The organism is Nitrospirillum amazonense (assembly GCF_007828035.1).
Lineage (GTDB): Bacteria > Pseudomonadota > Alphaproteobacteria > Azospirillales > Azospirillaceae > Nitrospirillum > Nitrospirillum amazonense.
Map to the genome: position 1 here is coordinate 853,192 of NZ_VITV01000001.1, position 99,310 is coordinate 952,501.

The following is a 99,310-nucleotide window of genomic DNA, read 5'->3' on the forward strand; positions in this document are numbered from 1 at the left end:
CGTGTCCCAGGGCACGTTCGAGGATTTCATCCCCGTGCGCGGCGCGGTGGAACCGCTGAACAGCGTCTACCTCGACAGCATCGAAGGCGGCCGGGTGGAGAAGAAGCTGGTGGAGGTGGGCCAGAAGGTGAAGGCCGGCCAGCCGCTGGTGGAGCTGTCGAACACCCAGCTGCAGCTGGACATCATCTCGCGTGAGGCGCAGGTGATGGAACAGATCAACCGCCTGCACGACACCGAACTGCAGCTGGAAACCAACCGCATCAGCAACCAGCGTGAGTTGGCGGAGTGCGACTACAATGTGTCCTGGCTGTCCAAGGACCTGGAGCGCAAGACGGCGCTGATCAAGACGGGTGCGTCTTCGCAACGCGACATCGACATCATCCGCGATCAGATCAAATGGTATGAGCGCCGGCGCGACCTGACGCTGGAGACCATGCGCACCACCGACAAGATGCGCGCCAGCCAGTACACCGAGATGCAGGACAGCACCCGCCGGCTGGAGGAGAACCTGGCCATGGCGCGCAAGAACCTGGACAGCCTGGTGGTGCGGGCGCCGGTGGACGGCCAGATCACCGTGCTGGACGTGGAGATCGGCCAGACCAAGCAGAAGGGTGAGCGCCTGGGCCGCATCGACCGCGACGACGGCTTCAAGGTCCAGGCCCAGATGGACGAGTTCTACCTGTCGCGCCTGGAATTGGGCCAGACGGCGGAGGCCGCCATCGGTGCCGGGGAGTACAAGCTGAAGGTCGCCAAGATTTATCCGCAGGTTCGCGACGGCCAGTTCCAGGTGGATCTGGAATTCTTGGGAGCGGCACCGCAGGATATCCGCAGCGGCCAGACCCTGCAGATGCGCCTGAAGCTGGGCGCGGCCACCACCGCGCTGCTGATCCCTAACGGCGGCTTCTACCAGGACACGGGCGGCGACTGGATCTTCGTGGTACAGCCGGGTGGCGCCTATGCCGAAAAGCGGCGCGTGCATCTGGGCCGGCGCAACGCCCAGATGATCGAGGTGCGCGACGGGCTGGCGGCGGGCGACCGGGTCATCGTCTCCTCCTATGGCGACCTGGCCCGCATGGACCGCATCGAACTGAATTGATCCGTTCGCGAAACGATCTTTGAATTTGTTGTCATAAGACGGGGATGGCAAGGATGCTGAAGCTAGTCGATCTGACCAAGGTCTACCGCACGGAAGAGGTGGAGACCACGGCCCTGAACCAGGTGAACATCCACATCAAGCAGGGCGAGTTCGTGGCCATCATGGGTCCGTCGGGCTGCGGCAAGTCCTCGTTGCTGAACATCGTGGGCATGCTGGACAACCCCAGCAGCGGCCAATACTGGTTCGGGGATGAGGATGTGGCCGGCTATGGCGAGCGTAAGCTGGCCGACATCCGCAAGAAGAACATCGGCTTCATCTTCCAGAGCTTCAACCTGATCGATGAGCTGACGGTGTTCGAGAACGTGGAGCTGGCGCTGCTCTACCACGACATCCCGGCGCGCGAGCGGAAGGAGCGGGTGAAGGAGGCGCTGGCCAAGGTCAACATCGCCCACCGTGAAAGCCACTTGCCGCAGCAGCTGTCGGGCGGCCAGCAGCAGCGCGTGGCCATCGCCCGCGCCGTCGTCTCGCGCCCCCGCATGCTGCTGGCGGACGAGCCCACGGGCAACCTGGACAGCGCCAATGGCGAAGAGGTCATGAACATGCTGACCGAACTGAACGGCGAGGGCACGACCATCGTCATGGTCACCCACTCCATGCCCCACGCCCAGTACGCCCGGCGCATCATCAACCTGTTCGACGGCCAGGTGGTGGCGGAAAACCTGCGCGCCGCCTGACGCTCCGCTTCCGTCCCGCCCGTTCCTGCCGCCGCCCTTCGCCGCAAAGGGGGAATGCTGCCCCATGTTCGCCAACTACCTGACCGTGGCGCTGCGCACGCTGATCAAGCACAGGCTCTATTCCGCCATCACAGTGGCGGGGTTGGCGCTGGGCCTGGCGGCGGCCATCCTGATCGGCCTGTTCGTCCATAACGAACTGACCTATGACCGCGACGTCACCGATGCCGACCGCATCCAGCAGGTGCTGGTCACCGCCACCCTGCCCGGCCGCGCGCCGGAGGATGGGGCGGCGCTGCCCATGCCTGTGGGGCCTGCGCTGAAGCAGGCTTTCCCCCGGCAGGTGGCCGAAATGGCCCGCATCCTGCCCCAGACATCCAGCCTCAAGCGGGATGAAACGCTGTTCAGCGAACAGGTGGCCGTGGCCGACACCAGCTTCTTCCGACTGTTCGACTGGCCCTTCCTGGCCGGCGACCGCGCCACGGCGCTGGACGACCCCAATTCCGTGGTGCTGACGCGCAAGACTGCCGCCAAGTATTTCGGCGACGCCGACGCGCTGGGCCGGACTCTGCTGGTGGACGGGCATCCGTTGCGGGTGACGGGCGTCATGCGCGACCTGCCGGCCAACACCCAGTTCGCCTTCGCCCTGCTGCTGCCCATGGACAGCCAGGCCAACCAGACCCCGGACTACCTGCGGGACCACTGGGGAGGGCTGATGACCCTGACCTTTGTGAAGCTGAAGCCGGAGGTCGACCCGCAGGCCGGCGCCGACGCCATCCGGGCCGGCCTTCCCGCCTTCGGCGCCGCCATCCCGCCCATCCGCACCAGCACGGGTGAGGTTCACCTGGGCGAGGTGTTCAAATTCTTCCTGGTGCCGCTGACGCAGGCCCATCTGCATCCGGTGCGCAACGCCATGGTGGAGGGGACCAGCCCGCTGGAGGTCGGCATCTTCACCGCCGTCGCCGTGCTGGTGTTGGCCATCGCCTGCATCAACTTCATGAACCTGGCGACGGCGCGGGCCTCCTTGCGGGCGCGCGAGGTGGCGTTGCGCAAGGTGGTGGGTGCCAGCCGCGGCCAGATCATGGCGCAGTTCCTGGGCGAATCCATCCTGCTGACCGGCCTGGCGCTGATCCTGGCGGTGGCGCTGGTGGAGGTGCTGCTGCCATCCTTCGCTGCCTTCCTGGGCAAGCCGTCGCTCGCCTTCAACTATCTGCGCGACGCGCGGGTACTGGGCTGCCTGGCGGCCCTGCTGCTGGCGGTGGGCGGCGTCGGCGGCCTTTATCCCGCCGTCTTCCTGTCCGCCTTTCAGCCGGGACCGGTGCTGAAGGGCAACAGCGGCGGCAGCGGGGCGGGTGGCCGCCTGCGCGTGGTCCTGGTGGTGGCGCAGTTCGCCATTTCCATCGGCCTGATGGTGGCGACGGGCGTGGTCTATGGCCAGCTGGCCTATGCCCAGGGCCGGGCGCTGGGCTTCAACAAGGAGAACGTCGTCGTCCTGACCGATCTGTACGGCCCGGACCTGCAGCGGAAGGCGGAGACGCTGCGCGACGCCCTGCGGCAGGACCCGCGCATCGCCTCCGCAGCACTGGCCGAGTCCTATCCCGGCAGCGGCACGGAGAACAACACGGGCGTGAACCATCCTGGGGCACCGGCCGATGACGGGGCGTTGGTGCTGCGCCGCGACGCCGTGGACCCGTACTATTTCGTCACCCTCGACGTTCGGCTGGTGGCCGGCCGCGTCTTCGATCGTGACCATCCAGCCGACACCATTCCTCCGGCCGACCCGGCCAATCCGCAGAAGCTGCGCCATGGCGGTGTGGTCCTGAACCAGTCGGCCGTGCGGCGCCTGGGCTACGCCTCGCCCGAAGCGGCTCTGGGCCAGCCGCTGATGCTGCCCGGCAAGGAGGGTGAGGCGGGGGTCGAGATCACGGTGGTGGGCGTGGTGGAAGACTTCCACCAGGGCAGCGTCCACACCGCCGTCGCGCCGCAGATGTTCCTGGTGACGCCCAAGAACTACAGCCAGCTGTTGATCCGGGTGAAGGCGGGGGAGATGGCGGGCGCGTTGGACCTGATCGACCGCAGCTGGCGCCAGCTGGTGCCGGACCGGCCCGTTCCGCGCGTCTTCCTGGATGCCCAGCTGCAAAGCGTCTATGAGCGCGAGACCAAGACCGGCCAGCTGTTCGCCGCCTTCTCGGGGCTGGCCATCGTCATCGCCGCCCTGGGCCTGTTCGGCCTCGCCTCCTTCACCGCCGAGCGGCGGACCAAGGAGATCGGGCTGCGCAAGGTGCTGGGCGCCGGCGTCACCGACATCGTGCGCCTGCTGGTCTGGCAGTTCTCCAAGCCCGTGCTGGTGGCCAACGTCATCGCCTGGCCGATCGCATGGGTCGCCATGCGCCACTGGCTGGACGGCTTCGCCGATCGCGTTTCCCTCAACCCTCTACTGTTCGTGGCGTCCGGCCTGTCGGCCCTGGTGGTCGCCTGGGCCACGGTGGGGCTGCACGCCGCCCGGGTGGCGGCCACCAAACCCGTCGTCGCCTTGCGCTATGAATAAGGAGTCCTCGCCATGAAGATGCTGGGTAATTTCCTGCGGGTGGCGGTGCGCATCCTGGTGCGTGATCGGCTGTACACCCTGCTGAACGTGGCGGGCCTCGCCATCGGCATCGCCGCCGCCAGCATGCTGGGCCTCTATGTCTGGCATGAGACGCACTACGACGGCTTCTTCAGCAAGGCTGGCCAGATCTACCGCGTCGACAAGACGGAATTCGTGCCCGGCCGCATGCCCATCACCTACGATTCCACGGCCAAGCCCCTGGGTCCGATGCTGAAGCAGGATTTCCCCGAAGTCGAGGCCATGGTGCGTGTCCACAGCGAGTCGGTGGTGGTTTCGCGCGACGGCAACGCCTTTCGCGAGCGGATGCAGGTGGTGGACGGCGACTTCTTCCGGCTGTTCGACCTGCCCTTCATCGCCGGCGACCCCGGCACGGCGCTGGCCGCCCCCGGCACCGTCGTGCTGCCGGAAAGCCTGGCGCGGAAGTATTTCAATGGTGTGGACATCCTGGGCCGCACGCTGACGCTGACCAACGGCATCAGCCTGACGGTCAGCGGCGTCATCCGCGACCTGCCGACCAATACCCACCTGCGGCGTGATGCCATGCTGACCAACATCGGGACCCGGCTGGGCGAGAATTTCGACGGCTGGTTCACCCGCATGGACACGACCTGGAACACCAACTTCATCCGGACCTACATCCTGGTGAAGCCCGGCACCGACCCGGCGGCGCTGACGGCGCGCTTCCCCGCCTTCCTGGCGGCGCGCGACCCCAACTATCTGTCGACCGGCACCAACAAGCCGGCCAAGGCCCTGGTGCTGACCGGCCTCACTCACATCCACACCGATCCCACCGGGGTCAGCGCCAACCTGCTGGGCGTGCTGCACGGCCTGCTGGCCGTGGCCGCCGTGGTGTTGGGCATCGCCATCGTCAACTTCGTCAACCTGTCGACCGCGCGGTCCTCCCTCAGGGTGCGTGAGGTGGCGGTGCGCAAGGCGCTGGGCGCGCCGCGCGGCATGCTGATCGGGCAATTCATCGTGGAATCGGTGCTGCTGACCCTGGTGGCGGCGGTGCTGGGGTACGTCCTGCTGGAAATGCTCATGCCCACCTTCGTGTCCGCGCTGGGCATCCGGTTCGACCGGGGCTACCTCTACAGCCCCTGGCTGCTGGTGGCGGAACTGGTGGGTGTGCTGGCGGTGGGCGGCCTGGCCGGCCTCTACCCGGCGCTGGTCCTGTCACGGCCCACCGCCTCGGTCCTGTTGAAAGGCGGAACGGTGTCGTCGGGCGGATCAGCGGTGCGCACCCTGCTGGTGGTGGCGCAGTTCAGCGCCGCCATCCTGCTGGCCATCTCCACCATCGTCATCTTCCAGCAGACGCGCTACGTCAGCAGCCAGCAGCTGGGCTTCAACGCCGAAGGCGTGCTGCTGGTGCGCGAGTTGCACCAGCCTGAGGCGCGCGCCCACATTGAAAGCTTCCGCCAGGCGCTGCTGCGCATCCCGGGCGTGGCCCAGGCGGGCGCCAGCTTCCATGCCCCCGCCGACGGGTCAGACAGCACCGACAACTACCATGTGCCCGGCACGGTGGACGACGGCACCATCGTCTTCCGCAGTGAATTCATCGGGCACGATTATCTGCAGGCCATGGGCGTGCGGCTGCTGGCCGGCCGCCTGTTCGACCGTGCCGCCACGGCGGACGCGCTGCGCGATCCGGCGGCGGCCCCGGGTGAGGGCATCAACAATGTGCGCCCCACCGACCCCCTGGGCCGCACGGTGGTGCTGTCGTGGCGCGCCGCCCAGCGCCTGGGCTTTCACACGGCGGAGGAGGCGGTGGGCCGCCAGGTGATCTATGACGTCGACTACCCGCTGACCATCATCGGCGTGGTGGACGACTTGCAGTTCAACAGCGCCCGGACGGAACTGCAGCCCACCGCCTTCCTGCTGGACGAACGCGGCCTGGACGTCATGGCCGTCCGCCTGACACCCGCCGCCGGGGCCGCCACGCTGGCCGCCATCGACCAGCTGTGGAAGGACACCTTCCCCACCATCCCCGCGAACCGGGAGTTCCTGGACGACCATATCCGCGACGCCTACACGGGCGAAATGCGCCAGGGGACCCTGTTGGCGGGCTTCACCGGCCTCGCCATCCTGATTGCCTGCCTGGGCCTGTTCGGCCTCGCCGCCTTCACCGCACAGCGCCGGACGAAGGAGATCGGGTTGCGCAAGGTGCTGGGCGCCGGCGTCACCGACATCGTTCGCCTGCTGGTCTGGCAGTTCAGCAAGCCGGTCATGGTGGCCAACCTGATCGCCTGGCCGCTGGCCTGGCTGGGGCTCAGCCGCTGGCTGCAGGGCTACGCCTACCGCATCGCGCTGAACCCGCTGGTCTTCGCCGTGCCCGGGCTGGCGGCGCTGGTCATCGCCTGGGTGACGGTGGCAGGCCATGCCGCCCGCGTGGCGGCGGCCAAGCCGGTGGATGCGCTGCGGTACGAATAAAGGGGCGGCCGCTGACGGAGGGAAGAAAAGGAAAGGAGGGGGCAATGTTCGGCAATTTCCTGAAGGTCGCCGTGCGGGTCCTGGTGCGCCAGCGCCTCTACACCGCCCTGAACATCGCCGGCCTGGCGCTGGGCATGGCCACGGCGGCCATGATCAGCCTCTTCGTCTGGCATGAGATGCACTATGACGGCTTCTTTTCCCACGCGGACCGCATCCATCGCCTGATCCGCACCTTCCACACGCCCAGCGGCGCCGCCGTGACCGTGGCGGCACAGGCCAAGCCCATGGGCCCGGCCCTGGCGCGCGATTTCCCGGAGGCGGAGGCCGTGGTGCGGGTGGTGAACCATGCCGTGGCCGTGCGTCGCGACAGCGCCGTGTTCGAGGTGCACCTTACCCTGGCCGACGCGGACTATTTCCGCCTGTTCGATTGGCCCTTCCTGGCGGGCGATCCCGCCACGGCCATCAGCCAACCCGGTACCGTGGTCCTGACGGAAACGACGGCGCGCAAGCTGTTTTCCAGCGTCGACATCCTGGGCCGCGCCGTCACCCTGACCTCGGGCGTGACGCTGACAGTGGCGGGCATCATCCGTGACCTGCCGTCCAACACCGTCTTCCATATGGAAATGCTGGCCAACATCGCCACCCGTCTCAACGACGGCTGGGATGAGCCCTTCGCCGCGGCCGACACCCAGTGGCACCACAGCTTCCTGCGCACCTACCTGCTGCTGAAGCCGGGGGTGGAGCCGGCGTCCCTGGTGGCACGCTTCCCCGGCTTCCTGGCGGCCCGCATGACGGAGTACCTGGACACGGCCACGGGCAAGCCCAGCGCGACCCTGGACCTGCAGCCGCTGACCCGGGTGCATGTCGAGGGCATCAGTGACGACGGCGTGCCTCTCAGCCTGCTGGTCACCTTCCTGGGCGTGGGGGCGCTGGTGCTGGGGATCGCGGTCATCAACTTCATCAACCTGTCCACCGCCCGCTCCTCCTTGCGCGCGCGCGAGGTGGCCATCCGCAAGACGCTGGGCGGGCGGCGCGGCATGCTGGTGATGCAGTTCCTGACGGAATCGGTGCTGCTGGCCCTCATCTCCGGCGCCCTGGCCCTGGTGCTGGTGGAACTGGCCATGCCCCGCTTCCTGGCGCTGCTGGACCTGCGCATGGATGCGCACTTCATATCCGGCCTGTGGATCGCGGCGGTGTCGCTGCCCCTGGTGGCTGTGGTGGGCTTGGCCGGCGGCCTTTACCCGGCGCTGGTCCTGTCGCGGCCCCGGCCGGGCGATCTGCTGAAGGGCGGGCCCATGGCGGCCGGCGGCGGGCGGTTGCGCGCCATCCTGGTGGTGGCCCAGTTCGCCGCCGCCATCGTGCTGGGCATCTCCACCGTCGTCATGCTGCAGCAGACGCGCTACGCCAGCACTCAGCGCCTGGGCTTCATGCCGGAAAACGTGGTGCTGCTGCGCGGATTGGACACGCCGGCCGGCCATGCCCACCAGCAGGCCTTGCGTGAGGCGCTGCTGCGCATCCCGGGCGTGATAGCGGCGGGCGGCAGCCTCTGGATGCCGGGCGACGGTGCCGATCGCTTCTCCTCCTACCGCCTGCCCGATACGCCCAAGGAGAAGGAACTGCAGCTGCGCACCGAGGGGGTGGACTTCGGCTACATGGAAGCCGTGGGCATGAAGGTTCTGGCCGGCCGGCTGTTCGACCAGGCCCACCCCATGGACGGCCAAGTCACCCGACCCGACGCGCCGGAGGATGAGGAGGCACCCCAGGGTGACAGCGTTGTGCTGTCCACCCTGGCCGTGACACGCCTGGGTCTGGGCACTCCGGAACAGGCCCTGGGCCGCACGGTGATCTATGGCGACCACACGGCCTTGACCGTCATCGGCGTGGTGGACGACGTGCAGTTCGACAGCGCCAAGTCGGTGCTGGAGCCGACCCTCTACCTGATCGAACCTCGGTTCATGGACGTCATGGCGGTGCGGGTGGCCGCCGGCGGCGGGGTTGGCACCTGGGCCGCCATCGACGACACCTGGCGCCGCCTCTACCCCGACCTGCCGCTGAAGCGGGAATTCCTGGACGACCACATCCGCGACACCTACGCCGCCACAGCGCACCAGGGCCAGCTGCTGGGCCTGTTCTCCGGCCTCGCCATTCTCATCGCCTGCTTAGGCTTGTTCGGGCTGGCGGCCTTCACCGCAGAGCGGCGGACGAAGGAGATCGGACTGCGCAAGGTGCTGGGCGCCACCGTGCCCGACATCGTGCGCCTGCTCGTCTGGCAGTTCAGCAAGCCGGTGGTCGTGGCGACGCTGGTTGCCTGGCCGGTGGCCTGGGTGCTGGCCGGCCGCTGGCTGGGCGAATTCGTCTACCGTGTCGATCGCGATCCCCTGGTCTTCGTCATCGCCGGCCTGGTGGCGCTGTTGATCGCCTGGGTGACGGTGGCCGGCCACGCCGCCCGGGTGGCCGCCGCCAAACCGGTGCGCGCCCTGCGTTACGAATAGGATGCCCGCCCCATGCTGCTGAACTATCTGCGTGTCGCGTTTCGTGTGCTCGTGCGCCAGCGGCTTTACGCCGCCCTGAACGTGGCGGGCCTGGCGCTGGGCATCGCCACGGCGGCCATGATGGCGCTGTTCGTCTGGCATGAGACGCACTTCGACGGCTTTTATCGCGATGCCGGCCGCATTTTCCGCGTGCTTCCGGCGCAATACCTGCCCGGCCATGAGCCCAGCCGCATGACGGTGACGGCGAAGCCCCTGGGGCCCGTCCTGGCGGCGGACCTGCCCGAGGTGGAGGCCATGGTGCGGGTGGTGCGCCATGCCGTGGTGCTGCGCGACAAGGGCGCGCCTGTGGAGGACCGCATCGCGCTGGTGGATGCGCCTTTCTTCCGCCTTTTCGACTTTCCCTTCCTGGCGGGCGACCCGGCCACGGCGCTGGCCGGACCTGGCACTGTGGTCCTGACGGAGGGGCAGGCACGCCGCTATTTCGGGACGACGGAGGTCTTGGGCCGCACCCTGACCCTGACGTCGGGCGCTGGACTGATGGTGACGGGCGTGGTGCGGGATCTGCCATCCAACACCCTGTTCAGCCGCGACATGCCCACCCAGATTTGGACCAACATCGCCACCAAGTTCCAGGACGGCTGGGACCCCTTGTTCGCCGAAAAGGACACCCGGTGGCGGGACGAGTTCCTTCAAACTTTCGTGATGCTGCGGCCGGGTGTGGCTCCGGCGGCCCTGGCGCCGCGCTTCCCGGCCCTGCTGGCAGCCCACCGCGAAGGAATGCAGGCCGTGGCGCCGGGCCTGGTGGAAACCCTGGAGCTGCAGCCGCTGACCGCCATGCACACCGAGCCGATCGAGGGCAGGGGCACATCTCCCGTCACGCTTGCGGGGTTCGTGGGCGTCGCCGGCCTGGTGCTGGCCATCGCCATCGTCAATTTCGTGAACCTGTCGACCGCCCGGTCCTCGCTGCGGGCGCGTGAGGTCGCCATCCGCAAGACCCTGGGCGGGCGGCGCGGTCAGCTGGTGGCGCAGTTTCTGTTGGAATCGATGCTGCTGGCCCTGGTGGCCGGCCTGTTGGGGCTGGCGTTGGTAGAACTGGCCATGCCCCGGTTCCTCAACCTTCTGAACGTGCGGTTGGACGCGGGCTTCCTGTCCGGCGCCTGGCTGCTGACGGCCATCTCGCCGCTGGTGCTGATCGTGGGTCTCGTGGGTGGCCTCTATCCCGCCTACGCCCTATCGCGGCCCCGGCCCACCGACCTGTTGCGGGAAAGCCGGGCCACCGGCGGCGGCCGGTTGCGCGCCGCCCTGGTGATGCTGCAGTTCACGGTGGCCATCGTGCTGGGCATCGCCACGATCGTCATCGGCCAGCAGACCCGCTATGCCAGCACGCAGAACCTTGGCTTTCGGGCGGAGGGGGCGGTGGTGTTGCGTGGATTTGACCGGCCGGCGGGATTGGCCGGCATCGACGTCCTGCGCCAGGCGCTGCTGCGCATCCCGGGCATCGCCGCTGTCGGTGCGGCCGCCAATGTGCCCAGTGACCGCAGCGAATGGACCAACAATTACCGCCTGCCGGATGCGCCGGAGGGATTGCCCGACCTGCTGATCCGCACCGAGCCGGTGGACGCAGACTATCTGCAGGCCCTGGGCGTGCCCTTGCGGGCGGGACGCCTGTTCGATCCGGCGCGTCCTGGCGACATCACCAGCCATGCCGCCCTGCGGGCGGGTGGTGGCGGCGTCACCATTCCCGCCATACTGTCGACCACGGCGGTGCGGCGCCTGGGCCTGGCCACGGCGGAACAGGCCGTGGGACACACGGTGATGTATGGCGGCGGCACCGCGCTGACCATCATCGGCGTGGTGGACGACGTGCAGTTCGACAGCGCCCGCTCCGGCTTCGAGCCCACGATTTACCTGGCCATGCATGACGACCGGTCCATTATGCTGGCACGTCTTGCGCCCAACGCTGACGCCGCCACCCTGGCCGCCATCGACGACACGTGGCGCCGGCTGTTCCCCGACCTGCCGCTGACACGTGAATTCCTGGATGATCATATCCGCCAAGTCTATGCGGACGAGGCGCGGCAGGGGGATCTTCTGGCCCTGTTCTGCGGCCTCGCCATCCTGATCGCCTGTCTGGGCCTGTTCGGCCTGACGGCCTTCACGGCGGAGCGGCGGACCAAGGAGATCGGCATCCGCAAGGTGCTGGGCGCCACCGTGACCGATGTCGTGCGACTGCTGGTCTGGCAATTCAGCAAGCCGGTGCTGGTGGCCAACCTGATCGCCTGGCCCGTGGCGTGGATGCTGATGGGCTGGTGGCTGGGCGGCTATGTCTATCGCATCGACCTCAATCCGCTGGTTTTCGCTTTGGCCAGCCTGGCCGCCCTGCTGGTCGCCTGGGCCACGGTGGCGGGCCATGCCGCCCGGGTGGCGGCGGCGAAGCCGGTCACGGCGCTGCGGTACGAATAAGATGACCGAATAGGCGCCATGCCCGTCGGCGGCTTGCCTTCCACAGGGCGGCGGTCCAGCCTGACGCCTCGGTTTCAACGAGGGGAAACGCATCATGGCGGCGATGGCGGTGACGGGCGCGGATGTCGAGGCGGCGGCGCAGCTTCTGGCGGGCAAGGCGGTGGCCACACCGCTGGTCACCAACGCGGCGCTGGACGCGGCGGTGGGGGCCCGCGTGCTGCTGAAGCCCGAGGTGCTGCAGCGCACCGGTTCCTTCAAGTTCCGCGGCGCCTACAACCGCCTGGGCCGCCTGACGGCTGAGGAACGGGCGCGGGGCGTGGTCGCCTGGTCGTCCGGCAACCATGCCCAGGGCGTGGCGGAGGCCGCCCGCCTGGTGGGCACCAAGGCCACCATCGTCATGCCGGCCGACGCCCCGGCCATCAAGGTGGCCGGCACGCGCGCCCTGGGCGCGGAAATCGTCTTCTATGACCGTTACACCGAGGATCGTGAGGTCATCGGGCGCGACCTGTGCGCCCGCACCGGCGCGGTGCTGGTGCCTTCCTACGACGACGCCCACATCATCGCCGGCCAGGGCACCGTCGGGCTGGAGATCGGGCGCCAGGCGGCGGCCCTGGGCCTGACGGTCGACGCCTGCCTGGTGAACTGCAGCGGCGGGGGCCTGGCCACCGGCACCGCCCTGGGCCTGAAGCAGACTTGTCCCCAGGCCAGCGTGCACACGGCGGAGCCCGAGGGCTTCGACGACATGGCGCGGTCGCTGGCCGCCGGGCAGCGGCTGGCCAACACGCCGGGCGGTAAATCCTCCTGTGACGCCCTGCTGGCGCCCATCCCGGGCACCTGTCGGTGCGGCCGCCAATGTGCCCAGTGACCGCAGCGAATGGACCAACAATTACCGCCTGCCGGATGCGCCGGAGGGATTGCCCGACCTGCTGATCCGCACCGAGCCGGTGGACGCAGACTATCTGCAGGCCCTGGGCGTGCCCTTGCGGGCGGGACGCCTGTTCGATCCGGCGCGTCCTGGCGACATCACCAGCCATGCCGCCCTGCGGGCGGGTGGTGGCGGCGTCACCATTCCCGCCATACTGTCGACCACGGCGGTGCGGCGCCTGGGCCTGGCCACGGCGGAACAGGCCGTGGGACACACGGTGATGTATGGCGGCGGCACCGCGCTGACCATCATCGGCGTGGTGGACGACGTGCAGTTCGACAGCGCCCGCTCCGGCTTCGAGCCCACGATTTACCTGGCCATGCATGACGACCGGTCCATTATGCTGGCACGTCTTGCGCCCAACGCTGACGCCGCCACCCTGGCCGCCATCGACGACACGTGGCGCCGGCTGTTCCCCGACCTGCCGCTGACACGTGAATTCCTGGATGATCATATCCGCCAAGTCTATGCGGACGAGGCGCGGCAGGGGGATCTTCTGGCCCTGTTCTGCGGCCTCGCCATCCTGATCGCCTGTCTGGGCCTGTTCGGCCTGACGGCCTTCACGGCGGAGCGGCGGACCAAGGAGATCGGCATCCGCAAGGTGCTGGGCGCCACCGTGACCGATGTCGTGCGACTGCTGGTCTGGCAATTCAGCAAGCCGGTGCTGGTGGCCAACCTGATCGCCTGGCCCGTGGCGTGGATGCTGATGGGCTGGTGGCTGGGCGGCTATGTCTATCGCATCGACCTCAATCCGCTGGTTTTCGCTTTGGCCAGCCTGGCCGCCCTGCTGGTCGCCTGGGCCACGGTGGCGGGCCATGCCGCCCGGGTGGCGGCGGCGAAGCCGGTCACGGCGCTGCGGTACGAATAAGATGACCGAATAGGCGCCATGCCCGTCGGCGGCTTGCCTTCCACAGGGCGGCGGTCCAGCCTGACGCCTCGGTTTCAACGAGGGGAAACGCATCATGGCGGCGATGGCGGTGACGGGCGCGGATGTCGAGGCGGCGGCGCAGCTTCTGGCGGGCAAGGCGGTGGCCACACCGCTGGTCACCAACGCGGCGCTGGACGCGGCGGTGGGGGCCCGCGTGCTGCTGAAGCCCGAGGTGCTGCAGCGCACCGGTTCCTTCAAGTTCCGCGGCGCCTACAACCGCCTGGGCCGCCTGACGGCTGAGGAACGGGCGCGGGGCGTGGTCGCCTGGTCGTCCGGCAACCATGCCCAGGGCGTGGCGGAGGCCGCCCGCCTGGTGGGCACCAAGGCCACCATCGTCATGCCGGCCGACGCCCCGGCCATCAAGGTGGCCGGCACGCGCGCCCTGGGCGCGGAAATCGTCTTCTATGACCGTTACACCGAGGATCGTGAGGTCATCGGGCGCGACCTGTGCGCCCGCACCGGCGCGGTGCTGGTGCCTTCCTACGACGACGCCCACATCATCGCCGGCCAGGGCACCGTCGGGCTGGAGATCGGGCGCCAGGCGGCGGCCCTGGGCCTGACGGTCGACGCCTGCCTGGTGAACTGCAGCGGCGGGGGCCTGGCCACCGGCACCGCCCTGGGCCTGAAGCAGACTTGTCCCCAGGCCAGCGTGCACACGGCGGAGCCCGAGGGCTTCGACGACATGGCGCGGTCGCTGGCCGCCGGGCAGCGGCTGGCCAACACGCCGGGCGGTAAATCCTCCTGTGACGCCCTGCTGGCGCCCATCCCGGGCACCATCACCTTCCCCTTGGCCCAGGCGCTGCTGGGGCCCGGCCTGGTGGTAACGGAGGCGGAGGTGCGCGCCGCCATGCGCTTCGCGGCCGCGAACCTAAAACTGGTGGTGGAGCCCGGCGGGGCCGCCGCTCTGGCGGCGCTGCTGGCCGGCAAGGTGGAAACGGCCGGCCGCACCATCGCCGTGGTACTGTCCGGCGGCAATGTCGACCCGGCCTTTTATGCCGAGATCTTGGCTGAGGCCGCCTGAGGCAAGCTTGCGGTAAGGGAAATGACCCCGGCGCGTCTGCGCACCTGGTCATGGGAAAGGGGTTACGGGAAAGGGATGAGCGGCATGGAACTCGAAGACCGGTTGGCGGTGAAGCTGCTGGCCCAGGCTCAAGCCCTGCTGGGCAAGGCGATGAACGAGACGCTATGCACCCATCCCGACCGCCGCCTGGTCCGCGCCCTGGTGGACGAGGCCCAGGCGATGATCGCCGAGTTCGGGGACACGTACTTCGAGGACAGGGCCGCTAAGGATCAGGCCGCTTCCGGCTGACCCGCCCCGTTGCCGTCCAACTGGGGGCCTTCCCAGCTGCGCCAGATCTGGCCGCGGCTGTCGCGGGTGCGGCGCTGGTCGGCGATGGCCGCCTCCAGGCTGCTCACGGCCCGCTCCAGCGCCCGCACGCTGCGGAAACGCTGCCCGTCCAGGGCCTGAAACAGGCTGTGCGAGGCGAAGAACTGGACGTCCCTGCCGTCCTGGACGGCCAGCCCCGCCGTATGGCGGGCGGTTTCGATGATGACCGCGGCGGGCGCGGGCGCCCGGGCGATGTCTTGATTTTGAATTCGCTGGCTCATGATGAGCTCCCTCTACACCCCGGCCATGACGGGGGTGTGAAAACAACACGATGGTTTTGTGGCTCGGACCCTGTGGGGGAGGAGCGCTGCGGCTGGACAAGGGCGGGGCGTGCATGCGCGCGCCCGGCGGATCGTCAACAGCGGCAGCCCATGCGCATGTGGGGACAGCGTCCGGCCAGGGCGGAAGCCTGGCGGTGGAATGGGCGTCGGGTCGGGAAAGTGCGGGTCATGGCTGGTCCTTCACGTTCCGGAGGAACCACGAAGGGGCTTCGTGGCGCTTTAGCGGTTGGTGACGCGGCGCAAGCTGCTCCGTCAAATGGCCGCGGGCCGGTTGGCCGGGCCCAACACCGGAAAAGGGAACGAACGGGCGGTTGTTCCTGAACGGCGAAGGGCCCGGCACTGGCCGGGAAGGAGGGCTGGGAGCGCCCCTTCCTTGGCGCCAAGGCTGTCATCCGCAGTTCATGCTGTCAATAAAGATAATAATGACGAATCTTTAATGTTGAATTGAGGATGGCGTCACTATCGGCAGATTTCCTGGGATCTCTCCCCCCGCGATGGCGTGGCGGAGAATGCCGATGGGGCCGGCCGCTGTCGGTGACGGTCGTCACGCAGCCCTTACCCCATTCGGGCATGCGGCAATTCAACATATTGCTGTGTTGAATTTACGGTAGATCACGCACGCGGGCACGGGCATTGACAGTTGCCCCGGCTCGTTGATCCTATGCCGGCCGGCTTAATCCCCGTCATTCGCCTGCCCATCCTTGAAGGGAATTGCCCCATGCGTCGTGCGTACTCGTCCCTGCTGACGGCCCTGCCGCTGATCGGCGCGCTGCTGGCGGCCCCCGCCTCCCAGGCCGCCGACCCGGTGGTCCACATCGGCTACATTCCGGTGCTGGGTGCGGCACCGGCCTACATCATCAGCCAGGAAGGCTGGGACAAGCAGGCGGGCTTCGAGCTGAAGCTGACGCAGTTCGACAGCGGCCCCAATATGATCCTGGGCTTGGCCTCGGGCACGCTGGAGGCCTACATGGGCGGCATCGGCCCCCTGATGGTGGCGGGATCGCAGGGCATCACGGTCAAGGTCGTGGCCTCCACCGCGGTGGAGGAGCTAGTGGTGGCCGGCGGGCCGGAACTGTCGGCCGAGGCGGCCAAGGGCGGCAGCAAGGCCGAAGCCATCGCCCGCCTCGCCGCCAAGCTGGGCCGCCCGGTCAAGATCGCGACCCAGCCCGTGGGCTCCATCCCCGACACGGTGCTGAAGTACTGGCTGCAGGAGGATGAGCACGTCGATGCGGCCAAGGTGCAGATTGTGCCCATGGGCATCGACGCCACCCAGCAGGCGCTGCTGGCGGGGGCGGTGGATGCCGCCACGGTGCGTGAGCCGGCCCTGACCATCATCCAGGACCGCCTGCCCACGGTGAAGGTGCTGGCCTATGGCAAGGACATGATCAAGGACCAGCCGGGCACCGTGCTGGGCGTTACCGGCGCCCTGGCCAAGGACCATCCGGAACTGGTGCAGAAGCTGGTGGAACTGGTGGACAAGGCCGTCACCCTGATCGCCCAGGATCCGGCGCGCGCGGCGGCGGACGTGGAAAAGGTGCTGGGTCGCGGCATCGTGGACGTGAAGACCATGCAGCGCGCCCTGACCTCTCCCGCCTCGCAATTCGTGGTCGATCCCCGCCGTATCGTGGAAAAGACCAAGACCCTGCAGGACTTCCAGGTGAAGACCGGCGTCTTGAAGAAGGCGGAGCCGCTGGATACGCTGTTCGACGCCAGCTATTACGAAAAACTCCATAAGTGAGCGTCGTCGTTTGACCTTCCCGACACCGCCGGATCAGTCCGGGGCCGCCCTGCCGGCCCCGGGCAAGCGCATACCGCCGTCCGCTTTCCTGGCCAAGCCGTCCCGGCGGTATCGCGGCCTGTGGGCGCTGCTGGGTGTCATCGCCTTCCTGGCGGTATGGGAAGCTGTGCCGCGGCTGGGGCTGGTGCGACCCGTCCTGCTGCCGCCGCCCAGCGCCATCCCCCAGGCCTTCGTGGCGGAGGTGCGCAGCGGGGCCTGGACGGCCGCCATCCTGCAAAGCCTGGGGCATTATCTCTGGGGCCTGGTCATCGGCTCGGTCGGCGGCATCGCCGCCGGCGTGCTGACCGGCATGTCCCGGCGGCTTGAGGATTTCACCAGCTGGGTGGTGCGCCTGCTGCGCCCCATTCCGGGCCTGGCCTGGGTGCCCTTCGCCATCATCTGGTTCGGTGTCACGCCCACGGCCGCCATCTTCATCATCGTGTTGGGCGTTTTCTGGATCAATTACTTCGCCGCCCTGGGCGCGGTGCAGGCCGTGGACCGTGACCTTCTGGAACTGGCCGACGCCTTCGGCCACCGTTCCACCCCGGCCAAACTGGTCAAGATCGTGCTGCCGGCCGCGTCCGGCGCCATCCTGGCGGGCCTGCGCACCGGCCTGGGCCAGGCCTGGATGTCGGTGGTGGCGGCCGAGCTGTTCGGCGTGCCGGGCCTGGGCCAGCGCATGATGCAGGCCAGCTCCTTGCTGGCGACCGACATCGTCATCGTCTACATGGCCACCATGGCCTTGTTCTACGGCCTGGTCGACATGGGCTTCGTCGCGGTGCGCGACCGCATGATGCGGTGGAAGGTTTAAGATGACGCAGACTGCCCCCATGATCGAGATCCGCGATCTCAGCCTGGCCTTTCCGAACCCCGCGTCGTCTGACGGACGCACCGTGGTGCTGCGCGACTTCAACCTGTCGGTGGCGCCGGGCGAGTTCATCGCCATCGTCGGCGCGTCGGGGGTGGGCAAGTCCACCCTGCTGCGCGTGGTGGCCGGCCTGGTCCCGCCCAACAGCGGCACCGTGATCCATGCGCGCAATGGCGCGTCGAACGGCCGCCGGCCCTACGGCCTGGTGTTCCAGGACGCCCGCCTGCTGCCCTGGCGCAGCGTGCGCGCCAACGTCGCCTTCGGGCTGGAGGGGCTGGGCTTGCCCCGCGCCGAACGCCGCCGCCGGGCGGAGGAGGCGCTGGCCCTGGTGGGCTTGGCGGACAAGGCCGGCCGCTGGCCGCACCAGCTGTCGGGCGGGCAGCGCCAGCGCGTGGCCATCGCCCGAGCGCTGGCGGTCGATCCCGACCTGCTGATGATGGACGAACCCTTCGGCGCCCTGGACGCCATCACCCGCCAGTCCCTGCAGGACGAACTGCTGGACCTGTGGCGGCGCACGTCCAAGACCATCCTGTTCGTCACCCACGACATTGATGAGGCCGTCTACCTGGCCGACCGCGTCATCCTGCTGGCCGGATCGCCCGCCACCGTGCGGTCGGAGGACAGGATAGTCACCGCCCGGCCCCGCGCCCGCGACGACAACGCCGCCCGCGCCCTGGCCACCCGCATCCGCGACCGCCTGTCCGACCTGATGGACGGCGGGGGGATTTGACAGGGGCGGGGCGTTGCCATTCATGGATGAATAGTTTGTCTACGAACTTGGGGAATTTCCCCGCATGGCTGAATAGGTGAGGGTTGGGCATCCGCTCGTCCCTTGTCACGGATCTGACGCCATGCCCATTCCCGCCTTCCCCCGCCGGCATCCCTCGCTGCGCATCATCGCCGCCGTGGCGGCGCAGCTGATCCTGGGGCAGCCCGCCGTCGCCGCCCCGCCGGCGCCCCCGCTGACCGTCGCCGTGCAAAACCCTGATGCCGTGTGGAACGCGGTGGCGGTGGAGGGCGCCCGTGTCTTCCTGGCCGGACCGCGCTGGACCGGGACCAAGTTGCCGCCCTTGGTGATGGTGGAGGGCGGCGGCGCGCCCAGGCCCTTCCCCGACGCCGCTTGGAACGCCTGGGTGCCCGGGGCCGATCCGGCCCACGCCTTCGTGAACATCAACGCCATCCACCGTGATGACGCCGGCGGCCTGTGGGTGGTGGATACCGGCGCCCCCGACTTCGGCGGCGATCCGCTGCCGGGTGGCGCCAAGCTGGTGCGCATCGACCTCAACAGGGGGCGCGTCGATCGTGTCATCCCCTTGGGGGCCGACGTCGCCCGCCCCGGCAGCTATGTCGACGACATCCGTTTTCACGGATCGCACGCCTATCTGACCGATGCCGGGCAGCCCGGCCTGATCGTCCTGGACCTGGCCACCGGTGTCGCCCGCCGGGTGCTGGACCGTCACCCGTCCACCGTGGCGCCCGCCGACCGGCCGATAGTCGTGGATGGGGAAACGGTGCTGGCGCCGGACGGCCGGCCCCTGGCCGTGCATTCCGATCCGCTGGAGGTCAGCCCCGACGGCGAATGGCTGTACTACGCGCCCCTGGAAGGGCCCTGGTCGCGGGTGCCCACACGCCTGCTGGATGATCCCGCCGTCCCCGCCGCCACCCTGGCCGACGCTGTGCGACCCTGGATCGACCTGCCGCCGGTGGGCGGCACCGCCATGGGGCCGGACGGCAGCCTGTACTACACCGACCTGGCGGCCAACGCCGTACGCCGCCGCGCCCCCGACGGCAGCGTGACCAGCGTGGCCCATGACGCGCGCCTGCACTGGGTGGACGCGCCCTATCTGGCGGCGGATGGTACCCTCTGGCTGCCGGCGGCGCAGATGGACCGCGTGGCCCTGTTCCACCACGGCAAGAGCCAGGTGCGGGCCCCCATGACCATCTTCACGGTCCGGACCCGTTGAGCGTGAACAGGCCGGGGCGATGACCCCGGCCTTCCCATAACAACAGTTCGGTTCAGCTCAGAACTGGTCTTCCGACAGGGCCATCAGGGTGCGGTGGCCGGTGCGAATCAGCTCGGCCAGGCCCAGCGACGGGCCCACCACCTGTTCCACGAAGAAGCGGGCGGTGACCAGCTTGCCCTCGTGGAAGGCCACGTCCTGGCCCTGGGCCAGCGCCTGGTTGGCGGCGACGGCACCGCGGGCCAGCAGGAAGGCGCCGGTGACGTTGCCGAACAGGGTCAGGTAGGGCACGGCCCCGGCCGCCGCCGCGCGGGCGTCGGCTTTTACATTGTCCACCAGGAAGGACGTCGCGCCCTCCAGCGCCGCGATGCCCCGCTTCAGGCCCTGGGCGATGGCGGCCAGGTCGTCGCCCGGCTGGGCGGCGGCCGCGTCGGCCGTTTCCGCCATCAGGGCGAACAGGGCGCGGGCGGTGGCTCCGCCGTCGCGGCCCAGCTTGCGGAACACCAGATCGTTGGCCTGGATGCCGTTGGTGCCCTCGTAAATCGGGGCGATACGGGCGTCGCGGTAATACTGGGCGGCCCCCGTCTCCTCGATGAAGCCCATGCCGCCGTGCACCTGCACGCCCAGGCTGGCCACCTCGACGCCGATGTCGGTGCTCCAGGCCTTGGCCACCGGGGTCATCAGGTCGTTCAGCAGGCCGGCCTGTTTGGCGGCCTCCGCGTCCGGATGATGATGGCGGCCGTCCAGGGAGGCGGCGGTGAAATAGACGATGGCGCGCGCGGCCTCCACCTTGGACCGCATGGTCAGCAGCATGCGCCGCACGTCGGGGTGGTGGATGATGGTCACCGGCTGCGGCCCGCCCGCCACGTCGCGGCTCTGCACCCGGGTCTTGGCGTAGGCCAGCGCCTGCTGGTAGGCGCGGTCACCGATGGAGACGCCCTGCAGCCCCACGCCCAGGCGAGCGTTGTTCATCATGGTGAACATGTACTCGATGCCGCGATTCTCCTCGCCCACCAGGTAGCCCACGCAGGCACCCTTGTCGCCATAGCTCATGACGGCGGTGGGGCTGGCGTGGATGCCCAGCTTGTGCTCCAGGCTGACGCAATAGGCGTCGTTGCGCTCACCCGGGGTGCCGTCGGCGTTCAGCAGGAACTTCGGCACGATGAACAGCGAGATGCCCTTGGTGCCAGAGGGCGCGTCCGGCGTGCGGGCCAGCACCAGGTGGACGATGTTGTCCGTCCAGTCATGGTCGCCATAGGTGATGAAGATCTTCTGCCCGCTGATGCGATAGGTGCCGTCGTCCTGGCGCACGGCGCGGGTGCGCACAGCGCCCACATCGGAACCCGCCTGCGGCTCCGTCAGGTTCATGGTGCCGGCCCATTCGCCGGAAATCAGCTTTTCCAGGTACAGCGTCTTCTGCTCATCCGACCCGTGGGCGGTCAGCAGTTCCACCGCCCCCTGGGTCAGCAGCGGCCCGAGCGCGAAGGACATGTTGGCGCTGGTCCAGGTTTCCAGCAGCGCGATGAACAGGGTCCAGGGCAGGCCCTGGCCGCCATGGTCGGGGTCGAAGGGCACGCTGTTCCAGCCACCCTCGACAAACTGGCGGTAGGCGTCCTTGAAGCCGTCGGGGGTGCGTACGCCCGTGTCCGTCAGCCTCGCGCCCTGGCGGTCGCCCACCACGTTCAGGGGCGCCAGCACGTTGTCGGCCAGCTTGGCGCCTTCCTCCAGCACGGCGTCCACCAGGTCGGGGGTGGCGGCCTCGAAGGCGGGGTAGGCGGCAACTTTATCCAGGCCGACGACGGAATTCAGGACGAAGCGGATTTCCTTCAGGGGCGCTTGATAGGTCATGGTCTCTCGGGTCCTCCCGGGGGACCCGCCGGTGGGGCCCGGTGCCCGTCGCTTCAGGACTGGGGCGGGACCCGCACGGCCGGCGGGGGTGCTCAATGTTATTGGGCGGGCGGGCCCGATCATTGAGCGGAAGGGCCACGTCCCGTCGACGCGGGGCCCATCCTGCCGGGACGGCGGCGGACGGGCAAGCGTCGCCGAAAGTCCGGCCCGGATCCCGCCGCCGCGACGGACTGGCACGCTCTTTGCTTTCCCTGTAGGCCAGCATCGGATCGGCCCCCATCGGCCGGTCGTTTTCCAGGTAAGTGAGGTCCGGTCGTGAACAGCGCACTGTCCACCACGCAGTTGACTGCAGCACAGGGTTTGACGTCTTCCGCCCCCGCCAAGATCGTGGCGGCGGTGCAGCAGGCCAGCACCAGGGCCGGGGTAGATTTTTCCTATCTGCTGAAGCAGGCGTCGGTGGAAAGCGGCTACAACACCAATGCCAAGGCCAGCACCAGCAGCGCTACCGGCCTCTACCAGTTCACCGACTCCACGTGGCTGAACATGGTGCAGCAGCACGGCGCGGAGGTCGGCCTGGGGCAGTACGCCAGCGCCATCAAGACCCGCGGCGACGGCAGCGCCTACGTCGCCGATCCCGCCACCCGGCAAAAGATTCTCGACCTGCGCAAGGATGCCGACACCTCCGCCATGATGGCGGCCCAACTGGCCCAGGACAACAAGACCACCCTGCAGCAGCAGGTGGGTGGCACCATCGGCGGGACCGAGCTGTACCTGGCCCATTTCCTGGGCGCCGGCGGCGCCTCCAAGTTCCTGAACGCGCTGAAGAAAAACCCCAACCAGGCGGCCGACGCCGTGGTGCCGGACGCGGCCGACGCCAACGACGCCGTCTTCTACGACGCCAACGGCAAGGCCCTGTCCCTGGGCCAGGTCTACGACCGCTTCGCCAAGAAGTTCGACGGCACGGGCGGTGCCAGCGCGGACAAATATGCCGGGTCCACCACGCTGGGCACCGTGCAGACGGCCGACAGCACGTCCCAGCCGTGGGACATGGTGCGGGGCGCCAGCTCGTCCAAGATGCCGCTGTCCACCTACACCATCATGATGCTGAACGCCCTGGCCGCGCCCACCGAGGATGAGGACCAGGACAACAAAGACGGCTACAGCCAGCAGGAACAGCGCATGACCGCCAACCGCGCGCCCAACATGGCCGCCGCCTACATGGCCAGCGCCTAAAGGGCGGCGGCCTCCGGCGTCGCCGGCACGGCCAGCCAGGCCTTCACGCCGCCGTCGCTGACCTGCCCCAGCTGGCCGCCACACTGTCGCGCCAGCTGTTCCAGCAGCAGGTGGCCCAGGCCGGTGGGGGCCGGGCGGAGATGATGGATGCCTTCAGTGCCGGAATCTTCTGCCGGCCCGGCCGTTGTTGCCGGGCTTTCGCCGTTGGGGGCGGGCGGCGGCAGGCCGACGCCGTCATCCTCCACCCGCAGCACCCATCGCTGTCCCTCCGTGCCCAGGCGCACGGCCACGGTGCCGGGCCGCCCGGCGGGGAAGGCGTATTTCAGCGCGTTGGTCAGCAGCTCATTGGCCGCCAAACCCAGGGTCACGGCGGCCCGCTGCGGCAGCTTCAGGTCCTCCACCTCGACGGTGAAGGTGATGGGACGGCCGGCGACATGGGCGGCGGCCAGGTTTTCCACCAGTTGGCCCAGGAAGGCGCGGGCCGGCACGAAGGGCTCGCGCTGCAGCCGCTGCAGGCTGGAATAGACCAGGCCCAGCACCCGCACCCGTTCCCCCGCCTTGGCCAGTTCCCCCGCCTCCTTGGCACCCGCCCGGCTTTCCGCCACCATCAACAGGCTGGACACGGACTGCAGGTCATTGCGGATGCGGTGATAGATTTCACGCAACAGCATGGCCTGCTGCTGTTCCCCCGCCGCCAGGGTGTCCAGGGCGTCGTGCAATGCTGCGATGATGGAAACCACCACCAGGCTGGTCACGACGAACAGGGCGGGGCCCGCCCAGCCCTTGGGCGGCAGGGCCGCCAGCCGGTCGGGCAGGGTGGCCAGCTGGTGCGGCCAAGGCATGCCGTCGTCGGCCGGTGCGAAGAAGGGCAGGGCCAGCGTCGTGCTCAGGACCACGGCCACCAGGCCGGGGCCGACCCCGAACCACAGCGTGCCCAGTACCAGGGCCGGGAAGAAATGCACGACGGGATAGCCGTCCAGCACGTCGTCCAGCGCGAGACGCACGCCGAACGCCAGGCACACCAGCAGGGCGGCCCCGGCATAGCGCACAGGCGCTGATCGCCGTCGCAGGGACAGGAAGGTGGTGATGAACGGCTTCATGGCGGCCGATCATACAGCCGCCTCGGCCGAACGCACTACTGCGGGTGGCTAGGATCGTTGGGGGTACAGCCGTTAGAAATGGACCAGGGCCGGATCTTCCGACCGGCCGGCCATCATCTGGCCGCCGCACGCGCCACCCGCCATCTGCGGCGGGACGGACACGGCGGCATCGCTGTCATCGGCCAACGGGGTCTGGCCCACCAGGGCGCCACCCCGCAGCAGCCTAAGGTAAAGGGGCATCGGGGAGGGGTGAGGGCCAATGGGGGTCGAGGTCTTGCCAGGCATAGGCTCTCTCCCTCTCTTGGGGTGGGCCGGCGACTGACGCGCGGCAACACCACGGGCTCCTTTATCTCTACAACCAAGGGTCTCATGGCCCCCGAGTCGCCGTCAATTGACGCCAAAGGTCAGTACTGGCCTATGCCTGGGCCCCGTTTCCCCGAAAAATCCTGCCTATTGGGGTAAGATTTTCCCTGGGTTCATGAGGTCGCGCGGATCCAGCAGGCGTTTCAAGCTTGCCATAAGATCGATTTCCAGGGGTGACCGCGCGCGTGCCAGTTCGTTGCGTTTCTTGTTGCCGATGCCGTGCTCGGCGCTGATCGACCCGTCCAGCTCCAGCACCACGTCGTGCACCGCCCGCATGATCCGCTCGCCCAGGGCCAGGAAGGCGTCGCGGTCGGCCGGATCGTCGCTGTCCGGCCGGGCAATATTGTAGTGGATGTTGCCGTCCCCCAGGTGGCCGAAGGGGTAGGGCCGGGCGCCGGGGCACAAGGCCGCCACCGCCCGGTCGGCCCGCTCGATGAACTGGGGAACGCGGCTGACCGGCACGGCGACGTCATGGTGCAGGGCGCCACCCACCTTGCGCCCGATCTCCGGCAGGCCCTCGCGCAGGCGCCACAGCTTCTGCCGCTGGTCGCCGCTGGCGGCCAGGGTGGCGTCGGTGGCCTCACCCGCGTCGATGGCCTCGGCCAGGGCCGCCTCCACCGTGTCGCGCAGGGCGTCGCCGGGAGTGCCGGCCGTCAGTTCCGTCAGGATGTACCAGGGGGACGGCTCCGACAGCGGGTCGTTCTGTTCACCCAGGTAGCGGGCGGCGCCGTCGATGGCAAAGCGCGGCATGATCTCGAAGGCCGAGACGGCATCGCCGCTGGCTTGGCGCAGGCGTTTCAGCAGGCGCAGGGCGGCGGTCACGTCGGGTACCGCCACTAGCGCCGTTTCCATCTGGCGCGGCCGGGGCACCAGCGACAGGGTGGCGGCGGTGATGATGCCCAGCGTGCCCTCCGCACCCAGGAACAGGTGCTTCAGGTCATAGCCGGTGTTGTCCTTGCGCAGGCGGCGCAGGCCGTTCCACACCCGCCCGTCGGGCAGCACCACCTCCAGCCCCAGCACCTGGGCGCGGGCGTTGCCGTAGCGCAGGGTCAGGATGCCGCCGGCATTGGTCGACAGGTTGCCGCCAATGGTGCAACTGCCCTCGGCGCCCAGGCTCAGGGGGAACATCAGGTCCACGTCGTTGGCGGCCTGCTGCACCGTGGCCAGGATCACGCCCGCCTCCACCGTCATGGTGTGGTCCAGGGGATCGACCTCGCGAACGCGGTTCAGGCGCCCCAGGTTCAGCAGCAGGCTGCCCTCGGCCGCCAGGGCACCCCCCACCAGGCCGGTGTTGCCGCCCTGGGGCACCAGGGCGATGCCCGCCTCCGCCGTCAGGCGCACCACGGCCGCCACTTCTTGCGTGCTGGAGGGGCGCAGCAGGGCCAGCGGCGTGCTGACGGCGTTGCCGCGTGCCTCCGTCAGGTAGGGGGCCTGCGCGTCCGTATCGGTGATGTAGCCGCCGGGCCCCAGCAAGTCGGACAGGGATTTCAGGCAGGCCAGGGCGGATTCGGAAAGGCGGACGCTCATGGGGCTTCATCCGGAATCAGGGCCACCAGGTCGGTGATGCCCACGTCCTGGCCGGCCTGGGTCAGCAGGGTGGTGACCTGGCCGCGGTGATGGGTCTGGTGGTTGAAGAAATGTACGATCAGGTCGCCGAAGCGGCGGGCGCAGGCTGTGCCGGTGCTGCTGGTGTAGGCCAGCACGTGGTTCAGGTCGCAGGGGCGGATGCAGGCCGCCCACTGGCCGATGGCCGTGTCCATCACCTGGCGATCTGCCGCCAGGCTGGCCAGGTCGGCATACAGCGCCTCATCCAGGCGGGTGGGTGGCGGCAGGGCCATCACCGGGTCCAGGGTGGTATAACCGGCGGGGTGGGTGCGGAAACGGCGCAGCCACAGCAGGTCGGCCACCATCAGATGGTTCAGCGTGCCCAGGATGGAGCGGAAGAAGGCCCCCCGGTCGGCGGTCAGGGCCTCGGCCGGCAGGCGCGCCGCCGCCTCCAGCACCTTGGCGTTCATCCAGGCGTTGTACTGGGCCAGCAGGACGATGTGCCGGGGATCGGCCATGGGCGGGACCTCGGGGAAGCCAGGGGCGTTTGGCGCCAGAGTGTCCGCTCCCGCCCGCTGTGATCAAGTGCTAACGGTGTGGTTCGTTAACCGGTTCCGTTTCAGGGCCGGGGCGCCGCCGCCCGGCGCAGGCGGTCATTGATGGCCAGGCCCAGGCCCACCTCGGGGATGGCCATGACGGCGATGCCGCTGAGACCGGGCTTGTCCAGCTTGCGCAGCATGGCGAACAGGTTGGCGGCGGCCTCGTTCAAATCGCCGGAGGGCGACAGGTTCAGCCGCTCCGCCCCGCCCAGGACGAAGCGGTCGGGGCCGAAGCCCAGCAGCGCTTCATCCTTGGCGGCGTTCAGCGCGTTCAGCCGCACCGGCAGGCCCGGGGCGTAGTGGCTTTCCAGCATGCCGGGCGCTTTTATGCCCGTGCCCGGGGTCGCTGCGCGCTTAATGGGGCCCAGCACGGCCTCGATTTCCTCCGGCGTGATGGAACCGGGGCGCAGCAGCACCGGGTGCGCGCCCGACAGGTCCAGCACGGTGGACTCCAACCCCACCGGGCAGCGGCCGTCGGCCAGGATCAGGGCCAGGCGGCCGCCGCCGCCATCGGGGAATTCCTCGCGCACATGAACGGGCGCGGTGGGGCTGACGTGGCCGGACCGGTTGGCGCTGGGGGCGGCGATGGGTCGGCCGCTGGCTTGCAGCAGGGCGCGGGCGGTGGGATGGCGCGGCACCCGCACCGCCACCGTGTCCAGCCCCGCGCTGACCAGCAGCGACAGGGCGGCATCCGCCCGCCGGGGCAGGACCAGGGTCAGCGGGCCGGGCCAATACAGGTCGGCCATCTGGTGCGCCCGCTCATCCATCACGGCGTAGCGCTCCACCGCCTCCACGTCCGGCAGGTGGACGATCAGGGGGTTGAAGCTGGGGCGGCCCTTGGCGGCGAAGATGTCGGCCACCGCCTGGTCGTTGCCGGCGTCGCCGCCCAGGCCATAGACCGTCTCCGTCGGGAAGGCCACCAGCTTGCCCGCGGCCAGCGCCTGCGACGCGCGCTCCAGCGCCTCTTTGGTGGGCGGGGACATGTCGGGGGCTGTATGGGACTCGGTCACGGGGCGGCACCTGGCAAAAGGGGTCACCTTATCTAGCCCACCCGTCCGCCCGGTCCAAGGGCACTGGCCGCAGGGCCGGCCTCCCCTTTTGGGGCATCACCCATTGTGCACTGCACACTTGCCCGCCACCGTCGCCGGGTCCACACTGCCGGCCACGGTCATTCCTGAAGGGGGAGCCATCATGGCGGGGCACGTCGTCACCATCGCGCAGCAGAAGGGCGGGGCGGGCAAGACCACGCTGGCCATCCAGCTGGCCGTGGCCTGGTCGCTGGCCGGGCTGCGTGTGGCGGTGGTGGATATCGACCCCCAGGGTAGCCTGACCGCCTGGTTCGGCCTGCGCGCCCAGGCCCTGGACGACCCCGGTCTGACCCATATGCAGATCAACGGCTGGCGCACCCAGAAAGAGGTGGAACGCCTGGCGCGGGAACATGACGTGGTGGTGATCGACAGCCCCCCGCATGCCGAGACGGAGGCGCGCATCGCCGTGCGCGTGGCCGACCTGGTGGTGGTGCCGGTGCAGCCCAGCCCCATGGACCTGTGGGCCACCCGCCCCACGCTGGAGATGGCCAAGGCGGAAAAGCGGGCGGTGCTGGTGGCGCTGAATCGCGTGCCGCCCCGCGCCAAGCTGGCGGACCGGCTGACGGAGGCGGTGGCGGGCCTGGGCGTGCCCATGGCCGAGGCCGCCATCGGCAACCGCGTCGGCTTCGCCGGCGCCATGATGGACGGCCTGTCGCTGCAGGAAACCGACCGCCGCGCCAAGGGGTCGGAGGAAATCGCCGCCCTGGCCGGCGAAATCCTGGCCCGGCTGGGCGGCACCCTCACGGCCGGAAATCGCAGCGCCAGCGCCTGAGGCCGGGCCCTATCCGCGCGGGTGCCTTCATTGCACGGGACGCGCGCGGCGGTGTATACCCGACCAGCCGCCTGGGGGGCTTGGGCGGCGTTGGGTTGGGGTTGCCATGCAAATCTTGTCGCGCCTGCTTTCGCGCCGTTCGCCCGCAACCGTGGAGGTGGTGGCGCCTGTTCTGCCGGACGTGGTCATCGCCGAACCGTTCCATGCCTTCATCCATCGGCTGAACGCCATCACCGTGCCCGGTGACCTGCGCGCCATCCGCACCGGGCGGGCGCTGCAGGCCATCGTCATGGACGAGGCGGGGGCCCAGGTCCGGGTGGGGCAGATCACCCAGTCCGCTCCTGGCGTCGATCGCATCGCCTTCCCGGAATTCCCGGACGGGACGGGCCCCGCCTTCTGGCTGTTCGTGGTCGAAACGTTGGGCGAGGCCGATCCTGCCCCCCTGGTGCCGGCGCTGCGCGCCTTGGCGGCCGGCTTGGGCCAGCGGCCGCTGCTGGCGGTGGGCTGCGAAGGCCCCCGCCTGGACCGCGCCCAGCTCAGCTTCGCCATGATCAGCGACGAGCCGCCGGCCGCCACCCTGCCGCCCCTGGACCAGCCGGTGGTGGACGGAAGCACGCTGTCGCCGGAACAGCGGCAATGGCGGGAAGAGGGGGTGGCCATCCTCAAGGGCTTCCTGTCCGACGATCTGCTGGATCCCTATATCGCCCGGCGCGAGCAGGTGGGCCGGCCGGGGGGCTGGCGCTCCCCCACGCCCTACATGCATGTGGAGGAGTTGCGGCGCATTTGCCTGCACCCGCCCCTGATGCGGGTGCTGAACAGCCTGGTGGGGGAGGAGATGCTGCTGCACCTCAATCTCACCGGCTGGGTGTCCACCGAGCGTGACTGGCATCAGGACGAGTATCTCAGTCCGCCCTTCGTGAACAGCTGGTACGCGGCCGTGTGGATCGCGTTGGACCGCATCCACCCCGACGCCGGACCTTTCGAATACATTCCCGGTTCCCACCGCTGGCCCCTGCTGCGCGGCGCGCGCGTGCGCCAGTTCATGACGGATGAGGAACGGCGCCTGGCCGCCGTGACCGACAGCGGCTATGACGCCTGGCCCAGCGTCACCCAGGCCTATGTCGCGCCCATCGTGGAGGCGGAAATCGCCCGGCGCGGTGTCGAAAAGCGCGCCTTCCTGGCGGAAAAAGGCGATGTGCTCGTCTGGCACGGCCGCCTGATGCACCGCGGTTCCCCCGCGCGGCAGCCGGGATTGGAGCGGCGGTCGCTGATCGCCCACTACACCGGCGTGAACCACCGTCCCGACATGCCGGACCGCCGGGTCGAGGGTAGCGGGCAGTACGCCGTGTTCCACACCCCCCTGATATGACCTCTCCCCACTCCATCAGCCGGCCTTCCCCATGAACCTCCTGTCCCGCCTCCTCGGCCGCCGGCCGGAACCCGCCGCCGTCGCCACGCCGGCGGCCGCACTTCCGCCGCTGCTGATCGTGGAGCGGGTGGTGACGCGGGTGGCCAACCTGGAAATCGTCGAGGTGGCAGGCGACGTCCGGGCCGGCCGGGCGGAGCGTAAGCTGCACGCCCTGCTGGTCGATGAGGCCACCGGCTTGGCGCGCCAGGGACCGCTGGTGTCGCGCACGCCGGATGGCCTGTTCGACGGCGATCTGCGCTGTGACCGAGTCACCGTGCCACCCTTCCCCGCAGGCTGCGGTCCCGTCTATTGGCTGTTCGTGGCCGAGGCGGAAGAGGCGCCGGACGCCCAGGCACTGGCGCCCGCGCTGCTGGCCCTGGCGCGCACGCTGGGGGACCGGCCGCCCCTGGGCGCCCTCTGCTACGGCACGCCGCCGGACAGCAGCGGCGGCATCCGCTTTTCCATGTTGAGCGACCATCCCGATCCCCAAGGACTGCCGCCCCTGGACCAGCCGGTGGTGGACGAGGCCACCCTGACCCCCGAACAGCGGCAGTGGCGGCGCGAGGGCGTGGTCCTGCTCAAGGGCTTCCTCGGCGACGACCTGCTGGATCCCTATATCAAGCGGCGCGAACAGGTGGATCGGGCGCTGGGCTGGATCACCCCCACCCCCTATATGCAGGTGGAGGAGTTGCGGCGCATCTGCCTGCACCCGCCGCTGATGGCCATCATGAACAGTCTGATCGGGGAGGAGATGATGCTGCATCTTAACCTCACCGGCTGGGCCTCCACCGAGCGCAACTGGCACCAGGACGAATATCTCAGCCCGCCCTTCGTCAATGGCTGGTACGCCGCGGTATGGATCGCCCTGGACCATATCGACCCGGACTCCGGGCCGTTCGAATACGTGCCTGGTTCCCATCGCTGGCCCTTGCTGCAGGGGGAGAAGGTGCGGCAGTTCATGTCCGCGGCGGAGCGCGACCGCGTCACCGGCACCACCGGCAGCGCCTCCTGGCCCCATTTGACGGAACGCTTCGTCACCCCCGCCATCGAGGCGGAGATCGCGGCCCAGGGGGTGGAAACGCGGCGTTTCCTGGGGGAAAAGGGCGACGTGCTGATTTGGCACGGCCGGCTGATGCACCGCGGCTCGGCGCCGAACCGCCCGGGTGTGGAGCGGCGGTCGCTGATCGGCCACTACACCGGCGTCAACCATCGCCCGGACATGCCCAACCGGCGGTTCGACCATGGCGGGCACTATGCCGTGTTCGACTATCCGCTGAAGTAGGTGCTGGCGGACCGGGACGCCCACGCGCCGGGCGCCGGGCCTCCCCAGCCGGGATGATCTGTGCCAAGCTGGCCGGCAGCCGCGCTGCCGGGGCCCGTCCATGACCGTTCCGTCCTCCCGTCTGCTGTCCATCCGCCGCCATGACGGCCTGCGGGACGCCTGGCATGTGGCCAGCCTGGCGCCCCCACCGGCGCTGTCGGGCCTGGTGGACGGCTATGCCGACTATCGCGAGCGGACCAGTTTCACCACCCGCCGGGAACTGCCCCACGCCCAGGCCGTGCTGATCGTCAACCTGGCGGAACCGATCGGCATCGTGGGCGGCGACGGGCGACCGATCACCCTGCGGGCCGGCGAGGGCTTCGTGGCTGGTGCCCACTTGGCGCCGGCGCTGTCCCGGTCGGGTGGCACCCAGGCGGGGATGCATGTCTTCCTGTCGCTCTCCAGCCTGCGGCGCCTGCTGGGCTGCCCGCTGACGGATCTGGTCGACCGCGTGGTGCCCCTGGACGCTGTCCTGGGGCCGGCGGGGACGCGGCTGGGCCAGGCGCTGGCGGAGGCGTCGGACGGGACCGGCCGCATGGCCGCGCTGGACGACGCGCTGACCCGCCGCTTCGCCGCCATGCCCGCCCTGCCGGGGGCCCAGGCGCACGCGCTGGCCCTGCTGCGCGACCGGCCCGACCTGGACATCGCGGACATCGCGCGGGACATCGGGTGGAGCGCCAAGCACTTTGCCAATCGTGTGAAGGACGCGCTTGGCGTGGGGCCGCGTACCTACCGCCGCCTGATGCGGTTCGAGGCACTGACCAAGCGGCTGGGGACCGGGCCGCCGGACGAGGGCAGCGGCGGCTGGGCCGGCATCGCCATCGATGCCGGCTATTGCGACCAGTCGCATATGATCCGGGAATTTCGGGAGTTCGCCGGGCTGACGCCGGGGCAATACCTGGCCCGGTCCCTTCCGGACGGCGGCGGGCTGGTGGAAGCCGGGGTGGTGGAGGTTATTTAGATCCAATCCAGGCCGCGCCGTCCGGCCCTATGGTCGGGCCAGCGGCATCGTCGCCGCCTGACAGGAGACTGAGCCCCATGCCCACCCGTTCCCCGATTCCCTGCCTGCGTTATCAGGATGCGCCGGCCGCCATTGACTTCCTGTGCGCCGCCTTCGGATTCCAACGCCACGCCGTCTACGCCGACGACCAGGACCCCAGCCTCATCCACCACGCCCAGCTGACGCTGGGCGACGGCATGGTCATGCTGGGGTCAGCCCGGCCCGGGCCGTCCACCGACGCCTACCGCTGGAAAACGGCGGCGGAGGCGGGGGGCGTCACGGCGTGCGTCTACATCATCGTCGACGACCTGGACACCCACCACGACCGCGCCCGCGCCGCCGGGGCGGAGATCGTGACCCCGCCGCACGACAATGAAGGCTACCCCGGCCGCGGCTACCACGCCCGCGATCCCGAGGGAAACAGCTGGAGCTTCGGCACCTACGATCCCTGGGCGCCGATGTGAGATCGGTGGCGAATCCCTGTCTCGCTTAATGCTTCAAGGCGAGAGCCAATGGTATTTTTCCAAGACCGTCCCGTTATCGCCGATAGAGATTGACCAGGCCTCCATATCCAGCGCCAACCTGTTTTCGTACCAAATCCGTCGGGCGCAAGGTGTTTCGCATCCATGGACGGCGTAGCGCGTGAACGGTCGGCTCGGATATTCCGTGACAGACGGTCGTCCGAGAATTCCGATGACGGATTTCTCCGTTTGGCCGACCTCTATGGTATCGAAAGAGGATTGAGTGCGTGTTGTGGTATAAAAGGCCGCCGCGATGACGGTTGCCAGGATCAAGGCAAGCCCTGACGACGACCAGATCAGGACTTGTCTTGAACGGGTGGGCATTCCTTACAGCGCCTTCACCGCTTCCAGCACGGCGTCGACATGGCCGGGCACCTTGACCTTGCGCCAGACCTTGGCCACCTGGCCGTCCTTGTCGATCAGGAAGGTGGCGCGCTCGATGCCGAAATAGGTGCGGCCGTACATGTTCTTTTCCACCCACACGCCATAGCGTTCGCACACGTCGCTGTCGGCGTCGGACGCCAGGGTGAAGGGCAGGTTGTACTTCTTCTTGAACTTGTCGTGGCTGGCCACGCTGTCCTTGGACACGCCGATGATGGTGGCGTCCACCTTCTCGAAGTGTGGCAGGGATTCGCCGAAGCCGCAGGCCTCGGCCGTGCAGCCGCTGGTGTCGTCCTTGGGGTAGAAGTACAGCACCACCGGGCGGCCTTTCAGCGACGACAGGGTGACGCTGCCGCCACCATCGGTGGGCATGGTGAAATCCGGGGCGGGGGTTCCGACCTCAACGGCCATGGTGCTTTTCCTTCCTGGGTTTGGGCCTGGGTTCGGGCCTGGGTTCGTGCCGAGGTTTGCGACGGTGGACTGATGACGCGGGCAGATACGGTCCAGCCCGCCGGTTGGATCAAGGGGCCGGCGCCGGCAGGCGGGCGGCGGGTTCCTCCACCATCTTCCGGAACAGGGCGTGGGCCTGGGCCGCCGCGGCGCGGATCTTTGCCTCCGCCGCGTCGAAGTCAAGGCCATGGCCCACCGCTTCGGCCAGGGCCAGGCGCAGGGCCGGCGGCGCCTCCGCCACCTTGACCTCGCCCGCCACCGTCAGGCGCAGGAAGGCCTGCACCCGGCGCCACAGGCGGTGGATGTCGATCAGGGCGTCGGCGTCCGCCGCGTCCAGCAGCCCGGTATCGCGCAGGCGGGCCAGGGCGCCGGTGGTGTTGGGGTCCAGGATGCCGGGATGGTCGGCGGCATGGCGCAGGGTCAGATATTGCACCAGGAACTGGATGTCGACCATGCCGCCGCGCACATGCTTCACCGACCAGGGGTCCTTGGTGTGGTGCTCCTTGTCCATGCGGACGCGCATGTCGGCCACATCGGCCAGCAGCTTGTCCGGGTCGCGCGGCTGCACCAGCACGGCGTGGATGGCCTCGGTCAGCCGCGTCATCAGGGCCGGCGGGCCGGTCAGTACCCGGGCGCGCGTCAGGGCCATATGCTCCCACGTCCAGGCGCTTTCGCGCTGGTAGCGGGTGAAGGCGTCCAGGCTGACGGCCAGGGGCCCCTTGTTGCCGGAGGGGCGCAGGCGCATGTCCACCTCGTACAGCGCCCCCTCGGCCGTGGGCACGGTGATGGCGTTGATCAGGCGCTGGGTCAGGCGAATGAAGTACTCGCTGGGTGACAGCGGCTTGGGGCCGTTGGATTGGTCCGCCCCATCCGGCACCTGATAGACGGTGATCAGGTCCAGGTCCGACCCCAGGGACAGCGACCCCGCCCCCAGCCGCCCCATGGCCAGGATGGCCATGCCGGCCCCCTCATCCATTCCGGATTCGAAACGACCATGGCGGGGGGCGAACTCCGCCTCCACCCGCTCATGCAGGACGGCCAGCGCCGTGTCCGCCACCTCGGTCAGGAAGGGGCCGCACTGGTCGCCGTCGGCCAGGTGCCGCAGGATCTGGATGCCGGCACGCAGGCGCTGGTCGCTGGTCCAGCGCCGCGTCAGGTCCAGCACCTCTTCGAAGTGGTGGGCATCGGCCAGCTGGCGGAACAGCCCCTCGCGTAATTCCTGGGCGTCCGGCAGATGGTCGAAGAAGCCAGGGGTCAGCACGGCGTCCAGCTGCGACGGTCGCCGCGACAGGCTGTCGGCCAGGCGCGGGGCCGTGCCCATGATCAGGGCCACCAGCTCCAGCAGCTTTGGGTTGGCGTAGAACAGGCTGAACAGCTGAACCCCGGCGGGCAGGCGGCTCAGGAACTCATCGAACTTCAGGAAGGCCTGGTCGGGCTGGGCCGTGCCGCCCAGGGCCGCCAGCAGGCTGGGCACCAGCTCCGTCAGCAGCTCGCGCGCCCGGGTGCTGCGGGTGGCGCGGTAGCGGCCGTGGTGCCACGCGCGGATTTGGGCGGCGACGGCCGAGGGGTTCTGGAAGCCCAGGCCCCGCAGGGTGGTGATGGTGTCGGGATCGTCCTCCGTCCCGGTGAAGACCAGGTTGCCGGGGCCGGACAGGGGCGGCGCCTCCTCGAACAGGGCGGCGTAGCGGTCCTCCACCCGCCCCAGGGTGGCCAGCAGCTCGGTGCGGAAGGTATCGGCGTCGGCATAGCCCAGGAAGGTGGCGATGCTGGCCACGCCCTTGTCGTCCACCGGCAGCTTGTGGGTCTGCTGGTCGTCCACCATCTGCACCCGGTGTTCCACCCGGCGCAGGAAGCGGTAGGCCGCCTTCAGATCCTCGGCGGCGTCATCGCCCGCGCGGCCGGCGGCCACCAGGGCGTCCAGTGCCATCATGGTGGCGGGCGTGCGCAGGTGGGGGTCGCGCCCGCCATAGATCAGCTGCTGGGTCTGGGCGAAGAACTCGATCTCGCGGATGCCGCCCCGGCCCAGCTTGATGTCGTGGCCGTTCACCGCCTTGTCACGGTGGCCCTTATGCGCGCCGATCTGGCGCTTGATGGAATGGATGTCCTGGATGGCGGCGAAATCCAGGCTGCGGCGCCAGATGAAATGGCGGATCAGGCCCATGAAGTCCTGGCCGGCCTTGCGGTCGCCCGCCACCGGCCGCGCCTTGATCATGGCCGCCCGCTCCCAGTTCTGACCCAGGCTGCCGTAATAGGCCTCCGCGGCGGAGACGGAGACGGCCAGGGGGGTGGCGCCGGGGTCGGGGCGCAGGCGCAGGTCGGTGCGGAAGACGTAACCATCCACCGTCCGCTCCTCCATGATGCGCACCAGGTCGCGCGCCAAGCGCACGAAGGTGCGGGTCATCTCATCCGGGTCGCGGGCCTGCACCACGCCGTCGTCGTACAGGACGATCAGGTCGATGTCGCTGGAGTAGTTCAGCTCCAGCGCTCCGAACTTGCCCATGGCCAGCACGATCAGGCCGCTGCCCGCCTCGGGGTCGTTCTCGGCATCGGGCAGGCGGATGTCGCCCTTGGCCGCCAGTTGGCGCAGCAGGTGGCGGGCGGTCAGGCGCAGTGCCGCCTCCGCCAGCTGGCTCAGGGCGCCGGTCACCTGCTCCAGCGTCCAGGATTCCGCGATGTCGGCGGCGGCGATCAGCAGGGCGGCGCGGCGCTTGGCCACGCGCAACGCCTTCATCAGGCGCTCGGTGGTGGTGGCCCCGCCCACCTCAGCCCACAGCCCCTCCAACAGGTCCATGAAGGCGGCGTCGAAACCCAGGGTGGCCATCTGGCGGAAAAAGGCCTGTTCCTTCAGCAGGGCCTGGCCCAGGAAGGGGCTGTTGCCCAGGATGGCCCGCAGCAAGGCCCCGCCCGCCTCATCCGCCGCGTAGGTTCGGGCGAATTCCGCCAGTTCCCTGTCGCCGGAGTCCTCCGCCCGGCGCTGCCAGGACTCCAGCCCGCGGGCCAGAAGTTCGGTATCTGCCGCTTGGGGTAGGGATTTCGCATTGAACATGGATGTCTGACCGGGCTATGCCAGGAAACGGGTCTTGCCCCCGTGTAAACCTGTCCATCGTGACCCTATGTTGCTGGGACTGGACAAGGGGTGGGACGGGGCCCCGTTCGCTGTTCGCCGTTTCGCGGTTGTGGGTTCCCGGGGCAGAGTGCCCAAGGGCCCGCAACCCGGTCAAGCCATGCCGGAAGTCTGAGCCTTTGCCCCGTCCGATCCCGCCCATTCCCCCCGCCGAGGCGCCTTCCGAGGTGCCGACCGGGACGCAGGCGTCCGGGGATGTGGGCCTGCGCGTGCCGGGCCGGCGTCCGCCCGAGCCCACAGAACCCCCACCGGCCAAGCCGCCGCGCAAGCGCCGGGGCATGATCGGCCACACGGCCCTGGTCATCCTGGAACTGGCGGCGGGCCTGCTGCTGGTGGTCCTGGTCACGGCTGGCCTTTTGACCTGGCGCCTCAGCCGAGGGCCCATGCCCATCTCCTGGTTCGCGCCCTATCTTGAGCAGGCGGTGAATTCCGGCGGCACCGTCCACATCTCCGTCCACAAGGTGCTGCTCGCCAGGGCGCCCAAGGGCGCCACGGTGGAAATCCTGGCCGACGACGTGGTGCTGACGGGCACGGGCGGCGCCACCGTGGCGACGCTGCCGGAATTCCGCGTTGCCCTGTCGGTGCCGGCGCTGCTGCACGGCCGCCTGGCGCCCACCCGTATCGTGCTGGTGCGCCCCCGGCTGAACGCCATCCGCGAGGTCGACGGCCGTTTCCGCCTGGCGCTCATGTCGGACGACGACACCGACGACGGCAACGACTTCATGGCGGACCTGATCACGGCGCTGAAGCGGCCGCCGGATCCGCTGGAACCCCTGGGCGCGCTCACCAAGCTGGTGGTGTCCGAGGCGCGGCTGTCGGTGGATAACCGCCAGCTGGGCCTTGTGTGGTCCGCCCCCCGGGCCGACATCTCCCTGACCCGCGACCGACGGGGCATCACTGGCAACGCTCAGCTGGTGGTGGACCTGGGCGGGCACATGACGCAGGTGGCGGCCGATCTCGGCTATCGCCTGGCCGACGGCACCGTCAGCGCCGTGGCCCATTTCTCCGGCGTCAGCCCGGCGGACCTGGCGCGCGTCACCCGTGCGTCCGACGGTGTGCTGGCGGCCGTGGGCGGCATCGACATGCCCCTGGCCGGCACGGTGACGCTGGACCTCGCCTCCGACTTCTCGCCCCGCATCTTCGACGTGGCGCTCAGCGGCACGGCCGGCACCGTCACCCTGCCGGGGCGGCTGAAGGCGCCGCTGGCGGTGGCCAACCTGGATCTGCAGGCCAGGCTGGAGCCGGGGGGCCTGATCCTGAACCACCTGAACCTGACCCTGCCCGGGTCCGGCGGGCCCGCGCCCGCATCCACCGTCATGCTGACGGGCAAGGGGGTGAAGCGGGACGACGGCAGCTATCGCGTGACCCTGGCCACCGAGGTCAAGTCCGTGCCGTTGAACGCGCTGGACGCGCTGTGGCCCCTGGACGCCCTGCCGAAGCCGCGCGCCTGGATCATGCAGAACCTGTCGGATGGCGCCTTCGACAAGGTCACCTTCAATTTAGAGGGCAACGCCCCGGCCGACCTGTCGGATATGGTGCCCAGCCGCATGATGGCCAACTTCGCCTTCTCCGGCGCCACCGTGAACTACATGGACGGCCTGCCCAAGGTGAAGGATGTGGGCGGCACCGCCACCTTCGACGGCGGGCACCTGGGCATCGAGCTGACGCAGGGCCGCCTGCTGGACCTGGCGCTGGGCACCTCCCGCCTGGACATCACCGGCTTGGACAAGACGGCGCAGAAGATGGAAATGACGCTGCCGGTCAGCGGCCCCATCTCCTCCGCGCTCACCGTTATCGACACCCCGCCCCTGGGCTATGCCAGGAAGGTGGGGCTGGTGCCGGCGACCGTGGCCGGCACCGCTGATATGACCCTGCGCTTCGACTTCCCGCTGGTCGCCACCCTGAAGATGGACCAGGTGAAGCTGGGCGTGCAGGCGCACCTGAAGAACGTGGCCGCCGACGGCATCGTCGCCGACATCAAGGCGTCGGACGGCGATCTGAACCTGGTGCTGGACAACAAGGGCATGGACACCAACGGCACCGCCCGCCTGAACGGCATGCCGGCCCGCATCCTGTGGCGCGAGAATTTCCCGGCGGAGGCGCCCATTGGCACCCGTGTCGCCCTGCAGGCCACGGCCAACGACCGCGACCGCCAGCTATTCCACCTGGATTTCCCCGACTGGGTGCGCGGCCCCGTGGGCGTCAGCATGGTCTACACCAGGGACGCCCAACATCAGGAGACCATCCTGGCCGACCTGGACCTGACCAAGTCGGCCCTGGCCGTGTCCCTGATGGACTGGCGCAAGGTGACGGGCGTACCCGCCTCCGGCCATGTCGAGGTGGGCTTCGACCAGGGCCGGCCGCTGCACGTCACCCGCTTTCAGCTGAAGGCGGACGGGATGGAGGCGTCGGGCAGCATGGACCTGAAGCACGACTTCTCCATCGGCCATATCGCGCTCGACCGTTACCGCCAGGGGCGCACCGACGCCGCCATGACGGTGGACGTGGACGACGCGGGCGGCATGCGGATCAAGGCAGCGGGCCCGTCCATGGACGCGCGGCCCTTCCGCCGGTCGGCGAGTGGCGGTGGGGGCCCATCCCACACGCTGACCGAGGCGGAACTGAAGGCGCTGGACGCGCGGCCGCCGCTGGATATCGATTTCAACTTCGACAAGGTGGTGACGGCCAACGGCGGGCGCGAGATCGGTGCCAGCAAGGGCCAGTTCGCCCGCCGGGGCCGCAGCTGGCGTTCCGTCGTGCTGGACAGCCGCATCGGCAAGGACAACGCCGGACACCTGGCCCTGCGCTATGTGCCGGACGGCAACGCCATGGCGCTGACCATCACCTCCGACGACGCGGGTGCGGCCCTGCAGCAGCTGGACGTGCTGGATCATCTGCGCGGCGGCAAGCTGGTGGTGAAGGGCCACAGCACCCCCGGCGACCCGCATGAGGTGGTGGACGGCACCCTGGATGTCACCGATTACCAGGTGGTGGAGGCGCCGGTCATGGCGCGCCTGCTGTCGGCGGCCAGCTTCCAGGGCTTCTCCGACTTCATGAGCGGCGCCCCCATCACCTTTGCCAAGCTGGAAGGCGGCTTCCACTGGACCGACACCGGCGTCAGCTTCCACGATGTCCGCACCTCGGGCGCCGCCATCGGCCTGACCATGGAGGGGGAGATCAACCTCAGCCGCGGCATGGCCGACCTTCAGGGCACCATCGTTCCCTTCAGCACCTTCAACAAGCTGCTGGGCGCCATCCCCATCGTCGGCGACCTGCTGACGGGCGGCGAGGGGCAGGGCCTGCTGTCGGCCACGTACCGGGTGAAGGGCCCGCTGGACGACCTGGACGTGTCGGTCAACCCGCTGGCCGTGCTGGCCCCCGGCTTCCTGCGCAACCTGTTCTTCCTGTCGCCCACGGATGAGGACGGCAAGCCGGAGGCGAAGCCCGCCCCCCGGAAGAAACCGGCCAAGCCGGCGGGCGACCCGGCAACGCCCGCCCAGGTAACACCCGACACGCCGAAGTAGCAGGACTTTCCGGCAGGGTGCTATCCTGGCGCGGGTTCATGGTTTTGGGGTGGGCTTATGCTTGGTGGCGTGTCGGCGCTGGTCCGTCCTCATGACCCGGTAGATCTGGACCGGGCCTTCCTTGAAAAGCGGCGCCTGCACCTGTGCACCGGCCAGGCGGATGTTTTCGCCCGGCTGCTGCCCTGGTCGCTGATCAACGCCCAGGTGACGTTGGCCGGCCTGCACAACGGCCGCCTGCGCCTGGTCCGCTCCGGCCAGGATCTGCCCTATGAGACGGTAGTAGGCCGCAACAAGGCGGGCCAGATGTTCCTGAAAACCGCCGCCCTGCACGACCAGATCGGCCAGGGTCTCAGCCTGGCCCTGAACCACCTGCACCATGTCTCCCCCCGCATCGCCGCCCTGGTCGCGGCGGTGGAGCGGCGCTATCGCGTGCGCGGCGGCGCCAACGCCTATGTCAGCTTCCAGCGCGAGGGGGCTTTGGGTCCCCACTGGGACAACCACGACGTCATCATCCTGCAGATATCGGGGGAGAAGCGCTGGCACTGCCATGGCGTCCGCGCCGTCCATCCCCTGGTCAGCCGCAGCTATCCCACCGTGGCGGAGGCGGGGCCGGTAGAGTGGGAGGACACCTTGCGCCCCGGCGACGTGCTGTACATCCCGCGCGGCGACATCCACTGGGCCGCGGTGGCGGAGGGTGGACACTCCGTCCACCTGACCATCAACCTGGGGGGCCTGCGCGCCCGCGACATGCTGCGCGCCCTGGCCGGCCGGCTGGAGGGGGGCGAAGACGCCTTCCGGGAAGAGGTCATGGCCCTGGCCGATGAGGCGGCGACGCGCCGGCAAATGGCGGTTCAGGCCGATCTGCTGCACGGTGCGCTGGAGCAGCCGGACCTGGACGCCCTGTTCACCCAGCTGGATGGGGAGCGCGAGGCGTTCCAGCCCATGAACCTGGGCCTGGACCGCACCTTGTCGGACACCACGGAAATCCATCCCGCCGCGCGCGGCCCGGGGCCGGTTCCATCCAGGTTGCCGCCGGATCAGCGGCGGGTGCTGACGCAGCTGCTGGCCACGGACGGTGCCCGTCTGGGCGCGCTGAAGCGGGACCTGCCGGACATGGAAGGTCCCACCGTGGCCGATGCGGTCGCCGGCCTGGCCCGCGCCGGCCAAGTCTGGCTGTTCGACGACTGAGCCTCAGCGGCCGCCCTTGGCGTCCCGGATCATGTTGCGGGCAATGACCAGCTGCTGGATCTGGCTGGTGCCCTCATAGATGCGGAACAGGCGGACGTCGCGGTAGAAGCGTTCCACCCCGTATTCGGCCATATAACCGGCGCCGCCGTGGATCTGCACGGCGCGGTCGGCCACGCGCCCCACCATCTCCGAACAGAACAGCTTGGTGCAGGCGGCCTCCGTGCCCACATCGCGGCCGGCGTCGCGCTGGCGGGCGGTCTCCAGCACCATGCAGCGGGCGGCGTAGGCTTCCGTCCGGCTGTCGGCCAGCATGGCCTGCACCAGCTGGAACTCGGCGATGGGCTGGCCGAACTGCTGGCGGTCCAGGGCGTAGGCCAGGCTGTCGCGGATCAGGCGTTCCGCCACGCCCACGCAGACGGCGCCGATGTGCAGGCGCCCCCGGTCCAGCACCTTCATGGCGGTGCGGAAGCCCTGGCCCTCGCGCCCGCCGATGATGTTGGCCGCCGGCACCCGCGCGTCCTGGAACACCACGTCGGCGGTGTGGCTGCCCTTCTGCCCCATCTTGCGGTCCGCCGGGCCGACGCTGACGCCGGGCGTGCCCGCCTCCACTAGGAAGGCGGTGACGCCCTTGGCGTCGCGGCTGGCGGGGTCGGTGCGGGCGAACACGGTGAACAGGCCGGCATGCGGCGCGTTGGTGATGAAGCGCTTGGTGCCGTTCAGTACATAGTGGTCGCCGTCGCGCCGGGCGCTGGTGCGCAAGCTGCCGGCATCCGATCCCGCCTCCGGCTCCGTCAGGGCGAAGGCGCTGATGATCTCGCCGGTGGCCAGCTTGGGCAGGTAGTGCCGCTTCTGCGCCTCCGTCCCGTCGATGACCAGCCCTTGCGAGCCGATGCCGTTGTTGGTGCCGATGAGGGAGCGGAAGGCTGGCGAGGTCTGGCCCAGTTCGAAGGCTACCTGCACCTCTTCCGCCATGGTCAGGCCCAGGCCGCCATACTCATCGGGTATGGACAGGCCGAACAGGCCCAGATTCCGCATTTCATCCACGATGTGCGGTGGAATGGCGTCATCTTCCGCCACCTGGTGTTCCAGCGGCACCAGCCGGTCGCGCACGAAGCGGGCCACGGTGTCCAGCAGCTGGTTCAGCGTCTCTTGATCCAAGGCCATACGGTCGCCCCTTAGTTCAGGCTGGCGAAGCCGTGGCCGTCGCGTACCAGGCGCTCCAGCAACGGCGCGGGTCGCCACTGCTTGGCGCCCGTCGCCCGATGGAACCGGGTGATGGCGTCCAGGATGAGGCCCAAGCCCACCTGGTCGGCCCAGAACAGGGGGCCGCCGCGCCAGGCGGGGAAGCCGTAGCCGTGGACCCAGATCATGTCGATATCCAGGGCGCGGGCGGCTACCCCTTCCTCCAGGATCTTCGCGGCCTCGTTCACCATGACGTACAGGCAACGCTCCAGGATTTCCTGGTCGGGGACACCCCGCGGGGTGATGCCTTTGGCGGCGCGGTCCCGGGCGATCAGCTCGGCCGTGACCGGGTCGGGCAGGGGCGTGCGGCTGCCGGCCTCATAACGGTAAATGCCGGCACCGGTCTTCTGGCCATAGCGGCCCTGTTCGGCCAGGCGGTCCAGCCAGCCGGGGGGCAGGGTGTCGGGGTCGCCGGCCTTGCGCCGCTCCTCCCGGATGCGCCAGCCCACGTCCAGCCCGGCCAGGTCGCCCATGGCGAAGGGGCCCATGGGGAAGCCGAAACCCGTCAGCACGCGGTCCACCTGTTCCGGCGCCGCCCCCTCGTCCACCAAGGCCGTGGCCTCGCGCGCACGCTGGTGCAGCATGCGGTTGCCGACGAAGCCATAGCAGACGCCCACGGCCACGCCCACCTTGCCGATGCGGCGCGCCACGTCCATGGCTGTCGCCAGCACGTCGGGCGCCGTCTCCCGGCCCCGTACCACCTCCAGCAGGCGCATGACATTGGCTGGGCTGAAGAAGTGCATGCCTGCCACGTCCTGCGGCCGGCTGGTCACGGCGGCGATGGCGTCCACGTCCAGGGTGCTGGTGTTGGTGGCCAGGATGGCGCCCGGCCGGCACACCTGGTCCAGCCGGATGAAGATCTGTTTCTTCAGGTCCATGGACTCGAACACCGCCTCGATCACCAGGTCGGCGTCCGCCAGGTCGCCGTAGTCCAGACGGGGACGGATCAGGCCAAGGCGGGCGTCTGCTTCCTCCTGGCTCAGCTTGCCCCTGGCCACGCTGGCCTGGTAGTTGCGGCGGATCGTGGCCAAACCCCGGTCCAGCGCCTCTTGGGTCGTGTCCAGCAGCACGACGGGGATATGCGCGTTGGCGAAGCACATGGCGATGCCGCCGCCCATGGTGCCGGCGCCGATGACGCCCACACGGTGCACGGGGCGGGGCGTCACGTCGGGCGCCAGCCCCGGCACCTTGGCCACCGCCCGCTCGGCGAAGAAGGAATGGATCAGGCCCGCGCGCTGGGGGCTGTCCATGCAAGCCAGGAACAGATCCCGCTCCCGCTTCAGCCCCTCGGCCAGGGGCAGGGTGCAGGCCGCCTCCACCGCATCGACGCAGCGGTGCGGGGCGAACAGGTGCGGAGATTTCCGGGCCAGATCGGCGCGGGCGGCGCCGAACAGCGACGGGCTGATGTCGGCGATACGATCCCCCCGGGCTCCGGTGCGGCGGGGCATCAGGCCCTTGGCCCGCACGCGTTTGGCGAAGGCCAGGCCGGCGGCCAGGGGGTCAGGCTCTGCCGCCACCCAATCGACCAGGCCGATGTCCAGCGCCATGGCCGCCGTGACGGGCTCGCCGCTGACGATCATCTCCAGCGCCTTGGCCGGGCCCACCAGGCGGGGCAGGCGCTGGGTGCCGCCGGCGCCCGGCAGCAGGCCCAGCTTCACCTCCGGCAGGCCCAGCCTGGTTCCTGGAAGCGCCACCCGGAAATGGCAGCCCAGCGCCACCTCCAGCCCGCCGCCCAAGGCCGTGCCGTGCAGCACGGCGATGACGGGCTTGGGACTGGCCTCCAGCGCCGCCACCACGTCCGGCAGGATGGGCACCAGCGGCGTCTGGCCGAATTCGCGGATGTCGGCGCCGGCCATGAAGGTGCGGCCGGCCGCCAGCAGCACCAGCAGGTCCGCCTCCCCGTCCGCCTGACCCAGTCCCAGGGCACGCAGCAGCCCGGCCCGCACAGCCTGGCCCAGCGCGTTCACGGGCGGCTGGTTGACGGTGATGATGCCGGTGCGGCCCTGGCGCTGATAGCGTACGGGGGTGCAGTCGGTGGCGATGCCGCTGGCGTCCATGGTGCTCTCCCTCCCTCAAGGCGCCTGGTTGGGTCGGCGCCATCCGGCAGGACAGTATCAAAGCGCCGACGCATTGCAATGTCTGCGGAATATAATTCTGCATAACGGAATTTATGGTGCGCTGCGCGGGATTATGACGCCTTGGCCCTCTCAATCTGCCCAGGGCGCCGGTCCCTGTCGGTCGGATCAGGTCGGATTGGAAAAGGGCTTCGCCGTGGCTTTTGGGGGGACGGCCGGAGGGACCGTTTGCGGGGCCGTGGCCTCGGGTGGTGGAGTGTCGTCCTGCCAGGCCACCCAGAAGCGGACCGTGCTCCGCCGCCGCGTTTCAGCCCGCTTGTTCATGAGGGTCAAGGTCAGGATTCGGGTGCCGCTCTCCAGCGTGCCGCTGTACTCGCTGCCCGTGTACATGCTGTCGGCGATGAAGGTGGCGACCCCGTCGCCGCAGACATAGCGGGCGCATTCGCCCATGGGCGCCCCATCCTGTGAGATGCCGCAATAAACGGCGACGACCTGGGCTGTCCCGGGCAGCTCCACGAACAGGTTCTCTTCCCCTCCCGGGCGGATGGTGGCCCGTGTCTGCGCCTCCGTCACCCGCACCCCGGGGGCGCCCAGGTCCCGCGCCATGCGGTTCCCGCCCTGGTAATCGTTCCAGGCCTGGCAGAAGGGATAGTCCACGACGTTGGCGCCCCGGAAATAACCGGGGTTGGTGGGTAACCCCGCCTGCCGCCACCAGGGGTCCGGTATCGAGGCCGTCATCAGGCCATAGACCAGGCTGACGGACAGTGCGGCCGAAATCAGGGATACCAGCAGCCGGCTCATGAGTGCGACGGGGAACGGCATCTGGGCCTCAAGCGACAAATTCGCGTGCATGGCTGCTGCTTCCTTAATTTATTGCACAATGTAGAGGAAATTGGCGCGATCCTTCAGGAGGGCGACGGGGGAGGGCGGGAATTCAGGGGCCGGTGGTGCCGTCGTCGCGCCAGCCTATCCAGAAATGGCCGGTGACGCTGTCTTCGGGGCCGGCGGAGCGGGTGGACATGGCCAAGGTCAGGACACGGCCTTCCACGTAGGCGCTATCCTCGACGAAAGCCGAGACACCGGTACCGCAGCCGCCGCGGGAACACTCTTCGACAGTGGTTTTCACCGCACCCGGTCGGGTGATGCCGCAGTAGATGGCGGTCACCTTGGCCGCCTGGGGCAACAGGACGGCCAGATCCTGTTCCGCGCCCTGGCGCACCGCGCCCCGGGTGGTGACCTCGGTCACGTGGACGCCGGGGCCGTGCAGGTCACGCGCCAGGCGGCTTCGGCCCTGATAGTCGGTCCAGGCCTGGCAGACGGGATAATCGGGCTGGTTGAAGCCCCGGAACTGGCCGGGATAGCTGGGCATGCCGGCGCGTATCCACCAGGGGACGGGCACCAGCACCGACATCATGGCGCAGCAGACGGTGAAGGCCACGGCGATCGTGGCAAGCGATTGCAGCAGCCGGCCCCGGTCCAGGAAGCGCAGCAGCACCAAGTTTTCCAGCCGCCGGCTGGCGATGGCCAGGATGCTTGAGGCGATGTCGCGGCGATAACGGTTCAGGGCGGCATCCGGCCCCAGGGCCGCCAAGGCGTTGACGTAGGATTCCTCCAGGTCGCCCATGCGATCCTCCACCTCCTCGGGGGTGGCCACCAGCATCAGGCAAAGGCGGGGGAACAGGGGCAGGACGGTTGGGGTGACGACGGCGATGCTGTTTTCGGACGGCGTCGTCATGGTTCAGACCCCCTTGCCCGCCAGATCCAGTCCGAATTCCAACTCGTGGCGGGTGTTGACGGCGTGATCCAGCGCCTGACGCCCCTCGCCGGTCAGCTTGAAATAGCGCTTGGCCCGGCCGCCGCGCGTCGGCGTCGGCTCACCCAGGTAGGATTCCAGCAACTCCTTGGCCGATAGGCGGTCCAGGGTGGTATAGACGGCGCCCAGCGTATGCTCCCGCCGGGTGCGGCGGCTCAGCTCATCACGGATGGCCACGCCGTAGGCGCCGTCGCCCAGCGCCAGGATGACCATCATCACCGCCTGTTCCAGTGTGCCTAATGTGTTCCTGCCCATCACGCCCCGCCCGGCTTTCAATTTCTTCTACAATGTATATTCGACAGGCGCAGGGCGTCAATGGGACTGGCCAGGGCAGGAGGGGACTCAAACCGCCCGGCCGACCAGGGCCACGCGGTTGGCCAGTTCTACCAGGCGGGGACCCAGTTCCTTTTCCAGCCGCTCGGGCGTCAGAATGTAGGATGGGCCGCCGCAGTTGAACGCCAAGGGCGGCTGGCCCGGTTGGGTGGGACGCAGGGGCACGGCGACGGAATTCACGCCCTGCACCCATTCGCCGACGTTCAGGCAAAAGCCGCGTGCCCGGATTTCGTCGGCGGAGCGCAGGATGCCCCGCTCCACCATGGGCCAGAACTCCTCGCCCGCCCGTTGGCGCAGGCGTTCCATCAGCTGGGCCCGGGTGGGCTGGTCCAGGGCCGCCAGATAGGCGCGGCCGATGCTGGATCGGCCCAAGGACAGGCGCGACCCGACATCCTGCTGCAGGCTGACCATGCCGGGCGCCCGGGCGCAGGCGATGTAGACCATGCTGAGGTCGTCGCGGCCGGCCAGGGCGGTCAGCACGCCGTCGCCGGCGTGGTCGGCCAAGGCCTGCAGGTAGGGCTGCGCCGTTTCCCGAATCTTCAGCCCGCCCAGGCAGGCATAGCCCAGGCCCAGCACGGCCACACCCATGCGGTATTTGCCGCTGTCGGGCAGGTAATCCAGATAGCCCAGCTTGGCCAGGGTGTAGGTCAGGCGCGACACCGTGGCCTTGGGCAGGCCGCAGCGCTGCGCCAGGTCGGCATTGCCCAGGGGGCCGTCGGTGGGCTCGAAACAGCGCAGGATGTCCAGGCCGCGCGACAGCGCCGTGACGAACTGCCGGTCCCCGCCGGCCTCGTCACCCATGTCTTCCATGACCGGACTGCTGCGCTTCTTCAAGGCATCCCTCCCCAGGGTGGCAATACGCGCCCCAGGACTGATTATACGTCTCCGCCACCGGAGGAAACGGCGAACGACTTTTCGATGAAGCGGAAATAGCGGTGCAGCACGCCCCCGAAAAAGGCGATCAGCAGCAGAAGGCGGATGCTTTCCCACGATGCCGGCGGCAGGCCCAGCCAAGCCAGAACGCCACGGTCCGCCATCCGAGGGGCCAGCCCCCAGAACTCCGCCAGGTTCAGGACCAGAAGGATGCCGACAACGGGCATGAGCAGGACGATGAAGGCCCGTCCTTTCCTCACGCGCGCCATGGCGCCGGATGACAACGCGGCATCGTGCATAGGAGATGGCCCGGTCCGGAGACCGCGCGCCACCGTTTGGCCGGCGGTCGCGCGAAGGCCGCAGTCTCTGATGACCACGGTGTCATTGCAACCGGAAGAAGAGGGGCTATGCGATGGGTCAGGCTTCGTCCCCGAGGGCCACGCCCAGGTTGGTCGACGCCTATTCCAGGCGAAAGAACTTCGGGAGCCAAATGGCGGCGCCGTGGAGTATCAATCCGGCGCAGGCCATTATCGAGAGTATGCTGATGGACCGCCCATTGGCAGGTGGAAGGCCCAGCCAGTCCATTATGGACTTTCCGCCCAATCCGGCGGCGCTCACCAAATTTATATCAAGAGCAGGCCGATTAGGGCCGTTATGACCGCGCATCGTCTGACGAGAGGGGATCGAATGCAACCAGCGCTCTATTGGATCGCCTCCGGTGACCCGCCTTGGATAGGCCGGCTGGCCATTATGGCCAGGCCCCGGGCGGGCGACTGGCTGGAGGATGAGGTCGCTGCATGGCACGCCGCCGGGGTCAACGAAGTGATCAGCCTGCTGGAACCGGCGGAGGTCAGCGAACTGGGCCTTATGAGCGAGGAAGCTCTGTGCCGGGGGCTGGGGATGGCTTTCACCAGCCTTCCCATTCCAGACCGGGGGGTGCCGGATTCGCGGCGCCAGGTGGCCTCCCTGGCGCGGCGCCTTTCCCGGGACGTGGCGGCAGGCCTATCGGTCGCCGTGCATTGTCGGGCGGGTATCGGCCGGTCGTCACTGCTGGCGGCTTGCGTGATGGCCAGTACCGGCCTGGATGCATCGGCGGCGTTCGCCCGCATCGCCCAGGCGCGGGGCGTGCCCGTCCCGGACACGGAAGGGCAGCGTGCCTGGGTGCAATCCTTCGCCGAGGCGCTGCCCTTGCTGGTCTGACTCAGGCCTCGTCCCGAAGCTCCACGCCCAGGCTGGCCAACGCCTTCCAGTAACCCGGATAGGTCTTGGCGACGCAGCCGGGGTCCAGGATGGTGATGTCGCGGATCTTCAGGCCCGCCAGGGCGAAGCTCATGGCGATGCGGTGGTCGGCGTAGGTCTCGACGCGGGTGGGCAGGCTCTGGCCCGCCAGGCCGGGGTCGCTGGCCACAGCCAAGTCGTCGCCCTCCTCGACCGCCAGGCCAGGGCGGATGCGCGACAGTTCCGTCGCCAATGCCGCCACGCGGTCGCATTCCTTCACCCGCAGGTTGGCGATGCCGGTGAAGCGCACGGGCGTGGTGTTGAAGGCCGCCAGCACGGCCAGGGTGGGGATGGCGTCCTGCATCTGCGACCCGTCGATGACGGCCGGCAGGTGCGGAAACAGGCGAATGAAATCGTAGGCGCGAGCGTCCGGCTGGGTGAAGGCGTCGGCCGGGGTGCCCAGGTCGATGGCGCCACTGGTCAGGGCCTCGGCCGCCCACAGATAGGTCGCGGCGGAGGCGTCCGGCTCCACCGCGAAGTCGGCGGCCTGGTAGCCGGTGGCGGCGACGGTCCAGACGGTGTCGCTGGGGTGGGTGACCCGGGCGCCGAAGGCGGCCATGGCGGCGGTGGTGAGATCGACATAGCCCTTGGCGCCGATGTCGGCACCGGTCAGCACCACGTCGGTGGGCTGGGACCCCAAGGCACCCATCATGAGCAGGGCAGAAACATATTGGCTGGACAGCCCGCCATCGATCTCCACCCGGCCGCCAGCGAATCCGCCAGCATGGCCGCGCACAGTTACGGGCGGGCAGCCCGTGGGGGCGTCAATATCCACGCCCAGGGTCTTGAGGGCTGCCACCAGCGGGGCGATGGGGCGCTTGCGCATGTGCGCGTCGCCGTCCACCACCACGGTGCCGTCCACCGCCGCCGCCACGGCGGCCGTCAGGAAACGGGTGGCGGTGCCGGCGTTGCCCAGGAACAGCGGCTGGGCTGGGGCCTTCAACGCGCCGGTGCCATGGACGACGAAGGTGGTGTCATCGGGCTCATCAACACCCACGCCCATGTCGCGCAGGGCCTGGGCCATGTAGCGGGTGTCGTCGCTTTTCAGGGCGCCCGTCAGCCGGCTGGTGCCAACCGCCAGGCCGGCCAGCAGCAGGGCGCGATTGGTGATGGACTTGGACCCCGGCGGCGCCACCCGGCCCTTCAGCGGACCCTGCGGCGGGATGATGGTTGTCGCGCCCGTACCCATTTTTTCCTTGTTCCTCAAGCGCCGGCGCGGCCATCCGGCCGCTTGGCTATCCTCGCTTTCCAGTCCGCTACGCTCCCCGGAAAGCTCCGGCGCCCGCCGTCGCGGGCTACCGGCGGCGTGACCGCCACGCCGCCGGGCTTATCCTCACCCCTGGAACGGATCCCGCATCAGGATGGTGTCGTCGCGCTCGGGGCTGGTGGACAGCAGGGTCACCGGGGCCTCGATCAGCTCCTCGATGCGGCGGATGTACTTGATGGCCGTGGCCGGCAGCTCGGCCCAGGACCGGGCGCCGTAGGTGCTTTCGGTCCAGCCCTGGAAGGTCTCGTAGATGGGCTCCACCTCGGCCTGGGCCGACTGGCCGGCGGGCAGGTGGTGGATGACCTCACCCTTGTAGCGATAGCCGGTGCAGACCTTCAGTTCCTCGATGCCGTCCAGCACGTCCAGCTTGGTCAGGGCGATGCCGTCGATGCCGCCGACCTTCACCGCCTGGCGCACCAGCACGGCATCGAACCAGCCGCAGCGGCGCTTGCGGCCGGTGACCACGCCAAATTCCTTGCCCTTGGCGCCGATCAGCTCACCGATGTCGTCGAACAGCTCGGTGGGGAAGGGGCCGGAACCGACGCGGGTGGTGTAGGCCTTGGTGATGCCCAGCACGTGGCCGACGGCGCCGGGGCCCATGCCGCTGCCGGCGGCGGCGTTGCCCGACACGGTGTTGGATGAGGTCACGAAGGGATAGGTGCCGTGGTCCACGTCCAGCATGGCGCCCTGGGCGCCCTCGAACAGGATGCGCTTGCCCTGGGCGCGGGCCTCCTCCAGGCGCTGCCAGACGACGGCGCTGTAGGGCAGGATGCGCGGGGCGATCTCGCGCAACTGGGCCAGCAGCTCGGCCCGGTCGATCTCGGGCGCGTTCAGGCCGCGCAGCAGGGCGTTGTGGTGGAACAGCAGCTGGTCGACCTTGTGCTCCAGCACGGCCTCGTCGGCCAGGTCGCACAGGCGGATGGCGCGGCGGGCCACCTTGTCCTCATAGGCCGGGCCGATGCCGCGGCCGGTGGTGCCGATCTTGCCGGCGCCGCGCGCTTCCTCGCGCGCCTTGTCCACCGCGCTGTGCAGCGGCAGGATCAGGGTGGCGTTCTCGGCCACGATCAGGCTTTCCGGGGTGATCTGCACGCCTTGGGCTGCGATGTTCTCGATCTCGCGCAGCAGGGCCCAGGGATCGACCACCACGCCGTTGCCGATGACCGACAGCTTGCCCGGGCGAACGACGCCGGAGGGCAGCAGCGACAGCTTGTAGGTGACGCCGTTGATGACCAGCGTGTGGCCGGCGTTGTGGCCGCCCTGGAAACGGACGATGACGTCGGCGCGGCTGGACAGCCAGTCGACGATCTTGCCCTTGCCTTCGTCACCCCACTGCGAGCCGACGACCGCGACATTGGCCATGATGCTTCTCCCTCTAAAACGGCGCTCAATAGCAGGCGCGGGGCGGCGATGCGGCACCCGCAGGATTTCCAAACAGGTGGACGCTCAGACCTCGACGGTCCAGCCGTCCCGCAACAGGTGGCTGCAGCCCAGGCGCTTGGCCTCGGCCGGCTCATCGTCCAGCGGCTCCAGCGCCGCCACCGTGTCCCAGCCCTTCTCACGCAGGCGCTGGGCCTGGGCCGCCGGGGTGCCATGGGGCAGCAACAGGCGGCGGGCCGGCGCCGGCCCGGGCACGGACTCAATGACCGTGTCGGTGAACAGGGTGAAGCCGGTGGCCGGTTCCCCCGCCAGGGTGCGATAGCGGCCGCCGCGCCCAATCTCTCCGCGCACGCCACGGGCGAAAATGGTGAAGCTGACGCCGGTCTGGTATTCGAACCCGCGCTGTTCCACGGGGTCGATCGTGATCTGGACGTGCGGGGCGGCGCTGACGATCAGGTTCACCACGGTGGCCAGGCGCTGGCGTTCCGGCTCCGCCTCCGCCGGCAGTTCGACGGCGGCCAGCGCTTCCACGGCGGCGGGGGCGTTGCCGCAGCAGGCCATCACGCGGCCCAGCAGCTCGGCGGCGGCTCCGCCGATGGCGGCCAAGCCGGCGGCGTCGCGGTGGTCCAGGGCCTCGCGCGCGGCGCGCTGGGTGGCCTCATCCAGGTCCAGGGAGCGGAACAGCGCCGGCACCAGGGTGGGCACCGTCAGGTCCACGGTCAGGCCCTCGGCGCCCAGGTTGGTCAGGGCTTCCGTGGCCAGCAGCACGATCTCGGCATCAGCCTCGGCGCGCAGGCTGCCGATCAGTTCCACGCCCACCTGGCCGAACTGGCGCTCATGGCGCAGCTGCGACCCCTTCACGCGCAGCACCTGGCCGGCATAGGACAGGCGCAGGGGGCGGGGGGCGTTGGCCAGACGGGTCTGGGCGATGCGGGCCACCTGCAGCGTCATGTCGGCGCGCAGGCCCATCATGCGCTGGGACACCGGGTCCATCAGGCGGAAGGTCTGGTGCGCCAGCTTGGCGCCGGGCCCGGCCAGCAGGCCCTCCTCGAACTCGATCAGCGGCGGCTTGACCCGGTCGTACCCATGGCGGCCGAAGTCCGCCATCAGCTGTTCCACGATGCGGGCCTCGTGCTGGGCGGCGGGCGGCAGAAGATCGCGCAAGCCGGCCGGCAGCAGGGCCTTGGCCGCAATGGCCTCGTCGGCGCTGTCAGTCATAATGCAGAAGGGTCCCGGGCGTCGTAAGGGCGACAGTGCCCGTTACGGGTCTTTAATCGCTGGCCGCCCGGCACGCAATTGTTTAAGCCCCGCGCCCGCTGGGGAGGGGGCATGCGGGGCCAACCTCACCGTGTGCCTGGCCTTTAGGGAGCACAAGAAACTGAGGCGAAGCCTCTCGTATTCGGCGGGTAAGCGCTTATACTCTTATATGCTTATCCGCCCATAGGCTGCGCCATGTCCGACACCTCTTCTGAAACAACGCGCTGGAGCGTTTCGGTTTCTAAAAAGACCGATATCGCCGTTCGCACTTTCCTGGCCCAACGTGGCATGAAGAAAGGCGATCTCTCCAAGTTCATTGAGGAGGCGGTCAAGTGGCGGGTGTTCGAGCAGACCATGGCGGAGGCACGTGGCGGGTTCGATGACATGTCGCCAGACGATCTGGATGATCTCCTGAACGAAGCCGTCGCCGCGACGCGGCAAGATCGCACGCCCAAAGCCTGACTGACCGGTGCGCGTCGTCGTTGATACCAACGTCCTGATCAGCGCGCTGCTGGCAAAAGCCTCACTGCCGGCCCGCTTGGTGACCCTTTGGCGAGAGGGGAGCTTCAGCCTGCTTGTCTCGACGCCCCAGTTGGACGAGTTGATGCGTGTCACCCGCTACCCGAAGATACGGGCGCGTCTGCCGCCGGCCATAGCGGGTCAGTTGATCAATGACATGCGTGAGATTGCGGAGATTGTGGAGCCTTTGCCGACAGTCTCCGCCTCACCCGATCCCTTTGACAATTACCTGCTGGCCACCGCATTGGCAGGTGACGCGGATTTCCTGATTACCGGCGATAAACAGGATTTGCTGAGCCTGCGGCGGTTCGAGGGCACTAAAATTCTGACTGTTCGTGACTTTCTGACCTTATTCGGATTGATGCCGCCAACTTAAGGCCAAGAAGGGCGGGGGCTTTGCCCCTTCAAACCACCCGCACATTCTTGAACTGCCAGGCGTCCTCGCGGTCCAGATCCTCGGGGAACAGGGCTTCGCGGCCGTCCAGGGGGGTCCAGTCGGTGTAGACGCCGACCACGGGCCCCAGGTAGGGCGTGGCGATCTCCATGACCCGCTCAAACGAGACCTCGTCGGCCTCGACGGGGCCCTGGGTGGGGTTCTCCAGGGCCCAGACCATGCCGCCCAGGACGGTGGCGCAGACCTGCAGGCTGGTGGCGTTGTTGTAGGGCACCAGCTCGCGCGCCTCCGCCACGGTCAGCTGCGAGCCGTACCAGTAGGCACCTTTCTCGTGGCCGCACAGCAGCACGCCAAGCTCATCGATGCCGTCGACGATCTCGGTCATCAGCAGGCGCTGCCGCTCCTGCTGCACATAGCCCTTGCCCACGAATTCGTGGATCGAGGTGATGGCGTCGTCGCAGGGGTGATAGGCGTAGTGGCAGGTCGGGCGATAGGCCACGCTGCCGTCCTCGTTCCGCGCCGTGAAATAGTCGGCGATGGAAATGGCCTCGTTGTGCGTGACCAGGAAGCCGTGGAAGGGGCCTTCCATCGGCGTCCAGGTGCGCACCTTGGTGCTGATGCCCGGGCGGTTCAGGAAGATGGCCGCCTGGCTGCCGAAGTCGTGGCGCTGGCCGTCGGCGGGGAAGTGGCGCTCATGCGTGCCCCAGCCCAGCTCCGCCGGCTGGCAGCCTTCGCTGACGAAGCCGTCGATAGACCAGGTGTTGACGAACTCGCCCCGCTCGCGCGGGCGGTCGGCCACCTGGGTGTCGCGCTCGGCCACGTGCACGGTCTTGATGCCCAGGCGCTGGGCAAGGCGGGCCCAGCCGTCGCGTGTGGTGGGCACGGCCACGTCCAGGCCGTTGTCCTCGGCGATGTTCAGCAGCGCCTGCTTCATGAAGTGCGACACCAGCCCCGGGTTGGCGCCGTGGGTCAGCACGGCGGTGGGGCCGCCGGGGTAGCGGGTCTTCAGCTCCAGCGCCGCTTCGCGCAGGGCGTAGTTGCTGCGCAGCGACGGCGACAGGCTGGGGTCGGTATAGCCGCCCACCCAGGGTTCGATGCAGGTGTCGAGGTAGAAGGCGCCGGCCTCCTGGCACAGTTCCACCAGCGCCAGGGAGGAGACGTCGACCGACAGGTTCAGGACGAAGTCGCCCTTGCGCAGCAGCGGCACCAGGATGTCGCGGTGGTTGTCGCGGGTCAGGGGGCGGATCTGGAAATCCACCTGGTAGTGGGCCGCCTCGTCCCGGCCGCGCGCGTCGGCCGTGATGATGGTGATGCGGTCGGCGGTGATGTCCAGGTGCCGCAGCACCAGGGGAAGCACGCCTTGGCCGATACTGCCGAAACCGATGATATAAAGTCGCCCGGGGATGGCGGCATGTTTCACGGAATGGGACATCATAAACTCTCCGGGCTTTACCAACGGTTGACCGACCGTCTGTTGCTGTCGCGAATTCGCCGGCGTTCCTTCACGGGCGCCGGCCCCTCTGTTGAATTAAGAGCGCCGTGTTTGCCTCAAGCGATGCGGCGACGCAATATGCCGTATCGCGAATTCCGCCGAACCGGGGCGGAGACCAGGCCTGCGGTCGCCACCAGCGGGGCGTCGCGGACCTCCACCAGGCGGGCCTGGTCGAAGCCGTTGAAGGCCGTGCGCAAGGCGGCGCCGTAGGCGCCCAGCTGACCGATCTCGATCCAGTCGCCCTCGCGGATGTCCGCGGGCAGCAGGAAGGGACCGCGCATATAGTCGGCGCTGTCGCAGGTGGGACCCCAGAAGCTGAACTCCTGCAGCGCCTCGGCCTGCGTCGGGCGAATCAGGCGCACGGGAAACCGCATGCCCAAGGCGCCGGCGTCGGCCAGGCTGCCGTACGCGCCGTCATTGATGAAAAGCTCCGAACCACGGCGGCGTTCCACCTGGACGACGACCGAGGCGCCGGTGGCGACCAGGGCGCGGCCCGGCTCGCACCACACCTGCACGTTCGGCGCCAGATCCATGGCCACCAGGCCGTCGCGGATGGCGGCCATATAGTCGGCCAGCGGGGGCGGGTCCATGTCGGGGTAGCGGGCGGGGAACCCGCCCCCCACGTCCACCACGTCGATGGCGACGCCGGCGGCCTTCACCACGGCGTCGGCAATGGCCAGCGCGCGGGTGTAGGCCTGCGGGTCCATGCACTGGGAACCGACGTGGAAGCAGACGCCCACGCGCATGGCCAGCGGCCGGGCGCCGCGCAGCAGGGCCACCGCCTCGTCGAAGGCGGCGCCGAACTTGGCCGACAGGTCGTAGGCGGCCTGGCCCTTGGGCATGCCCAGCCGAATCATCAGGCCCAGGCCCGCCGCCACGGGGTCCAGGCGGGCGTCCACGCCGTCGGCACCGGTCACACCCTCGGCGACCACCTCGACGATCTTGGCCAGTTCATCGGCCGAATCGAGCGAGAAGTCGCGCACCGACTGCTCGAAATAGGCGGACCGGATGGCGGCGCGGTTCTTCACCGGGTGCATGTAGTGCACGGCGGCCGACGGATACATCTGGCGGGCCAGGCGGATCTCGGCGGGGGAGGCGCAGTCGAAATGGCGCAGGCCGCCTTCGGTCAGGGCGCGCAGCATGGTGGGGTCGGGGTTGCACTTCACCGCGTACATGACGGTGCCGCGCTCGCCGTCGCCCAGCGCCTGCTCCACCGCGTCATGGAAGGCGGCGATGAACTCGCGCGCGTTGGCGGCCACCTGACGCGGACGCAGGCAGTGCATCGGCTCCGCCGGCGCCAGGCTGGCGACCAGGCTGTCCACGGTGGGGGCGGGCGCCGTAACGGCGGAGGGACGGGACTGCGCGCGCACGCGGCGCAGGGGGGAAACGGCGGAACGGAAACGATAGGCCATAGCAATACCCCTGTCCGGCTCGGTCGTCGCCCTCAGGCGTACGGGGAGCCGGCTTCATTCGGCTGAACCAGGGACCGCGCGGGGAAACGGGCATGGCGGTGGCGCCAGGGGCCGTTCAACGTCAGCGATCGGTGGGAAGGGGAATGATCTGGTCTAGCGCCGTGATTGCCGGGCCATCGGGTCGATCCGTCGACCTTAAGACCTCAAAGCGTCAACAGACGCGTCAGGACCAGAAGGGGCTTACCGCTTCACCGCCCGTTTTATGGTGGAAAGCATGATGTTGGTTCCCTCTCAAGGCCCGGCCCAGTCACTTCGGCCGGATCTGCTTAAAAAGGACGCCTAACGTCGTTGCTTAACCATCCAAGGGTTCGGGCCATGTTCGATGACCGGAACCCAGGGGCCAGTGGCACGTGCGGGTGCGTCGCGAACTCTGTATTTAGGCGATTTGTCGCCCCAAGCAAACTTAAATTTTTGAAGGTGCGCTTCCCGCTCATCGCAAGGCTGAGTAAGGAACCTGTTAAGCAGGGCCGGACTCAGGTGGCGCCGCCGTCCGCCTGGCCTTTGGACGCCGTCTTGGCCTGGGCCATCCAGGCCAGCAGGGCCACGACGGTGATGGGCGCCATCACCACCCAGCTGGGGTCGGTGAACGACAGGATCGCGCTGGCGGCCAGGGCGGCATTGGCGGCCAGGATCGCCAGGGCCACCAGGTCGTGCCGGCCCAGGCGGCGCACGGCCTGCTGGTAGAAGTGCTGGCGGTGGGCCCGCCACACCGGTTCCCGCCGCCACAGGCGCTTGGCCAGGGTCAGGGTGGCGTCGCTGAGATAGTATAGCGGCAGGATCAGGGCCGGCAGCCACAGGCCGTCGCCTGCCGCGCGCAGCAGCAGCCAGCCGGACAGGAAGCCCAGGGGCACGCTGCCGACGTCACCCAGGAAGACGCGGGCAGGGTGCCAGTTCCAGGCGATGAAGCCCAGCGCCACGCCGGCCAGGGCCAGGGCGTAGGAACTCATGAACCCCATCAGTCCGGCGGCGAAGTAGGCGGCGGCCAGGCCTAAGCCCAGGCACAGGGTTTCCACCGCGCTGATGCCGTCGATGCCGTCCATGAAATTGAACAGGTTGACGAACCACACCCAGGCCAAGCCGGCCACGAAGCGGTCCAGCCAATGCGGCAGCCAGCCCTGGAACACCAGGGCTTCCGACGGCAGGGCCGACAGGCCCACGGCCACGGCCAGCACCTGGGCCAGCAGGCGCCAGCCGGGCGGCACGCCGCCCAGATCGTCAGCCCAGGAAATGACAGCCAGGGCCAGCGCGGCGGCAATGGTGGGCCACAGCGTGTCCATATCCCCCGCCACCAGGCCGGTGACGGCCCAGGCGCCCAGCAGGGCCGGCACGACCCCCAGCCCGCCGCCGCGCGGCGTGGGCAGGGTGTGGCTGGAGCGCTCGTTGGGCTGATCCATGACTTGGCGCCGTTTCAGCCACCAGGTGGCCGCCCCCACCAGGCCAAGCGCCAGCAGGAAGGGCAGGAACAGGCAGAGGAAGGGGGTCAGGATGGACATGGGCCCCTCTTGTAAGCGACTCGGGGTGGCTTCACAAGGCCGGGCGCGGTCGACGTCCCGTGATGCGGCCAGGGGTCACGGCGCCTTGCGCCACACTGAATAGGCCACGGTGCCGTCGCCCGAGGCGCTGGCCGGCACGCCATAGCTCAGCAGCCCGCCGTCGTAGGTGTAGTCGCGCACCTGCCGCTTGCCCTCCCAATTGGGGAATGACGCCGCCTGCACGTCGAACACCAGCTGGTGATGCGCCCGGTCGATCTGGACGGTGCCGAAGTGGGTGCTGGAGCCCAGGACGGCCTGCCGATACTCCTCCGCCGTGCCCTGGGTCTTCACGCCGCTGGCGAAGGCGGGCCGGCCCACCCGGAAGATCTGCATGTTGTAGCGGCCGGCCGAGTCGACGGTCAGCAGGCCCAGCGGGTGCTCGCCATAGTTGGTCGTCCGGCTGCCGTCGGCATGGATCTCATACGCCGCGTCCATCACCCAGGTGCCCTCCAGCGAAATCAGGTCGGTGGCGCGGGCGGCGGTGGATGCGCCGAGGACGGCCAGCATGGCCAGGGCGGACAGCCCCTTGTTGAAACGCGTCATCGCTTTCCCTCCCTCTCGTGTAACCGGTTCATCGGGTTTCAATGACGTGATGGTTGCCCCCAATCTTGAAACCTGTCAATACGGTTACATGAGACAGAACGACCTTATGGCAGAGGAGCGTGACGGCTTCCGCTTCCGGGGCGGCTGCCCCGCCATCGATCTGCCGGCCACCTTGCAGGCGCGGCTGAAGCCCGCGCCGCGCGAACTGCTGGCGGTGCCGGAGGACGTGCGGCGCTGGATGGTGGCGGCTGGCCTGACCGACACGGCACCGCCGGCGGACGAGGGGGATTTGGCGCTGGCCCGGCGCCTGCGCGAGGCCATTTACGATCTGGCCGTCCATCGGCATGGCGGCAGCGGCCCACCCAACGGCAGCGTCGATTCGGCGCTGGATGTCCTGAATCAGGTGGCCGCCCTGCCGGCGGCGACACCTGCCCTCTCCCAGTCTGGGAACGTGCGCCTCTCGGGCCCCATGACGGCCTTCATCGCCACGGTGGCGCGCGACGCGGTGCACCTGTTCGGCAGCGGGGCACCCATCCGGCAATGCCAATCGCCTGCCTGTACCCTGTTCTTCGTCGACACCTCCCGTGCCGGCGACCGCCGCTGGTGCTCCATGAAAGGCTGCGGCACCAAGGCCAAGGTGGCGGAGTTCCGCCGGCGCAAGCGCGAGGGGGCTTGATAAAGGCAATCGGGCCGGGGACTGGTCGCCCCCGGCCCGCTCACGCTTACTCCACCACCCGCACCTTCACATAACTGCCGGGGGCGTCCTCGATGGGCTTCAGCTTGCCGTCGCCCGGCGTGCGGGCCGGCACCTGCGGGCCGGCGTATTGCTTCAGCCAGTCGGCGTAGACGGGCCACCAGCTGCCCGGTACCTGGGTGGTGCCTGCCAGCCAGTCGTCGGGCGAGGCCGGCAGCGCGTCGTTCAGGAAGTGGCTGTACTTGTTGGCCGCCGGCGGGTTGACCACGCCGGCGATATGGCCGGAGGCCGCCAGCACGAACTTCACCGGCCCGCCATAAAGCTGGGTGGCGGCGTAGGTGCTTTTCCACGGCGCGATGTGGTCCTCGCGGGTGGACAGCATGAAGGTGGGCGTCTTGATGGTGCGCAGGTCGATGGGCACGCCCTTCAGGGTGATGCCGCCCGGCCGGACCAGCAGGTTCTTCTGGTACATGTTGCGCAGGTAGAAGCTGTGCATGGCCGGCGGCATGCGGGTGCTGTCGGAATTCCAATACAGCAGGTCGAAGGGGAAGGGGTCCTTGCCCAGCAGGTAGTTGTTGACCACGAAGGACCAGATCAGGTCGTTCGAGCGCAGCATGTTGAAGGTGGTGGCCATGGACTGGCCATCCAGGTAGCCCCGGCTTTTCATGCGGGACTCCAGCGCGCCCAGCTGCTCCTCGTCGATGAACACCGACAGTTCGCCCACGTCGGTGAAATCGGTCAGGGTCACCAGGTACATGGCGCTCTTGATGCGCGCGTCCTTCTTGGCCGCCATATAGGCCAGCGTGCCCGACAGCAGGGTGCCGCCGATGCAATAGCCGATGGCGTTCACTCCCTCCTCGCCGGTGGCGTCCTTGATGGCGTCCAGGGCGGCCAGCGGCCCCTCGACCATGTAGTCCTCGAAATCCTTGGCGGCCAGCTTCTCATTGGGATTGACCCAGGAGATGACGAAGACGGTGTGGCCCTGCTCCGTCAGCCAGCGGATGAGCGAATTGGCCGGCTTCAGGTCCAGGATGTAGAATTTGTTGATCCAGGGCGGGATGATCAGCAGCGGCGTCTTGTGCACCGTTTCCGTCAGCGGCGCGTACTGGATCAGCTGCATCAGCTCGTTCTGGAAGACCACCTTGCCCGGGGTGACGGCGATGTTGCGCCCCACCTCGAACGCCGCATAGTCGGTCATGGAGATGGCCAGCTGGCCCCGTCCGCGTTCCAGATCGCTCAGCAGGTTCTCCAGGCCCTTCAGAAGGTTGTCGCCGCCCGTCTCCAGCGTGACGCGCAGCACCTCGGGATTGGTCAGGGGGAAGTTGCTGGGCGACAGCGCGTCCACGAACTGGCGGGTGAAGAAATCCACCTTCTTGGCGGTCTTGCCCTCCAGCCCCTCTACCCCGCGCACGGCGGTCTGCACGTACTTGGCGGTCAGCAGATAGGACTGCTTGATGAAGTCGAAGACGGCGCTCTCCTCCCAGGACTTGTCCTTGAAGCGCTTGTCCTCCTTGGCCGGGCTGATGACGGGCTCCGCCTCCTCCCCCATCAGGCGTTGGGCCGTGCGCTGCCAAAGGGCCAGATAGTCCTGCCACAGGCCCAGTTGCGCCTCGATCAGGCGGTTGGGGTCGGCCATCAGCCGGGCCGTCATCTCCATGAAGGCGCCGCCCAGGTTGAACGGATCCAGGTTGGACAGGTTGGCCGGCAGGCTGCTGAAGGGTGCGGCGATGGACATGGGGTCGGCGGCGGCGGTGCCGTCGGCCGGCGTCTGCGCCTGGCGGGCCACGAAATCGGCCACCAGCCGCTGCGCCTGCTCCGCGATGCGGTTCATGGCCAGCGTCATTTCCACCGGGTCGGGCAGACGGACCTCGCCATTGGACCCATCCTTGGCGGTATCCTTGGCCACCGGCTTGGCCGCCGCCTTGGGGGCCTCGGCAGCAGATGCTTCGGTCTTGGGTACCTCGGCCTTCGGCGCCGGGGCCGGCATGAAGGGGGGCGGCTTCGGCGCGTCCAGCGCGGCGGCGGCCGGCATCACCACGCTGGGTGGCAAGGGGGCGGCCTTGCGGCGCGGGGCCTTGGCGGCCACGGCCGGGGCGGCAGCGGCCTTGGCCGGCTTCCCGGCCCCCCGGGCCGCTCCTGGGGCGGCCTTGGCCTTTTCCGCCGTCACACCGGCAACGGGCACGGGCGCCAACGGTTCCCGCGTCAGGTTCTTATGTGCCTTCAGGTGCGGTGCGCCCGGCACCGGCGGAGCGATGGGGGTGGCGCGCACCACTTTCGGCCTTGGCGCGGCGGCGGTCTTCGCGGGCGCCTTGGGCGCCGGGGCGGCTTTGGCTGTGGCGGATTTCCCCGCCGTAGCCTTCGCAGGGGCAGCCTTCACCGGCGCGGCCTTGGGGGCGGGCTGGGGCGAGGTCCCACGTGCCTGGGCCTTGGGCGCTGCGGTCTTCGCGGCGGGCGCCGTCTTCACGGCGGCTTTCGCGGCGGCCTTCGGCTGAGTCGGGGCGGGGGGGACGGTTTCGGGGGCAGTTTTGGAAACACGCGGGGACCGGGTACGCTTGGGCGGGGTATCGGCCATGCTTTCTTGTTCCTTCGCCTCGATTACCAGGGGAGCTTACCAAGGGGCTATTCTGATGAAGCGGCATCCGCGCGAGGTGTTCCGCGCGGGTCCGGCGGGGGCGCCCGCCCGCTGCCCGGCCGTTCCGCCGCCGTAAGAAGGCTGGGTTACGGCAGGTCACGGCGCTTGCGGCCCGTGGGGATTTCATACACGATCCGGCCATGATTTTCACCGACGCTGACGCACGGCCCACGGGTGCAAGCACCCAGGAAGGTCACCCAAACCGTTCCCGCCCCGCCCTTGGCGCGTCCATGGATGCTGCCGCGGGTGCCTCTGGCGTGCGGGTGCTGGTCGGTCGCGGCCTGCTGGCGTTGGTCCTGGCGGGCGCCGGGTTGAGCCTAGCGGGATGCGCTGGCCAGCTGGTGCCCCAGGCCTTGTTCCATGATGGCCCCGAGGATCCGGAGCCCATGGCCAATGACGCCAGCAGCAAGGCCCTGCTGCTGGGTGAGCGGCCCGTGCGCCGCGTGGGGCCGCCGCCCGATGTGTGGCCCAACCTGGCCTCCGTGCCGGAACGACCCAAGGACGTGCCCGATCCCGCCACCCGGCAAAAGGACATGGACGCCCTGCTGGCGGACCGGACGGCGGCGGGCTCCATCGCCACGGACCTGAACAAGTACCAGGCCTCCCCCGACCAGCAGTCCGTGCAGCGCGCCACCTCGTCAAACGCGCTGTTCGGCGGATCGTCCGCCGGCGGCCAGGCCGCGCCCAGCCAAAGCAAGATGCCGGTGGTGCCCAGCGCGCCGCCCGCCGTGCCGGGCCGCGTGCCCGATGCCATCCCCGCCGCCCCCGTTGCCGCCCCCGCCACCGCCCCCGCCCGTGCCGCCACCGGCGCCGCGGCTAGTCAGGCTGGTGCCCCCGCCGCCAACGGCACCAGCCAGACCCCCCAGAACTAATCCGGCATATCCCGGGCCCATGTGGTCCGTGGGCAGGATTGGGGCGGAAAATTAGCTGGGTGCGGGCGTTCTTGTAAGCAAATGTCTTGAAACGGGATGCCCGCCCTGTGGAAATTGCTGTCGCCCGGCTTCGGCCGGGACGATACAAACCCATCGGCCACGATGCCTCCCATCCACCCTGAAATCGGTACAGACCGTCCCATGAACGAAGAGTTCCACCGCATTAAGCGCCTGCCGCCCTATGTGTTCGCCGAAGTGAACGCGATGAAGGCGCGAGCTCGCGCGGCCGGTGAGGACATCATCGACCTCGGCATGGGCAACCCCGACCAGCCCACCCCGCCCCACATCGTGGAAAAGCTGGTGGAGGCCGTGCGCAATCCCAAGACGCACCGCTATTCCATGTCCCGCGGCATCCCCGGCCTGCGCAAGGCGATTTCCGCCTACTACAAGCGCCGATTCGACGTCGACATCGACCCGGAGACGGAGGCCTGCGTCACCATCGGCTCCAAGGAAGGGCTGGCCAACCTGGCCCAGGCCATCACCAGCCCGGGCGACGTCATCCTGGTGCCGAACCCCTCATACCCCATCCACCCCTTCGGTTTCATGCTGGCGGGTGCCGCCCTGCGGCACATCCCGGTGGTGGAGGGCGTGGACAATTTCGTGGAGACGCTGGAACGCGCCATCCGCCACTCGGTGCCCAAGCCCATCGCCGTCATCGTCAGCTTCCCGGCCAACCCGACGACGCAGACGGTTACGCTGGACTTCTACCGCCCGATCGTGGAGCTGTGCCTGAAGCACGGCATCTACATCCTGTCGGACATCGCGTACGCGGAGATCTATTTCGACGGCAACCCGCCGCCGTCCATCCTGCAGATCCCCGAGGCGCGCGACATCACGGTGGAATTCAACAGCCTCAGCAAGACCTACAACATGCCGGGCTGGCGCGTGGGCTTCGGCGTGGGTTCCAAGAAGCTCATCGGCGCACTGGCCAAGTTCAAGTCCTACGTCGATTATGGCGCCTTCACCCCCATCCAGGTGGCGGCCACCGCCGCGCTGAACGGGCCGCAGGACTGCGTGGAGGAAATCCGCCAGATGTACAAGGCGCGCCGCGACGCGCTGATCGACGGCCTGGCGGCTGCCGGCTGGGACGTGCCGCCGCCGGCCGCCACCATGTTCGTCTGGGCCCGCATTCCTGAGCCCTTCCGCGCCATGGGCTCGCTGGAATTCTCCAAGCTGCTGCTGCAGGAGGCGCAGGTCGCCGTCTCCCCCGGCATCGGCTTCGGCGAGTATGGCGACGAGCATGTGCGCTTCGGTCTGGTGGAAAACGTTCAGCGGATCCGCCAGGCCTGCCGCAACATCCGGGGCTTCCTGCACCGGACCGGCAACGGTGGCGACGCTGCCTCCAAAAAAGTGGTCTAAGTCTAATGGTTGCGGTCGATAAGGGGGAAGGCATGGGTACGGCACCGCTGCGCGTGGGCATCGCGGGTCTTGGCACTGTCGGCGCCGGGGTCCTGAAGCTGCTCGCCACCCAAGGCGACCTGCTGGCCCGGCGCGTTGGCCGGCCGATGGTGGTCACCGCCGTCAGCGCCCGCGACCGCACCCGTGACCGGGGCGTCGATCTGTCGTCCGTGCGCTGGTACGACAACGCCGTCGATCTGGCGTCGGACGATCAGGTCGACGTGGTGGTGGAATTGATCGGCGGGTCGGACGGTATCGCCGCCCGCACCGTCGAGACGGCGCTGGCCCATGGCAAGCATGTGGTCACCGCCAACAAGGCGCTGCTGGCCCACCACGGCACGGCGCTGGCCACCCAAGCCGAGGCCCAGGGGCTGACCCTGGCGTTCGAGGCGGCGGTGGCCGGCGGCATCCCCGTCATCAAGGGCCTGCGCGAAGGCCTGGCCGCCAACCAGGTGCGCGAGGTGCACGGCATCCTGAACGGTACCTGCAACTACATCCTGACCGAGATGCGGACCACGGGCCGCGACTTCGGCGACGTCCTGGCCGAGGCCCAGGCCAAGGGGTATGCCGAGGCCGATCCCAGCTTCGACATCGATGGCGTGGACGCGGCGCACAAGCTGGCCATCCTGACCTCCGTCGCCTTCGGCACGCGGGTGGACTTCGCCAACGTGCATGTCGAGGGCATCCGGCACATCTCCGCGCTGGACATCGACTACGCCGGGCAACTGGGCTATCGCATCAAGCTGCTGGGCATCGCCCGCCGCACGGAGAATGGCATCGAACAGCGGGTGAACCCCTGCATGGTGCCGGTGGGGTCCCTCATCGCCGCCACCGACGGGGTGTTCAACGCCGTGGTCGCCGACAGCGACTTCGCCGACAAGGTGGCGCTGGTGGGCCGGGGGGCCGGGGCCGGACCTACCGCTTCCGCCGTGGTCGCCGATCTGGTGGATATCGCCATCGGCCGCCGCACCCCCACCTTCGCCGTACCCGCCGGCCAACTGGCACCCCTGACTCCTGCCCCCTTGTCGGCGCGGCGCGGACGGTATTATGTGCGCCTCATGGTGGTCGACCGTCCGGGCGTCATCGCCGACGTCGCCGCGGCCCTGCGCGACCAGAACGTCTCCATGGAGTCGTTCCTGCAGCGGGGGCGGGCGCCGGGTGAGGCTGTTCCGGTGGTGCTGACCACCCACGATACGGAAGAAGTGGCCATGTTGCGCGCCCTGACCGTCATAGGCGGACTGGACGCGGTTCAGGAAACCCCGCGGATGATCCGTATCGAGGATTATTGACACACCACCGTCACGGACCCCCGCCTTATAATAAGGGGGCCGACGGAACACAGACTCGGGGGAAGATGACTATGAGCAAGGCTATTGAGGCGCCCGTCGATCCGAAGGGCGACATCAGCCTGGTTATGGACCGCAACCTGGCCCTGGAAGCGGTGCGCGTGACCGAGGCGGCCGCCTTGTCCGCGTCGCTGCTGATGGGCCGCGGTGATGAGAAGGCCGCCGACCAGGCCGCGGTGGACGCCATGCGCAAGGCCCTGAACAGCCTGGCCATCGACGGCACCGTGGTGATCGGCGAGGGTGAACGCGACGAGGCGCCGATGCTGTACATCGGTGAGAAGGTGGGCAGCGGCCATGGCCCCAAGATCGACATCGCGCTGGACCCGCTGGAGGGCACCACCATCACCGCCACCGGTGGCCCCAACGCCCTGGCGGTCATCGCCATGGCGGAATCGGGCGGCTTCCTGAACGCGCCCGACGTTTACATGGACAAGATCGCCGTGGGTGCGGGCCTGCCCGAGGGCGTGGTCGATATCGATGAGAAGATCGAGACCAACCTGAAGAACCTGGCCCTGGCCAAGCATGCCACGGTGGAGGAGCTGGTGGTCTGCATTCTGGACCGCCCCCGTCACCGTGAGCTGATCGCCCGCGTGCGCGCCGCCGGCGCCCGCATCATGCTGATCGGCGACGGCGACGTGTCCGGTGTCATCTCCACGGCGCAGCCCGACAGCGGCATCGATTTGTATGTCGGTTCCGGTGGTGCGCCCGAAGGCGTGCTGGCCGCGGCCGCCCTGCGCTGCATCGGCGGCCAGATGCAGGGCCGCCTGTTGTTCCGCAACGACGATGAACGTGCCCGTGCCAAGCGCTGGGGCGTCACCGACCTGGACCGCAAGTACGGCCTGACGGATCTGGCCAGCGGCAACGTCATGTTCGCCGCCACGGGCGTCACCACCGGCACCATGTTGCGCGGCGTGCGCCGTTATCCGGGCGGTGCCTACACCCACTCGGTGATTATGCGGTCGAAGAGCGGCACGGTGCGCTATGTTGAGGCGCACCACAATCTCCGCACCAAGACCAGTTTCGTTCCGGATGCAAAATAACTTAACGTTTGTGGGCTCGCCGTCGGGGGATGTTTCCGGCGGCGAGCCTCGTCCCCTGCTAGGGGTCTCGCGGTCCGCCACTGGCCGGCGCTGGCTGGCCCGGCCGCATGACGAGCGGCTGGCCCTGGCCCATGCTCAGCGCGGCGGCCTGCCGGAACTGGTGGGACGAGTCCTGGCGGCGCGTGGTGTTGACCTGGACCAGGCCGAGGATTTCCTGGGCCCCACGCTGAAACGCTTCCTGCCTGATCCACACGCCCTGCTGGACATGCAGGCGGCGGCGGAGCATCTGGCCGACGCCGTGCGGCGCGGCCGGCGCTTGGCCGTCTTTGGCGATTACGACGTCGACGGCGCCACCTCCTCCGCCCTGCTGGTGCGCTTCTTCCGCGCCGTGGGCGCCGACATCCAGGCCTATATTCCCGACCGCATCAACGAAGGTTACGGCCCCAACGCCCCGGCGCTGCTGCGCCTGCGCGAGGCGGGGGTGGACTTGGTCATCACGGTCGATTGCGGCGTGACTTCGTTCGAGCCCCTGGCCGCCGCCGCGCAGGCGGGGCTGGAGGTCATCGTCGTCGACCATCACAAGGCGGAACCGGCCCTGCCCACCGCCCGGGCGGTGGTGAACCCCAACCGTCTCGACGAGACCATGACCGACCGCCTGGGCACCCTGGCGGCAGTGGGCGTCAGCTTCCTGCTGGTGGTGGCGGTCAACCGGGTCCTGCGCGCCACCGGCTGGTACGCCAACCGGGTGGAGCCGGACCTGATGGGCTGGCTGGACCTGGTGGCGCTGGGCACTGTCTGCGACGTGGTGCCCCTGGTAGGGCTGAACCGCGCGCTGGTGGCGCAGGGCCTGAAGGTGATGAGCCGTCGCAACAACGTGGGTCTGGCCGCCCTGGCCGATGTCGCCGGCATCAATGAACGCATGGACGCCTACCACGCCGGCTACATCCTGGGGCCGCGCGTCAATGCCGGCGGCCGGGTGGGCCGCGCCGACCTCGGCACCCGTCTGCTGTCCACCGAGGACCCGGTGGAGGCGCGGGACCTGGCGGCCCAATTGCACACCCTGAACGCCGAGCGCCGGGCCATCGAGGCCCTGGTGCTGGAGGAGGCCATCGCCTTGGTGGAGGCGCAGGCCGCCACCGATCCGCTTGCTGCCGGGGCGCTGGTGATCGCCGGGGCCGGCTGGCATCCCGGCGTCATCGGCATCGTCGCCTCCCGCCTCAAGGAGCGCTATGGCGTGCCGGCCTGCGTGGTGGCGCTGGAGGGCGGCATCGGCAAGGCCTCGGGCCGTTCGGTCCGGGGCATCGACTTGGGCTCGGCCGTCATCGCCGCCCGTCAGGCCGGCCTGCTGATGGCCGGCGGCGGCCACGCCATGGCGGCGGGATTCACCGTGGCGGAGGACAGGCTGGCCGACCTGCGCGCCTTCCTGGCGGAGCGCATCGCGCAGCAGACAGCGGGGCAGGGCCCGCTCGTGCCCACCTTGCACCTGGACGGCGTGGTATCGGTGCGCGGCGCTTCCGTCGACCTGTTGGGCCACATCACCCGCCTGGGCCCCTTCGGCACCGGCAACTCCGAACCGCGCCTGGCCGTGGCCGACGCGCGCATCGTGCGGGCCGACGTGGTGGGCGGTAACCATGTGCGCTGCATCCTGTCCTCCGTCGATGGCGCCCGCCTGAAGGCCATCGCCTTCCGGGCCATGGATGAGGATCTGGGCCCCGCCCTGCTGAACCATGGCGGTCGGCCCATGCATCTGGCCGGCACCCTGCGCGCCGACCGGTGGAACGGGGCGGAGGGCGTGCAGCTGACCATTGATGACGCCGCTTTGCCGGGTGCATCGTGAAGCTGGCGACATTTATCCCGGTTGAATAGGGTGGCGCGGCGCATTTGCGCTGGGTGGCCACTGTACGAAAGTAAGAAAACCGTCACGGGTCCCTACCAGGGCTGCGGGGGCGATGATTTCCCTATTTCCCGCCTCCATCGGATGTATGTTCGCTGACGTTACGGTGTTGATACCAGGTGTCAGCCGCGCTTATGCCCGCGCGCCGTCGGCTTAATGCCGCCGTGCATGGCAGTTTAACCAAAACTATCTTTCCGTCCGCCCGGAATCGCCATCCTATGATCCTATCTTCACTGCCGGGATTATTCAAATTATTGATCTGATTATTATATCGTGTGCGAAGTACCGATGCCCGCCAGCGTCTCTTTATGCTTGGCGGTAACCGGGCTGTCACGGGTTGATCATTTTCCAATTGTGGGCGGGACTGGATTGACAGCGACGCTGCATTAAACGATCCTTACGGGTAAGGTCTCATTCTGTCTCGCCGTTACTCTCGGCGGGACGTTGAATGGCCGTCGACCATAAAAATCAAAGGGCTGGTCATTACAACGCGGGAAGGTTCCAAGGCTCCGCCCGGGCAGCCGACGAGGACATCCGGGGGGGATGAGGGGGTATTGATGTCGGGACAGCCTGGAACGAAACGGGTGGTTGCGGCCGCGCCGGAAGCCCCGGCTGACGCCGCGCCGGAATCGAGCCTCAGCCGCTTGGAATCCCACTTCCGCACCCTGGACGAGGGGTCGCTGGTCCGTGTCGCCGCCGCCGTTGAGAAGGCGCGCGCGACCGAGACGGGCGCCGCCTCCGACGAACAGATCCTGACCTGTTTGCGGCCCATGCTGCGCAGCCTGCGGCCCGTGCGCGTGCCTACCTTCCAGCGGGCGCTGTGCGTTTGCCTCGAACCCTACCTGATCGACGCCGACTCCGTGGGCGGCGTGCGGCGGGCGGTGGTGGCCCGGTCCAGCCTGGCGCCCTGGTGGCGTCTGCTCATGGGGTCATCCTACCGGCCGCGCCTGGCGGCGGCGACGGCGGAATATCGCAACGCCGTGGCGTCGGAACGGCAGGACGAAATCGATGCCGTCGTCCAGTTCGGCCGCAGCATCGCGGCTGAGGCCACCACCACCCTGTTGGCGGAGGCGGCGCAGTCCGCCGTGCGCAAGCGCGAGCTGGAGGTGTTGCTGGGCAGCGCGCGCGCATTTGAAGACGCGGCCGAAATCGCACGCATCCTGGGCCTGGATCCGCTGCTGACCCCCTGGTTCGACCAGATCCGTGCGGTGTGTCCGCGCACGGCGGACGGCAGGGTGCATGACTTCAATCCCCAGGGCACGGTCATCGCCAAGAACGGCTACATGCACCTGCATGCTGCCGACCGTGAGGTGGTCGACTATTACTTCCATGGCCTGCTGCGCCTGCTGGCCCAGCCGTGGCAGTCGCTGCGCCTGGTGCGCCTCTTGTCGGCCGATCTGCTGCGTGCCGGTGGCGACAGTGCCGGCCTGCAGATGATTCCGGCCAAGCTGTTCGGCGACCTTACCCGTACCCTGGCGGAAATCGGGCGCACGGCGGCAGGCGACCGGGGCATGACCCGGCGGGTCTGGCTGATGACCTGCGCCCGCCTCATTTCCGACGCCGGGGCCATGGTGCAGGGCATGGCTGAAGAGGTGAAGGAGTTCGGCAACGCCGGATGGGAGACCATGATGGTCGAGGCCCGGCAGAAGGTGACCCAGGCGGCCGACCAGTTCGCCAGCGTGGCGGTTCGCGACGCGGCCCTGGTGCTGCCCCAGAGGGAGGTGCGCGAGAAGCTGGAGGTGCGGCTGGTGCCCGACATGGCCCACAGCCCCTCGGATGACGAGGTGTCGGTGGCCCAGGCCGCCGCGACCCTGTTCACCGCCTGCCGGAAAGTGGCGGAAAAGGAAGGCTTCGACCGATCCATCCGTGCCAAGGAAGCGGATTTGGAGGCCACCTTCCAGACAGCCATCAACTTCCGTTTCGAATATCTGCGGGCGCGCGGCAAGAACAAGGCCGTCTCCGCCCAGCTGCAGGCGCTGGAGAAGGTCTTGCGCTCCATGCCCAAGACCGAACCCATGCTGGACCTGATCCTGAAGGCGGAACGCGCCATCGAACGCTTCCGCTGACCAGGAACCATCACCGTTTTCCCGCCCGATCCGGCCGCGCTAACAGGCAGACCCCCTATGCGCGAAAACCGGTGGGCGGGGCTTTTTATCCGCTTGCCTTATCGGGGCCGGATCATTATGTATCCACCCCGCTGTCCCCTTCGTCTAGAGGCCTAGGACACCGCCCTTTCACGGCGGCGACACGGGTTCGAATCCCGTAGGGGACGCCACGCTTCCAGCGCTTCAGCTGGATTTTACGGGACAATCTGGGGACAAATGAATCCGCGGGACACCCAGCGGGGACAGCATTCCCATGGCTACCATCGCCCCCCGGAAGAACCGGGAAGGTCAGGTCATCGGCTACCAGGTGAAGATCCGGCGCACCGGCTTCCCCACCCAATCCAAAACCTTCGGGGCCAAGACCGACGCGAAGCGTTGGGCCGCCGAGATGGAATCGGAAATCTCCTGTGGCGTCTTCGTCGATCGCACCGAGGCGGAGCGCAACACCCTGGGCGACCTGATTCGCCGCTATCAGGCGGAGATCACACCCACCAAGCTCGGTGGCGACAAGGAGAAGGGTCACTTGGCCGTGATCCTGGACGACCAGATCAGCCTCATGCGGATGACCATGCTGGCGTCGAAGGACGTGGGCGCCTTCCGTGATCGGATGGCCGCCGCCGCCTACGCTCCGGCGACCATCGTCCGCAGGCTGAACCTGATCGCGACCGTCATCAACCACGCTCGGTCCGAATGAGGTGTCCATGTGGTCGACGATATGGCGTCGGCCAAGCTGACGGCGCGCCCAAAGGGGGCTGATCGGAAGCGGGAGCGCCGGCTGCAGCCCGCCCGCGTCGTCGCGGGACGGGAGGAGTGTCCCGCAGAGGAGGAAACCCTTTTCAAGGCGCTTGCGGCGGGCCGTCGCGCGGCCCTGACGGTGCCGTTGGCCCGACTGGCCATCGAGACCGCCGCGCGGCAGGGCGAACAGTGCTCGCTCGACTGGAAGGACGTGGACCTGGAGAAGCATAATACGCCTGGTCCCAAGGTGCCGCTGGCGGGGATGAACGCCAGGCCTTCCTCTCCAAACGCTCTTCGGATGGCGTTGGCCGTGACGTCCTAGGGCGTGGTCAGGCCGCGCTCAATGCTGTTTAGGCTGGTGGTGGACAACCTACAACGATATGCCAACTCAGCCTGTGTCCAGCCCTGAAGTGATGGTGTGGATGCCCCTTTCCCCGGCATCGGCGGATGCCAGGCTATGATGTCTGCTGGACATCGTTATGGAGGGCACCATGACCACGACGTACTTGGTGGCGATAGACCTGGCCAAGCGGCATTTCCAGGTCTGCGCGACGGACTTTTCCGGCAAGGTGTTGTTCAATCGTGCTTTTTCACGGCAGAAGCTGATGGTGTTTCTGAGCGGGCAGCCTCGCTGCATCGTTGCGATGGAGGCCTGCTCGACCAGCCACTACTGGGGTCGGCTCGCCGAAGGTGCGGGGCATGAGGTTCGGCTGATCCCGCCGATTTACGTGAAGCCGTTCGTGAAGCGGCAGAAGAACGACGCGGCGGACGCCGAGGCGATCTCGGAAGCGGCCCGCCGTCCGAACCTTCATTTCGTTGCGGTGAAGAGCGCGGAACATCAGGCCCGGGCGGTTACCTTCCGGACCCACCAGTGTTTCGTGAGGCAGCGGACACAGCTGATCAACGCGTTGCGCGGCCATCTGGCGGAATTCGGCATCGTCGCGCCGGTTGGAGCGACCAATGTCACGCGGCTGGAGGAGGCGATTGGCGCCGAAGATGACGATCTGCCGCCCGTTGTCCGCGAGATGGCTGGCTTCTACCTTGAGCAGATCAAGGCACTGACGGTGAGGATCGACGGCCTGGTTCAGCGCCTGCAATCGGCATCCCGGACAGATGCGTTTCTGCGGCGTCTCTGCACCCTTCCGGGCGTCGGCCCCGTCACGGCCGGTGCGCTTGCCGCCTTCGCGCCGGACCTGCGCACCTTTTCCGATGGCAGGAACTTCGCGGCCTGGCTGGGCCTGGTGCCGAAGCAGTTGTCTTCCGGAGGCAAATCCCGACTGGGCGGCATGAGCCGAATGGGCCAGGACGATATCCGAAGGCTGTTGATCATTGGCGCCATGAGCCGCATCCGATGGATCTGCCGGCGCGGGGCGACACCGGACAACTGGCTTGGGCGTCTGCTGTTGCGCAAGCCGCGCATGGTCGCGGCCGTGGCCCTGGCCAACAAGATGGCACGGACCCTTTGGGCGATGGTGATCAGACAACAGGATTATCGGACAGCGTGATCCGGCAGTCGGTAACGGCGCCTGACGGAGCACGTTGCGGGCCTCACGGCCCGGGCAGGAAGATCGACTGACGGTGTAGGCGGCAAGGACTTCAATGTTCAGGTGGGGATAACCAGTCCCGGCGCGCGGGCGACAAAGCTCTCTGAACCGATGTGGACCCCATCTCTCGAACAGCATACCGGCCCGTGGCCCGCTCAGGCCACATCATGAGGCCTGACACACGACCGATAGAACTCCTCGCAGCCGATACGACTTCAGAAGATTCCTCTTGCTTAACCGGGGGCATCCACACACGCGCCGGGATTGTCGGAGGCTTTCACTCCTGAGAGACTGAAGCCACGATGAGCAAGACGACGAACAAGTTTCCCCGAAGTTCGGGCCCGTGCGGTGCGGCTGGTGCTGGATCATGAGAAGGATCACCCGTCGCGCCACGCCGTCGCGCGTTGCACGGTCGCCCGGCTGATGCGGGGCATGGGTTTGCGGGGCGTGATCCGGGGCAAGCCGGTGAAGACGACGGTGAGCGACAAGTCGGCGCCCTGTCCGCTGGACCACGTCAATCGGCAATTCCATGCGCTCCGGCCGAACATGCTGTGGCTGTCGGATTTCACCTACGTCGCCACCTGGTAGGGCTTCGTCTACGTGGCCTTCGTCATCGACGCCTACGCCCGGCGCATCGTCGGCTGGCGGGTGTCGCGGACGGCCCATGCCGCCTTCGTGCTCGACGCCCTGGAGCAGGCCCTGCATGAAAGGCGACCGGCCAAGCACGGCGGCCTGGTTCACCATTCAGACAGGGGCGTTCAATACGTCAGCATCAAATACACCGAGCGCCTGGTGGACGCCGGGATCGAGCCCTCGGTCGGCAGTGTCGGCGACAGTTATGAGCCCGCAGGGCCAGCGCAGCTACAACGCCCTGGCGGAAACCATCAATGGCCTCTACAAGGCCGAGGTGATCCACCGGCGTGGTCCATGGCGATCCTTTGAAGCCGTCGAATACGCTACGCCACCCTGGAATGGGTCGATTGGTTCAGCCACCGGCGGATCCTGGGACCCATCGGCAACATCCCGCCCGCCGAAGCTGAGGCTCGCTTCCACGCCATGACGGACACTTCGGCCATGGCTGCCTGACTCAAACCAAAACGCCTCCGACAATCCCGGCGCGCTTCATTCAGCTGATTTGTCAGGCTGTTGAGCGCGAGGAAGCTCGGGGCTCGCTTTGGGCGCCGGTTCACATTAATCAGGTTTTGAGGTTGCTTTCCGGCGATGTCTTGCCTCGAGGCTGAACCGGAGATTGTTCAGATCGACCCGCAGATCTTCGAGGCGCCGCTCCTCGAGCCCGGTGGCGAGATTGATCTCCGTTGGGACGGCCGCTGTGGAGCCCTTCAGGGCGTGTCCTTCGCCAGTCAATGTGATGCGCACCTGGCGTTCATTTTTCGGATCGCGTGTGCGCCGGAGACGTCCCGCCGCTTCGAGCCTTTTGAGCAGCGGGGTCAGGGTGCCGGAATCGAGCCGCAGTCGGCGCCCCAACTCCTTGACGGTCAGATCGTCACGCTCCCAGAGCACCAGCATCACCAGGTACTGCGGATAGGTCAGCTCCAAAGGGTCCAGATGAAGCTTGTATATATTATTGTAGGAATGAAGTGCCGCATAGAGGGCGAAGCACAGATGGTTTTCCAGCTTCATATTTTCATTGGCGGAGGTGCGATAGTGGGTTTCGTGGGACACGATCTTTTGCTTCATCCGGGTCGCAATTGCGTTGTTCCGGTCAGAATTCCCCATTGGAATGCGAAGCATAAGGTGATGATTTCGACAGTCTCACTTCCGCGAAGTGAAAGAAGGGACGCAAGATTGTGGGCATCTTCCGCCGAAAGCCGGAAGGAATGTGCCCGCCCGTTAATTGCGACGTTACGCTCAAAGGCATAAGTTGCGCCTCAAGGGCTATCGGTTTTCAGTGGGCGGAAGAAGCGATGGACAGATTGGAGGCGATGACGATCGTCTTGCTCACGGTCGAGAAAGGCAGCCTGACGGCGGCCGCGAAGGCGCTGAACATGCCGCTGCCGACCGTGAGCCGAAAAATCAGCGAGCTGGAAACCTATCTCGGGACGAAGCTGCTGCAGCGCTCCACCCGAAAGCTGACGCTCACCGACGCGGGCGAGAGCTATGTCAACGGCATCAGGCGTATCATGGAGGACATAGACGAGGTCGAGCGTGCCGCATCGGGCGAGTATACAACGCCCCGCGGAGAGCTTGTCCTTACGGCGCCGATGCTGTTCGGGCAGATGTACATCCTTCCGATCGTGACCGACTTCCTGGCCGCATATCCGGAAATCAATGTCCGGCTGCTGCTGTCGGACCACAACCTCCACCTCTACGACGACCACGTCGATATGGCGGTTCGGCTCGGCGCGCTTCCGGACAGCGGCATGATCGCGACCCGGGTCGGTTCCATGGACACGCTCGTCTGCGCATCGCCCGATCTCCTCGCGGCCCACGGTCTTCCAAAGCATCCAAAGGACCTCGAAACGCTTCCCTGCGTCGTGTTTGCCGGTCCTTCGACAACCACCTGGTCGTTTCAGGAGCCGGAAACGAAGCGGAGGTTCGAAGTCAACATCGCCCCTCGGCTGTCCGTGACGGGGGCCGAGGCAGCGATCCAGGCAGCGCTGCGCCGCACCGGCCTGACCCGCGTGTTCCGCTATCACTGCGCCGACGCGCTCCGCGCCGGCACGCTGGTGCAGGTGCTGCAGGACTTTGATGTAGACCCCGTTCCGGTTCATCTCGTCCATGCCGCCCACGGGCTTCTGCCGCTGAAAATGCGGGTATTCCTGGATTTCGCCGCCAGCCGGTTGCGGTCGGTCCTGTCGAAGCTGAAGTGAGGCGGCCGGTGGCGGTGGTGGGTCTCATGCTTGGCGACCAAACCTTTCACCGAATGGAAGTTACGCTCTCAAATTCAGTGTATTATTCTACTGGATGTAATGCCGCATATTCTCCTCACCGACACCACAGCGGCTCGGAAATAGAGGAGAAAAGAAATGGCTCGTATTGCTGTCCCCGCCCTTGAAGAAGCCCCCGCGAAGTCTCAACCGATCCTTCAGAACTATGTGAAGGTACTCGGCCTGGTTCCGAACTTCTTCGCCATGATCTCGCAGTCCCCGGACGCCCTCAAGGCGATCGCCGATATGCATGCGGCGCTCGGCAAGAGCCTCGGTCACAAGACCCGCGAACGCATCCACGTCATGACCGCCGAGGTCAATGGCTGCAACTACTGCCTGTCGGCGCACACCTATCTCGGCGCCAAGCTGCAGGGCCTGAGCGCAGAAGACATGGAACTGAACCGCGACGGTCATTCGACCGATCCGAAGGCCGACGCCGCGCTGCAGTTCGCCTATAAGGTCGCCAAGGGTCGTGGCCACATCGAGGACGCCGATGTCGAGGCGGTTCGTGCCGCCGGCTTCAGCGAAGCCGAGATCGTCGACATCGTCGCCGAGACCGCCTTCAGCTTCATCACCAACATCTTCAACAACACCTTCAAGACCGAGATCGACGCGGCGTTCCCGCCGCTGCGAACCAAGGCAGCCTGATGCGCCGTCTGGCCGAGCGCACACCAGCGCTCGGCCGCCTGTCCGAAGACGGGTCGCTTGCCCTTCGCTGGGCGGGCTTCGGGATTGTTGTCCGATGCTTAAACCGGAACCTCGACCGGCGCCTGTTCCGCTTCGAATACCTGTCCGACGGTTCGTAGCCGCTGCTGCAGGCGTGGTGCGACGAAGTCGAGGAACGCCTTGAGCTTCAGCGGCTGATGCGGACGCGGCGCATACACGATCTGCACGGGAAAGGGTGGCGGCGCCCATTCGGAGAGAATCGGTACGAGAACACCGTCGCGAACGCTGTCAGCCGCTTGGTAGGAGATGATGTAGGCGATGCCGATGCCGGCGGCCGCTCCCGCGATGATGGCGTCTGCCGTGTTCACCGAGTAGCGCGGGCGGATGATCGTGGTCTGCTCGCCGCGCGGGCCCGCGAAGGTCCAATCTCGCCAAAGCTTCAGCCCCTCATAGGCGATGCATGCGTGAGTGCTCAGCTCTTCCGGAGACGAGGGGGCGCCACAGCGGGCGATGTAGTCCGGGCTGGCGCAGGTTATCCAGCGGACTTCGCCCACGCGTTTGGCCACCAGCGTGCTGTCGGGAAGGTTGCCCAGCCGCACGGCGACGTCGACGTGTGACTCGATCAGATCGACGACGCCGTCCGTCAGCGCCAGCCTGACGGTCACCTCCGGATAGGCGCTGAGGAAGTCGTGAATGATTGGCGCGACGTGCATCTTGCCGAACATGATCGGGGCGGTGACCAGCAGTTCGCCCCGGGGCGCGCGGTATTCGCCCGATGCGGCCCGTTCGGCCTCGGCCAGTTCTTCCAGAACCCGCCGGGCCGAGGCGACATAGGCCGATCCGGCTTCGGTTAGAAGCAGCTTTCGGCTGGTCCGCACCACCAGTTGCGATCCGAGCATGGTCTCCAGGTCCGAGACCCGCCGGCTGACGGTGGGCAGGGGAAGGTTCAGGGTCCGCGACGCGGCCGATAGACTTCCGCCATCCACGGCGGCCACCAGGGTACGCATTGCCTCGAACCGGTCCATCAATCCTCTCACATAACGGAAGCCTGGGTTCCAAACCTACTGTCTGCTGGAGGAATGTGGAAGGCGGTAATTCTGCTGCCAGAGGCCGATCACGGCCGAGTTGATCAGGAGGCAGAGCCCATGGCGCGGATACCGACCCCCAGCGTGGAGGAAGCGCCGGCGCGGTCGCGGCCACTGCTCGCCGAGGTGGATCAGCGTCTTGGGGCGATACCGAATTTCTACCGGGTGGTTTCCAACAGCCCGGCGGCGCTTGAGGCAGTGCTGGGCTTCCAGGCCACGCTTCAGGGCGGTGCACTGGATGGCCTGATCACCGAGCGTATCGCCATCACGGTGGCTGAGGTGAATGGCTGTGACTATTGCCTTTCGGCGCAAACCTACCGGACCCGCAAGGCTGGAGTTCTGGATGATGCCGAGATCACGGCGAACAGGAACGGCGCGTCGAACGACATCACGGTGGATGCGGCTCTGCGCTTTGCAAAGAAGCTGGCGCGCGAGCGCGGGCACGTCACCGAGCGCGATGTCGATGACGTCAAGCGGGCGGGATACTCGGATGCGGAGATCGTCGAAATCGTTGCGCATGTCGCTCTCAACGTCTTCACCAACTTCATCAATGAAGCCCTGAAGACGGAAATCGACTTCCCCAAGGTCGGCACCCGCCGGCCGACCTGACCGCTCAATCATTTGGAATTCAACACCGCCGGCGCTGACACGCGTCGGCGAACCCTGGCTCACGCCCTCGAACAAGGAGAAGTGCGATGACTGTTCAATTCAAGACCACCGACGTGGACGGCCTCAAGGTCTTTTACCGGGAAGCCGGCGATGCGACCCGGCCGACGGTTCTGCTTCTGCATGGCTTCCCCAGCGCCAGCCACATGTTCAGGGATCTGATCCCGGAGCTTGCCGGCCAATACCATGTCGTTGCGCCGGATCTGCCGGGTTTCGGGCAGACGGAGCAGCCGTCACGCGACAAATTCGACTACACCTTCCAGAACCTCGCCAAGGTCATCGGCCGTTTCACCGAGGTGATCGGCCTCACCAAGTTCGCGATCTACGTTTTCGACTATGGCGCGCCGGTGGGTTTCCGGCTGGCGGTCAAGCACCCCGAGCGCATCACCGCGATCATCACGCAGAACGGCAACACGTATCTGGAAGGCGTGTCGGAAGCCTTCGCGCCGATCCAGGCCTACTGGAAAGATCCGACCCCAGCCAATCGCGATGCCCTGCGTGGCTTCCTCGCGCCGCAAACGACCCTGTTCCAGTATACGCACGGTGTCGCCGACCCGAGCCTGGTCTCGCCGGATGGCCGTAACCTCGACGACTTCTACCTGGCGCGCCTGGGCAACGACGAGATCCAGCTCGACCTGCTCCTCGATTACCAGGGGAACGTCGCGCTGTACGACACCATCCAGGCCTATCTGCGCACGCATCAACCGCCAGTCCTCGCGGTCTGGGGCAAGAACGACCCGTTCTTCATTCCGCCCGGCGCCGAGGCCTTCAAGCGCGACGTCCCCTCGGCCGATGTCCGGTTCGTCGATAGCGGACACTTTGCCCTGGAGACCCACGCCGCCGAAATCGGCGCGGCAATGCGCGAATTCCTCGTCAAGCACGTCGGCTGAGGCCGCGACCACACCCCGGGCGTCGCTGCGGTGACGCCCGGGGCTTGCTCAACAGCCGGCAACACCAAGGCCGACACCAGGAGACCGACATGAAAAACCCAGATGAAACCATCCGCGGCTTCTACGAAAAGCTCGGCGCCGGCGATGTCGCCGGTGTTATCGACCTGATTGCTCCGACCATCGAGTGGATCACCATGTGGCACTATAAGGTCACGGGCCCCGGCGTGGTCGGTGTTGTTGACGGCATCATCAAGCCGCTCGTGGCCGAATGGCCGCGGCATTCCCTGGTTTCGACTGAGTTCATCGTCGATGGTGACACCGTCGTCTCGCTCGGCGACTTCACCGGCGTCCATGGAACGACCGGCAAGGAAGTGCAGGCCCGCTACGCCCACGTGTGGACTGTCCGGGACGGGCTGATCGTCCGGTTTCGTCAGTATATCGACACGCTTGCGGTGGAAGGGGCTCGATCATGAGCCGCGTTGCCATCATCACGGGCGCGAGCCGGGGCATCGGTCGCGCCACGGCCATCCGTCTCGCGCGGGATTTCGAGGCGGTCGTCATCGTCGCGCGGTCGGCCGATACTTTGGCCGAGACCGCCGACATCGTTCGCTCGGCGGGTGCCGAGCCCCTGGCGCTCCCACGGGATCTGCGGACACCGGAGGCTTGTGCGTCGGTCATCCGGGCCACGCTTGACCGCTTCGGTCGCATCGATGCGTTGGCCTGCATCGCCGGGGCGGTTGCCCAGGCGGACCTCTTCGCTCTGACCGACGAACACTGGGACGACGGCCTTGCGCTGAAGTTCCACTCCGCCCGTCGCCTGACCCTCGCGGCGTGGGATGCGCTGAAAGCGTCGCGGGGTTCGGTGGCGATCACCTCGGGCACATCGGCCTATACCCCGAAGGCATCGCTTGCGGCGGTCGGCACCATCAACGCGGCGATCGTGGCACTCGCCAAGGCTTTTGCCGACAGCGGGATCAAGGATGGCGTCCAGGTGAACTCGATCCTGCCGGGTTCGGTGATGACCGGCCGCCGGCGGACCATGTTGCAAGGTTACGCCGACAGGCATGGGCTGCCGCTTGAGGCGGCGACTGATAAATTCGCCGCCGAAATGGGCATCGCGCGCTACGGCGAGCCCGACGATATCGCCAACGCCATCGCCTTCCTGTTCGCCCCGGAAAGCCGTTGGATGACCGGGACGGCGCTGCGGGTCGATGGTGGCGAGACGAAAGTCGTCTGAAACCGCGGAAGCGGCACGGCGCTGGGTCGGCCGCTCAGATTCCAGAGCGCCGACGATGACGCAAACATGCGTTCGCATGGAGATTTACAATGACCAAAAAACTAGTGGCCCACATCAAAGCTCGCCTGTTGAGGGCGGCGGCCGTTGCCGTCGCAACGACGCTGGCCGTGGCCGCGGCGGCGTCCGCGGCACCGCTGGAATCGACGGCGTCGACCACCAGCTATCACCGTGTGAAGGTCGACGGCATCGGAATCTTTTATCGCGAAGCCGGGCCGAGGAACGCGCCGACGATCGTGCTGCTGCACGGCTTTCCGTCGTCGTCTCGCGAGTTCGACACGCTGATCCCTCTGCTGGCCCCCCGTTATCACGTGATCGCGCCTGATTTTCCGGGCTTCGGGCAAAGCGATGCGCCAGCGGCGTCGGCTTACGCCTACACGTTCGACCATCTCGCGGGGGTGATGAATGACCTTCTGACAAGCCTGAAGATCGACCGCTACAGCCTCTACATCCACGACTATGGCGCGCCGGTGGGTTTCCGGATGATGGTGGCGCATCCGGAGCGGCTGCAGGCGCTCATTACCCAGAACGGCAATGCCTATCAGGAAGGGCTGGGCACGAAATGGTCCAAGATTGCCCAATATTGGGCCGACCCTGAAGGCCATCCGGAGGTGGTTGACGCCTTCCTGTCGTTCGAGGCGACGGAGCAGCGTCACACGGCGGGGAGCACCCATCCGGAGCGCTACAATCCGGATACCTGGACGGACGAGTTCACGCACCTCTCAAAGCCTGGCCAGCGCGAAATCCAATCGGCACTCCTCTACGACTACCGTACCAACGTCGCGGCCTACCCTAAGTGGCAGGCATGGCTTCGCGAGCATAAGCCGCCGACCCTCGTCGCGTGGGGTGCCAACGATCCGTCGTTCATCGCGCCGGGTGCCACTGCGTTCAAGAAAGACCTTCCCGACGCGGAGGTGCACCTGCTGGATGCCGGGCATTTCGCGCTCGACGAACAGACGGATGAGATCGCGCGCCTGATCCTGAACTTCATGGCCGGACATCCAGGATGATGCCGTCTGCTGCGGATCGGCACTGAAGCAGGCCTAGAGGATGCGCCCCTCCATTATGCGTCGGGATGCGTTTCCGAATCTGGATGCCTTGGTCATGGCCTTGTGGCTACGGGCGGTACTCCATCGTTCTGACCAGTATTCGGATTGATGGTTATGGGAGGAGGGCATCAGGAAGGGGCGTTTACCGCTGTGGCGCGTTTGTTCTACAGACAGGTTCTCGGCCTGTAATTACTCTCACGCGAGATCGGCAAACAGCACACGCGATAAGTCGAACATTAACCACCGTATGCCTGACAGCAGGTTCCGGATTTCTTCCGGCATGTTTGCAATCATTTTGACCAATCTCGAGGTGGTTGGACATGACGAACGAAAAGAGTGCGAAGGCGGCGGGCCGGATCGCCGCCAAGGTTTGGGCCGGTGAAGGGTTCAGGGCGTGGTTGCTGGCCGATCCCGCTGCCGTTCGGGCCCTGGCGCTGTCCGCCTGACAGACCTGTCCGATGAGGCCTGGATTTCTCCGGGGATGGGAGATGCGGGGGTATTGCTGCCAGAGTGTTTGAACCAAAAGGGGAATGGGCAAATGCTGAACGAAGAAAATGCCAAGGTTGCCGGCCGGATTATTGCCAAGGCCTGGGCGGATGAGGGTTTCAAGGCGCGGCTGCTGGCCGATCCGTCAGCGGTGCTGGCGGCGGAAGGGGTCGACGTTCCGGCGGGGATCCGCCTGTCGATCGTGGAGAACACCGAGGCGAGCTACACCCTGGTGCTTCCCGCCCGTCCGACCGACTTGTCGGACGAAGAATTGGATGGCGCTTCCGGCGGCTGGTGCTGGTACTGCGAACTCTGTCTCTGACGCCGCATGCGCTTCCACTTGTCCCTTACTGCCTGCGTCGAGGAAGGTGGACTGGATTAGGTGAAGGGAACGGGAGGCCGCCGGCCTGCCGGCGGGGGACCGGGCCATCATCGCCCGGGAGGCGTTCAACACAGCCTGCATCCTGACGGGGTGTCTTCACCCGAGCAGCTCAACCAATTGGTCAATATCACCCCCCCGCGCGCGGAAGGGCCCTGGGCGCGGTGCTGGGCTGGGGTGTGTTCGGCACGCTGCCGTCCCGCGTGCCGGGCCATGGTGTGCTGGTCCATGGTGTGCTGGTCCATGAGGGCTGGATCTTCCACCCAGCCCTTTTAACGATTGGTCTGAATGCGTATGCGGAAGGTGTTATTGGTTAAAATTAAGAATTTCACTTATAGTGCTAATGTATATTACGTAAGTATAATACGTCGCGTCTGCAGTATGTCCAGGAAAAGTTCATCTAAATGTTTAGGCTGATCCAGCCTGTTAGCGGATCTGGGCCGACGATCTAAGGCGGCAATTTTCTGCGGGGCTATCAAAAAGGTGTGGGGGCGGGGATGGGGCTGCGAGGGGCTGGCGGGGCTGACACCTGTCCGCAAGAGATACAACACGACCACCGGCGGCGGCTCGCCCGCGCCCGGAGGGTTCTTCTGGCCGGCTCCTCCCTGGCGGTGGTGGCCGTCGGCATGGTGGCCACGCCCCGGCCCGTCCACGCCCAGACTGCCTACACCACGTACAGCGGCAACTTTTCATCCAGCGGCGTGACCCTGAACGGCAACACGGTGATCGGCGCCGGCACCATCGGCGCCCTGTTCAATAACGCCCGGGTCAATCCGTTGCTGATCAATGCCGGTGGCACCCTCGTGACGGGGCTGGGCGGCATTGGCCTGATCAACGGATCGTCGATCTCCACCATCGTCAACAATGGCCTGATCGGCGGTACCAGCTACGCCATTTCCATTTCCAGCAACAGCACCCTGGGCGTGTTGCGCAACAGCGGCACCATCCTGGGCGCCGTCATCAACAACGGCAGCACCGACCTAACCTTGGGCGGCGGCACGGCGGTGGGCACTTACACCGGCATGAGCGGCCAGGGCACCATCACCAACACGCTCAGCAACCTGATCCTCACTGGCGGTTTCCTGCTGAACGATGCCGTCAACGTCAGCGGGCATACGCTGATCAACAGCGGCGCCGCCGTCACGTTGACCAGCATCGTCACCGTCACCGGCGACTATACCCAGGCGTCAGGCACCCTGGCACTGGGCGCCTCGGGCGAGTTGATGGTCACCGGCAGCGCCAGCCTGACGGGCGGTCAAGTGACCGCCACCCTGTCCACCCTGTCGGCCGGCGCCACCTACCTGGCAGGGGATGCCCTGGCCACCCTGGTGGCCGCCGGCAGCGGCACCTATACCGGCCTGACCGGCAGCATCACCAGCAGTCTGGCTCGCCTGGCCGCCACCCTCGGCACGGCCGGCGGCAACTTGGTGGCGCAGGCTCTGAACGACTATATCGGCGCCGGCACGCCCAGTCTAACGCTGACCGGTACGGTGGACACCAACGGCACCACGCCCGTCGCCGCCTATGTGGCGCCCGGCGTCAGCATCGGTACCCTGGTCAATACCGGGCACCTGACCGGCGACACCATCGGGTTGAGCATCGGCACCGGCGCCACTATCGGCACCCTGATCAACGCCGGTCTGATCGACCTGCATGTGTCCCTCAACGGTATGCCGCAGACCGGCATTGCCGTCGCGCGGAACGCCGTCGTGGGCACCCTGTCGAACAGCGGCACGATCCAGCAGATCCGCTACGGCATTACGGCCTTCAACGCCACCGTCGGCCTGCTGTCGAACAGCGGCACGATCACGGGCACGACCAACGGCATCGGCATCTACACCACGGTCAGCACCATCCAGACGCTGGTCAACAGCGGCACCATCGACATGCGCGCCGGATCCGCCGGTGTCCTCAGCAGCGCGACCCTCGGCACGCTGGTCAACAGCGGCGCCATTCTTCTTGGCGCCAACAGCACCTACAACTACGGCATCGTGCAACGGACGGCCACGATCGGCACGCTGGTCAACAGCGGCCTGATTTCGGCGCCTGACGCCCTGGTTGTGCAAACCATTGCCAGCGGCCCCAGCGGCGCGTTCCTGACCATCGTGAATTCCGGCACCATCGCCGGCAACATCAGCACCAGCACCCTCACCGCCAGCGTGCCCAACGTGACCGTCCTGGGCGGCACCGCCGGCACGGTCGGCACCCTGACCGGCTTCTCCGGCACGCTCAATCCCGGCGGCACCAGCGTCGTGGGTGTGTTCACCAACGCCAACAGTGATTTGTATTTCGCCGGCGGCAACCTGCTGCTCAACGACCGTATCAACGCCACAGGGCATACGGTGCTGAACACCGGCGCCGCCCTCACGCTGGTCAACCCCATCAACGTCACCGGCGCTTACGCCCAGACGGGCGGCAGCCTGGTCCTGACCAACAGCGGCGCGCTGACGGTCAGCGGCAGCGCCAGCCTGACCAACGCGACCGTCAGCATCGCCCCCAACGCCGCCGGCAACTACATCGCCGGCAGCCCCGTCACCGTGGTGGCCGGCGGCGGCGGATCCGATTTCACCGGCCTATCCGTTTCCCTCGGTGCGCTGACCGGTGCCAGCCTGACCGGCAGCGTGGCCGGCAACGGCGTGCTGGTGGTGGCCAGTAACGACTATGTCGGCGGTACGCTGGCCACGCTGACCAACAGCGGCAGCCTGTCGGGCGCCACCGTGGTCTACATCGCCGCCACCGGCAGCCTGGGCCAGCTGGTCAACACCGGCACGCTGACTGGCGACGTCCGGAACCTCTCGGCCAATACCCTGTCCATCAGCGGCGGCACCGGCGGCGTGGTGGGCACGCTGACGGGCGGCACCCTCACCAACAGCCTCAGCGACCTGGTGCTCAGCGGCGGCAGCCTTCTGCTTGACGATGCGGTCAACGTCAGCGGCCACACCCTGGCCAACAGCGGCGCCTCCGTCACGCTGGCCAGCGTGGTCGGCGTCACCGGCAACTATGCGCAGACGGCCGGCACCCTGGTCCTGCAGCCGGGTGCCGGGCTGGCGGTCAGCGGCGGCGCCACCATGACGGGCGGCAGCGTCATCGCCACGCTGTCCACCCTGTCGGCGGGCGCCACCTACCTGGTGGGTGACGCACTGTCCACCCTGGTGTCCGCGGCCAGCGGCGCCTACACGGGTCTCAGCGGCACCGTCGCCAGCGGCCTCGGCCCGCTGACGGCCGCCCTGGATACCGACAGCGCCAACCTGCTGGCGGTGGCCACCAGCGACTACATCGGCGCCAATGCCGCCAGCCTGACGCTGACCGGTACCGTGGATACCGGCAGCATCGCCGCGTATGTCGCCGATGGCGCGTCCATCGGCACGCTGCTCAACGCTGGCCACCTCACCGCCGGCACGGTGGGGGCGGGGATTGACGTGGCGTCGGCCACCATCGGTACCCTGATTAACAACGGGCTGATCGACGGGCACGTCAGCGCCAGCACCACCCAGTTCGGCATCCGCGTCGGCACCGCCGCCGCCATCGGCACGGTGTCCAACACCGGCACCATCCTGGCCCACGTCGGCATCCTCAGCCAAAGCACCGTGGCCAGCGTCCTGTCCAACAGCGGCCGGATCGCCGTGGGCGCCAGCGGCTTCGGCATCGTCAACAACGCCACAGTGGCCACGGTCAGCAACAGCGGCACCATCGCGGCCACCGCCGGCGGCGTCGGCATCTACAACGTCGGGTCCATCGCCGCGGTGCTGAACGGCGGGCTCATCACCGTCAGCGGCGGCACGGGCAACCAGTACGGCCTCCTGCAGTCGCTGCTGACCATCGGCACGGTGTCCAACACCGGTACCATCCTGGCGCCCGAGGCCGTGGCACTGGTCTTCGGCGGCAGCATCGGCACCCTGGTGAACGCGGGCCTGGTCGCCGGCAACATCGTTAACGGCACCCTGAACGACAGCTTCTCCTATGGCGGCCTGACCATCGCGGGCGGCAGCGGCGGCACCGTCGGCACCTTCACCGGCTATGCCGCCAACAGCCAGGGCACCATCAGCAACACCTTCAGCAACGTGGTCTTCACCAGCGGCGCCCTGCTGCTGAACGATGCCATCGATGCCGCCGGCCATAGGGTGCTGAACACCGGCGCCGGCATCACGCTGGTCAACACCGTCAGCATCACCGGCGACTATGCCCAGACGGGCGGCAGCCTGAACCTGTCTAACGGCGCCCAGCTGGTGGTCAGCGGTGCCGCCAGCCTGACCGGCGCCCGGGTCAGCGTGAGCAGTCTGCCCACCCAGGCCAACTACGTGGTGGGCGCCCCCACCACGGTGGTGGTGGGCGGGGCCGGTTCCGACTACACCGGCGCGTCCGTGACGGTGGCGCCTCAGACGGGCATCACCCTCACCGGTGGGAATGACGGCACCAATCTGCTGCTGATGGCGCAAAGCGACTATGTTGGCGACACCCTGGCCACCCTGACCAACAGCGGGGCCGTGTCGGCCCCTACGGCCCTCTACATCGCCGCCACCGGCAGTCTGGGCCAACTGGTCAACACTGGCGCCCTGTCGGGCACCATCCTGAACCTGTCGGCCCACGACCTGTCCATCCTGGGCGGGACGGCCGCCACGGTCGGCACCCTCACCGGCGGCACCATCATCAACACCCTTGCCAACCTGGTGCTGGCCGGCAACCTGCGCCTGGGTGAAGGCGTGAACGTCAGCGGCCACACCCTGGTCAATGCAGGCGCCACGCTGACCCTGCCCGGCAACATCGGCGTGACTGGCGATTACGCGCAGACCGGCGGCACGCTGCTGCTGGGGGCCGGCGGTGGCTTGGCCGTCAGCGGTACCGCCGGCATTACCGGGGCCGCGGTGACCGGCACGGTGGCCTTTAGCTACGCCAACACCTATCTGCTGGGCGATGTCCTCACCACCCTGGTTTCCGCCACCAGCGGCACCTATTCCAGCCTGACCGGCACCCTTGTCGGGACGCTGGGTGGCGTTACGGCCAGCATCGGGACGTCCGGCGCCAACCTGGTGGCCGTGGCCGGCAACTATTATATCAACAGCAATATCGGCAGCATCGGCAATACCGGCACCGCCACGGGCCGCACCGCCTTTTATCTGAACGGCACGCTGGGCACCTTGGCCAACAGCGGCACGCTGACCGGCACAGCCAGTGGTATCTCGTCCCCCAACAACCGGGGTATCGGCCTGCTGGACAACAGCGGTGTGATCGACAGCGACACCATCGGCATCGGTATCGGTAGCATCGGCACCTTGCTCAACAGCGGTACCATTTCCGCCCGGACCGCCATCATCGGTTCCAATTTCAACACCATCGGCGCCATCGACAACCAGACCACGGGCCTGATCACCGGTAAGACGGCCCTATACCTTAATGGCATCGTCAGTCCCATCGGCTCGATCAACAACAGCGGGACGATCCTGGGGCGGTCCTACGCGATCTATAACGGCGGCAACATCACCCGGCTGACCAACAGCGGGACCATCGCCGCGACCGTGACCTCCGGGCTCGCCGTCAATAACAGCGGCAGCATCGGCACCTTCGACAACAGCGGGAGTATCGGTGCCGTCCGGTCGGACATGACCAACAGCGGCACCATCGACACGTTGACCAACAGCGGGTTGATCGGTGGCGGGACCAACATCGCCCTGCGCAACTACGGCACCATCAACACCCTGACCAACAGCGGAACCCTGATGGCCACCAGCGGGGTGGGCTTTTATAACGACCGCACCGTCGGCCTTCTGGACAACGGTGGCACGATCAGCAGCGGCGCGTCCTTCGCCCTGGTCAGCCCCGGCACCATCGTCCGCCTAGCCAACAGCGGCACCATCACCGCCCCTGGTTTCGGCATCGGCCTCTTCAACGGCGGCAAGATCGGCACCCTCGCCAACGCCGGACTGATCAAGGGCGGCACAGCCCTGGACATCTTCGTGGGCAGCCAGGTGGACCTGCTGGTCAACAGCGGCACCATCGCCGGCAACATCGACAACAACTTCGACCCGAACAACGCCGGACCGGGCACGCTGGCGGCCGCCCTCACCATCGCTGGGGGCGCCGGCGGCACCATCGGCACCCTGACCGGCGCCAACCTGACCAACCAGGGCCGCATCACCACCCGGTACGCTGACGTGGTCTTCGCCGGCGGCGACCTGCTGTTGAATGACAGCATCACCACCAACGGCTTTGCCGTGCGCAACATTGGCGCCGGCATCACGGTCGCCAACACCGTCAACATCACCGGCGACTACACCCAGACGGGGGGCAGCCTGGGCGTGGCGGTCGGCGGTGGCATGCTGGCGGTCAGCGGCAGCGCCAGCCTGACCAACGGGCAGGTGCAACTGGTGGGGGCCGCCACCAACAATTATTTCCAGGGCGACACGGTGGGCACCCTGGTGACCGGCGGCGCCGGGTCGGACTACGCCGGCGTGACGCTCAGCGGCGATGGCGCCGGTCTCAGCCTGGCCAGCGTCACCATCGGCAACAACCTGATCGCCGTCGTGCGGAACGACTACATCGGCGGCACCTACGCCAGCCTGGGCAACACCGGGACGCTCAGCGTCCAAAACGGCGCGGCCGTTTACGTGGCCCAGACCGGCACTCTGGGCACCCTGGCCAACGCCGGCGGCCTGATCAGCAGCGTCGGCAGCACCGCCATTGCCAACCTGGGCACCATCGGCACGCTGTCGAACAGCGGCACCATCACCGGCGGCGGGGTCGGCCTCCATAACGCGGGCCTCATCCATACGCTGACCAATGACGGCGCCCTGGGCGGCCTGTTCGCGGACGGCGTCATCGACACGCTGGTCAATGGCGGCGCCATCGGTAACGCCTTCAACATCAGCGGCACGCTGGGGTTGTTGGCCAACAGCGGCAGCATCGGCACCCAGGTTCATGTGCAGCAGACCGGGGGAATCGGCACTCTCGTCAACACCATCGGTGGCGTGATCAGCGGTGCCGCCAGCGGCATTGGGAATGCCGGTTTCCTAGGCACCTTGGTCAACCGAGGCCTGATCAGCGGTGCCCAGTACGGCGTCTTTTCCTCCAACGCCACGGGCACGGTGATCAACGGCGGCACCATCCGGGCCACCGATGCCGGCGGCACGGCCCTGTCCGGCGCCTTCGGCACCATCCTGAACAGCGGCCTGATCAGTGGCGCCAACGCCCTGTCCCTCACCAGCCAGCCGGACCTGCTGAACAACGGCGGCACCATCCTGGGCGACATCCAGGCCACGTCCGGCACCCTGACCATCACCGGCGGCACCGGCACGGTGGCGGGCACCTTCAGTGGCGCCACCGTGACCAACCGGGGCACCATCACCGCCACCAGCGGCAATGTGGTGCTGGCGGGTGGTAACCTCCTGCTGAACGACAACGTCGTCGTCAGCGGCCACACCCTGATCAACAATGGCGCCAACCTTCAACTGGCCAGCGCCGTCAGCGTCACCGGCGGCTACAGCCAGACGGTCGGCACCCTGGGCGTCACGGTGAACAACGGCTTGGCGGCCAGCGGCGTCGCCAACATCACCGGCGGCACGGTCCTGGCCTCCCTGGCCGCCAGCGGCAATTACCTGGCGGGCACGCTGGGTACCCTGGTGGCGGCGGCCAGTGGGTCCAGCTACGGCGCCACCGTGGTCTCGGCGCTGACCGGCCTGACGGGCAGCGGCGCGCTCAGCGGCGGCACGCTGCTGTTCGTGGGTGGCAACGACTATATCGGCGGCGCCTATGCGACGCTCAGCAACAGTGGCAGCCTGTCGGCCGCGACGGCGGTCTACATCGCGGCCACCGGCAGCCTGGGCAATCTGTCCAACACCGGCACGCTGGTGGGCAACGTCCGCAACCTGTCGGCCGTCGACCTTTCCATCGCCGGCGGGACCACGGGCACGGTTGGCACCTTCACCGGTGGCACCCTTATCAACACCCTGTCCAACGTGGTGCTCGCGTCCGGCAATATGCGCCTGGCCGATGCCGTCGACGTGACCGGCCACACCCTGGTGAACAGCGGCGCCGCCGCGACCCTGGGCGGCACCGTGGCCGTCACTGGCGACTACAGCCAGACGGGCGGCGGCCTGCGGCTGGGTATCGGCAGCGACCTGTTGTCCGTCACCGGCGTGGCTCGGTTCGCAGGCGGCACCGCCACCGTCACCGGTTTCTCGGCCACCGCCAACTATGTGGCCGGCAGCATCTTCGGCACCCTGGTGCAGGGCGGCGCGGGGTCCGACTATACGGGCCTCAGCATCACCAACCTGGTGACCGGCTTCGGCCTGGGCGGCACGGTGGCGAACAACGCCCTGCAGGCCGTGGCGCTGAACGACTATGTCGGCGGCACATTGGCCGCACTGTCCATCACAGGTGCCGTCAGCACCGCAAGCACGGCGTTGTACGTGGCGGCCACGGGGTCGGTATCGGGCACGCTGACCAACAGCACCTCGCTGGTGGGTCAGAACGCCGGTCTGCGCAATTTCGGCACCATCAGCGCGCTGCTGAACGACGGGACGATCGCCGGCGGCGCCTATGGCCTGCGCAACAGCGGCGGCGCCATCACCTTCCTCGGCAACCACGGCACCCTGGCGGGCCAGACCGCCGGCCTGGCGGTGGACGGCGGCAGCGTGATGTTCGCCCTGAACGACGGCAGCATCGCCACCGTCGCCGTCAGCGGCGGCGGTTCGATGTTCGCGCTGGGCAATATCGGGCGGATCAGTGGCGGCGTCCAGGTGCAGGACGGTGGCACACTGGGCTCCATCCTCAACTTCAACGGCGGCCTGATCAGCGGCGCCACCGCGCTGAGCATCGGCGCCCAAGGCCAGTTCTTCGCGCTGGCCAACGGCGGCACCATCGCCGGCAACATCATTAATAACGCTACGGCCACGCCCAACCTGACCATCATGGGCGGCACGCTGGGCAATACCACCATCGGGACCGGCACCTTTACCGGCGCCGCCCTGACCAACCAGGGCATCATCACCAACACCCTGGGCAATGTCATCTTCGCATCCGGCGACGTGCTGCTGAACGACAGCGTCAATGTCGGCGGCAACACAGTCCGGAACATCGACGCCGACCTGACCCTTACCGGCGCCGTCAGCATCACCGGCAACTATGCCCAGACGGGCGGCACCCTGGTTCTGGTGACAGGCGCCGGCCAGCTGGCAGCCAGCGGCAGCGCCAGCCTGACCAACGGGCAGGTGCAGTTGATCGGCGCCGCCACCGGCAATTACCTGCAGGGCGGCACGGTCGGGCCCCTGGTGGCCGGCGGCGCCGGCTCCGACTACGCCGGCGTGGTGGTGACCGATGACGCCACCGGCCTGACCCTGAGTGGCGCCATCGCCGGCACCGCCCTGGTGGGGGTGGCGCGGAACGACTATGTCGGCGGCACCTATGCCAGCCTGGAAAACACCGGGACGCTCGGCGTCCAGAACGGCGCCGCCCTTTACGTGGCCCAGACCGGCACCCTGGGGACCTTGGCCAACACCGGCGGCGTGATCAGCAGTGTCGGCAGCACCGCCATCGCCAACCTGGGCACCATCGGCACGCTGTCGAACAGCGGCACCATCACCGGCGCCGGGGTCGGCCTCCATAACACCGGCCTCATCCATATGCTGACCAACGCCGGCACCCTGGGCGGCTTGTTCGCGGACGGCGTCATCGACACGGCCGTCAACAGCGGCACCATCGGCGGCGCGTTCGATATAAGGGGCACGCTGGGCCTGCTGTCCAACAGCGGCAGCATCGGCACCCGGATTTATGTGGAGCAGACGGGCGGTATCGGCATCCTCGTCAACACCGTCGGCGGCGTGATCGGCGGTGCCGCCAGCGGCGTCGAGAATACCGGTTCCCTCGGTACCCTGGTCAACAGCGGCACCATCCTCGGCACCACCAATGCCGGCATCGGCGGCGCCGGCGCCATCGGCCTGCTGTCCATCACCAGTCTGGGCGTGATCGGCGGCGGCGTGGTGGGGGTGGAGGCCGGCACCCTGGGCACCCTCATCAATCAGGGCACCATCGCCGGCGGCAGCATCGGCATTTCCGCGGGCACCATCGGCCTGCTGGCCAATGCCGGCATCATCGCCGGTGACGTGGCCACCTCGGGCGACCTGACCATCACCGGCGGCAGCGGCACGGTGACGGGCATCTTCACCGGCGCCACCCTGGGCAGCCAGGGCCTGATCAACGTCGGCGCAGGCAAGCTGGTGCTGGCCGGCGGCAATGTCCTGCTGAACGACAGCGTGCAGGCGGCGACCGTGGTCAACACCGGATCCTTCCTGGTGCTGGCCGGCGGCGTCAGCGTCACCGGCGCCTACAGCCAGACGGCCGGCACCCTAGGTGTCACCGTGGGCCACGGCCTGACGGTCAGCGGCGTCGCCCGCATCACCGGCGGCACCGTCCTGGCCACCCTTGATGCCGGCGGCAACTATCTGGCGGGTACGCTGGGCACCCTGGTGGCCGGCGCTGCCGGCTCCAGCTACAGCGGCGCTGTGGTGGCCTCCGCCCTGACCGGGCTGATCGGCAGCGGTGCGGCCAGCGGCGACAGCCTGCTGTTCGTGGGCAGCAACGACTACATCGGCGGCGCCTCCGCCACGCTGACCAACAGCGGCAGCCTGTCGGCCGCGACGGCGGTCTACATCGCGGCCGGCGGCAGCTTGGGGCAGCTGGCCAACACCGGCACGTTGGCCGGCAACATCCGCAACCTCTCGTCCTTTGACCTGTCCATCACCGGTGGGACAGGGGGCACTGTGGGTACCTTCAGCGGCGGCACCATCGTCAACAACTTGTCCAACGTGGTGTTCGCATCTGGCAACGTGCGCTTGGCCGATGCCGTCGACGTGACCGGCCACACCCTGGTGAACAACGGCGCTGCCCTGATCCTGGGCGGCACCGTGGCCGTTATCGGCGATTACAGCCAGACGGGCGGCAGTCTGCGGTTGGGCATCGGCAGCGATATGCTGTCCGTCACCGGAGCGGCACGGTTCACAGGTGGCGCCGCCACCGTCACCAGCGCCTTGGGCACCGCCAACTATATGGCCGGCAGCATCCTGGGGCCGCTTGTGCAGGGCGGGGCGGGGTCCGACTATACGGGCCTCAGCATCACCAATCTGGTGACCGGCTTCGGTCTGGGCGGCACGGTGGCGAACAACGCCCTGCAGGCTGTGGCGCTGAACGACTATATTGGCGGCACGCTCGCCACGCTGTCCATCACCGGCGCGGTCAACAACGCCAGCACGGCTCTGTATGTGGCCACCACAGGGTCGCTGGGCACCCTGACCAACAGCACCACGCTGGTCGGCCAGAACGCCGGCCTGCGCAATGCCGGCACCGTCGGCGCGCTGGTGAATGACGGCTCCATTGGCGGTGGCACCTATGGCTTGCGCAACAGCGGCGGCTTGGTCACTTTCCTCGACAATATCGGCACCCTGACAGGGCAGACGGCCGGCCTGGCCGTCGACGGCGGCGTTGTCACCTCCGCCCTGAACGTCGGCGGCATCGCCACCGTTTCCATCGGCGGCACCGGCACGCTGCTTTCCCTCGACAACCAGGGCCAGCTCAGCGGCGGCATCCTGGTGACCGGGGGCGGGCGCCTCGGCACCATGGGCAACAGTGGCACCATCGCCGGCGACATCCGGGTAGCCGCCGGTACTTTGACCATTGTCGGCGGCAGCGGCGCCATCCAGGGCACCTTCACCGGCAGCACCCTGGGCAGCCAGGGCACCATCGCCGTCGGCGGCGATGTGGTCCTTGCCGGCGGCAACATCTGGCTGAACGACGGCATCCAGGCCACGGGCCATATTCTGGCCAATGCCGGCGCCAACCTGCAGCTGGCGGGTGCCGTCAGCGTCACCGGCGCCTACAGTCAGACGGCCGGCACCCTGGGAGCCACGGTGAACAATGGGCTGACGGCCAGCGGTGCCGCCAGCATCACCGGCGGTACCGTCCTGGCCACCTTGGCCGCCACCGGCAACTATCTGGCGGGTACGCTGGGCACCCTGGTGGCCGGCGGCATCGGGTCAAACTACAGCGGCGCCACTGTCAGCTCAGTCCTCACCGGCCTGACCGGCACCGGTGCCGTCAGCGGCGACTCCTTGCTGCTGGTGGCGGAGAACGACTATATCGGCGGCGCCTACGCCACCCTGGCAAACAGCGGCAGCCTGTCGGCCGCCACGGCCGTCTATATCGCGGCGGGCGGCAGCTTGGGCCAGCTGGCCAATACCGGCACGCTGACCGGCAACATCCGCAACCTGTCGGCCGTGGATCTCTCCATCAGCGGCGGGGCCGGCGGCACGGTGGGCACCTTCACCGGCGGCACCATCGTCAATAGCCTGTCCAACGTGGTGTTCGCGTCCGGCGACCTGTTGCTGGCCGATGCCATCGATGCCACTGGCCACACGGTGGTGAACCAATCCGCCACCCTGCGGCTGTCCAGCCAGGTTGGTATTACCGGCGCCTATGCCCAGACCGGCGGCACCCTCAGCATCGACCCCGGCACCGGCCGCCTGGTCGCCAGCCAGGCCATCGTCGTCAGCGGTGGCGTGGTGCAGGCCACGCTCAGCGCCGGCGGCACCTATCTCTATGGCAACGGCTATACCCTGATGCAGGCTGGCGGTGGTATCGACCTCAGCGGCGCCAACCTCATCACCGCCCTGGCCGGCTTCGCCGGCAACACCACCATCGTGACAGCGGCGGGCACCAGCGCCTTGCTGCTGCAGTTCGCCAACGACTATATCGGCGGCACCATCGGCAACGCCTCGAACAGCGGCACCATCACCGGCGTGCGCACCGCCGGCTACGTCGCCGCCTCCGGCAGCGTCGGCACCCTGTCGAACACCGGCCTGTTGTCGGGCGGTGCGATCGGCGTCGCCAACAACGGGGTCGTCGGTACCCTGGTGAACGACGGCACCGTCATGGGGGCCAGCAGTGCGGCTGCCAACATCGGCACCTTGGGCACCCTGGCCAACATCGGCACCATCACCGGCGGCCGTGACGGTTTCCACAACATCGGTACGGCCATCCTGGTCAGCAACACGGGCCTGATCAGCGCCGTGTCCCGTGCCGGCCTGTACAACAGCGGCGGCATCGCCACCGTTTCCAACAGCGGCACCATCACCGGCACCGTCGGCCTCTATAACAGCGGCACGCTGGCGGTCCTGATGAACGCCGCCGGCGGCACCTTGGCGGGCGTCACGGCGCTGTACAACGACGGTACCCTGGGCACCATCGCCAACAGCGGCATGATCCGGGGCGCCATCGTGAACGACGCGGCGCAGGACCTGGTGTTCACCGGTGCCGGCAGCGGCCTGGGCACGCTGACGGGCTTGTTGGGCAGGGGCACGATCACCAATACTCGGGGCAATGTGGTCTTCACGGCCGGCGCCCTGCTGCTGGACGATGACTTCGTCGCCACCGGCCGCGCCGTGGTGAACAGCGGCGCGACCCTGGCGCTGGCCAATGCCGTGACGGTCAGCGGCGATTACAGCCAGACCGGCGGCAGCCTGGTGCTGACGCGGAACGACACCCAGGCGGCTGAACTTGTGGTCAGCGGCACCGCCACCGTCGGCGGTACCGTGCTGGCCAACCTGTCCTCCACCGCCAACTATCTGGTGGGGACCAGCACCCTGCTGCAGGCGGCCGGCGGCGCCACCGTGACGGCGCAACTGCAGGTCAGCGGCATCACCGGCCTGTCCGCCGCGCAGGGCACCGTCAGCAATGGGTTGACCCTCACGGTCGGTAACGACTATGTCGGCGGCTCGCTGGGCAGTGTCACCAACAGCGGCACCCTGTCGGCGGCCACGGCCGTCTATGTGGCCGGCAGCGGCACCCTCGCCACCCTGGTCAATAGCGGCCTGTTGACCGGCACGGCCCATGCCCTAGTCAACCTGGGCAGCCTGGGCACCGTCGCCAACAGTGGCACCATCGCTGGCGACATCCTGAACGGCGGCGCCGGCGCACTGGTGATCACGGGCGGCGCCGGCACCCTGGTCGGCACGCTGACGGGGCAGTTGTCGGGGCCAGGGGCCGGCATCGGTACGCTGACCAGCACGGGCGGCGACGTGGTTTTTGCCGGTGGTACCCTGCTGCTGAACGACATGATCGCCGCGGCGGGCCACACGGTGTCCAACACAGGCGCCACGCTTCACCTGGCCAGCACCCTGACCATTACCGGCGACTACCGCCAGACGGCGGGCAGCCTGGCGCTGGACGCCGATCAGTTGGTGGTCACCGGTGTCGCAGCACTCAGCGGCGGCACGGTGGCGGCCTCGGTTTCGGCAGCCAGCAACCAGTTGGTGGGGGCGGTGCTGGGCACCCTGGTCGTGGGTGGCGCCGGTTCCAGTTATACCGGGCTGACGGCCCTGATGAATGTGGCCGGCGTGGCCGTGACGCTCAGCACCGTCACCATCGGCGGCGGCGTCGACCTGTTGGCCATGATCGCCAACAACTATGTCGGCGATACGCTGGGCAGCCTGGGCAACGGTGGCGTGATCAACGCCCCGACGGCCGTCCACGTCGCTGCCGGTGGCACCGTTGGCAGCCTATCCAACACCGGCACCCTGATCGGCACCATCGCCGTGCTGAACCAGGGCCAGGTCGGCAGCTTCGGCAATGACGGCACCGTCCTGGGCAGCGTCGCCGGCATCAGCAACACCGGCACCATCGGCACCCTGCGCAACCAAGGCACGGTGATCGGCAGCGTCACCGGCCTGGGCAACCAGGTGGGCGCCAGCATCGGCATGCTCAGCAACAGCGGCACCGTCGCCGGCCAGATGGCGCTGAACAACGCCGGCACCATCGATGTCTTCGTCAACACCGGATCGCTGATCGATGCCGGCGCCCCCACGGCCGCCGGCCTGTACAACACGGGCAACATCGCCACGGTGCTGAACGGCGGCACCATCCTGGGCGCCACCTACGGCGTCTACAATGCCGGCACCATTGGGACTTTGGCCAATAGCGGCCTGATCACGGCGCCGACGGCCTTGTACATCGACACCGGCGCCAGCCTGGGCGTGCTGGCCAACAGCGGCACCGTCACCGGCAACATCCTGAACCTGTCGGCCAACACCCTCAGCATCACCGGCGGCAGCGGGACGGTGGTGGGCACCCTGACCGGCTACATCGCCGGCAGCCAGGGGACCATCACCAACACCTTCGGCGACGTGGTTCTCGCCTCCGGCAACCTGGTGCTGAACGACGCCGTGAACGTGACCGGCCATACCCTGATCAACAGCGGCGCTTCGCTGGTTCTGGACAGCCTGGTCAGTGTCACCGGTGCTTACAGCCAGACGGCCGGCACCCTGACCCTGGACATCGCCAGCGGCGGGGCCCTGGCCGTCAGCGGGGCCGCCAGCCTGAGCGGCGGCACCGTGCTTGCGGATTTCGCGTCCACAGGCAACTTCCTGGCCGGCAGTGTCACGACGCTGGTCGCTGGCGGTGCCGGGTCCAGCTATAGCGGCGTGGCGGTGCAGGGCTCCCTGACCGGGCTGTTGATGAGCCAGGGTGTGGTGGGCACCAACCTGCTGGCGGTGATTGGCAACGACTATGTCGGCGGTACCCTGGGTACGCTGGCCAACACCGGCACCCTCACCGCCGCCACGGTCGTCTACATCGCGGCCAGCGGCAGCCTGGGCACACTGGCCAACAGCGGCGCCCTGATCGGCGACCTGCTCAACACCAGCAGCCACGATCTGCTGGTCGTGGGCGGCAGCGGCACGGCGGTGGGCGGCTTCAGCGGCGGTACCATCCGTAACAGCCTGAGCAACCTCGGCTTCGCGTCGGGGAATGTCAGCCTGGGCGATGCCATCGATGTCACCGGGCACACGGTGGCCAACAGTGGTGCGAGCATCGCACTGGCCGGCGATATCTCCGTCACCGGCAACTTCAGCCAGACGGCCGGCACACTGGACGTGGCCGGCCATAGCCTGAACGTCAGCGGCGGCGCCAGCGTCAGCGGTGGCACGGTCTCCGCCGGTCTCAATGGCACCAGCAACTACCTGGTGGGCGACAGCGTCACCCTGATCCGGGGCGGCAACGGCTCGACCTACACCGGGGCCGTGGTGACCAGCGGTGCCGCCGGCCTAGCGGCGACCGGCACGATCAGCGGCACCAGCCTGCTGGCGGTCGCCGCCAACGACTATATCGGTGGCACTCTAGCCAGCCTGGCCGTCACCGGCAGCCTGACCAACACCGCCGGCGGCGCCACGGCGCTGTATATCGCCAGCGCGGGCACGCTGGGCACGCTGGGCAACAGCGGTACGATATCCGGCAACATCACCAACGCCGGCAGCGCCAGCCTGAACATCACCGGCGGCACTGGCGCCACCGTGGGCACGCTGACGGGGACCGGCGGCATCGGCACGATCACCAGCACGCTGGCGTATGTGGAACTGGCCAGCGGCAATTTGCTGCTGAACGACCAGGTGAATGTCGGCACGGGCACGCTGGTGAACAGCGGCGCCAACGTGCTGCTGACCAACGCCATCAGCGTGACGGGCAACTACAGCCAGTCGGCCGGCACGCTGGCCATGGGCATCGGCAGCGGGACGGCGGGTGAGCTGCTGGTCAGCGGCAACGCCGCCTTCACCGGCGGCACCGTGGCGGTGACGGCGCTGTCGGGCAGCAACCTGATCGCGGGCCAGAGCTACACCATCGCCGAGGTGGGCGGGTCCTTGACCACCAGCGGGCTCAGCGCCGCGGCCACGGGCTT

Annotated in this window: 73 protein-coding genes, 1 tRNA gene and 1 pseudogene (1 of these 75 cut by a window edge); 48 read left to right on the forward strand and 27 right to left on the reverse strand. The window is 68.1% G+C overall.

Going from position 1 to position 99,310, the window contains the following annotated elements:
- From FBZ87_RS03615 to FBZ87_RS03660, 10 genes are all read left to right on the forward strand, one after another.
- Positions 1-1,096, forward strand: the 3' portion of a protein-coding gene (locus FBZ87_RS03615) for an efflux RND transporter periplasmic adaptor subunit (protein ID WP_145608959.1). It extends 281 nt beyond the left edge of the window; the window shows 1,096 of its 1,377 coding nt (coding positions 282-1,377); the start codon falls outside the window, past its left edge; it ends in the stop codon at positions 1,094-1,096.
- Between the two features lie 53 nt (positions 1,097-1,149).
- Entirely contained in the window at positions 1,150-1,830 is a 681-nt protein-coding gene (locus FBZ87_RS03620) for an ABC transporter ATP-binding protein (RefSeq protein ID WP_199902739.1), read from the forward strand.
- A gap of 64 nt (positions 1,831-1,894) precedes the next feature.
- Complete coding sequence (locus FBZ87_RS03625) at positions 1,895-4,375, forward strand: ABC transporter permease (protein WP_145608960.1); 2,481 nt, start codon at positions 1,895-1,897, stop codon at positions 4,373-4,375.
- A 12-nt stretch (positions 4,376-4,387) separates the two neighbouring features.
- The gene (locus FBZ87_RS03630; RefSeq protein ID WP_145608961.1) at positions 4,388-6,862 is read left to right on the forward strand and encodes an ABC transporter permease; all 2,475 of its coding nucleotides are present in this window, start codon (positions 4,388-4,390) and stop codon (positions 6,860-6,862) included.
- Between the two features lie 44 nt (positions 6,863-6,906).
- On the forward strand, positions 6,907-9,354 hold the full coding sequence (locus tag FBZ87_RS03635) for an ABC transporter permease (RefSeq protein WP_145608962.1): 2,448 nt from the start codon (positions 6,907-6,909) through the stop codon (positions 9,352-9,354).
- Between the two features lie 12 nt (positions 9,355-9,366).
- Positions 9,367-11,817, forward strand: coding sequence for an ABC transporter permease (locus FBZ87_RS03640; protein ID WP_145608963.1), 2,451 nt, complete (start codon positions 9,367-9,369; stop codon positions 11,815-11,817).
- Positions 11,818-11,911: 94 nt separating this feature from the next.
- Positions 11,912-12,682 carry a threonine ammonia-lyase gene (locus tag FBZ87_RS03645; RefSeq protein ID WP_145608964.1) on the forward strand — a complete coding sequence of 257 codons (771 nt, stop codon included), beginning with the start codon at positions 11,912-11,914 and terminating at the stop codon, positions 12,680-12,682.
- The gene (locus FBZ87_RS03650; RefSeq protein WP_145608965.1) at positions 12,672-13,610 is read left to right on the forward strand and encodes an FtsX-like permease family protein; all 939 of its coding nucleotides are present in this window, start codon (positions 12,672-12,674) and stop codon (positions 13,608-13,610) included. The genes FBZ87_RS03645 and FBZ87_RS03650 overlap by 11 nt, the downstream gene beginning before the upstream one ends.
- Positions 13,611-13,704: 94 nt before the next feature.
- Entirely contained in the window at positions 13,705-14,691 is a 987-nt protein-coding gene (locus FBZ87_RS03655; protein ID WP_145608966.1) for a threonine ammonia-lyase, read from the forward strand.
- Positions 14,692-14,775: 84 nt separating this feature from the next.
- Entirely contained in the window at positions 14,776-14,979 is a 204-nt protein-coding gene (locus tag FBZ87_RS03660) for a hypothetical protein (protein ID WP_145608967.1), read from the forward strand.
- On the opposite strand, the gene FBZ87_RS03665 is transcribed toward FBZ87_RS03660, so the two are convergent.
- Entirely contained in the window at positions 14,961-15,278 is a 318-nt protein-coding gene (locus tag FBZ87_RS03665; protein WP_145608968.1) for a hypothetical protein, read from the reverse strand. The genes FBZ87_RS03660 and FBZ87_RS03665 overlap by 19 nt on opposite strands.
- 778 nt (positions 15,279-16,056) lie before the next feature.
- Here FBZ87_RS03665 and FBZ87_RS03670 point away from each other — a divergent pair.
- The 4 genes from FBZ87_RS03670 to FBZ87_RS03685 all read left to right on the forward strand — a co-directional run bounded on the left by FBZ87_RS03670 (position 16,057) and on the right by FBZ87_RS03685 (position 19,947).
- Entirely contained in the window at positions 16,057-17,076 is a 1,020-nt protein-coding gene (locus FBZ87_RS03670; protein WP_145608969.1) for an ABC transporter substrate-binding protein, read from the forward strand.
- A 10-nt stretch (positions 17,077-17,086) separates the two neighbouring features.
- Entirely contained in the window at positions 17,087-17,926 is an 840-nt protein-coding gene (locus FBZ87_RS03675) for an ABC transporter permease (protein WP_425465722.1), read from the forward strand.
- 1 nt (position 17,927) lies between these two features.
- The gene (locus tag FBZ87_RS03680) at positions 17,928-18,713 is read left to right on the forward strand and encodes an ABC transporter ATP-binding protein (protein ID WP_145608970.1); all 786 of its coding nucleotides are present in this window, start codon (positions 17,928-17,930) and stop codon (positions 18,711-18,713) included.
- 121 nt (positions 18,714-18,834) lie between these two features.
- Positions 18,835-19,947, forward strand: coding sequence for an L-dopachrome tautomerase-related protein (locus tag FBZ87_RS03685; protein ID WP_145608971.1), 1,113 nt, complete (start codon positions 18,835-18,837; stop codon positions 19,945-19,947).
- A 57-nt stretch (positions 19,948-20,004) separates the two neighbouring features.
- On the opposite strand, the gene FBZ87_RS03690 is transcribed toward FBZ87_RS03685, so the two are convergent.
- Positions 20,005-21,792 carry an acyl-CoA dehydrogenase gene (locus FBZ87_RS03690; RefSeq protein WP_145608972.1) on the reverse strand — a complete coding sequence of 596 codons (1,788 nt, stop codon included), beginning with the start codon at positions 21,790-21,792 and terminating at the stop codon, positions 20,005-20,007.
- A 315-nt stretch (positions 21,793-22,107) separates the two neighbouring features.
- Here FBZ87_RS03690 and FBZ87_RS03695 point away from each other — a divergent pair, with 315 nt between their 5' ends.
- Entirely contained in the window at positions 22,108-23,025 is a 918-nt protein-coding gene (locus FBZ87_RS03695) for a transglycosylase SLT domain-containing protein (RefSeq protein ID WP_246134216.1), read from the forward strand.
- Here the strand turns inward: FBZ87_RS03695 and FBZ87_RS03700 are convergent.
- The 5 genes from FBZ87_RS03700 to FBZ87_RS03720 all read right to left on the reverse strand — a co-directional run bounded on the left by FBZ87_RS03700 (position 23,022) and on the right by FBZ87_RS03720 (position 27,615).
- Positions 23,022-24,125, reverse strand: coding sequence for a sensor histidine kinase (locus tag FBZ87_RS03700; RefSeq protein WP_145608973.1), 1,104 nt, complete (start codon positions 24,123-24,125; stop codon positions 23,022-23,024). The genes FBZ87_RS03695 and FBZ87_RS03700 overlap by 4 nt on opposite strands.
- 72 nt (positions 24,126-24,197) lie before the next feature.
- Complete coding sequence (locus FBZ87_RS03705; RefSeq protein ID WP_145608974.1) at positions 24,198-24,410, reverse strand: hypothetical protein; 213 nt, start codon at positions 24,408-24,410, stop codon at positions 24,198-24,200.
- 165 nt (positions 24,411-24,575) lie between these two features.
- The gene (locus FBZ87_RS03710) at positions 24,576-26,015 is read right to left on the reverse strand and encodes an FAD-binding oxidoreductase (RefSeq protein ID WP_145608975.1); all 1,440 of its coding nucleotides are present in this window, start codon (positions 26,013-26,015) and stop codon (positions 24,576-24,578) included.
- Positions 26,012-26,551 (reverse strand): DinB family protein, encoded by a 540-nt coding sequence (locus FBZ87_RS03715; RefSeq protein ID WP_145608976.1) that lies wholly within the window; start codon positions 26,549-26,551, stop codon positions 26,012-26,014. Before FBZ87_RS03715 ends, FBZ87_RS03710 begins: the two co-directional genes overlap by 4 nt.
- A 101-nt stretch (positions 26,552-26,652) precedes the next feature.
- A complete protein-coding gene (locus FBZ87_RS03720; RefSeq protein ID WP_145609103.1) occupies positions 26,653-27,615 on the reverse strand; it encodes an L-threonylcarbamoyladenylate synthase in 963 nt (320 codons plus the stop codon).
- Between the two features lie 208 nt (positions 27,616-27,823).
- Here FBZ87_RS03720 and parA point away from each other — a divergent pair, with 208 nt between their 5' ends.
- From parA to FBZ87_RS03745, 5 genes are all read left to right on the forward strand, one after another.
- Positions 27,824-28,492, forward strand: a complete 669-nt coding sequence (gene parA, locus FBZ87_RS03725) for a ParA family partition ATPase (protein WP_145608977.1) — start codon at positions 27,824-27,826, stop codon at positions 28,490-28,492.
- Between the two features lie 106 nt (positions 28,493-28,598).
- Positions 28,599-29,861 (forward strand): phytanoyl-CoA dioxygenase family protein, encoded by a 1,263-nt coding sequence (locus tag FBZ87_RS03730; RefSeq protein WP_246134217.1) that lies wholly within the window; start codon positions 28,599-28,601, stop codon positions 29,859-29,861.
- 31 nt (positions 29,862-29,892) lie between these two features.
- Entirely contained in the window at positions 29,893-31,182 is a 1,290-nt protein-coding gene (locus tag FBZ87_RS03735) for a phytanoyl-CoA dioxygenase family protein (protein WP_246134218.1), read from the forward strand.
- A gap of 100 nt (positions 31,183-31,282) precedes the next feature.
- Positions 31,283-32,182: a helix-turn-helix domain-containing protein gene (locus tag FBZ87_RS03740; RefSeq protein ID WP_145608978.1), complete on the forward strand. Its 900-nt coding sequence runs from the start codon at positions 31,283-31,285 to the stop codon at positions 32,180-32,182.
- Positions 32,183-32,259: 77 nt separating this feature from the next.
- Positions 32,260-32,685: a VOC family protein gene (locus FBZ87_RS03745; protein ID WP_145608979.1), complete on the forward strand. Its 426-nt coding sequence runs from the start codon at positions 32,260-32,262 to the stop codon at positions 32,683-32,685.
- A 33-nt stretch (positions 32,686-32,718) separates the two neighbouring features.
- Here the strand turns inward: FBZ87_RS03745 and FBZ87_RS03750 are convergent, their stop codons facing one another.
- The 3 genes from FBZ87_RS03750 to FBZ87_RS03760 form a co-directional block, all read right to left on the reverse strand.
- Complete coding sequence (locus FBZ87_RS03750; RefSeq protein WP_145608980.1) at positions 32,719-33,066, reverse strand: hypothetical protein; 348 nt, start codon at positions 33,064-33,066, stop codon at positions 32,719-32,721.
- Between the two features lie 3 nt (positions 33,067-33,069).
- Positions 33,070-33,534: a thioredoxin-dependent thiol peroxidase gene (gene bcp / locus FBZ87_RS03755; protein WP_145608981.1), complete on the reverse strand. Its 465-nt coding sequence runs from the start codon at positions 33,532-33,534 to the stop codon at positions 33,070-33,072.
- Between the two features lie 109 nt (positions 33,535-33,643).
- A complete protein-coding gene (locus tag FBZ87_RS03760; protein ID WP_145608982.1) occupies positions 33,644-36,619 on the reverse strand; it encodes a bifunctional [glutamine synthetase] adenylyltransferase/[glutamine synthetase]-adenylyl-L-tyrosine phosphorylase in 2,976 nt (991 codons plus the stop codon).
- 197 nt (positions 36,620-36,816) lie between these two features.
- Between FBZ87_RS03760 and FBZ87_RS03765 the strand changes: the two genes are divergently transcribed.
- Together FBZ87_RS03765 and FBZ87_RS03770 are read left to right on the forward strand one after the other, a co-directional pair.
- A complete protein-coding gene (locus FBZ87_RS03765; protein ID WP_186454550.1) occupies positions 36,817-40,221 on the forward strand; it encodes a YhdP family protein in 3,405 nt (1,134 codons plus the stop codon).
- 57 nt (positions 40,222-40,278) lie between these two features.
- A complete protein-coding gene (locus FBZ87_RS03770; RefSeq protein ID WP_145608984.1) occupies positions 40,279-41,409 on the forward strand; it encodes a JmjC domain-containing protein in 1,131 nt (376 codons plus the stop codon).
- A gap of 3 nt (positions 41,410-41,412) precedes the next feature.
- Here FBZ87_RS03770 and FBZ87_RS03775 read toward each other — a convergent pair whose 3' ends face one another.
- The 7 genes from FBZ87_RS03775 to FBZ87_RS03805 all read right to left on the reverse strand — a co-directional run bounded on the left by FBZ87_RS03775 (position 41,413) and on the right by FBZ87_RS03805 (position 48,044).
- A complete protein-coding gene (locus tag FBZ87_RS03775; RefSeq protein WP_145608985.1) occupies positions 41,413-42,573 on the reverse strand; it encodes an acyl-CoA dehydrogenase family protein in 1,161 nt (386 codons plus the stop codon).
- A gap of 11 nt (positions 42,574-42,584) precedes the next feature.
- A complete protein-coding gene (locus tag FBZ87_RS03780; protein WP_145608986.1) occupies positions 42,585-44,708 on the reverse strand; it encodes a 3-hydroxyacyl-CoA dehydrogenase NAD-binding domain-containing protein in 2,124 nt (707 codons plus the stop codon).
- Between the two features lie 186 nt (positions 44,709-44,894).
- Positions 44,895-45,578: a hypothetical protein gene (locus FBZ87_RS03785; protein WP_145608987.1), complete on the reverse strand. Its 684-nt coding sequence runs from the start codon at positions 45,576-45,578 to the stop codon at positions 44,895-44,897.
- Positions 45,579-45,660: 82 nt separating this feature from the next.
- Positions 45,661-46,461 carry a hypothetical protein gene (locus tag FBZ87_RS03790; protein ID WP_145608988.1) on the reverse strand — a complete coding sequence of 267 codons (801 nt, stop codon included), beginning with the start codon at positions 46,459-46,461 and terminating at the stop codon, positions 45,661-45,663.
- Between the two features lie 3 nt (positions 46,462-46,464).
- Positions 46,465-46,794, reverse strand: a complete 330-nt coding sequence (locus FBZ87_RS03795) for a PadR family transcriptional regulator (protein ID WP_145608989.1) — start codon at positions 46,792-46,794, stop codon at positions 46,465-46,467.
- Positions 46,795-46,881: 87 nt separating this feature from the next.
- Complete coding sequence (locus FBZ87_RS03800; RefSeq protein WP_246134219.1) at positions 46,882-47,706, reverse strand: IclR family transcriptional regulator; 825 nt, start codon at positions 47,704-47,706, stop codon at positions 46,882-46,884.
- Positions 47,707-47,747: 41 nt separating this feature from the next.
- Complete coding sequence (locus FBZ87_RS03805) at positions 47,748-48,044, reverse strand: hypothetical protein (RefSeq protein ID WP_145608990.1); 297 nt, start codon at positions 48,042-48,044, stop codon at positions 47,748-47,750.
- 388 nt (positions 48,045-48,432) lie between these two features.
- Here FBZ87_RS03805 and FBZ87_RS03810 point away from each other — a divergent pair, with 388 nt between their 5' ends.
- Positions 48,433-48,945, forward strand: a complete 513-nt coding sequence (locus FBZ87_RS03810; protein ID WP_145608991.1) for a protein-tyrosine phosphatase family protein — start codon at positions 48,433-48,435, stop codon at positions 48,943-48,945.
- A 1-nt stretch (position 48,946) separates the two neighbouring features.
- On the opposite strand, the gene FBZ87_RS03815 is transcribed toward FBZ87_RS03810, so the two are convergent.
- From FBZ87_RS03815 to FBZ87_RS03825, 3 genes are all read right to left on the reverse strand, one after another.
- A complete protein-coding gene (locus FBZ87_RS03815; RefSeq protein ID WP_145608992.1) occupies positions 48,947-50,212 on the reverse strand; it encodes a 3-phosphoshikimate 1-carboxyvinyltransferase in 1,266 nt (421 codons plus the stop codon).
- A gap of 144 nt (positions 50,213-50,356) precedes the next feature.
- Positions 50,357-51,649, reverse strand: a complete 1,293-nt coding sequence (locus FBZ87_RS03820) for an adenylosuccinate synthase (protein WP_145608993.1) — start codon at positions 51,647-51,649, stop codon at positions 50,357-50,359.
- Positions 51,650-51,733: 84 nt separating this feature from the next.
- Positions 51,734-52,885: an ATP phosphoribosyltransferase regulatory subunit gene (locus tag FBZ87_RS03825; protein WP_145608994.1), complete on the reverse strand. Its 1,152-nt coding sequence runs from the start codon at positions 52,883-52,885 to the stop codon at positions 51,734-51,736.
- A gap of 234 nt (positions 52,886-53,119) precedes the next feature.
- Between FBZ87_RS03825 and FBZ87_RS03830 the strand changes: the two genes are divergently transcribed.
- Both FBZ87_RS03830 and FBZ87_RS03835 read left to right on the forward strand, forming a co-directional pair.
- Entirely contained in the window at positions 53,120-53,386 is a 267-nt protein-coding gene (locus tag FBZ87_RS03830) for a ribbon-helix-helix domain-containing protein (protein ID WP_088872782.1), read from the forward strand.
- A gap of 7 nt (positions 53,387-53,393) precedes the next feature.
- Positions 53,394-53,819, forward strand: a complete 426-nt coding sequence (locus tag FBZ87_RS03835; protein ID WP_145608995.1) for a putative toxin-antitoxin system toxin component, PIN family — start codon at positions 53,394-53,396, stop codon at positions 53,817-53,819.
- Positions 53,820-53,847: 28 nt separating this feature from the next.
- Here FBZ87_RS03835 and FBZ87_RS03840 read toward each other — a convergent pair whose 3' ends face one another.
- The 4 genes from FBZ87_RS03840 to FBZ87_RS03855 all read right to left on the reverse strand — a co-directional run bounded on the left by FBZ87_RS03840 (position 53,848) and on the right by FBZ87_RS03855 (position 58,876).
- Positions 53,848-55,269, reverse strand: coding sequence for a homospermidine synthase (locus FBZ87_RS03840; protein ID WP_145609107.1), 1,422 nt, complete (start codon positions 55,267-55,269; stop codon positions 53,848-53,850).
- Positions 55,270-55,385: 116 nt separating this feature from the next.
- Positions 55,386-56,741 (reverse strand): type III PLP-dependent enzyme, encoded by a 1,356-nt coding sequence (locus FBZ87_RS03845; RefSeq protein ID WP_145608996.1) that lies wholly within the window; start codon positions 56,739-56,741, stop codon positions 55,386-55,388.
- 533 nt (positions 56,742-57,274) lie between these two features.
- Complete coding sequence (locus tag FBZ87_RS30010; RefSeq protein WP_145608997.1) at positions 57,275-58,294, reverse strand: MraY family glycosyltransferase; 1,020 nt, start codon at positions 58,292-58,294, stop codon at positions 57,275-57,277.
- A 75-nt stretch (positions 58,295-58,369) separates the two neighbouring features.
- A complete protein-coding gene (locus tag FBZ87_RS03855) occupies positions 58,370-58,876 on the reverse strand; it encodes a lipocalin-like domain-containing protein (protein ID WP_145608998.1) in 507 nt (168 codons plus the stop codon).
- Positions 58,877-58,982: 106 nt separating this feature from the next.
- On the opposite strand from FBZ87_RS03855, the gene FBZ87_RS03860 reads away from it, so the two are divergent.
- Positions 58,983-59,552 (forward strand): CGNR zinc finger domain-containing protein, encoded by a 570-nt coding sequence (locus FBZ87_RS03860; protein ID WP_145608999.1) that lies wholly within the window; start codon positions 58,983-58,985, stop codon positions 59,550-59,552.
- Positions 59,553-59,598: 46 nt separating this feature from the next.
- Here the strand turns inward: FBZ87_RS03860 and FBZ87_RS03865 are convergent, their stop codons facing one another.
- Positions 59,599-61,476 carry a PHA/PHB synthase family protein gene (locus FBZ87_RS03865; protein ID WP_145609108.1) on the reverse strand — a complete coding sequence of 626 codons (1,878 nt, stop codon included), beginning with the start codon at positions 61,474-61,476 and terminating at the stop codon, positions 59,599-59,601.
- 352 nt (positions 61,477-61,828) lie between these two features.
- Here FBZ87_RS03865 and FBZ87_RS03870 point away from each other — a divergent pair, with 352 nt between their 5' ends.
- The 12 genes and pseudogenes from FBZ87_RS03870 to FBZ87_RS03925 all read left to right on the forward strand — a co-directional run.
- On the forward strand, positions 61,829-62,062 hold the full coding sequence (locus FBZ87_RS03870) for a hypothetical protein (protein ID WP_145609000.1): 234 nt from the start codon (positions 61,829-61,831) through the stop codon (positions 62,060-62,062).
- Positions 62,063-62,432: 370 nt separating this feature from the next.
- Positions 62,433-63,074: a hypothetical protein gene (locus FBZ87_RS29085; RefSeq protein ID WP_186454551.1), complete on the forward strand. Its 642-nt coding sequence runs from the start codon at positions 62,433-62,435 to the stop codon at positions 63,072-63,074.
- 201 nt (positions 63,075-63,275) lie between these two features.
- Positions 63,276-64,493, forward strand: a complete 1,218-nt coding sequence (locus FBZ87_RS03880) for an LL-diaminopimelate aminotransferase (RefSeq protein ID WP_145609002.1) — start codon at positions 63,276-63,278, stop codon at positions 64,491-64,493.
- 32 nt (positions 64,494-64,525) lie between these two features.
- Complete coding sequence (locus FBZ87_RS03885; RefSeq protein WP_145609003.1) at positions 64,526-65,821, forward strand: homoserine dehydrogenase; 1,296 nt, start codon at positions 64,526-64,528, stop codon at positions 65,819-65,821.
- Between the two features lie 125 nt (positions 65,822-65,946).
- The gene (gene glpX / locus FBZ87_RS03890; protein WP_145609109.1) at positions 65,947-66,918 is read left to right on the forward strand and encodes a class II fructose-bisphosphatase; all 972 of its coding nucleotides are present in this window, start codon (positions 65,947-65,949) and stop codon (positions 66,916-66,918) included.
- Between the two features lie 10 nt (positions 66,919-66,928).
- Positions 66,929-68,755 (forward strand): single-stranded-DNA-specific exonuclease RecJ, encoded by a 1,827-nt coding sequence (gene recJ / locus FBZ87_RS03895; RefSeq protein WP_246134220.1) that lies wholly within the window; start codon positions 66,929-66,931, stop codon positions 68,753-68,755.
- A gap of 614 nt (positions 68,756-69,369) precedes the next feature.
- Positions 69,370-70,878: a hypothetical protein gene (locus tag FBZ87_RS03900; RefSeq protein ID WP_145609005.1), complete on the forward strand. Its 1,509-nt coding sequence runs from the start codon at positions 69,370-69,372 to the stop codon at positions 70,876-70,878.
- A gap of 133 nt (positions 70,879-71,011) precedes the next feature.
- Positions 71,012-71,087, forward strand: a tRNA-Glu gene (locus tag FBZ87_RS03905).
- Between the two features lie 83 nt (positions 71,088-71,170).
- Positions 71,171-71,611 (forward strand): hypothetical protein, encoded by a 441-nt coding sequence (locus tag FBZ87_RS03910; RefSeq protein WP_145609006.1) that lies wholly within the window; start codon positions 71,171-71,173, stop codon positions 71,609-71,611.
- Positions 71,612-71,620: 9 nt separating this feature from the next.
- Positions 71,621-71,974 (forward strand): site-specific integrase, encoded by a 354-nt coding sequence (locus FBZ87_RS03915; RefSeq protein WP_145609007.1) that lies wholly within the window; start codon positions 71,621-71,623, stop codon positions 71,972-71,974.
- Between the two features lie 169 nt (positions 71,975-72,143).
- A complete protein-coding gene (locus FBZ87_RS03920) occupies positions 72,144-73,157 on the forward strand; it encodes an IS110 family RNA-guided transposase (RefSeq protein WP_145609008.1) in 1,014 nt (337 codons plus the stop codon).
- A 435-nt stretch (positions 73,158-73,592) separates the two neighbouring features.
- Positions 73,593-74,282, forward strand: a pseudogene (locus tag FBZ87_RS03925) (IS3 family transposase); the annotation flags it as partial.
- Between the two features lie 105 nt (positions 74,283-74,387).
- Here FBZ87_RS03925 and FBZ87_RS03930 read toward each other — a convergent pair.
- Positions 74,388-74,894, reverse strand: a complete 507-nt coding sequence (locus tag FBZ87_RS03930; RefSeq protein ID WP_145609009.1) for a MarR family winged helix-turn-helix transcriptional regulator — start codon at positions 74,892-74,894, stop codon at positions 74,388-74,390.
- Positions 74,895-75,121: 227 nt separating this feature from the next.
- Between FBZ87_RS03930 and FBZ87_RS03935 the strand changes: the two genes are divergently transcribed.
- Both FBZ87_RS03935 and FBZ87_RS03940 read left to right on the forward strand, forming a co-directional pair.
- Positions 75,122-76,027, forward strand: coding sequence for a LysR family transcriptional regulator (locus FBZ87_RS03935; RefSeq protein ID WP_145609010.1), 906 nt, complete (start codon positions 75,122-75,124; stop codon positions 76,025-76,027).
- A 156-nt stretch (positions 76,028-76,183) separates the two neighbouring features.
- Positions 76,184-76,732 (forward strand): carboxymuconolactone decarboxylase family protein, encoded by a 549-nt coding sequence (locus tag FBZ87_RS03940; RefSeq protein WP_145609011.1) that lies wholly within the window; start codon positions 76,184-76,186, stop codon positions 76,730-76,732.
- Between the two features lie 98 nt (positions 76,733-76,830).
- Here the strand turns inward: FBZ87_RS03940 and FBZ87_RS03945 are convergent, their stop codons facing one another.
- Positions 76,831-77,775: a LysR family transcriptional regulator gene (locus tag FBZ87_RS03945; RefSeq protein WP_145609012.1), complete on the reverse strand. Its 945-nt coding sequence runs from the start codon at positions 77,773-77,775 to the stop codon at positions 76,831-76,833.
- A gap of 120 nt (positions 77,776-77,895) precedes the next feature.
- On the opposite strand from FBZ87_RS03945, the gene FBZ87_RS03950 reads away from it, so the two are divergent.
- From FBZ87_RS03950 to FBZ87_RS03980, 8 genes are all read left to right on the forward strand, one after another.
- Positions 77,896-78,444: a carboxymuconolactone decarboxylase family protein gene (locus tag FBZ87_RS03950; protein ID WP_145609013.1), complete on the forward strand. Its 549-nt coding sequence runs from the start codon at positions 77,896-77,898 to the stop codon at positions 78,442-78,444.
- Between the two features lie 86 nt (positions 78,445-78,530).
- On the forward strand, positions 78,531-79,391 hold the full coding sequence (locus tag FBZ87_RS03955) for an alpha/beta fold hydrolase (RefSeq protein WP_145609014.1): 861 nt from the start codon (positions 78,531-78,533) through the stop codon (positions 79,389-79,391).
- A gap of 89 nt (positions 79,392-79,480) precedes the next feature.
- Complete coding sequence (locus tag FBZ87_RS03960) at positions 79,481-79,864, forward strand: nuclear transport factor 2 family protein (protein ID WP_145609015.1); 384 nt, start codon at positions 79,481-79,483, stop codon at positions 79,862-79,864.
- A complete protein-coding gene (locus FBZ87_RS03965) occupies positions 79,861-80,628 on the forward strand; it encodes an SDR family oxidoreductase (protein ID WP_211106832.1) in 768 nt (255 codons plus the stop codon). Before FBZ87_RS03960 ends, FBZ87_RS03965 begins: the two co-directional genes overlap by 4 nt.
- Positions 80,629-80,717: 89 nt before the next feature.
- Positions 80,718-81,695 (forward strand): alpha/beta fold hydrolase, encoded by a 978-nt coding sequence (locus tag FBZ87_RS03970; protein WP_145609016.1) that lies wholly within the window; start codon positions 80,718-80,720, stop codon positions 81,693-81,695.
- 359 nt (positions 81,696-82,054) lie between these two features.
- Entirely contained in the window at positions 82,055-82,180 is a 126-nt protein-coding gene (locus FBZ87_RS30015) for a hypothetical protein (protein WP_277906528.1), read from the forward strand.
- Positions 82,181-82,272: 92 nt separating this feature from the next.
- Complete coding sequence (locus FBZ87_RS03975) at positions 82,273-82,542, forward strand: NHLP leader peptide family RiPP precursor (RefSeq protein ID WP_145609017.1); 270 nt, start codon at positions 82,273-82,275, stop codon at positions 82,540-82,542.
- 683 nt (positions 82,543-83,225) lie between these two features.
- Positions 83,226-99,310: S-layer family protein (locus tag FBZ87_RS03980; protein WP_145609018.1), on the forward strand; the 16,085-nt coding region annotated here is incomplete at its 3' end.

What these genes read in the sequence shown, in the direction of transcription:
- FBZ87_RS03660 (WP_145608967.1), top strand. Translation starts at nt 14,776, where the DNA reads ATGGAACTCGAAGACCGGTTGGCGGTGAAGCTGCTGGCCCAGGCTCAA.
- FBZ87_RS03635 (WP_145608962.1), top strand. Translation starts at nt 6,907, where the DNA reads ATGTTCGGCAATTTCCTGAAGGTCGCCGTGCGGGTCCTGGTGCGCCAG.
- FBZ87_RS03845 (WP_145608996.1), bottom strand. Translation starts at nt 56,741, where the DNA reads ATGGCCTATCGTTTCCGTTCCGCCGTTTCCCCCCTGCGCCGCGTGCGC.
- FBZ87_RS03930 (WP_145609009.1), bottom strand. Translation starts at nt 74,894, where the DNA reads ATGAAGCAAAAGATCGTGTCCCACGAAACCCACTATCGCACCTCCGCC.
- FBZ87_RS03640 (WP_145608963.1), top strand. Translation starts at nt 9,367, where the DNA reads ATGCTGCTGAACTATCTGCGTGTCGCGTTTCGTGTGCTCGTGCGCCAG.
- FBZ87_RS03795 (WP_145608989.1), bottom strand. Translation starts at nt 46,794, where the DNA reads ATGGGCAGGAACACATTAGGCACACTGGAACAGGCGGTGATGATGGTC.
- FBZ87_RS03730 (WP_246134217.1), top strand. Translation starts at nt 28,599, where the DNA reads ATGCAAATCTTGTCGCGCCTGCTTTCGCGCCGTTCGCCCGCAACCGTG.
- FBZ87_RS03820 (WP_145608993.1), bottom strand. Translation starts at nt 51,649, where the DNA reads ATGGCCAATGTCGCGGTCGTCGGCTCGCAGTGGGGTGACGAAGGCAAG.
- FBZ87_RS03960 (WP_145609015.1), top strand. Translation starts at nt 79,481, where the DNA reads ATGAAAAACCCAGATGAAACCATCCGCGGCTTCTACGAAAAGCTCGGC.
- FBZ87_RS03885 (WP_145609003.1), top strand. Translation starts at nt 64,526, where the DNA reads ATGGGTACGGCACCGCTGCGCGTGGGCATCGCGGGTCTTGGCACTGTC.
- FBZ87_RS03910 (WP_145609006.1), top strand. Translation starts at nt 71,171, where the DNA reads ATGGCTACCATCGCCCCCCGGAAGAACCGGGAAGGTCAGGTCATCGGC.
- FBZ87_RS03780 (WP_145608986.1), bottom strand. Translation starts at nt 44,708, where the DNA reads ATGGACGCCAGCGGCATCGCCACCGACTGCACCCCCGTACGCTATCAG.
- FBZ87_RS03630 (WP_145608961.1), top strand. Translation starts at nt 4,388, where the DNA reads ATGAAGATGCTGGGTAATTTCCTGCGGGTGGCGGTGCGCATCCTGGTG.
- FBZ87_RS03645 (WP_145608964.1), top strand. Translation starts at nt 11,912, where the DNA reads ATGGCGGCGATGGCGGTGACGGGCGCGGATGTCGAGGCGGCGGCGCAG.
- FBZ87_RS03805 (WP_145608990.1), bottom strand. Translation starts at nt 48,044, where the DNA reads ATGCACGATGCCGCGTTGTCATCCGGCGCCATGGCGCGCGTGAGGAAA.
- FBZ87_RS03720 (WP_145609103.1), bottom strand. Translation starts at nt 27,615, where the DNA reads ATGTCCCCGCCCACCAAAGAGGCGCTGGAGCGCGCGTCGCAGGCGCTG.
- FBZ87_RS03785 (WP_145608987.1), bottom strand. Translation starts at nt 45,578, where the DNA reads ATGCACGCGAATTTGTCGCTTGAGGCCCAGATGCCGTTCCCCGTCGCA.
- FBZ87_RS03855 (WP_145608998.1), bottom strand. Translation starts at nt 58,876, where the DNA reads ATGACGCGTTTCAACAAGGGGCTGTCCGCCCTGGCCATGCTGGCCGTC.
- FBZ87_RS03940 (WP_145609011.1), top strand. Translation starts at nt 76,184, where the DNA reads ATGGCTCGTATTGCTGTCCCCGCCCTTGAAGAAGCCCCCGCGAAGTCT.
- FBZ87_RS03970 (WP_145609016.1), top strand. Translation starts at nt 80,718, where the DNA reads ATGACCAAAAAACTAGTGGCCCACATCAAAGCTCGCCTGTTGAGGGCG.
- FBZ87_RS03670 (WP_145608969.1), top strand. Translation starts at nt 16,057, where the DNA reads ATGCGTCGTGCGTACTCGTCCCTGCTGACGGCCCTGCCGCTGATCGGC.
- FBZ87_RS03710 (WP_145608975.1), bottom strand. Translation starts at nt 26,015, where the DNA reads ATGAGCGTCCGCCTTTCCGAATCCGCCCTGGCCTGCCTGAAATCCCTG.
- FBZ87_RS03950 (WP_145609013.1), top strand. Translation starts at nt 77,896, where the DNA reads ATGGCGCGGATACCGACCCCCAGCGTGGAGGAAGCGCCGGCGCGGTCG.
- FBZ87_RS03810 (WP_145608991.1), top strand. Translation starts at nt 48,433, where the DNA reads ATGCAACCAGCGCTCTATTGGATCGCCTCCGGTGACCCGCCTTGGATA.
- FBZ87_RS03735 (WP_246134218.1), top strand. Translation starts at nt 29,893, where the DNA reads ATGAACCTCCTGTCCCGCCTCCTCGGCCGCCGGCCGGAACCCGCCGCC.
- FBZ87_RS03830 (WP_088872782.1), top strand. Translation starts at nt 53,120, where the DNA reads ATGTCCGACACCTCTTCTGAAACAACGCGCTGGAGCGTTTCGGTTTCT.
- FBZ87_RS03945 (WP_145609012.1), bottom strand. Translation starts at nt 77,775, where the DNA reads ATGGACCGGTTCGAGGCAATGCGTACCCTGGTGGCCGCCGTGGATGGC.
- FBZ87_RS03975 (WP_145609017.1), top strand. Translation starts at nt 82,273, where the DNA reads ATGCTGAACGAAGAAAATGCCAAGGTTGCCGGCCGGATTATTGCCAAG.
- FBZ87_RS03740 (WP_145608978.1), top strand. Translation starts at nt 31,283, where the DNA reads ATGACCGTTCCGTCCTCCCGTCTGCTGTCCATCCGCCGCCATGACGGC.
- FBZ87_RS03880 (WP_145609002.1), top strand. Translation starts at nt 63,276, where the DNA reads ATGAACGAAGAGTTCCACCGCATTAAGCGCCTGCCGCCCTATGTGTTC.
- FBZ87_RS30010 (WP_145608997.1), bottom strand. Translation starts at nt 58,294, where the DNA reads ATGTCCATCCTGACCCCCTTCCTCTGCCTGTTCCTGCCCTTCCTGCTG.
- FBZ87_RS03620 (WP_199902739.1), top strand. Translation starts at nt 1,150, where the DNA reads ATGCTGAAGCTAGTCGATCTGACCAAGGTCTACCGCACGGAAGAGGTG.
- bcp (WP_145608981.1), bottom strand. Translation starts at nt 33,534, where the DNA reads ATGGCCGTTGAGGTCGGAACCCCCGCCCCGGATTTCACCATGCCCACC.
- FBZ87_RS03840 (WP_145609107.1), bottom strand. Translation starts at nt 55,269, where the DNA reads ATGTCCCATTCCGTGAAACATGCCGCCATCCCCGGGCGACTTTATATC.
- glpX (WP_145609109.1), top strand. Translation starts at nt 65,947, where the DNA reads ATGGACCGCAACCTGGCCCTGGAAGCGGTGCGCGTGACCGAGGCGGCC.
- FBZ87_RS03680 (WP_145608970.1), top strand. Translation starts at nt 17,928, where the DNA reads ATGACGCAGACTGCCCCCATGATCGAGATCCGCGATCTCAGCCTGGCC.
- FBZ87_RS03705 (WP_145608974.1), bottom strand. Translation starts at nt 24,410, where the DNA reads ATGCCTGGCAAGACCTCGACCCCCATTGGCCCTCACCCCTCCCCGATG.
- FBZ87_RS03815 (WP_145608992.1), bottom strand. Translation starts at nt 50,212, where the DNA reads ATGGGTACGGGCGCGACAACCATCATCCCGCCGCAGGGTCCGCTGAAG.
- FBZ87_RS03775 (WP_145608985.1), bottom strand. Translation starts at nt 42,573, where the DNA reads ATGGCCTTGGATCAAGAGACGCTGAACCAGCTGCTGGACACCGTGGCC.
- FBZ87_RS03750 (WP_145608980.1), bottom strand. Translation starts at nt 33,066, where the DNA reads ATGCCCACCCGTTCAAGACAAGTCCTGATCTGGTCGTCGTCAGGGCTT.
- FBZ87_RS03685 (WP_145608971.1), top strand. Translation starts at nt 18,835, where the DNA reads ATGCCCATTCCCGCCTTCCCCCGCCGGCATCCCTCGCTGCGCATCATC.
- parA (WP_145608977.1), top strand. Translation starts at nt 27,824, where the DNA reads ATGGCGGGGCACGTCGTCACCATCGCGCAGCAGAAGGGCGGGGCGGGC.
- FBZ87_RS03690 (WP_145608972.1), bottom strand. Translation starts at nt 21,792, where the DNA reads ATGACCTATCAAGCGCCCCTGAAGGAAATCCGCTTCGTCCTGAATTCC.
- FBZ87_RS03745 (WP_145608979.1), top strand. Translation starts at nt 32,260, where the DNA reads ATGCCCACCCGTTCCCCGATTCCCTGCCTGCGTTATCAGGATGCGCCG.
- FBZ87_RS03625 (WP_145608960.1), top strand. Translation starts at nt 1,895, where the DNA reads ATGTTCGCCAACTACCTGACCGTGGCGCTGCGCACGCTGATCAAGCAC.
- FBZ87_RS03665 (WP_145608968.1), bottom strand. Translation starts at nt 15,278, where the DNA reads ATGAGCCAGCGAATTCAAAATCAAGACATCGCCCGGGCGCCCGCGCCC.
- FBZ87_RS03920 (WP_145609008.1), top strand. Translation starts at nt 72,144, where the DNA reads ATGACCACGACGTACTTGGTGGCGATAGACCTGGCCAAGCGGCATTTC.
- FBZ87_RS03770 (WP_145608984.1), top strand. Translation starts at nt 40,279, where the DNA reads ATGCTTGGTGGCGTGTCGGCGCTGGTCCGTCCTCATGACCCGGTAGAT.
- FBZ87_RS30015 (WP_277906528.1), top strand. Translation starts at nt 82,055, where the DNA reads ATGACGAACGAAAAGAGTGCGAAGGCGGCGGGCCGGATCGCCGCCAAG.
- FBZ87_RS03655 (WP_145608966.1), top strand. Translation starts at nt 13,705, where the DNA reads ATGGCGGCGATGGCGGTGACGGGCGCGGATGTCGAGGCGGCGGCGCAG.
- FBZ87_RS03935 (WP_145609010.1), top strand. Translation starts at nt 75,122, where the DNA reads ATGGACAGATTGGAGGCGATGACGATCGTCTTGCTCACGGTCGAGAAA.
- FBZ87_RS03715 (WP_145608976.1), bottom strand. Translation starts at nt 26,551, where the DNA reads ATGGCCGATCCCCGGCACATCGTCCTGCTGGCCCAGTACAACGCCTGG.
- FBZ87_RS03900 (WP_145609005.1), top strand. Translation starts at nt 69,370, where the DNA reads ATGTCGGGACAGCCTGGAACGAAACGGGTGGTTGCGGCCGCGCCGGAA.
- FBZ87_RS03860 (WP_145608999.1), top strand. Translation starts at nt 58,983, where the DNA reads ATGGCAGAGGAGCGTGACGGCTTCCGCTTCCGGGGCGGCTGCCCCGCC.
- FBZ87_RS03790 (WP_145608988.1), bottom strand. Translation starts at nt 46,461, where the DNA reads ATGACGACGCCGTCCGAAAACAGCATCGCCGTCGTCACCCCAACCGTC.
- FBZ87_RS03955 (WP_145609014.1), top strand. Translation starts at nt 78,531, where the DNA reads ATGACTGTTCAATTCAAGACCACCGACGTGGACGGCCTCAAGGTCTTT.
- FBZ87_RS29085 (WP_186454551.1), top strand. Translation starts at nt 62,433, where the DNA reads ATGGATGCTGCCGCGGGTGCCTCTGGCGTGCGGGTGCTGGTCGGTCGC.
- FBZ87_RS03700 (WP_145608973.1), bottom strand. Translation starts at nt 24,125, where the DNA reads ATGAAGCCGTTCATCACCACCTTCCTGTCCCTGCGACGGCGATCAGCG.
- FBZ87_RS03825 (WP_145608994.1), bottom strand. Translation starts at nt 52,885, where the DNA reads ATGACTGACAGCGCCGACGAGGCCATTGCGGCCAAGGCCCTGCTGCCG.
- FBZ87_RS03760 (WP_145608982.1), bottom strand. Translation starts at nt 36,619, where the DNA reads ATGTTCAATGCGAAATCCCTACCCCAAGCGGCAGATACCGAACTTCTG.
- FBZ87_RS03965 (WP_211106832.1), top strand. Translation starts at nt 79,861, where the DNA reads ATGAGCCGCGTTGCCATCATCACGGGCGCGAGCCGGGGCATCGGTCGC.